Raw genomic sequence first — 113,391 nt, 5'->3', positions numbered from 1 at the left:
TGGGTCAGCCGCTCGACATGGGCGGACCCGCCCCACGGATCGATCAGGCCCGTCGTGCCGGTTTCATGGGCGAGGACAAGCTGGGTGTTGCGGGCTATGCGGGCGGAAAAGTCCGTCGGCAGCGCCAGCGCCTCGTCGAAGGCATTGGTGTGCAGCGACTGGGTATGGCCCTGCGTCGCCGCCATCGCCTCGACGCAGGTTCGCACGACGTTGTTCATCACGTCCTGCGCCGTCAGCGACCAGCCGGAGGTCTGGCAATGGGTGCGCAGCGAGAGCGAACGCGGATCCTGCGGCGCGAAGTTCTCCTTCATCAGCGCTGCCCAGATCAGCCGTGCGGCCCGCAGCTTGGCGATCTCCATGAAGGCGTTCATGCCGACAGCCCAGAAGAAGGACAGGCGCGGCGCAAAACGATCGATGTCGAGCCCGGCAGCGACACCGGCCCGGGCATATTCGATGCCGTCGGCGATGGTGTAGGCGAGCTCTAGGTCGGCCGTCGCCCCGGCTTCCTGCATGTGGTAGCCGGAAATCGAGATCGAGTTGTATTTCGGCATGTTCTTCGAGGTGAATTCGAAGATGTCCGAGATGATCCGCATCGAGGGCGCCGGCGGATAGATGTAGGTGTTGCGGACCATGAACTCCTTCAGAATGTCGTTCTGAATGGTCCCGGACAGATCGGCCTGCGCGACACCCTGTTCCTCGGCCGCGGCCACATAGAGGGCAAGGACCGGCAGGACGGCGCCGTTCATGGTCATCGAGACGCTCATCTCGCCGAGCGGGATGCCGTCGAAGAGTTGTCGCATGTCGATGATGGAATCGATGGCGACGCCCGCCATGCCGACGTCGCCCGACACGCGGGGGTGATCGGAATCATAGCCGCGATGGGTTGCGAGATCGAAGGCGACCGACAAGCCCTTCTGGCCCGCGGCGAGGTTGCGGCGGTAGAAGGCGTTCGACGCCGCGGCGGTAGAGAAGCCGGCATATTGCCGAATGGTCCAGGGCTTCTCGACATACATGGTCGGGTAGGGACCGCGCAGATAAGGCGCGATGCCCGGCTGGGTATCGAGGAACGGGTAGCCTTCCAGTGCATCGGAGCCGTAGGCGCCGCCGATCGTGATGCCTTCGGGCGTTTCGAACCCGTCCGTCGCCGGCGATTGCGGAGCGGCTGCGTTCGGGCGGCTCCAGCCGATCTGCCTGAAATCCGGGATCGCGCTCATCGGCTGGCCTCCGAAGTTTCGCTGAGACGGTGCGGACGCAGGGACTCGCAGCGCATCTCACCGCCGGACGCCGCGGGATCGCTTCGATCGGCGGCAAGGATCGTGTGATCGCGCTCGCTCTCGAGCGGGTAGAGGCTGGCCCCGATGACCACTGTCTTGCCGTCCTCCAGCCGCCGTTGGCGTTCCAGCCGGGCGTCCATGACCCGGCTCTGCAGAGCGCCGGTCTTCAGGCTGGCGACGATGCCGCCCTCGGCCTCGATCTCTCGGAATTCGTTCCAGGCGGCCTCGGCGGTCAGGTCGGTCAGCGCCTCGATGCTGCCCGAGCCGGCGGCGGGGTCCGCGACCAAGGCAAGGAAGCTCTCTTCCTGCAGGATGATCTGCAGATTGCGGGCAAGGCGGCGCGCCGCGCGATCGGGCAGGCCGAGCGGCGCGGTGTAGGGCAGGACGGCCAGACTGTCGGCTCCGCCGGTGCCCGCGGCGAAGGCGGCGATGGTGGCGCGCAGGATGTTGGTATGCGGGTCCATGGCAGCCATCATCCGCCACGACGTCTCGGCATGGATACGGGTCGCAGACGGCGCCTCCTCGCCGCAGGATTCCAGCAGCTTTGCCCAGAGCAGGCGCAGCGCCCGCAGCGTCGCCGTCTGCTCGAACTGGCGCTGGTCGACGGAGAGGGTGAAGCCGATCGCGGAGGCGGCGTCAGCGACGCTCAGGCCGGCGTCGGTCATCGCACGCAGGTAATACAGCGCGGTCGCCAGAACAGCGCCAAGTTCCTGCGCGGCGGTGGCGCCGGCGTCGTGATAGAGGCGGCCGTCGGCCTCGGCGACGCGGCCGGTGAAGCCGCTGGCGCGCAGCCCCTTGGTAGCGCGGCCAGCATGGGCCCGGAAGGCGCTCTCGGCACCGGGAAAGCTGCCGGTGAAGGCAAAGGGGCCGACCGCATCGAGGCAGAGATCGATCGCCAGCGTCTCGAATGTCTGGTTCCGCGTTTTCGCCAGCGAACGCAGGGCATCCACGGCAATCCGGGCGTCCATATGCGGTTCGATCCGCAGCGCGATCATGGAGAGATCGACGCCGTCGAGAGCGCGGGCGATCGCCTCTGCCTCCATTGGCAGACCGAAACCATGGGACGAGGCCGAGCCCGCAAAGACCAGCGAAAGACCGTTGGCGCCGCCTTCCAGATCGGCCAGCGCCTGCTGGTTGGCACGGGCCGGATCGGGGTCGTCGACCCGCTGGACGATCTGCCAGGGACCGGAGGTCGCGCGCCCGAGCGGCGCGGCGGTGCGGCGCCCGTAGAGGGGACCGTAGCCGAACCCGTCCTCGGCTGTCGTCACGAGGGATTCGAACGATCGCCCCATCAGGCCCTTTTCGACGCGCGCGCGCCAACCGGCTTCGTCGACTTCCGGAAACTCGATGGCTTCGATCGTCAGCGCCGTCATGGGCCCTCCTCGTGCTGCCTGGTCGCGGCCATCCCCGAAAGGCGGTCGCGAAGGTCAGGCGGCCTGGCTCCCCCGCCTGTCCTTCTCACTCGTCCGGCTGCTTCCATAGGCTGTCCGGCCGGGAAACGAAACTGGCGTTGCCCTCGCGTCTGGCCAGACCCGCGCTTGCCCGTGCGAGCTAATGCGGGATCACGGCGTCAGAGGGCGCTCGCAATTGCCACACCACGCCCGAGACCGCGTAGTCCATCTCGACCGAGCCGTTCAGGCCGCGCGAGGTCATCTTCTGGGTAACCAGCGTGCCGAATCCCGAATGCTTGGGCTCGATCACGGGCGGTCCGCCGCTCTCGCTCCAGGTGATGGTGAACTCGGCATCCATCGACCAGGAGATCACGACCTTGCCCTCCGACGTCGACAGAGCGCCGTATTTGACGGCGTTCGTGGCCAGTTCGTGCAAGGCGAGGCCGAGGGTCTGGGCAGCGGTCGGGTTCAGCCGGACGGACGGACCACGAACCTCGATCTGCTCCCCGCCGGCGCCGAAGGCTTGGAGCTGGGCATGCACGAGGTCCTTGACCATGGCGCTTTCCCAGGCGCGGCTCGACAGGAGATCGGCCGAGCGGGCCAGCGAACTCAGCGCCTCGGAGAGGGTCGCCAGGAATTGCGTGGTGTCGGCGCTTTCCTTGGCTGCGCGACGCGCGATGGCCGCGATCAGTGCGTACTGGTTCTTGGCGCGATGGGTCATCTCGCGCATCAGGAAGCGGTTCTGTTCCTCGGCGTCGCGGCGCGCGCGGGACGCCTGGGCGAGGACCTTCGACACCTCGGCAACCTCGGCGATGTCGGTGCCGATCGTCGCCGCTGGCTCGCCGGCGCCGATGGCGGCAGCCTGCTTGGACAATTGCAGGATCGGTGCGGCAATGCGGCGACCAAGCAGGATTCCCAGCACGATCGAGAACATCAGAAGCACCGTGCCGGCGCTGATCAGCAACAGCCAGGATCGCAGGACGGGCTGCACGATGACCGAGTTGGGCACGGCGAGCGTGGTCGTCCATCCGGTCAGGCTGGATACGGTGGAGGCTTCGATCAGGTCGCGGCTCATGCGGGCGCCGAGCGTCTCGATGATCGAGGGATTGTCGTAGGAAATTCCCTGCTGGGCCTCCATCCGGCCTTCGCTGGTGACCGCGGCGAAGACCCGCTTGCCGTTCGAATCCTTGATGATGGCGGACCATTCGCGCGGCAGGTTGCGGTCGGCGATCACCGCGCTGAGCGTATCCGCGGCCTTGCTGATGATCAGGACGTAGGAGACGTCGTTGCCGCGAAATACCGGCACCGCGACGTGGAACACGAAGCGTTCGGAGCGATCGCCGAAGAACACGCCGGACACGGTCGGCTGACGGGTCTTGCGCACCCGGTCGACGGTTTCGGTGTAGCTCATGGCGCGAACCGGAGCCGGGTAGGGATCCAGCGTCGAGGCGACGATCCGACCGTTCGGCTCCACGAGCGCGGCATCGGTGTTGGTGGTTTTCAGCGCCGCGACCGTGCGTGCGTGGAACCCGGCAAGTTCACCCTCTTCCAGGGACGGCGAGGAGGCCAGCACCCGGCCGGTGGTGATCATGCCGTAGATCTCACGATCGACCGCGTTGGAGATGATCTCGGCGGTGTCGTTGACCTGAGCGGCGGCGATCTCGCGCTGCTGGGCGGAGAATTGCAGGATCAGGAATGCGCTGAACAGCAAAGCCGGGATCAGGACGATGACCGCGAACAGCACCAGATGGGCGAGGAGCGGCGGTCGCCGGAACAGGCGGGAAAGGTTGGACGACCCGGCAGCCCACGAACGCGTCAGCGAAGAACGCAGCCGGGACACATGCTGAGGGGTGGCGCCCGGTTCGGCGCTGATCGGATCAGATGTCATTCAAGGACCTCGCTCCCCCGATGACGTCGTGTTCCTTCAACACGGCCACATTTCCGTTTTTCGCCAAGACCATAGGCGAAGGCAACGGCTTTATCCAGCGCGCGGCTGGCGGTCTGCGCGGAAAGGTGGCCGGCCCCGTAGCGAGGCCGGCGATGTCATGGCGTCCGGGGCGCTGCCGCTCAGATATACTGCGACAGGCCGGGCACGGAGGAGAGGGCCTTGTCGACGGTCTCCGGGTCGGTCTGGGTCTTGGCGAAAGCCACAAGCTCGCGCGCCACGGTCTGGATCTCGCCCATTCCCAGGCCGAGGCCCATGAGCTTGGAGCCGAGGCCCATGATGCCGCCGCCGAGCATGCCGCCCATCAGGCCGCCGCTGCCGCCTTCGCCGGCGGTCGCCATCGCGTCTTCGGCGCCGGGCGTCTCGGCGATCATCTTCGCGACGGCCGGATCGTCCCCTTCGGCCTTCACGAAGGCGAGGATGTGCCCGACAGCCTTCTTGGCGGCGGCCTCGTCGATACCCGTCTCGGCGGCAATCTTGGCGAACAACTCGTGCATGGATGGTCCTCTTGGATCGGAGGCTCTGCCCCGGACATGCCGCTAAAAACCGGCCCTTGCAGGGTCGGCGCGAATCAGCGGGACTTTGGCAAAGCCGGCGGGGGCGCGCAATTGCAATCGGCGACAGGGCCCTGATGTGCGCTTGTGTCGCCGGAAGACCGGCATGTAAGCTCCGGCCTCCGCAAGAGGGGGACGCCGCATGCTCGAAGACGGTCGGATATATCTGGGATCCAGCCGCGACCCGAAGGACGCGATCAAGAAGGGCGAGTATCTCGACCTGACACGCGCCAATCGCCACGGCCTGGTGACGGGGGCGACCGGTACCGGCAAGACGGTGACCCTGCAGATATTGGCGGAAGGCTTTTCGGAAGCCGGCGTGCCGGTGTTCTGCTCCGACATCAAGGGCGATCTGTCGGGCGTGTCGCAGCGCGGCGAGGGCAAGGATTTCCTCGTCGCCCGGGCCGAGGCCATCGGTCTCGATCCCTATTACCACGACCTCTATCCCGTCGTGTTCTGGGACGTGTTCGGCAAAAAGGGCCACCCGATCCGCGCCACCATCTCCGAGATGGGGCCGCTCCTGCTCTCGCGGCTGATGAACCTCTCCGACGCGCAGGAAGGCGTCCTCAACATCGTCTTCAAGATCGCCGACGAGGAGGGGATGCTGCTCCTCGATCTCAAGGATCTGCAGGCGATGCTGGCCCATGTGGCCGAGAATGCCGACGATGTCTCGAAGCTCTACGGCAATGTCGCCAAGGCTTCGGTCGGCGCGATCCAGCGGTCGCTGCTGGTTCTGGAACAGCAGGGGGCGGAGAATTTCTTCGGCGAGCCGGCGCTGGCGATCGCCGACCTGATGCGCACGGACCGGGACGGGCGCGGCATCGTCAACATGCTGGCCGCCGACCAGCTGATGATGAATCCGCGGCTCTACGCGACCTTCCTGCTCTGGCTGCTGTCGGAGCTGTTCGAGGAACTGCCGGAGGTCGGCGACCCGGACAAGCCGAAGCTCGTCTTCTTCTTCGACGAGGCGCATCTGCTGTTTGACGACGCGCCGAAGATCCTCGTCGACCGGGTCGAGCAGGTGGTGAAGCTGATCCGCTCCAAGGGCGTCGGCGTGTATTTCGTGACGCAGAACCCGCTCGACATGCCCGAGGGCGTGCTGGCCCAGCTCGGCAACCGGGTTCAGCACGCGTTGCGGGCCTATACGCCGCGCGAGCAAAAGGCCGTGCGCACGGCGGCCGAGACCTTCCGTCCGAACCCGGAATTCGACTGTTTCGAGGCCATCACCCAGCTCGGCGTCGGCGAGGCCCTGGTCTCGACCCTCGACAAGAAGGGCGTGCCCTCGATGGTCGAGCGTACGCTGATCCGCCCGCCGGCCGGCCGGCTCGGTCCGGTAACCGAGGCGGAGCGGGCGCAAACGATGGCGAAGAGCCCGGTCGCGGGCCAGTACGACCATGCCGTCGATCGGGAATCTGCCTATGAGATGCTCATCGGCCGGGCCGAGGATCAGCTCGCGCAGGAAGAAGAGCAGCGCCGACTGGAAGCCGAGCGGAAGGAAGAAGCGGCACGCCGCGCCGACGCTGCGCGCCGCCGTGAAGAGGAGGAGCGGGACGCGCCGCCGCCTCGCCGGACGCGGACCGGTTTCCAGCTTCCCGATTTCGGCCTTGGCGGCGATGGCCGCGACGATACCCAGGAGGTGGAGGAGGCAGAGCCCGCACCGCGCCGCCGCTCGGCACCCCGTCGGCGTTCGTCGGGCTATCAGCGTCAGACCGTGACCGAGACCATCATGAAGCAGGTCGGCCGCACGGTCGCCTCGACGGTGACCCGGGCGATCCTGCGCGGCGTTCTCGGCAGCCTGAAACGCGGGAAGTGACGCGAACCGAGTAGATGCGCCTCGTTCGCGGCGGCGCCGGGACCAGGGCGGCGGCTTTCAAACCGGCGCGCCCGTCCCCATCTGTTCGGTGACGCGGAATGGAAGGAATGGGCATGAACCGGAAGTCGACACTCGCATCCTACATCCTCTGGCTTCTCTGTTTTGCCGGGATCTGCGGGCTGCACCGGTTCTATCTCGGCCGGCCATGGACCGGGTTGCTGTGGCTCCTGACCCTCGGTCTGCTCGGCATCGGGCAGATCATCGACCTCTTCCTGATCCCGGGCATGGTCCGCGAGGAAAACCTCGAAAGCCGCATCGACATGATGGAGCGCGAGCGGGGCCGCCTCTCGTAAGACGCTGGGGGCGGCGCAGATGCGCCGCCGTCCTGTCTGGGGTCAGTGCAGCAGCCTTGCGGGTTGCCAGCCGGCCGCAGCGAGATCCGCAACGGCTGGCGTGCGGTCGCTCAGCATGACCGCGTGCAGATCGGCCGTCGTATCGGCCTTGCCCCGACCCAGTGCCGCCACAACGCGGCCGGCGACGATGTAGAAGGCGGTATAGCTGCCCGCGTCGAGATCGCCCTCGATGTGAACGTCGTCGTAGGTCCGAGCGTTTCCGACATAGTGGATCGGGCCGTACTGGGCTGACCAGAAGAACGGCACGCCATCGAAGGCACCGGCTTCCCCGAGCATCGCGGCGGCGGCATGGCGGCCATGCTGCTCGGCGACCCGCCAATGCTCGATGCGCGTGCTGTAGTCCCGCCCCGCCAGCGGAAAGTTTGCCACGTCGCCGCCAGCAAACAGGCCTGCATCCACCGACAGATCGGCGGCGACATCGAGCCCGCCTGCAACGTCGTCGCCGAAGATCTCCAGGCGGGGCCTGGCGCCGACGGCGATGAGGACGATGTCGGCCGGAACTCGGGTGCCGTCGGCCAGATGAACCGTCTCGACCTTGCCGTGCTTCGCCTCCAGTTCGGAGACGACCGAATTGGCGCGCAGATCGACGCCTTTGGCCCGGTGCTGGGCTGCGATCTGGCCGGCCACCGCGTCCCCGAATTTCGAGGCGAAGGGCAGGGTCTCGCGGGAGATCACGGTGACGGTCTTGCCGTTCTGGACAAGCCCCGCGGCGATCTCCATGCCAATGAAGCCGGAGCCGATGATGACGACCCGGTTGGCGGCATCGACAGCGCCCTTGATCGCCCCGGCGTCGTCATGGCTGCGCAAAGTGAAGACGTTCGGCAGGCCGGCATTGTCGAGCGGGAGTGTGCCGGCACGGCTGCCCGGTGCGGCGAAGCATTTGTCGTAGACGAGACCCGAATTGACGCCGTCCTTGCCGCAGAACTGGATGGTGCGCGTGGCACGGTCGATCCGTTCGACGGGCTCGGTCATCCGTTCGACCCCGATCGCGTCGAGACCGTCGTCGCCAAGGAGCGGCAGGTCCGCGTCGGATTTCTTGCCCTGCATGTAGACCTTGGACAGATCGGTGCGGTCGTAGGGCGGTTCGCCTTCGTCGCCGAACAAGACGATACGGCCGTCGAAACCGCGGCGCACCAGTTCCTGGGCGCAGGCAACGCCGGCAGCCCCGGCACCCACGATGGCGAAGAGACGGTCACCGCCTGCCTTGCGCGCCGCGGGATCCACCTCGGGCCGATGGACGCCGGCGCCGTCGGGAATGTCGACATGGACCCGGCCTGAGGCGATCTCGGTGGTGAAATGGTTGAGGCAGCCCTGTCCCGGCGGCTCGATGTGGTCGCCGCTGGTCAGGTCGAAGATGGCGTGATGCCACGGGCAGATGACCCGGTTGCCAATGCGGGTCCCGTTCTTCAGCGGCGCGCCCTTGTGCGTGCAGATCGCGCCCGTGGCGTGAACCGTGTCGCCGTCGCGGATGAGCAGCACCTTCAGGCCGTCAATCTCGACTTCGGTCATGCCGGTTTCCGGCAGGTCGGCGAGTGCGCAGACGTCATGTTTCATGGAAATGCGGTCCCTTGGCCGGATCTGGAAGTCTTCCAGCCAACGGGGCGCAAGTGCGGACGTTCCGTCCGCGACCTCGGGCCGCGGCAGTGATCCGGCAAGCAAAAGGGGCGAGCGGTTCGGCCGCTCGCCCCTTTTGTCTGAAGAAAATTAGTTCTGCGATCAGGCGACGAGACCGCCCTGGCGGACCAGAACAGGCGAACCCGACGGAACGCGATCATACAGGTCGATGATGTCCTGGTTCATGAAGCGGATGCAGCCCGAAGAACCCGACGTGCCGATGGTCCAGTATTCCGGCGACCCGTGCAGGCGATACAGCGTGTCCTTGCCGTTCTGGAACAGATACAGCGCACGCGCCCCCAGAGGGTTGTCGATGCCCGGCTCCATGCCGTCGGCATATTGAGCCAGTTCCGGCTTGCGGGCGATCATCTCCTTCGGCGGCGTCCAGGTCGGCCACTTCTTCTTCCACTGGATCTTCGCCCGGCCCGACCAGCCAAAGCCTTCGCGACCAACGCCGACGCCATAACGCATGGCGCGGCCGCCGGGCTCGACGACATAGGCGAACTTGTTGGCGGTATCGACAACGACCGTGCCGGGCTTCTCGCCGGTGGGATCGGCGACTTCCTGCCGGTAGTAGATCGGATCGACGCGGCTCAGATCGATGGCCGGGATCCGGTAGCCTTCATCCACCACGGCGTCGTACATGGCGCGATACCGTGCGGGAGCGCCGCCCTGCGGGGCCGGGTAGGGGGCGACGGAGGCGATGCGCGCGCGCGAGCCGCTGGTGCAGCCAGCAGCAAGTGCAGTCGCGCCGATGCCGAAGCCCAGGAGCAGCCTGCGCCGCGAGAAATGTGCGGAATTTTCCATTGTGGTCCAGCCTTCGATTGTTCTTGGCGGGATCGGTAGACGCGCCCCGCTTTTTTGCATTTGCAGGCTAAACCTGCGGACTTCGGAGAGGTTCCGCAGCCATCACAGGTGTTTGACCAGGAAGGAAAACGCCGCTCAAACGAGTTTCGGCAAATCCCGCAGATCGGGCAGGACCCCGCTCGGCTGCAGGTCCAGATACTCGTCCGGTTCGCCGCCGCGGTTGATCCAGACCGTGTGGAAGCCGAAGGCGGTCGCGCCGGCGATGTCCCAACGGTTGGAGGACTGGAAGGAGACCGCATCCGGATAGAGCCGGAAGTGCGTCGTCACCAGATCGTACATGGCGGGCGCCGCCTTGTAGGTCCCGCAATCCTCGGCGGAAAAGACGATGTCGAAGACGTCATCGAGACCGGCGGAGCGAACGGCGCGCGCCAGCATGTCGCGGGAGCCATTGGACAGGATCGCCAGACGCGCGCCGCGGTCGCGCAGGGCACGCAACGTCGAGGGCACTTCCTCGAAGGTATCAAGGTCCCGGTAGGCTTCCAGGAGACGACCGCGCAGGGACGGATCGGCTGTCGGAACCTTCTGGAATGCGTAGTCGAGCGCGTCTTCCGTCAGATCCCAGAAATTGCGATGGGCGCCGCCCATCAGGCTGCGCACCCAGGAATATTCCAGCTGCTTGCGGCGCCAGATGTCCGCCAGCAGACGTCCGTCCTCGCCAATCTCGCCCGCCAGGCGAGCGACGGCGGCGCCGGTGTCGAACAGCGTGCCATAGGCGTCGAACACATAGACTGAATGCAAGGACGTCTCCCTCGGGTTGCCGGGCCCCGTTGGGTCATATGGGCAGGGTCTCGCGATTGAAAGGCCGAGAAGGCATCGCGATCGCATTCGCGGCTGCCTCGGCCCGGCGCGTGACGAGACGTTGCTGCTGCGCTATGGACGGGCAGGGGCCGCGCCGTGCCCCACGCTTCATGCAGAGCCAATCCGGAGCCGGCCATGCCGCAGGAATTTTCCCGTACCCGCACCTTCGTCGATGGCCAGTGGCACGACGGCAACCCCGGCCTGATCGGTCCGCGCAGCCACGCCATGTGGCTCGGGAGTTCGGTGTTCGACGGGGCGCGCTGGTTCGAAGGCGTCGCGCCGGATCTCGACCTTCATTGCGAGCGCGTCAACCGGTCGGCCGAGGCGCTTGGCCTGAAGGCGACGATGGCGGCCGACGAGATCGTCCGCCTCACCCACGAGGGCCTGCAGGATTTCGACGGCAAGACGGCGGTCTATATCCGGCCGATGTACTGGGCCGAGGACGGCGGCTACATGGGCGTTCCTGCCGATGCCGCGACCACGCGCTTCTGCCTGTGCCTCTACGAATCGCCGATGATCGCGTCCTCCGGTTTCACCCTCGGCGTGTCGCCGTTCCGCCGCCCGACACCGGAGACCATGCCGACGCTGGCGAAGGCCGGCTGCCTCTATCCGAACAACGGCCGGGCGATCATGGAGGCCAAGTCGCGCGGCTTCGACAATGCGCTGGTCCTCGACATGCTCGGCAATGTCGCCGAAACCGGCACGTCCAACCTCTTCATGGTCAAGGACGGCGTCGTCTTCACTCCGGTCCCGAATGGCTGCTTCCTGAACGGGATCACGCGCCAGCGCATCATTGCGCTGCTGCGCGAGGCCGGCCGCGAGGTGGTCGAAACGACCCTGACGGTCGCCCAGTTTCGCGACGCGGACGAGATATTCTCGACGGGCAATCATTCCAAGGTCGTGCCGGTCGTCGGCATCGAGGACCGGCCGATGCAGGCAGGCGCCGTCTATGCCGAGGCGCGCGAACTGTACTGGTCATTCGCCCGCAGGGCAGCGTAGGAAGGACTGGCCGAAAAACGGTGGCAAATGCGACCGTTGGCACTAGCTTCGTTCTCGCCGATTTTTGCGCGTGGCGGAAACACTCCCTGTGTTGAGCCGTTGCGCCCCTAACGACACCAACAGAAGGAGACGGACCATGGCTTTCACGCTTCCGGAGCTTCCCTACGCCTATGACGCGCTGGGACCCTACATGTCTGCCGAAACGCTCGAGTTTCATCACGACAAGCATCATCAGGCCTATGTGACCAAGGGCAACGAGCTGGCCGAGAAGGCCGGCATGGCCGATCTGTCGCTGGAGGAGGTCGTCAAGAAGTCCTACGGCACCGATCAGGCGCTCTTCAACAATGCCGGCCAGCACTACAACCACATCCATTTCTGGCAGTGGATGACGCCGAATGGTGGCGGCAAGAGCCTGCCGGGCAAGCTGCAGACCGCGTTCGACAGCGATCTCGGCGGCTACGACAAGTTCAAGGCCGATTTCGAGGCCGCCGGTGCCGGCCAGTTCGGTTCGGGCTGGGCCTGGGTTGCCGTCAAGAACGGCAAGCTCGAGATCATGAAGACGCCGAACGGCGAGAACCCGCTGGTTCACGGCGCCGTGCCGATCCTCGGCGTCGATGTGTGGGAGCATTCCTATTACATCGACTACCGCAACGCGCGCCCGAAGTACCTGTCGGCCTTCGTCGACAATCTGATCAACTGGGATCACGTGCTCGAATGCTACGAGAAGGCGACCGCCTGATCGCGGCCATCCTTACCGGTCGACCCTGACCGGTTTGCCCATGAAGGCCCTGCGGCATCCGTCGCGGGGCCTTTTTCATGTTGGCACCCCACGTGATCGTGAGCGCGACGACGAGTTTTCAAGATTGCACGGTTGCTGGATCTGGTTTCAACTTTCACCGCACCGGCTGTTCTGGCCGGAATACCGGGAGAGTTTACATGCTGCAGAGCAAACTCATCGTCGTCACTGCGGGTGTCGTCCTGTCCGCCGCAACCATGGTCCCCGCCTTCGCGCAGAATGTCGAACCTATCGAGGCCCGTCAGGCGCTGATGGAAGACAATGGCGACTCCGCCAAGGCCGGCGGCGCAATGCTCAAGGGTGAGGCTCCCTTCGATGCCGCGAAGGTCGCGGCGATCTTCACCGAGATGCACGACGTGGCGATGAAGTTCGGCGACTACTTTCCCGAGGACAGCAAGACCGGCAACGACACCGAAGCGGCGCCGGCGATCTGGGAAAAGCCGGATGAGTTCGAGGCAGCACTCGTCAAGTTCCAGGAGGACACCCAGGCTGCCATCGATGCCGCGCCGCAGGACATGGAGTCCTTCAAGCAGGCATTCGGCATGGTCACCCAGAACTGCAAGGGCTGCCACGAGGAATTCCGCATCGACAAGGACAAATAGGCGGATCGCGGCATGACGCCGACGCAGTCGCAATCGGGCGAGGCTGGCCGTTTGTGCGGCCGGCGGGATGATCCGGGATCGGTGCGATGCTCGACCGGATCCTGACGGGCCTCTTTCTCCTCGTCGTCCTGGGGGCGGGCGGTTTCTATCTCCTGACCATGCCGCAGCGCCTCAATGCCGCGACCTTGACGGGGGTCCCGGCCGGCGACGCCACGAAGGGCGAACGGCTCTTCTGGGCGGGTGGCTGCGCGTCGTGTCACGCGCCGGCCAAGGCGAAGGACGACGATCTTCTGAAACTCGGCGGCGGGGCACCGCTCGAGACCGATTTCGGCACGTTCTACGCACCGAACATCTCTCCCCATCCGGTCGACGGAATCGGGAGCTGGAGCTTTGCGGATTTCGCCAATGCGATGCAGCGGGGCGTCGATCCCGCCGGCCGGCATTTCTATCCAGCCTTCCCCTATACGTCCTACGTCAACATGCAGTTGGCCGATGTGGCCGATCTCTGGGCCTTCCTGCAAGGTCTGCCGGAGGTCGAGGGCAAGGCCCCGTCGAACGCGCTGACCTTCCCGTTCAATCTGCGCCGCGGGGTCGGGCTGTGGAAACTCGCCTTCCTCGGCAATGGCGAACCCGCAGTAAACCTGCCGGCGGATGCCCCGGCGCTGGCGCATGATGGGCAGTATCTCGTCGAGGGGCCGGGCCATTGCGGCCAGTGCCATACGCCGCGCAGTTTTGGCGGAGCCGGCGGGCTGGAACTGAAACAATGGCTGGCCGGCGCGCCCAGCCCGGAAGGCGAGGGGCGCGTGCCCAACATCACGCCGTCGCCGTCAGGGATCGGCGGCTGGTCGGCCAGCGACATCTCCTATTACCTGGAAAGCGGCTTCACCCCCGACTTCGATTCCGTCGGCGGCGCGATGGTTGACGTACAGGAGAACATGGCCCGACTGCCAGCCGAAGACCGCGAGGCGATTGCGGCCTATCTGAAGGCGATCCCCGCAGTACACAGGGATGCGGGGGCCGCCGAGGCATCGCCCTCGGATTAGGCCCAGTCTGCTGCCGTGCTGTCGGTGCCGGCCGCATTCGCTGATACCCAGGCATGGCGGGCGGCGCTGTCCCGCCCGCCATGCGCTCGTTCGGATCAGCCGGTGGTCAGCGTATCCTTGCCCATCAGCCGCAGCGCGAAGGCATCGACGAAGGCGACTTCCTCCAGCTTGGAGAAGCGGCCGGAAGCGCCGCCATGGCCGGAATCCATGTTGGTCCGCAAGATGACCGGGTTGTCGTCGGTCTTCATGTCGCGCAGGCGCGCGACCCATTTCGCCGGCTCCCAGTAGGTCACGCGCGGGTCGGTGAGCCCGGCAAGGACCAGCATCGGCGGATAGGCCTGCTTCTTCACATTGTCGTATGGGCTGTAGGACGCGATCACCTCGTAGTCCTCGCCGGACAGGATGGGGTTGCCCCATTCGGGCCATTCCGGCGGGGTCAGGGGCAGGGTGTCGTCGAGCATGGTGTTGAGCACGTCGACGAAGGGCACGACGGCGATGATGCCGCCGAACTTTTCCGGTGCCATGTTGGCGACGGCGCCCATGAGCATGCCGCCGGCCGAACCGCCATGGGCAACGATGCATTCGTAGCGCGTGTAGTTCTGCGCCACGAGATGGTCGGCACAGGCGATGAAGTCGGTGAAGGTGTTGGCCTTGTTGCGCCGACGGCCGGCATCGTACCAGGCAAAGCCCTTGTCCTTGCCGCCGCGGATATGGGCGATGGCATAGACGAAACCGCGATCGACCAGCGACAGCGCGTTGGCGTTGAACGAGGCGGGGATCGCGATGCCGTAGGAGCCGTACCCGTAGAGAAGGCACGGCGCCGAGCCGTCGAGCGGCGTATCCTTGCGGTAGAGCAGCGAGATCGGCACCAGTTCGCCGTCCTTCGCCGGCGCCATGATGCGCCGGGTCACGTAGTCCGCCGGCTCATGGCCGGAGGGGACTTCCTGCGTCTTCAAGAGCGTGCGCTCGCGTGTGGCGAGATCGTAATCGAAGGTCTGGCTCGGCGTCGTCGGCGAGGAATAGCTGAAGCGGATCGTGTCCGTGTCGAATTCGTAGGAGCCGGCAAGGCCCAGCGAATAGGCTTCCTCCTCGAACGCGATGGCGTGCTCCTCGCCATCCGAGAGGCGCTTGACGACGATCCGGGGCAGACCGTCCCTGCGCTCCAGCCAGACGAGGTGGCGCTTCAGGATCATGTGGTTGAGGATCAGCCGGCCGCTCTCATGCGGGACATAGTCCGTCCAGTCGGAGCGTTTGGCCGCGTCGGTCGGCGCGGTGACGATCTTGAAGTCCGGCGCGCCGTCGGCATTGGTGCGGATGTAGAGGCAGCCGCCACCCTCGTCGACGTCGTATTCGACGCCGGTCTCGCGTTCGGCCACGAGCCGCGGCTCGGCTGCGGGGTTGTTTGCCGGCAGCAGCCAGCATTCGGACGTCTCGTGGTCATGAATGTCGATGAGCATGAAATCGCCGGACTGGGTCTTGTCGACATCCATGAAGAAGCCGGTGTCGGTCTCCTCGTAGATCAGGCGGTCATCGTGCGGATTGCTGCCGAGGCGATGGTAGAAGACCCGGCTCGGGCGGTGATTGCTGTCGAGACGCGTGTAGAAGAAGCCGTCGGAACGCGCCGACCAGGCGGCGCCGCCGCTGGTGTCCTCGATCGTGTAGTCGAGATCCTTTCCGTTCTCGAGGTCGCGGATCGAAAGGGTGTAGAACTCCGAGCCCTTGTCGTCATGCGTCCAGGCGAGCCAGCGATGGTCGGTGGAATGGGCAATGCCGCCGAGCGAGAAATAGGCGCGATCGGCGGCCTCCACCTGTCCGTCCAGAAGCACGGCCTCCTCGTCGTCACCGCCGTCCCGCGGGCGGCGAACGAAGCGGGGATATTCCGCACCGGTCACATAGGAGATGCCGTAGGCCCAAGGTCCGTCAGGTGCCGGAACGGAGGAATCATCCTCCTTGATCCGGCCGCGCATCTCCTTGACCAGCGCCTCGCGCAGTTCCGTGGTGCCGGCCATGACGGCTTCCTGGTAGGCGTTCTCCGCAACCAGATGATCGCGAATCTGCGGGTCGAGCACCGCCGTGTCCTTGAACACGTCCTGCCAGTTTGGCGCGCGCAGCCATGCGTATTCGTCCGAACGTTCACGCCCGTGGCGGATGTCGGTCACCGGACGGCGTTCGGCCTGGGGCGGTGCGGGGATGTGCGGCGGTGTCTTGGTGTCGGTCATCGAGCCTGTCTTGCTGACGTCTCTGGGAAGGGCGGACAATATCGCGGATGCTGCACCGATAGGGGTGCGGAACGTCGTGGGGAGGACAATTGGGAAAGAGCCCCATTCACTGGCAGGTACACCTCGTCCTGCGCCGGGCTATCCCCAGCATTTCGTCCGCGTTCGCGGCGCCTCATGCCGAAGGCCGCGGTTACGCATCCAACTATGCACCGGGGTGGGATGCCGCAACCCGCCGCCCGCAATCATCGATGAACGCTCGTCCCATCAAAACTTGGTCAGACACGTTGCCTTGCCGCAGCGAACTTGGCTTCGTATGAGGGGGCAATGATGCGACGCGTGTGCTTCGCTATCGATGGAAACGGGGAGCGAAGCAGCGCATGACGGGGATCGAGGCCAACAGCGGATTTCTCGCGCTCGCTCTGCCATTTCTCGCTGCGGCCCTGGCACCCATCCTCACCCGCTTCCTGAAGCAGCATTCGTGCTGGGTGCTGGCATTGGCACCGGCCTTTGCGTTCCTCATCTTCCTCGGCGCGCTGCCGGAAGTGGCGGGCGGGAACGTGTTTCTCTTCGGCCTCGACTGGATCCCGTCCTTCGACGTCCGGTTCTCGTTCCGGCTGGATGGCCTGTCCTCGACCTTCGCTCTGCTGATCACCGGCATCGGCACGCTGATCATCCTGTATTCCGGCGGCTACCTTGCCGGGCATCGGGATCAGGGACGCTTCCTGTCCTTCATGCTGATGTTCATGGGCGCCATGCTCGGGCTCGTCATGTCCGACGACCTGATGACGCTGATCGTCTATTGGGAACTTACCTCGATCACCTCCTTCCTGCTCATCGGCTTCGACCATGAGCGGGGCGCTGCGCGGCGCGGCGCGATCCAGGCACTGGTGATCACCGGTGGCGGCGGTCTGGCGCTGATGGCGGGGCTGATCGCGATCCGGGAGCTGACGGGGCTGACCTCGCTCAGCGACGTTCTCGCGGCCGGTGACGCGCTGCGCCAAAGCAGATTCTACGTTCCGATCCTGATTCTCGTTCTGGCGGGCGCCTTCACCAAATCTGCTCAGATGCCGTTCCATGTCTGGTTGCCGAACGCGATGGAAGCGCCGACGCCGGTCTCGGCCTATCTGCATTCGGCCACGATGGTGAAGGCCGGCGTCTATCTCCTGCTGCGCCTGCATCCGGCGCTCGGCGACACCGCGCTCTGGACGACGATCCTGCCGCTGTTCGGCGCGGTGACGCTGGTGGTGGGCGCGCTTCTCGCCGTGCGGGCGACGGACATCAAGATCACCCTGGCCTATACGACGGTCGCATCGCTCGGCCTTCTGGTGATGCTGATTGGTGTGGGAACCGAAACGGCGATCATCGGCGCGGTGCTCTATCTGATCGCTCATTCGCTGTTCAAGGGCGGCCTGTTCATGGTCGCCGGATCGGTGGACCACGGCGCTCACACCCGCGAGATCGATCATTTGGGCGGCCTCGGCAGGGCGATGCCGATCACCTTTGCGGCCGCGCTGCTCTGCGCGCTGTCCATGGGCGGCATCACGCCCTTCGTCGGTTTCCTCGCCAAGGAGGAAATCTATCATGCGCTGGAGTATGGCGATCCGTATCATATCGCCCTGATCTGCGCGGCGATCGCCGGCAATGCGCTGATGTTCGCGGCGGCCTTCATTGTGGCTCTGAAGCCCTTTATCGGCCGCATGCCGGAGACCATCCATCATCCGCATGAGGGTGCGCCGACCATCTGGCTCGGGCCTCTCGTCCTCGGTGTGTGCGGCCTCGTCGGCGGGCTGTTCTACGGCGCCTATCACGCGTTCTTCTCGTCGCCGATGGCGTCGGCGGCCGTCGGTGAGCCGGTGGCGATCGAGATCGGCTGGATGCCGCATCTGAACCTCGCCTTCGCCCTGTCGATGGCGACCATCGCGCTGGGCGTGGTGATCTATCTCCTGTCGGAACGGCTGCGCGCCGGGCTGACCGCATTGCTCGCTGCGATCGGTTGGGGTCCCGATCACGGCTTTGATCAGGCGATGCGCGGGCTGATCCGCGGTGCCTTTGCGATCACGAACCTCCTGCAGTCCGGCCGGCTCGACTATTACATGACCGCGACCGTCGCGGTGATGACCGCAGCGCTGTTCGGAGCGATGGCCTATACGGGCGGTTGGCCGGCGATGCCTGAATTCCCGCAGGTCACCTATTACGAGTGGATCGTCCTGGCGCTGCTCCTGTGCGGTCTCTTCGCCGTGGTCGTCGCCAAGAACCGGCTGACGGCGATCGTCTCGCTGGGTATCCAGGGCTTTGCCGTCGCCCTCATCTTCATGCTGATGGGCGCGCCGGACCTGTCCTTCACCCAGTTCATGGTCGAAACCTTGTCGGTGGTGATCCTCGCCCTCGCGATCACCCGGTTGAAGCTGTCGCCGACCGATCATCGCCCGACCCGCGAGAAGCTGCCGGATGCGGCGTTGGCGGCGGCGGCCGGCGCGGGCTTCGGCCTGTTCCTGCTGGCAGTCGTTCAACGGCCGTTCGATTCCGTCCTCTCGGACTTCTTCGAACGCTACAGCTACGCCATCGCCCATGGCCGCAACATCGTGAACGTCATCCTCGTCGACTTCCGCGGCATCGATACGATGGGTGAGATTGCCGTGGTGATGACCACCGGTCTGGGCGTTCTCGCGCTGATCCGTGTCCGGGTGAAGCGCCGTAATCCGCGACCCGCCGATCCGATGGAGGTGACGCCATGAGAACGGTCATCTTCCGTTTCACCGCGCCGTATCTGACCAGCCTGATGGTCCTTTTCTCGATCTTCGTGCTGTTGCGCGGCCATAACGAGCCCGGCGGCGGCTTCATCGGCGGCCTGATCGCCGCATCGGCCTTTGCGATCTACGGCATCGCCTGTGGCGTCGCGCCGGTGCGGCGAGCTGTCTATTTCCATCCCATGGCGATCGCCGGCAGCGGGCTGATGCTCGCTGTCCTGTCCGGTGTCGTGTCCATGGTCGTGAGCGTCGAGTTCCTCACCGGCGTCTGGAGTTTTCCGGCATTCCTCGGCGGTGACGTCGGAATCTCGACGCCGCTGTTCTTCGACATCGGCGTCTATCTCGTCGTCGTCGGTGCGATCAGTACGATCGGGCTCGCCCTCGAGGAAAGGGAGACGGACTGATGGAGACTGCACTCGCCGTCGTCGTCGGCTGTATCTTTGCCGTCGCCTTCTACCTGCTCCTGTCCAAGCACATCATCCGCATGCTGCTGGGCGTCGTACTGCTCGGCAATGCGGTCAATCTCCTGATCTTCACAGCCGGTCGTCTCGGGCCGATCGCGCCGCCGATCATCCCCACCGATCTGGTTACGCCGGACGGGCCGATCGCCAATCCCTTGCCGCAAGCACTGATTCTGACCGCGATCGTGATCTCGTTTTCCTTCTTCGCTTTCCTGCTGGTGCTGACCTATCGCGCCTATCAGGACCTTGGCACCGACGACACCGACCAGATGCGCATCGCAGAACCCGAGGACCAGGGGCTTCCGCCCCTGGGATACTGACATGGCGACGACAGGCACCGCGGATACGGGCGGATATAGCGAACTGGCGGCACTGAAGGCCGAGGCGATGACGACCGGCCCCGTTGCCGCGTCGGACTATCTCATCGTGCTGCCGGTGGTGATCTGCTTCATTTTCGGGGCAGGGCTCCTGATGATGCGCAAGCGCACGGGGCGCCAGCCCTGGGTTGCTATCCCCGGCCTCGCATTGCTGTTCGCCGTGGATCTCGCGCTTCTCGCCAAGGTCGCGACCGAGGGAACGCAGACCATGATGATGGGCGGCTGGAAGCCGCCCTTCGGCATCGCCTTCACGGTCGATCTGATGGGGGCGTTGTTTGTTGCCGTAACCGGTTTCGTGGCGCTGGCCTGCGGCATTTATGCCGTCGCCTCCATCTCCCCGACCGAGCGGCGCTATGGTTTTTACCCGTTCTTGTTCCTGATGATCGGCGGTGTCTCCGGTGCCTTCCTGACCGGCGACATCTTCAACCTCTATGTTTGGCTCGAGGTGCTGCTGATCGGGTCGTTCGGGCTCCTGATCCTGGGCTCAGAGCACGAGCAGCTCGACGGCGCGACCAAGTACTGCTTCCTGAACCTCGTCGGCACGACGCTGTTCCTGATCACCACCGCTTATCTCTACGGTGTGTTCGGCACGCTCAACATGGCCGACATCGCGGCGAAGGCCGCGACAATGGAGGGTGACAGCGCCGTCACCATCATCGCCGTCATGTATCTTGTCGCCTTCGCGCTGAAGGCGGCGGCCTTCCCGCTGAACGCCTGGCTGCCGGCCTCCTATCATACGCCGCGCTTCGTCGTGTCGGCGCTGTTCGCGGGCCTGCTGACCAAGGTCGGCGTCTACGGCATCATGCGCGTCCTGATGATGCTGTTTCCGCCCGAGCATCAGGTGCTGGTGCCGCTGATCGCCTGGATCGCCGGTCTGACGATGCTTCTGGGTGCGCTCGGCGCGCTGGCACAGACCGATCTCCGCCGGCTTCTGAACTACATGGTGATCGCGGGTATCGGCACGATTCTTGCCGGTCTCGCCGTGCCGCAGGTCGCGTCCGTGATGGTCGCGCAAGCCGACGCTGGCGCTGCCATGGCCGCAACCGCCGCCGTAGCGCCCGCGGCCCAGACGGGTCTTGCCGGAGCGATCTACTACGCGCTGCATTCCATCGTCGTGATGACGGCGCTGTATCTGGCGGCGGGCGTCGCGGCGCGTCTGAACGGCTCCTCGTCACTGGCCGAGATGGGCGGACTATGGCGCCGCTATCCGTTGCTGGCCGCTCTCATGCTGGTGTTCCTGTTCGGCGTCTCGGGCCTGCCGCCCTTCTCGGGGTTCTGGCCCAAGGTTGCGCTGGTTCGCGCGACGATCCTCGCCGATCTGCCTTGGCTTGCGGCGACCATTCTGGTGTCGGGCTTCCTGCTGACCATCGCCAGTGCCCGGGTCTTCGCCCTGGCTTTCTGGCGGCCGCTGCCGGCAATGAGCGCAGCAGGTAGCGATGCCGAAGCCGGTCAGATCGAGAGGGAGCAATTCCAGGCGCCGGGACCGGACAAGCCGTTGTCGCTCATTCCGCTGCTGGCGCTGGCCGCGTTCGTGGTTGCCGCCGGTGTATGGCCCGAATGGCTGGCGAACCTGACCAGTGCGGCGGCGGCAGGCGTCCTTGATCCGGCAGCGTATCTGCAATCGGTGTTCGGAGGCGCGTCGTGAGGCTTTCGCTCTTCAACCTTGTTCTGGCGCTGATCTGGGTCATCGTCTCCGGGTCATTCACGCTGATCAATCTTCTGTTCGGCTTCGCGCTCGGTGCGGCCGCGCTCTACCTCATCCGCGAACAGGTCGGCACGGTCGGTTATATTGGCCGCGCGCGGCGGATCTTCGCGTTGTTCCTGCTGTTCCTCGTCGAGCTCATCAAGTCGGCCTGGCGTGTGGCGGTCCTGGTGCTGAAGCCGCACATGGATCTGAAACCCGGGATCTTCGCCTATCCGCTGAAGGTGGAGAGCGATTTCGAGATCACCCTGCTGGCCAACCTCATCACCCTGACGCCGGGCACGCTGTCGGTCGACGTGTCCGAGGATCGTTCGACCCTGTATGTCCACGCCATCGACTGTTCTGATCCCGAAGCTGCCCGCGCGGATATCGCCACCGGGTTCGAGGCCAAGATCCTGGAGGCGTTCCGATGAGCCTTCATGATTTCGCTGTGGGCCTCTTCGCGATCTCCGTGGATGTCGCGCTGGTGCTCTTGGGCCTCGCTTTCCTCTTCACCGTCATCCGCATCATGGTCGGGCCGACGCTGCCGGACCGGGTGCTCGGCCTCGACATGCTGACCAGTGTCGCCATCGGCTTCATCGCCGTCATCGGCATCGACACGGGCTTCACGCTCTATGTCGATATCGCGATCGCGCTCGGCCTCGTCGGCTTCCTGGCAACGGTAGCCTTCGCCCGGTTCATCCAGGCACGCGGAAAGACCGAGGAAGAACGCTTCGAGGCATTGCCGCTCCGCGATCCGCAATCGCGTCACGTCGAGCCGCTCGAGGAAGGGAAGACGAAATGATCGCCGACCTCGTCCTCATCGTCTCCGCGCTCCTGATGCTGGCGGGAGCCGCCTTTGCCGCCATTGCGGCGCTGGGCATCCTGCGGCTGCCGGACCTCTACACCCGCATGCATTCGGCCTCGAAGGCCGGATCGGTCGGATCGGGCATGCTGCTGATCGCACTCGCCCTGACGGCGGATTCGACGCCGGTGGCGCTTCGGGCGCTCGCTGCGGTCGCGTTCTTCCTGCTCACAGCACCGCTGTCCGCCCACCTTCTCGCCAAGGCGTCCTATGCGGTCGGTTATCAGCTCTGGCCGCAGTCGGTGCTCGACGAAATGCCGCCGGTTCAACCGACGACGAAAGCGTCCCAGACGCCTCATCCGACCGTTCCTGCCGACCGGAACGGCGGGCCGGCCTGATAGGTCGGTTCCAAGGGAGTCCCCATGATCGCACTCTTCGTCGGCTTCGCCGGCCTCTTCGGAGCAGCAGGCGTCGCAGGGGCTGCCGTGGCAGCGCATGGCGGTGGCAACGCACAGCTGGCTGCAACTGCCGCGGCGATTGCCCTGGTTCACGCGCCATCGCTTCTCGGCCTCGCCGCGTTCGTTTCCAGAATGCCGCGGCTCGCTCCCTTGGCCGGCCTCTTGATCATTGCCGGAACGCTTCTGTTTTCGGGTGATCTGGCGGCGCGGATCGCCTGGGGCGGGCGACTGTTCGCCAACGCCGCGCCCATCGGCGGGACGTTGCTGATCGCCGGTTGGCTCCTGGTCGGCGCCGCCGGGATCGGGCTCGCCATACGCCGCCCCAAATCGTAGCCGGCGAACCGGGCGCGGGTCGCAGCGCCGTTCACCTGCCGCAGTTCACATCATGGAGAGGTTCATGACAAACGGGTTCGACCAAGCGCTCTTCGCCGGCCAGACGGTCGTCGTCACGGGGGCAGGGCGGGGGATCGGCGCGGCAGTCGCCCGGGCGTTTCTTGCGACGGGTGCGGCAGTTGTCGCCCATGTCGGCCGCACCGTGGAGCATGCGGAGAATGACCTTCTCGCGGACCTGCCCGACGCGCATCGCGCGCGGCTGACGGTGCTCACGGGGGACTTGGCGCAGCCGGACGGTGGCGAGACGCTCGCGCGTGCCATCCTCGCGGAGACCGGTGAACGCATCGATGTTCTCGTCAACAATGCGGGCACTATGGGCGGCCGGGTTGCTGCCGGCGAGGTCACGCAGGCCCAGTACGATCAGGTCGTCGATCTGAACGTCCGCTCGGTCGTCACCCTCACGACCGCGCTGCTGCCCGCGCTGAAGGCGGCCAAAGGGGCGTCCATCGTCAACACGTCATCGATCTCAGCGACGATCGGTGGAAGTGCCGGTTCCTCGCTCTATTCGGCGTCGAAGGCGTTCATCTCGACCTGGACGCGTGCGCTCGCCCGCGAACTCGCGCCTGACCACATTCGCGTCAACGCGGTGTCGCCTGGCACCATCATGACCGACTTCCACCGTCGCTACTCGACCCAGGAAAAGCTCGATCCGACGGCCGCCTCGATCCCGCTGAAGCGGCTCGGCACTGCCGAGGACTGCGCGCCGGCCTATCTGTTTCTCGCCAGTCCCATCCTGTCCGGATATGTGACCGGACAGGTGATCGAGGTGAATGGCGGCCAGTTCATGGGCTGAGGCCTGCAGAGGCGGGCACCTCTCGCGACAGGGGCGAGCCTTTGCTGACTATTGTCCGACGATCTCGCGGGTGGAATCGAAGACGATGTCCTTGTTGCGGTCCTGGATGTAGCGCAGGTCCCATTCGTCGCGGCACAGATAGACCGGCCGCTCGTCGCGATCGCGCGCGACATGGGTGACGTTGTCCTTGACGAAGGCCTGCAGCGTCGCCTCGTTCTCGCAGCGGATCCAGCGCGCCACGTTGAACGGCACCGGCTCGAAGCTGACATCCGCCTTGTATTCCCCGGCGATGCGGGAGGCGAGCACGTCCAGCTGCAGGGGGCCGACGACGCCGACGATCCAGTCGGAGCCGATCGACGAGCGGAAGACCTGCACGAGACCTTCTTCGGCCAGGTCCTCAAGGCCCCGGCGAAGCTGCTTCAGCTTCATCGAATCTTCCAGCCGGACGCGGCGGAGCACTTCCGGTGCGAAGGCGGGAAGCCCCGTGAACCGGAAGTTCTCGCCTTCGGTCAGCGTGTCGCCCACCCGCAGCGTTCCGTGGTTGGGAATGCCGATGACGTCGCCGGCGAAAGCTTCTTCCGTCAGCGCGCGTTCCTGGGCGAAGAAGTAGATCGGGTTGGACACGGCCAGCTGCTTGGCCGAGCGGACATGGTCCAGCTTCATGCCGCGCTTGAAGTGGCCCGAACAGAACCGCACGAAGGCGACGCGGTCGCGGTGCTTGGGGTCCATGTTCGCCTGCACCTTGAAGACGAAGCCGGAGACCTTGTCGCCCTCCGGGGCAATGGGCCCCTTGTCGGAAGGCTGCGGCCGCGGTGCCGGAGCATGCGCGGCGATCAGGTCCATCAGGCGGTCGACGGCAAAGTTCTGCAGCGCGCTGCCGAAGACCACCGGGGTCAGATGCCCCTGGCGATAGGCGACGGGGTCGAAATCGGCATAGCCCTCGGCCGCGAGCTCCGCCGCATCGCGGAAGCCGGCATAGGTGTCGGGGTGCATCACCATGGCGAGACCGGGATCGTCCAGGCCGCCCTCGAAATGCACCGTCTTGTCGCTGCCGGCGACGAGAAAGTCATTGGCGGCGAGATCGTAGCAGCCCTTGAACAAGCCGCCCTGGCCGACCGGCCAGACCACCGGCGCGACGGTGAGGGCGAGCTGCTCCTCGATCTCGTCGAGCAGTTCGAAGGGGTCGAGGCCTTCGCGGTCGATCTTGTTGATGAAGGTGACGATCGGAATGTCGCGCAGGCGGCAGATCTCGAACAGCTTGCGCGTCTGCGCCTCGATGCCCTTGGCCGCGTCGATCACCATGATCGCGCTGTCGACGGCGGTCAGCGTCCGGTAGGTATCCTCGGAAAAGTCGCTGTGGCCGGGGGTGTCGAGCAGGTTGAAGGTGATGCCATGCTTCTCGAAGGTCATGACCGACGAGGTGACCGAGATGCCGCGGTTCTTCTCGATGTCCATCCAGTCGGACTTGGCGCGCCGGCCGTTGCCCTTCGAGCGGACGGCACCGGCCATCTCGATGGCGCCGCCGGCCAGAAGCAGCTTCTCGGTCAGCGTCGTCTTGCCGGCGTCCGGATGCGAGATGATGGCGAAGGTGCGCCGGGTCGTATGATCGGATCGCGTGGCCGAAGCATTGGCACGGGTCGGTAGGGTATCGGCGGTCGCGCTCACGAGAAACTTCTCCAGATCGAAATGGTGTTGCCGCGCCATGCGGCGGCGGGGCCGAACGCCGGTTGGCGGTCAGTCGCGTCGGGACGCCGGATCGCCGTTCGGTTCTGCCCGCGGAACGTCGCCGGTGGCGCGCTCCTGCAACTGCATGCCGCCAGATAGTCGCTTTCGGTGCAAATTGCACGCCCCACTACCATATAGGACGCAGGCGTATCCCAGCTCCGCTGTCGCTCGTTCTGAGGTCTGCCGGCTAGGTGGTGTAAGTGGTGCGTTCGGGGGCGGCCAGTCGCTCCGCACAAACACGACGGAATGATCGGGCTTGTTGCTACCCGGGACTGAGAACGACCCGGTACCCGTGTCGCGTTGTGCTGTTGCCGCAACGGGAGTTGTGCTGATTGCCCCAGATGTCTTGAAACGGACACGGATGGCTGCCTACATGAGACCTGATCAGGGCCAATCGGGACTCTGGTCCGCGCCCGTGGAAAGGGAAATTGACACTGAGACCTGCGGCTGAAACGAAGGACGTCTTCGAGACCTCTCCTTCTGACGCGCCCGCCACCGATGCTACGGTTGGCCGGTCCGCAATCGAACTCGTCACCTCGAGTCTGGAAGATTCGAAGGGCGAAGACATCGTCTCCATCGACATGCAGGGCAAGTCCGCACTGGCCGATCACATGGTGATCGTCTCCGGCCGGTCGAACCGTCATGTCAGCGCCGTCGCCGGCAACCTCCTTCGCGACCTCAAGCAGCAAGGCTTCGGGTCTGAAATGAAGGTGGAAGGCCTGCAGAACGGCGACTGGGTACTGATCGATACGGGCGACATCATCGTCCATATCTTCCGTCCCGAAGTCCGCAGCTTCTACAATATCGAGAAGATGTGGACGGTCGGCGACGCCGGAGATTCGACGGTACACTAGAGCCCTGCGCGTCCCCCGAAGGGGACGCCGCAGTTTCTGGACCGCGGCGGCGAGGCTGCCCGAGGCCAGAACATAACGATGAGCAGGCTTCGGCCGAGAAGGAGCTCGGGCGATGCGGCTGTCCATTGCGGCCATCGGGCGGATGAAAGCCGGTCCCGAGCGTGAGCTTGCGGATCGCTATCTCGATCGGCTCAAGAAAACGGGCGGCGCGCTGGGGCTGGATTATGCCGGCCTTTCCGAATTTCCCGAATCGCGTCTGTCCACAACATCCGAGCGCAAGCGCGACGAGGCGGCGCGGCTGACCGCGCCCCTGGCGGAGACGAGTGTGCGGATCGTCCTCGACGAAAGGGGGCGAACGCTCTCGTCGGAAGAGTTCGCAGCAGCATTGGCCGATTTTCGCGATGCCGGACGGCGCGATGCTGCGGTCCTCATCGGCGGTCCCGACGGCCATGACGAAACACTCCGATCATCGGCCGATCTGACGCTGTCGCTCGGCCGCCTGACCTATCCCCATCAGATCGCGCGGATTCTCATCGCCGAGCAGCTTTACCGCGCGGCGACCATCCTGGCGGGCCATCCCTACCACCGGAGCTGATCTTCGGGGCAGGAGGGGCACGAGAGATGCGGTCCGGGGGGCTTCAACCGGAGCTGCCGGGAGGTGCGAGCCAAGGTTGTAGATATGCCCGCACGGTGGCGTTCGCAGCCTGCTCGTCCGACGATGGTTGATTGCTTGTTAACGGCCTGATTCTATCCTCCAAATCAGCTATGACATCCCTGCGATTTGCACGGGAAAGGGCGGTCTTGATCAACGGGCGGACAGGCGGCGGCGGACGCAGATACCGGCGGTGGCGCATCACCGCTGCCCTGCTGTGCGCCATGACTGCGCTGCATCCGCTGCCATCCTTGGCTCTGTCGGAAGATGGCGCAGCCTCGCCGGATCGTTCGGACCTCGATCCAATGGCGGTCGGCTCGGTCGAACCGGCGAGTTCCGACGTCCTGGAACGTCAGCGACGCCAGACTGCCGCCGACCTCGTCGCCCTGTCGCAAAGCATCGAACTGTCGGAAGAGACCATCAGGTCGCTGGATGCGGAGATCGCCGCGCTGTCCGAGGATCAGGGTCGTGTTCGCGCCGCCATGATTTCGGCCGCCGAGGCCCAGAAGGGTATCAGCCGGGAGATTGCGGCGACGGAAGAGCGCGTTGACAGGCTGGCAACCGAGGAGGGGACGATCAAGGCGTCGCTGCGCGAGCGCCGCGGTCTTCTGGCACAGGTTCTGGCGGCGCTCGAAAGAATGGGACGCAAGCCGCCCCCCGCGCTGCTGGTGAAACCGAACGACGCGCTCGGCTCTGTCCGCAGCGCCATTCTGCTGGGTGCGGTCGTCCCGGCCATCCACGAGCAGACCACCGCCCTGGTCGCTGATCTGGAGCGGCTGGCATCCGTCCGGGCCGAGATCTCCGCGGAGAAGCAGCGCTTCGCCGAACAGCTCACGCGCTATCGGAAGGAAGAGCAGCGGCTGGAACGGCTGATCGCCGAAAAGCAGCGGCTGGAAGCGGCCAATCGCGACCGTCGCGCAGCCGAAGCAGCGCGTGCCGCCGATCTCGCGGCGAAGGCAACCGATCTCAAGGACCTGATCGCCTCGTTGCAGGCCGATGTCGAACAGGCGAGGGCGAGCGAAGCGGCGGAAGCGGAACGTCGCGCTGCGGAGGTAAAAGCGCGCGAACTGGCACGTGTCGCAGCCGAGGCCGAGGCCCGCAGCCAGGCGAACCGGCTAGAGGCCGAACGGCTGGAACGCGAGCAGGACGTCATCGAAACGCGGCGAACGGCGCGCATCGGCGCGGATGGCGATCCTGAGGCATTAGTGACTGCACAGGCGGATGTGCCGCTTCCTGGCGACGACGCGCCGCAGGACGGTCCTGCACTCGCATCTGCCGAGACGTCGTCCGATCCTGCCGCAGAGACAGACGCCGAAGAGGCGGTCGAGGTCGCCGCGCTTGATACGTCTGCGGACAAGGTCGCCCGGCCGTCGTCCGCGGGACGCTACGATATTGCGTCACTTCGCCGTCAGGCGCCGCGACTTGCGCCATCCGCCGCATTTTCGACAATGAAAAAACGATTGTCGAGGCCGGTAGCTGGCAAGCAGCTCATCGGATTCGGGGAGAAGGACGACATCGGCCGCGAAACCACCGGAGCATCATTCGCTGCCCGCGCGCAGGACGTCGTCACCGCCCCCGCAGACGCGAATGTGCTCTACGCCGGACCCTTCCGTTCCTACGGGCAACTATTGATCCTTGATGCGGGCGACGGCTATCATGTGGTCTTGGCCGGAATGGCCCGGATCGATGTGGAACCGGGCTCGTTCGTGTCGGCCGGGGAACCTGTCGCGACGATGGGGGCCAAGCGCCTGGCGAGTATTGCAGTTGCCGAATTCGGCGTCTCGGAGCCCGCGCTCTACGTCGAGTTCCGAAAGGACGGAAAGCCGGTGGATCCGTCACCTTGGTGGATCGACCAACCCTCTGGAAGGACGAGGAATGATTCGTAAGCTCTCGATACTCTTTGCCGGGGCGCTGATGGGGGCAACGGCAATGACCGTGGTCGGTCAGAACGCCGGTGCCGCGAATGCTGCAGGTTCCGACACCTATCGGCAGCTCGCGATCTTCGGCGACGTGTTCGAACGGGTTCGCGCCCAGTATGTCGATGAACCGGACGACCAGAAGCTGGTCGAGACGGCGATCAATGGCATGCTGACGTCGCTCGATCCGCATTCGAGCTACATGAACGCCGAGCAGGCCGCCGACATGCGGACCGAGACCCGTGGCCAGTTCGGTGGCCTGGGTATCGAAGTCACCATGGAAGACGAACTGGTCAAGGTCGTTTCTCCCTTCGACGGTACGCCTGCCGACAAGGCCGGCATCCTGGCCGGCGACCTCATCGCCGAGATCGACGGCGAGCAGGTTCGCGGACTGACGCTCGGCGAAGCGGTCGACCGGATGAAGGGCGACATCGGCACCAGCGTCGATCTGGTCATCATCCGGGAAGGCGCGAACAAGCCGGTACGCCTGACCGTGACGCGCGACGAGATCAAGGTGCCGTCGGTGCGCCACTCGGTGAAGGGCGACATCGGCTACATCAAGCTGATGAAGTTCAACGAGCAGACGACGGTCGGCCTGGAAGAGTCCATTGCCGACATCGAGGAGAAGATCGGCGCCGACAAGGTGAAGGGCTACATCCTCGACATGCGTCGTAATCCGGGTGGCCTTCTGGACGAAGCCGTCTCGGTGTCCGACGCGTTCCTCGGCAAGGGCGAGATCGTGTCGACCCGCGGTCGCAACGCTGATGAGACCCGGCGCTACAACGCGCGCTCGGGCGACGAGATCGACGGCAAGCCGCTCGTCGTCCTGGTCAATGGCGGTTCGGCGTCGGCCTCGGAGATCGTCGCGGGTGCCCTGCAGGACCAGCGCCGTGCAACGATCGTCGGCTCGCGTTCCTTCGGCAAGGGCTCCGTGCAGACGATCATCCCGCTTGGCGCCAATGGTGCGCTGCGGCTGACGACGGCGCTCTACTACACGCCGTCCGGCCGCTCGATCCAGGGGCGCGGCATCGATCCGGACATCACCGTCGAGCAGCCGCTGCCGCCGGAAATCCGTGAGCAGATGGGTCTCGATGCCGAGGACGACCTGACGCGGGGCGAATCTTCCCTGCGCGGTCACATCACCGGCAACGAGGAGACCGACGAGGGCTCCGGTTCGCTCGACTACGTGCCGCCGGAGGAAGAGGACGATCTGCAGCTGCAGTATGCCCTCGATCTTCTCAACGGTGTGAAATCGAACGCGATGTTCCCGCCCAAGCAGGAAGCCAACGCGGCCAACTGATCCGGTCGCTGCTCCAGCGATCCGACGAAATGCAGGCCCGGTCGTCCCTGGACGGCCGGGCTTTCTGCTATCTATCGCCTGATGGTGTGCAGTCCCTGCTACGTCCCGCGAGCCCCGTTCCAGCTTGGCTCGCTAAACGAGATCCATGCGCGGTCCCCTCTATCAGCCTCTCGGTCTCGACCTCGACGACGGCGTGATCCGGCGGCGCCGGCTGTCGGCCGCGACCATCGGGTTCGCCTGCGCGGCAACGACGATCATTGCCGGCTCCACCGCCATCGCCCTGTTCGGCCAACCCCAACCGCGGATGGTGGACCGGTTTGACGTCGCTGCGTCCTCTGAACCTCCCCCGACCGTTGTTGCTGCGAGCCCGGCGCCTGTCGTGCGCGAACAGCTCCCTGTGGTGATTTCCGGGTCGGATACCGCACCGCCGCCGCGTGGCGGTGTCGGCTTTCGCGTCGAGGATCCGCAGTCGCTACGTCAGAACCCCAGTACCGCCCACATGCCCGATGATGCGCTCATCGAAGACAGCGCCTACGGGCCGCTGCCCGCGCGCGCGCCGGACGGGCGGCGCCCCTACGATGTCTACGCCGGCGCTTGGAGCGGGAAGCCTGGAACGCGCATTGCCATCGTCGTGGGTGGGCTAGGCATAAGCCAGACCGGCACAATGAACGCCATCGGGTCGCTGCCGCCCGGAGTGACATTCGGCTTTTCGCCATCCGGCAACAGTCTCGATCGCTGGATGCAGGAGGCGCGTCGCAGCGGCCATGAGCTGGTTCTGCAGGTGCCAATGGAGCCTGTCGGCTATCCGCAGGTCGATCCGGGCGAGGACACGCTCACCGTCGGCGATGCCGCTGCCGGCGATCTGAGCGCGCTTCACGCCTCTCTCGCGACCATCACCAACTATGTCGGCATCATGAACTACATGGGTGGGCGCTTCGTCGCCGAGCCCGCCGCCATGGAGCCGTTGATCGCCGAACTCGGCCGTCGCGGCCTGATGTTCTTCGACGACGCGTCGTCCCTGCGTTCGGTGGCCGCCGACACCGCGCAACTGCAGAGCGTGCCCGCGGCGGTGTCGGACCTGTCGATCGACCGATCACAGGATCCGGCGGATATCCGCAGTCAGCTCGACACGCTGGAGCGGATCGCACGCGCCGAAGGGACCGCGATCGGGGTCGCGTCGGCCTTCGATGTCAGTGTCGCCACCATTGCGAAGTGGATCGGGGAGGCGCGCGGACGCGGCATCGAGATCGTGCCCCTGTCGGCCCTTGCCAACGATCCCGAGCGTCGCTGACACGCCAATCGACGGCGTGCGGTAAGCGGCACTCACGGGGTCGTCGCGCGGATCGGCGGCACTCCCCTTGTTCGCATGGCACCCTGCCCGATAATCGCAGGGGAGGGGAGCGATGGCTCCCGCCAAACGAACACTGGTGAACGATGAAGCCTATCGAATTCGAGAACCTGCCCTACCGACCCTGCGTCGGGATCATGGTGCTGAACAAGGAAGGGCTCGTCTGGGTTGGCCGGCGGTTGATCGAGGACCAGGGCGAGATGTCCGGCGCGTCGCAACTGTGGCAGATGCCCCAGGGGGGCATCGACAAGGACGAGGAGCCCCTGCCAGCGGCGAAACGCGAACTCTTCGAGGAAACCGGCATGCGATCGGTTTCACTGCTCCATGAGGCTCCGGACTGGATCGACTACGATCTGCCGCCCCAGCTCGTGGGCGTCGCGTTCAAGGGGCGCTATCGCGGCCAGACCCAGCGCTGGTTCGCATTCCGCTTCGAAGGCGACGAGAGCGAGATCTCCATCAATCCGCCGCCTGATGGGCATGCCGCCGAGTTCGACGACTGGGCCTGGAAGCCGGCGAGCGAGGTCTTCGACCTCATCGTTCCCTTCAAGCGCGAGGTTTACGGCCGCGTCTTCGAGGCGTTCCGCGATTTCACCGCCTGAACCGCAGGTGTGACTGGCGCCGGTGGAAAGCGCGGGGCCGACACGCCATAAAAAAGGCCGGCTGAGAGCCGGCCTTTTTCGATCTATCGGTCGGCGCTGTCAGACGCCGGCGGCTGTCCGGGCTTCGCGAAGCTGGGCGAGGGAATGCTGTGCCTTGGCCTTCGCCTCCGGGGTCGCGGCGTCGGCGACATCCTCTTCCGCGTCGCGGATCTGGCCGTCGAGCTCGGCACTGTCGAGCTGATCGACCGGGGTCGCACGCTCGGCCAGCAGGGTGAAGCCATTCTCGTTGACGTCGGCAAAGCCGCCGAGAACGAAGATCCGCTGTTCCGCGCCGCCTTCGAGGGTCGCAACGACGACACCCGGCTTCAACGTCGTCATGACCGGCGCATGATGCGCCATGACCGTGAAATAGCCTTCGGCGCCGGGCACGTTGACCGCCGTCACTGCTTCCGACAGGAGCAGCTGCTCGGGAGAGACGAGTTCGAACTGGAAGCTGTCAGCCATCTGTCGCTTGCCTGTCTGGCTCCGCACCGACAATGGCCACAGAGCACTTCATGGAATGGGGAAAGCGGACGCTGCCCGCTTTCCTTCAGGTCGATCGTTCAGACTTACGCGGCTTCCGCAGCCAGGCGCTGAGCCTTCTCGACGGCCATCTCGATGGAGCCGACCATGTAGAAGGCGGCCTCCGGCAGATGATCGTATTCGCCGGCCACGAGGCCCTTGAACGACTTGATCGTGTCTTCCAGCGGAACCAGCTGGCCCGGCGCGCCGGTGAAGACTTCCGCGACGAAGAAAGGCTGCGACAGGAAACGCTCGATCTTGCGGGCGCGGGCCACCGTCAGCTTGTCCTCTTCGGACAGCTCGTCCATGCCGAGAATGGCGATGATGTCCTGCAGCGACTTGTACTTCTGCAGGATTTCCTGGACGCGGCGGGCCACATCGTAATGCTCCTCACCGATGATCATCGGCGACAGCATGCGCGAGTTGGAGTCCAACGGATCCACGGCCGGGTAGATGCCCTTTTCGGAGATGGCGCGGTTGAGAACCGTCGTCGCATCCAGATGGGCGAAGGACGTTGCCGGAGCCGGATCGGTCAGATCGTCGGCCGGCACGTAAATGGCCTGCACCGAAGTGATCGAACCCTTGTTGGTGGTCGTGATGCGCTCCTGCATCTGGCCCATGTCGGTCGCCAGCGTCGGCTGATAGCCCACGGCCGACGGAATACGACCGAGCAGCGCCGAAACCTCGGAACCCGCCTGGGTGAAGCGGAAGATGTTGTCGACGAAGAACAGAACGTCCTGACCCTGGTCGCGGAAATGCTCGGCGATGGTCAGACCGGTCAGTGCGACGCGGGCGCGGGCACCGGGAGGCTCGTTCATCTGACCGTAGACCAGCGCAGCCTTCGAACCTTCGGCCGAACCGTTGTTCTCGTGCGGGTCCTTGTTCACGCCGGATTCGATCATCTCGTGGTAGAGATCGTTACCTTCGCGGGTGCGCTCGCCGACGCCGGCGAAGACGGAATAACCACCGTGCGCCTTGGCGACGTTGTTGATCAGTTCCTGGATCAGAACGGTCTTGCCAACGCCGGCGCCGCCGAACAGGCCGATCTTGCCGCCGCGAGCATAGGGAGCCAGAAGGTCGATGACCTTGATGCCGGTGACCAGGATCTGGCTCTCCGGCGACTGTTCGATATAGGCCGGGGCTTCCTGGTGGATGCCGCGCTTGGATTCGTACTTGATCGGGCCGACTTCGTCGATCGGCTCGCCGATGACGTTCATGATGCGGCCGAGCGTACCGTCACCGACAGGCACCTCGATCGGGCCACCGGTATCGGTGACCGGCTGGCCGCGAACCAGACCCTCGGTCAGATCCATGGCGATCGTGCGAACGGTGTTCTCGCCGAGATGCTGGGCGACCTCGAGCACCAGGCGGTTGCCATGATTGTCGCACTCGAGAGCGTTCAAAATCGCCGGCAGGCCTTCGTCGAACTCCACGTCGACGACGGCGCCGATGACCTGGGCGACGCGGCCCGTCGAGCCGGTTGTGTTTGTGTTGTCAGCCATCGGTGGCCTCCTCTCAGATACCTAGAGCGCCTCGGCGCCCGAAATGATTTCGACCAGTTCCGTCGTGATCTGCGCCTGACGCTGCCGGTTGTAGGAGACCGACAGACGGTCGATCATGTCCCCGGCGTTGCGCGTGGCGTTGTCCATCGCCGACATCCGCGCACCCTGTTCGGATGCGGCGTTCTCCAGCAATGCATGCAGGACCTGAATCTTGATGTTGCGCGGGATAAGGTCCTCGAGGATCTCGCCCGGCTCAGGCTCGTACTCGTAGATCGTGGAGACGTTCTCTTCGGCGCCGGTATCGACCGATGCGGGAATCAGGCGCTGACGCGTCGGGATCTGCGTCACGACGTTCTGGAACGCGGAGTAGAAGACCGAGCAGACGTCGAACTCGCCCTTCTCGTAAAGGTCGATGATCGTCTGGCCGATCTCCTCGGCGTGCTCGAAGCCGACACGCTTGGCTTCGCGAAGGTCGGTGCGCTCGATGACCTTGGAGGCCAGATCGCGGCGCATCTGGTCCCAGCCCTTCTTGCCGACGACCATGAACTTCACGGTCTTGCCGGCCGCCTCCAGCTCGCGCTGATGCGAGCGGGCCAGCTTGACGATGGACGAGTTGAAACCGCCGCACAGGCCGCGGTCGGCCGTGCAGACGACGAGCAGATGGACATCGTCCTTGCCGTTACCGACCATCAACGGAGGACCATCGCCCTCCATGGCGCCGGAAATGTTGGCGAGGACCGCTGCCATGCGGTCGGCATAGGGCCGCGCGGCCTGCGCTGCCTCTTCCGCCCGGCGCAGCTTGGCCGCCGCGACCATCTGCATGGCCTTGGTGATCTTCTGCGTGGACTTCACCGACGCGATGCGGTTCCGCAGATCCTTCAGGGATGCCATGGCTTGGCGCTATCTCCCGCTGGCTTGGCTTCGCCCCAATGGGCGAAGCTCAGGCAGGTTTTCTGGCTCAGGCGAAGTTCTTGGCGAAGCTGTCGATCGCCGACTTCAGCTTGGCGCGGAGGTCGTCCGAGAGCGCCTTTTCGGTGGCGATCTGGTCGAGAACGGCCTTGTGCTCGCTGCGCAGCGAATTGAGCAGACCCTCTTCGAACTCGCCGACCTGGTCGACCCGGAGCTTGTCGAGGTAGCCTTGGGTGCCGGCGAAGATCACCGCGACCTGCTCTTCGGTCTTCAGCGGCGAGAACTGCGGCTGCTTGAGCAGTTCCGTCAGTCGCGCACCACGGTTGAGGAGACGCTGGGTTGCGGCATCGAGATCGGAGCCGAACTGCGCAAAGGCCGCCATCTCGCGGTACTGTGCGAGCTCGCCCTTGATCGAACCGGCAACCTGCTTCATCGCCTTGATCTGCGCCGACGAACCAACGCGCGACACCGAAAGGCCGACGTTCACCGCCGGGCGAACGCCCTGGAAGAACAGCGTGGTCTCGAGGAAGATCTGGCCGTCCGTGATCGAGATCACGTTGGTCGGAATGTAGGCCGACACGTCGCCAGCCTGGGTCTCGATGACCGGCAGTGCGGTGAGGGAACCGGCGCCCAGCTCGTCGTTGAGCTTGGCGGCACGCTCCAGCAGGCGCGAATGCAGGTAGAAGACGTCGCCCGGATAGGCTTCGCGGCCCGGCGGGCGGCGAAGCAGCAGCGACATCTGGCGATAGGAGACGGCCTGCTTGGACAGATCGTCATAGGCGATCACGGCGTGCATCGCGTTGTCGCGGAAGAACTCGCCGATGGCACAGCCGGTGAACGGCGCGATGTACTGCATCGGTGCCGGGTCGGATGCGGTGGCGGCGATGACCACCGAATACTCCATCGCACCGCGCTCTTCGAGCGTGCGGACGAACTGCGCGACGGTCGAGCGCTTCTGGCCGACGGCGACGTAGATGCAGTAGAGCTTGTCGGCTTCGCGGTCTTCGTCGTGCGCCGGCTTCTGGTTCAGGAAGGTGTCCAGAATGATGGCGGTCTTGCCGGTCTGACGGTCACCGATGACGAGTTCGCGCTGGCCGCGACCGATCGGGATCAGAGCGTCGATGGACTTGAGGCCCGTCGACATCGGCTCGTGCACGGATTTGCGCGGGATGATGCCCGGCGCCTTGACGTCGACGCGGCGGCGCTCGGTGGACTCGATCGGGCCCTTGCCGTCGATCGGGTTGCCGAGACCATCGACCACGCGGCCCAGAAGGCCCTTGCCGACCGGCACTTCCACGATGTTGCCGGTGCGCTTGACGGTGTCGCCTTCCTTGATGGCCCGGTCCGAGCCGAAGATGACAACGCCGACATTGTCGGCTTCAAGGTTCAGGGCCATGCCCTGAATGCCACCCGGGAACTCGACCATCTCGCCAGCCTGGCAGTTGTCGAGCCCGTAGACGCGGGCGATACCATCACCGACCGACAGAACCTGTCCGACTTCCGAGACTTCCGCCTCGGAACCGAAGTTCTTGATCTGGTCCTTGAGGATTGCGGAAATTTCCGCGGCGCGGATGTCCATCAGCCGACCTCTTTCAGTGCAAGCTTAAGCGAATTGAGTTTGGTGCGAAGCGAGGTGTCGACCTGACGCGACCCGATCCGGACGATGAGTCCGCCGAGGATTGCCGGGTCGACGCTTTCGCGCATGGTCACGGTCTTGCCGGCGTAGGAGCCGACAGCCTCGGCGAGCTGACTGCGCTGCTCGTCGGTAAGGGGATGGGCACTGGTCACCTCCGCGGCGATCTCGCCGCGGTGCTCGGCCGCCATCTTGCGGAATCCGCGGACCATGCCCGGAAAAGCGAACAGGCGACGGTTGGCCGCCACGACGCGCAGGAAATTGCCGGTGAGCTCGCTCGGCTGGACCGACGCCATGACGGCATCGATCGCCCTGAGCTGCTCGCCCGACGTGAAGGCCGGGCTCTCAACCAGCCGCCGGAAGTCGGCGCTTTCGTCGATCAGTCCCTGAAAAGCGACGAGCTCGGACTCGACGGTTTCGACCGCGCCGTTGTCACGTGCGAGTTCGAAGAGGGACTGGGCGTAGCGGTCTGCGACCCCCGAAACGGGAGAGGATGATTGTGCCACGGACGACCGTTTCTCTTTCGCGTTCCGTTCAAGCTGTTCGTTGCGCCCCGAAGCGAGATCGCCCCAAAATCTTGAAACCGTTAATTGAATACCGGAAGGCGCGCGAGCAAGTCACGCCGTCCTTCCGAAGACAGGGGACCCTCTAGCATAGGGTTTTCCCGGCGACAACTTGGCTTCGGTGCGGTTTGCGCCGCAAATTCGCGCATTCCGGCGTCAGTTGGGAATGAAGCCGAAAACCGGCGCCAGCGCTGCCCCGGCCAGTGCCAGCGCGACGAGCAGGAACACCCAGTTGAACAGGGTGGCGCCACGGTCGGACAGGATCGATACAAAGCGGCCGAAGCCGGTGAACAGCCAGCCGGCGCCCAGCGCCATCTGAACGAAGGGCTGATTGTAGAAGGCCACCGTGACGATCCCCACGCCCAGCCAGAAGCCGGCGATCGTCGCACGTGATTCTGCCAGCGCTTCCGGATGTGTCTGACGGGTCTCCAGCCGCAGAAGTCGCAGCGTGATTCGTGGCGCAAAGAGTGCGACCAGGCCCATGAGGATGGTGATGCAGGCGGCCCCGAACGGCAGCATGTCGGCGTTGGTCTGTGGCAGGGCGAAGTCCATCGGGGCTCCATTGGCGGGATCGGCTGGCCCGCGGGCTTATAGAGACGCGCCCGCCAAGGTGAAAGGGCAGCCGGGAGCCGGTGTCGAGACCCCCGGATGAGGCCCGTCGCGAACTCAGGCGAAGAGGCCGTTCAGCCGTTTCCACGTTGGTGCGACGACGTAGCCGATCACGGGAATCAATGCCCCGCCAGTCACCAGGCCGACGATGCCGGCGCCGGTGGCGGAGACGATCCAGTGGACGGCACCGGTAAGGACAGGAACCGCGTGGGCAGCGACTTCCGCCAGATGTTCGATCGTGTGGCCGATCCACGGCGCGCCATAGCCTTCGAGCCCATGCACGATGATGCCACCGCCAACCCAGATCATTGCGGCGGTTCCGACGACCGTCAGGGCCTTGAGGAAGAACGGCATGCCGACCACGAGGCCACGACCGATGCCGCGCAGCAGGCTGCCGAAGATCGATTCCGACTGGTTGCCTGCCAGCGCGACGCCGACGTCGTCCGCCTTCACGATTATCGCGACGCTGCCATAGACGACGGCGGTGATTCCGATGCCGACGAGTGCCAGAACGGCAACCTGTGTCCAGAAGCCGCCGACTTCGAGGCCGGAGAGGGTGATCGCCATGATTTCGGCGGAGAGAATGAAGTCGGTCTTGATGGCACTGGCGACCTTGCGGTCCTCCAGCGTCTTCGCGCTCACGGCCTTGCCGATTTCTTCCTCGTGAGCGTGGGCCTTGTGCGGGAACAGGGCCTCATAGACCTTCTCTGCCCCCTCATAGGACAGATAGAGGCCGCCAAGCATGAGCAGCGGGGTGATCGCCCAGGGGGCGAAGTAGCTGAGTGCCAGGGCGATCGGCAGCAGGAAGATCAGCTTGTTCTTCAGCGAACCGACGGCGATCTTGCCGACGATCGGCAGTTCGCGCTCCGCGGCGAAACCGGTGACGTAGCGCGGCGTAACCGCCGCGTCGTCGATGACGACGCCGGCGGCCTTGGTGCCGGCCTTGGCCGCCTGACCCGCCACGTCATCCAGCGAGGCTGCAGCCACCTTGGCCAGACCCGCAAGGTCATCGAGCAGCGCAATCAGTCCAATACTCACGTCATCCGCCTCATAGCCGAATCAATATCCAAGCGCGTGAAGCCGATCGGCCGTGGCGCGAAGCCGCAAAGCTGGCGCGCTCCATGGAAAGTTCCAGTGGTGGCGTTCAGGTCGGCGGCGCCCGTTAGCTCCGGCACTCGCCGACGATCTCGACCTGTTCCTTCTTGTCACCCCAGTACACGGTCATGCTCCCCTCGAATTCGGGGGTCTCGTTGGCCCGGTCGCGGACGACGCTGATGACGAGATTGACGTTGATCCGCGGTTCGCCGGCCGATCGCCAGACGGTGACCACGGCTCCATCCTTGGTCGCGGCGGTCCGACCTTTCTCGAGTTCACGCACGAGACCGTTGGCCATGACATAGCCGCGTTCGAGACCGGCCTGGCTGCCATCCACCATGGTGAGGAACACGAAAGGCGCCGGCGCACCCTCGAGCGTGTCTTCCCCATGGCGGTTCGGGTCGGTGAAGGTGCAGCGGCTGGTGAGCGGAAACCAGTGCATCAGGCCGAGGGCCAGAACGCGTGGCGTCTCGGTGGCATTCAGCGACGGCGTCTGTCCGGGCTTCGGCGGAGCAAAGGGCGATGTCTCGAGGCGAACGGCGTTTTCGGAAGATGCGTCCTGCGCCAGTGCGGGCACGCAAGCCGACAGACCGATCGCGCATGCCATCGCTGCCGCCATGATCCTCTTCGTGCCACCATCCCGCATGCGCATCGCTCTCTCCCTCATGCCCGCTCGTGTCTCCACTTGTCCTATAGAAAGCTTTGCGGGTCCACGTCGACCTGCATCTGTACCGATCCCCGGGGACGGGGAGCGGCAGCGATCAGGGCCCGAAGGAACCCCTGGATATGCGCCTTGCGCGGCGCGTGGACGAGGAGCCGGAAGCGGTGACGGCCGCGCAGCACGGCCAGGGGCGCTTCCGCCGGTCCCAGAACCTCGATCGCGGAATCCTGAGGCGCGGCGCGGCGCAACTCCCGGCCGTATTCTTCCGCTTCCCTGCGGCTGTTCGCCGATACGATGATGCTGGCGAGCCGTCCGAAGGGCGGGAGGCTCGTGCGTTCACGCTCGTTGACCTCGCGCTCGTAGAATCGCTTCGCGTCGCCCGAAGCGATCGCCTGCATCACCGGATGTTCGGGCTGCCAGGTCTGGATCATCCCGCGGCTGGCGCGTCCGCCGCTGCGTCCGGCTCGGCCCGTTACCTGATGGAGGAGCTGGAAGGTACGCTCGGCGGCGCGCGGGTCGCCATTGGCGAGGCCCAAATCGGCGTCGATCGCGCCCACGAGCGTCATCATCGGGAAATGGTGACCCTTGGCGACGAGCTGGGTGCCGATGACGATGTCGGCTTCTCCATCGGCGATGGCATCGAGTTCGCGGCGAAGGCGCCGGGCACCGCCGGGCAGGTCCGAGGACAGGAGGATCGTCCGGGCGTCCGGGAAATCGGTGAGCATCTCCTCGGCGATGCGCTCCACCCCCGGTCCGCAGGCAACCAGATGGTCGAGCGTGCCGCATTCCGGACAGGCCTCGGGTCGGGGCACCGCGAAGCCGCAATGGTGACACTGCAGCTGGCCGCGCAGGCGATGGTCGACGAGCCAGGTCGAGCAGTCGGGACACTGGAACCGATGGCCGCAGATCCGGCATAGCGTCAGCGGCGCATAACCGCGTCGATTGAGGAACAGCAGCGCCTGCTCGCCCTTGGCGACGGTTTCCGCGATCGCGGTGGCGAGCACCGGGGAGACGAAGCGGCCCCTGGCCGGTGGTGCGCTGCGCATGTCGATCAGCGACAGGTCCGGCATCGCGGCCTCGGCGAAGCGGCCGGTGAGGCGAACATGACCGTAGCGGCCGGACGCCGCGTTGACGCGTGTCTCCACCGACGGTGTCGCGGAGGCGAGAATAATCGGAAATGCGCCGATCGAGGCGCGAACCACCGCCATGTCGCGGGCGTGATAGAAAGTTCGATCTTCCTGCTTGTAGGCCGGGTCATGCTCCTCATCGACGATGATGAGGCCGAGATCGTTGAACGGCAGGAAGAGCGCCGAGCGTGCGCCGGCGACGATGCGGACCCGGCCCTCGGCGATCTGGCGCCAGACCTTCTCACGCTGGCGCGGCGGGACGTCGGAATGCCACTCCGCCGGCGGAGCCCCGAAGCGGGCATGGAACCGGTCGATGAAGCTCTGGGTCAGGGCGATCTCCGGAAGCAGGATCAGCACCTGGCGGCCCTTTTCCAACGCCGCGGCAACGGCCTCGAAATAGACTTCGGTCTTGCCCGAACCGGTGACGCCCTCCAGCAGCGTCGCGGTGAAGCCATCGACGGCGACCTTTGCCGCCAGCGCATCGGCGGCCGCTCTCTGGTTCTCGTTCAGGTTCGCACGGCCATAGGTCGTGTCGGGTTCTGCGACGGCGGGCGGCGGCGGCAGGCGGACGCATTCGAACACGCCCTGCTTGATCAGTCCATCGACGACCGACGTGGTGACCCCCGCGGCATGAGCCAGGCCGAGCCGTGCCCAGGTCGGGGCTTCGGCGGCCGTCGCCAGAACCCGCTCGCGCGCCTCGGTCAGGCGGCTCGGCGGTGTGTCTGTTAGGGCAATCCCGTCGATCCATGGCTCGGGATCGAACGCGGCAGGTGCGCGCAGGGCCATGCGGGCCACGAGGCCGGGCGGCGACAGCGTATAATCCGCGACCCAGTCGATGAACCGGCGCATCGTGTGGTCGAGGGGCGGGCAGTCGAACACCTTGGTGATCGACCGCAGCTTGCGCGGATCGACATCGTCGGTCTCCCCGTCCCAGACGACGCCTGCGACCTGCCTCGGCCCGAGAGGCACCTGGACGATCGACCCGGGCTGGACGGACATGCCGTCCGGCACCGCATAGGAGTACGGACGATTGCCGGGCAGCGGAACAAGAACCGGCACGGTGGTCGTCGCAAAGAGCTGGCCGGTCTGATTCAAATGACTGCGTCCGGTCGTAGGAACTTGGGTCGGCGGGGCTGCGAGATTTCGAATCGCTGCGGCCGCGGGCCAGTCTATGCAGGCGACCGGCCCCTCGAAAGGAAAGCCGCGCTCGCAGGACGAGCGCCACGTCTCAACTGGCGGCGGATACGGTGATCCGCAAGTCCGCCCGGCATGTTCTCGGCCGACCGCCGCCCCCTATATGAAGAGAAGAAGCCGGTCGCATGTAGCGCGAACCGGGGCCGGGCTGTTATGCATCCCGCGAATGATCACCGAGCCGAATGAGGGCGCCATGAAATTCTTTGTCGATACTGCCGATCTTTCCGAGATCAAGGACCTGTCCGAGACAGGTCTGATCGACGGAGTGACCACCAATCCGTCGCTGATCATGAAGGCCGACCGGCCGATGAAGGATATCATCGCCGAGATCTGCGAGATCGTCGACGGTCCGGTATCCGCCGAGGTCACCGCGGTCGAGACCGACGAAATGATCCGCGAGGGCAAGCTCCTTGCCGGCATCGCGGAGAATGTCTGCATCAAGCTGCCGCTGACGCTTGCCGGCCTCAAGGCGTGCAAGGAGCTGACGGACGAGGGTTTCCAGACCAATGTCACGCTGTGCTTCTCGGCGGTGCAGGCGCTGCTCGCCGCCAAGGCCGGTGCCACCTACATCTCGCCGTTCATCGGCCGGCTCGACGACATCAATATCGACGGCATGGGGCTGATCGCCGACATCCGGCGGATCTACGACAATTACGGTTTCGAGACCGAGATCCTCGCAGCCTCGATCCGGACATCGAACCATGTTCGTGAAGCCGCACTGCTGGGCGCCGACGTGGCGACCGTCCCGCCGGCGACCCTGAAGGGCCTCGTGAAGCATCCGCTGACCGATAAGGGTCTCGACGCCTTCCTGGCCGACTGGAAGAAGACCGGCCAGACGATCGCCTGATCCGAACACACAGACCTTCGATATGAGAAAGGGGCGGTGTCGCAAGACACCGCCCCTTCTTGTTTCACGCTCACTTCCAACGGCGCTTACGCCTGGAAATGGCTCTCCATGAAGTAGATGCCCTTGTCGAGGCCGCGGCCGATCGCCGTGAGCAGGTCCTCGGTCAGCGGATCGCCGGCTTCCGAGGCTTCCTCGATGCCCTCCGCGACGGCCGCGCTCCACTTGGAGTAGCTCTCGGTCAGCCGCTTGAGGTGATCCTCGGACTTCACGAGATCGAGCGGATAGGGGTCGAGAAGCGAGTTCTCGGAGGCCGCCTGCACGGTGCCGTGGGCCTGGCCGCCGATCGCGGTCAGTCGCTCGGCGATGGTGTCGACATATTCCTCGGTCTCTTCGTGCAGATCGTCGAACAGCTCGTGGACGGCGATGAAGTTCATGCCCTTCACGTTCCAGTGGGCCTGCTTGGTCTGGTAGGTGATGTCGACGGCGGTCGCGAGGTGCGTCTGCAGGAGTTCGACCATCGATCCGCGGATGTTCTCCGAGATCGGGTTCATGGTCTTGTGCATCTTCGTCTTGGTGGTCTTGGCCATGGTGGCTCCTTGCGCTCAGGTCCCGCTGCCGCTCGCTGCGATGGGGGACGAAATGTGTTGTTCGCTTCGATAATCGCTCCTGCCGATAACGGTTCCATCTGCGACCAACCGCCAGGGCGATTTCGTCCGTTCATCCAAGCGTTCGGCGGGCGCTCGCCCTTCCCAAAATCCGTTCGATGCCCAACTGCCGCGACGATGCGGGGCTTGCCCTGACGGCAACGACCCGAACGGATTCAACGGAGTATCGAAATGAAGACCATGCTCATCACTGGCGCCTCGACCGGGATCGGTGCCGCGACGGCGCGACGTGCTGTCGCGGCCGGCTATCGGGTCGCCCTTGCGGCCCGCTCCAAGGACAAGCTCGACGGTCTCGTCACCGAACTCGGCGAGAACAAGGCGATGGCGGTTGCCTGCGACGTCAGCGACTACGCTGCGCAGCAGGCGATGACTGCGGCCGTGCTCGAGCGCTTCGGCAGCATCGACGTGGTGTTCGCGAATGCCGGGGTCGGTTCGAATTCGTCCGGTACGGCCAAGGGCGATGTCGAGGACTGGCACCGGATGGTGACCACCAATGTGCTCGGCGTCATGTACACGGTGAAGGCGACCCATGATGCCGTCGTCGCGGACAAGGGGCATTACGTCCTCACCGGGTCGATCGCCGGCCGCAAGGTGCTCGCCGGCTCGATCTACGGCGCGACCAAATGGGCGATTACCGGCTACGGCCAGAACCTGCGCGAGGAACTGCGCGACGACGGTGTGAAGGTGACGCTGATCGAGCCGGGCATGGTCGACACGCCCTTCTTCGACCAGCGCAAACCCGACGCGATGCAGGCCGACGACGTCGCCGGTGCCGTCCTCTACGCGATCTCGCAGCCGGAAAACGTGCTGACGGCCGAGATCTGGATCGAGCCGATGAAGCGCTGAGCAGTGCCGGCGCGGCGGACCGCTACTGGTCCGCCGATGCCGCGGTCGTCAGCTTGTCCAGCGCGCCCTGCATCGCCTTGATCGACGGATGGTCGGGTGCGAAGCCGTAGCGTTCGGCAAGCTCGGCCGGATCGACATAGCCGAGCATGGTGACGCCGTCCTCGTCCCAGACCAGCACCTTCTGGGGCAGGTCGATGGCGACGCGGCGGTTCTCGGCGATCAGCGGCGTGCCGAGCTTCGGATTGCCGAAGATGACCAGTGTCGTTGCCGGGATCGCGGTGTCTATGGTCGCGGCGTTGGCCTGGTGATCGACGGTCGCCATCACCTTTGCACCGGCCTTGTCCACCGCCGCGGTCAGGGCGGACACCGTGTCCGCCACAGACCTGGCACTCTGCTTCGTCACCCAGTCATCCGCTGCTTTGACCGGCAGGCTCATGACGAGCAGCGCAGCGGTGACGGTGGCGATTGCGCCAATGGGAGATCGCATGGGGCTTGTCCTTCCGACGGGTGACAGGGGCTTGGCGCAGGTGGGCGATCAGCCCATGGCGTCCTTGATGCCCTGATAGGCCTTGTCGCCCCAGACGTCGCGGACCCGGGCGTTGCGACCGCAGCTGAAGCGGTAGTACTTATATTTCAGCGCATTCTTCTTGTAGTAATCCTGGTGGTACCCCTCGGCCGGCCAGAAGGTCGGGGCCGAGTTGATGGGGGTCACCACTTTCGGCAGATCCTTGGCGATGGCGGCCTTGGAGGCCTTGGCCTTCTGCACCTGGCTCTGATCCGTCGCGAAGATCGCCGTCGTATAGGCGTGGCCGCGGTCGCAGAACTGGCCGCCGGCGTCGGTCGGATCGACCGAATGCCAGAACACGTTGAGCAGCTGATCGTAGCTGACGCGCTTCGGATCGTAGGTGATCTTCACCGCTTCCACGTGGCCGGGGTGGTTCTGGTAGGTGGGGTTCTCGTTCTGCCCGCCGATATAGCCGGAGGTGGTGTCGAGGACGCCGGCGACGTGGTCGAAGTCGCTCTCGACACACCAGAAGCAGCCGCCGGCGAAGATCGCCGTCTCGGTGCTCTGGGCGGCTACGCCGCTCGGCATCAGGCTGGCGCCTGCCGCGAGGGCTGCGGCGGCGAGGCCCGCCAATGCGAATCCGGTTCGTCCTGCCATGGTCTCGTTCCCTTGCTGGTCTGGGGCCGCCGCCCGTGTCGGCACCATTGGTGCGCGATCGGAGGCTGCGGGCTCAACACAAGCTTCGGTGAGGCGGGGCGAATTGTTTCAGGCGGGACGACAAAAAGATCGGCGGGCGGCGTCGATGCGGCGAGATTTCCCCGCCGCATCGGGGTCGCTTGGCGAGAGGGTCAGCCGCCGTCGGCGGTGAAGCCGGCGGCCTCGATGCCGGCGGTGGCGGCGGCCTCGTCATTGTCGGAGGTGTCGCCGGTGATGCCGACGGCGCCGAGGATGACATTGCCTTCGCCGCGGATCAGGACGCCGCCCGGCACCGGCACCAGCACGCCCTTGGCCAGCGCGTTCATCGACTGGATGAAATAGGGCTGCTGCTCGGCCCGCTGCCAGATCGCCCGCGAGCCCATGCCCATGGCGATGGCGCCATTGGCCTTGCCGGTGGCGATGTCGGGGCGCATGCGGGCCGAGCCGTCGGCACGCTCCAGCGCGATCAGCGCGCCGCCGGCGTCGAGGACGGCGACGGTCAGCGGCTTGAAGCCCTTGGCGGCGCCCATCTTCATGGCCTCGGCGATGATAATGCGGGCCTTGTCGAGTGTCAGCATGGTGTTTCCCTCCAAATGGATTGCGCCCGGCAGATAGCACAGGCGGGGAGGGAGTCACTTATTGGCGGAGGACACGCCGCACGGGGCCGGGTGGTGGGTGAAGCGCACGCCGGCCTGGCCGGGGCGGCTCCAGATCAGCTCGACCTCGTGGGTGGTTCCCTCGGCGAGATCCTGCAGGAGGAAGATGCGCGGCAGATCGACATCGACGATGAATTGCAGCTTGGCGCCGCTGTCGGAGCGGTCGACCATGGCGCAATCGGCGATGATGGCGTTGCGCATGGAGAGGACGCGCTGGGGCCGCAGCCGCGTGCGCACCCGGCGGGCGCTGCGCTTGTCGCGACCCTGAAAGCCGGTCGCCTTGCCCCATCTGGCCAGCAAACTGCTCATAGCTCTCACCGCGTCTGTTCCTTGCAATCAGTATCGCCGGAATTCGTTAACCGGGCACAACCCGGCCGGTAGAATCCGGCGGAAAACCGCGTCCTGTGGTCGCAGCCGGCCGGCCGCTCTTCGGGCCCCGCCCCGGTTCAGGCGAAGCGGCGGGCGGCGTCGATGGCGAGGCCGAGGCCGACCGAGCCGAAGGCGTCGGACTGGGCGATGCGGGCAGCGGGAAAACGGGCTGTGGCGGCGGCACGGACGGCCGGCACCTGGGCACCGCCGCCGGTCAGGATCACCGTCTCGATCGCCTGCGGCCCGACACCGGCCGTCGTCAGCGCGTCGTCGATGGCGCCGCCGATCCGGCCGACCAGCTCGGCGGAGGCGGCCTCGAACTCGGCGCGGGTGGCGGGCGCCTCCAGAAGCAGGCCGAGCTCCTGCAGCCGGATCGTGGTCGCATCGGTCTCGCTGAGCGCGATCTTGGCGGTCTCGACGGCGCCGGCGAGGCGATGGCCCGAGCGGTGGACCAGCAGATGCTCGAAGCGGGCAAGCTTCTCCGGCTCGGCGGCCTCGCGGGCAAGACCGCGAATGTCGCGCAGGATCTTGGCCGTGTAGAGCGTGTTGACCCGGTGCCAGGTGGCCATGTCGTTGAAGTACCAGACCGGCATCCGCCGCTTGCCGTCGGCGGTGTGGCTGCCCATGCCGAGACCCGGCATGACCCGGGCGAGCGACAGCACCCGGTCGAAATCGGTGCCGCCGACATGAACGCCGGTCGAGGCGAGGATGTCGTCCAGCCGGTCGCCGGCGGCAGATTTCGCCCGCTCGGGCGACAGGCGCACCACGGAAAAGTCCGAGGTGCCGCCGCCGATATCGACCACTAGGGCGAGCTGCTCGGCTTCGATGCGGCTTTCGTAATAGAGCGCGGCGGCGACGGGCTCGAACTGGAACTCGATGTGACGGAACCCCTCGGCGCGGGCGGCGGCGGCGAGCTGGTCCTCGGCGGTCTGGTCGGCGACCGCATCGTCGTCGATGAAATGCACCGGCCGGCCGAGAACGACGCGGTCGGTGGCGACGGCATCCGGCCCGCCCTCGCTGCGGGCGGCCTCGGCCTCCAGCTTTCCGCGCAGATGTTTCAGAAAGCGGCCGATCAGCGCCTCGAAGCTCATGCGCTGGCGCCCGATCGGGGTGGTCTCGGCCATCAGCGAGGTGCCGAGGATCGACTTCAGCGCCCGCATGAAGCGGCCCTCGGCGCCGTCGACATATTCGAAGATGGCGGCGCGGCCAAAATATGTGCCGCCATCCTCGAGGCTGAAGAACAGCGCCGAGGGGATGGTCGGGCTGTCCGCCTCGACCGGCACCAGCGCCGGCGCGCCGCCGGGGGCCGCCAGGGCCAGGGTGGAATTGGTGGTGCCGAAATCGAGGCCGGGAAAGCGGGGCATTCGTGAAACTCGCGGAAGGAATCGGCCGCGCGCCCGGAACGGGACGGGGCGCGGCTAAGGCAGGTGGGCAGGCCGGGACGGCGAATCGGAAGCCGCGGTGTCTAGCCGATGCGAGGCCCAAGATGAAGGCGCGCGTGCGCATTTCCGCGCCCGATCCGGGCCGGAGCCTGACAGGCCCGTCTCCCTCCGAGGCGGCCGGTGGCCGTTTCGGCGGGATCGTCTGGCCGCCCGGGTCTCCGCCATGGGGCGGGACGGGCGACGGCGCGCCGGAGGCGAACCCTCCGATATTTGGTCTTACGGTCCGCCTCCGGCGTGCCGCGCGGTGGGTGCCGGAAACGCGGGCGGGGTCTCGTCACCCGTCCGCCGCCGAACCATTCCCCCGCCGCCGCCGGCTTATGCCGGGGCGAAGGGTTCCGGGAAGCTGCCGGCAGGAGCACGACCTCCCGCCCGGCAACGTGCCGCCTTCCCCGCAGAACGGAAGGCCGGCTCGGCCGTCACCGGCCCGGTTCCGCCGCTCCGGAGGCGACATGAACCGGCACCGCCCGCCAGGATTGCTCCCTTGGCCCCCGAACGATCCCGGTGATCATTCGCGCCCGTTTCGCGGGCCGGCGGTGAGAGGATGATGCGGGAGGTGGGGGAGGGCGGGGAAAAGTTTTCTGGGGGTCCCCTCGTGGTTCGACAGGCTCACCATGAGGGGGGCAGAGGAGGGCGCAGGGACGCAAGGTGCTTGGAGTATGGAGCAAAGCGTCAGGTTGGAACACAACCGCTTTGCGCCTTGCTCAGTGCATTGGCGATGACCGGAAATCCAAGGTTGAACGAAGATCGATGAAACAGAATTACCGATTCTGTTTCAACTTAGAGCGAGCCTGCGAGCGGCTGCTTGGCCATACCATTTGCCCGACACCGGCAATTCCGTTCTCCGACCTACCCGCCCTGTCCTTGCGCTGACGGCCCGGTTCACTCGGCGGCTCTGCTACCGGAACCCGCAAATCATCCCCCAACGAAGACGATCAGCACGACGAGTGCGGCGATCCAGACGAACAGTCCGAGCCAGCCTGCCATGTTTGACTCGACCAGTATGCTGCCATCGGTCTCGCGTCGGAAGCCGAACCAGTTGAAGCCGCCCTCGCTGCTGCGGAGCGTCTGAACCCTGAGCTTGCCGAAACTCAGGGCGGGCAGGAGGTATCGGGCGGTGGTGTAGCCGACGACGTCGCCGATCATGTCGAACACGGTTGGGTATCCTCATCGCTGGCCGGCAGGCTGGTGCGTTGTCGCCATGGTTCGACAAGCTCACCATGAGGAGGAGGAGGGCGCGAAGGGCGGCGGTGTCCGTTTAGTAAGAAGGGACATCAGAATGCAACTGATGCGGATTCCGGCTCACATCTCGTCTTTAATTCCTGAGCACGCTCAATGCCGTGGGAATCAATTGGTGAAATCCCAGTTGGATGCCGATTCTTGTTCTGCGGTATCTCCTCTTAGAAATATCGATCGGCTGCTCCATAGTATACCTTGCCAGGGGCGGCTCGTCAAAAGTGCTTTCATTGGCTGCGTATTGCATACATACTGCTGCAGTGACGAGCCAAGGGTGGGATCATTATGAAAGTAACGAGTTACGGGCTCTTCTGGAGAGCAGACGAGATCGAGTGGTTCCCAGGGCAAGGCAACCGTAACTTTCGACTTCTCGGTCGCATTGGAAAAAATCGTCCTGCTATAAGGGTTGCGGATTTTCGCCGCCAGCAAGGGATCTATATTCTCTTCGATGAGTACGGACCAGCCTACGTTGGGCTAGCCAAGGGCGACCGCCTTGGGGCGCGCCTTCGTGATCATCATACCGATCATCTCAACGGCAAATGGGACCGCTTTTCTTGGTTCGGGTTCAACGTCGTCGGCAAGACACCTGACAAGGAGGGAATTTTGTCGCTAAATCAACCGAGTGGGGCGGTGACGGACGATACATCAACGACCATTGGTGATCTGGAGGCGCTTCTGATAGCGGCGATGGGACCAAAGCTTAATCTGCAGAAGATGCGGTTTAAGGACGCCGAGAGGTGGGAACAGATCGGCTATTGGGAATGGGACGAGACCTACCGAGCGCGTATAGCACCTGAAGAGTGACCGTTAGCTCATCGTTCGACAGGCTCAGATTTGGCGGGGCGAGGCAATCGGGATTGGACGGTGGGGCGTCACCCTCGTGGTTCGACAGGCTCACCATGAGGGTGAAGGGGATGGCGTGCCAGCTCTGGCGGCCTGCGCGGTTCGCGTCTGGGCGATAGACGAGGAGCGGGGAAGCCGAAGGCGCTGCCAGCGTGCCAGCGAGCCAGAGTGCCAGAGTGCTTGGGAGCCTGGGAGCCTGGAAGCGGCAGCACTTGGCATCTAGACGCGGCGGTTCAGGAACCCCTCATGGTGAGCCTGTCGAACCACGAGGGGTGCCCGGCGCCTCAGCCATCCCCGCCAAATCGGCAGCGAAGGCTTCATTCGGCAGGGGGCAGCAGGACGGGCGGCGTTCGGGCGGCAAAACTACGCTTCCCCCTGCCAATCCTCGTGGGCGTGGCGGATGCGCAGGATGAGGATGTCGGCGTCTTCGACGAGGTAGACGACGAGATGCGCCTTGAAGGGATGGATGCGGACCGGCGGGGAGATTTCCTGACGCTCGCGGGCCATTCTCGGATTGGCAGCGAGCAGCGCGAAACGCGCGAACAGTTCGTCGTGATAGCGGCGGGCCTGCCGGTGGCCGAAGAGACGGATGCCGGCTTCGGCGATCGCGACGAGGTCGTCTTCCGCCGCCCGCGTCAGCCGAAAGCCCATGCTCAGTCGGGCCGGTCGGCGCGCGCCTCGGCTTCGGCGAACAGGGCATCGGTGGAGTGGTTGCCGATCCCGCTGGCGAGGGCCTCGTCGACCCTGCACTGCATCGCCGCGATCGCGTCCCGGCGCTGCTTTTCCCTGTCGATGAGATCGCGCACGAAGTCGCCGGCGTCGGCATAGTGGCCGGATTTGGCCTGGTCCTCCACCCATTGCTTCATGGGATCAGACAGGGACAGTTTCACCGACGCCATCGCATCTCTCCATGCCCTGACTGTGGAAGGGCCGGGCGCGATCTGTCAATCCGGTCGTCCCCGTCCACCCGGCCGCGACCGGTGCCCGGTGATCAGCCCCGTCAGCTGTCCATCTTGAGGGCGGCGATGAAGGCTTCCTGGGGGATGTCGACCTTGCCGAACTGGCGCATGCGCTTCTTGCCCTCTTTCTGCTTGTCGAGGAGCTTGCGCTTGCGGGAGGCGTCGCCGCCGTAGCATTTGGCGGTGACGTCCTTGCGCAGGGCCGAGATGGTCTCGCGGGCGATCACCTTGCCGCCGATCGCCGCCTGGATCGGGATCTTGAAGAGGTGGTTGGGGATCAGCTCCTTCAGCTTCTCGCACATGCCGCGGCCGCGGCGCTCGGCCTGGCTGCGGTGGACCAGCATGGAGAGCGCGTCGACCGGCTCGCCATTGACCATGATCGACATCTTGACGAGGTCGCCCTCGCGGTAGTCGGCCATGTGGTAGTCGAAGGAGGCGTAGCCCTTGGAGATGGATTTGAGGCGGTCGTAGAAGTCGAAGACCACCTCGTTGAGCGGCAGCTCGTAGGAGACCATGGCGCGCTTGCCGACATAGGAGAGGTCGGTCTGGTTGCCGCGCCGCTCCTGGCACAGCTGCAGGATGTTGCCGAGATAATCGTCGGGCGTGAGGATCGTGGCCTTGATCCAGGGCTCGTGGATCTCGGCGACCTTCATCACGTCCGGCATGTCGGCCGGATTGTGCAGCTGTATGGTCGAGCCGTCGGTGAGCTTGATGTCGTAGACGACCGAGGGCGCGGTGGCGATGAGATCGAGGTCGAACTCGCGGGACAGGCGCTCCTGGACGATCTCCAGATGGAGCAGGCCGAGGAAGCCGCAGCGGAAGCCGAAACCGAGCGCGGCCGAGGATTCCATCTCGTAGGAGAAGCTGGCGTCGTTGAGCCGCAGCTTGCCCATGGCGGCGCGCAGCTCGTCGAAATCGGAGGCGTCGACCGGGAACAGGCCGCAGAAGACGACGGGCTGAGCCGGCTTGAAGCCCGGCAGCATGGAGGTCGTCTGGCGCTTGTCGTCGGTGATGGTGTCGCCGACGCGGGTGTCGGCGACTTCCTTGATCGAGGCGGTGATGAAGCCGAGCTCACCGGGGCCGAGCGCCTCGACCTGGACCATGGCGGGGGTGAAGACGCCGACCCGGTCGACCGGGTAGCGGGCATCGGTGCCCATCATGCGGATGGTCTGGCCCTTCTTCAGCTCGCCGTCGATGATGCGCACGAGGACGATGACGCCGAGATAGGCGTCGTACCAGCTGTCGACCAGCATCGCCTTGAGCGGCGCCTTGCGGTCGCCCTCGGCGGGGGCAGGCAGGCGGTGGACGATGGCTTCCAGCACGTCCTCGATGCCGAGGCCGGATTTCGCCGAGATCATCACCGCGTCGGAGGCGTCGAGGCCGATGACCTCCTCGATCTGTTCCTTGACCTTGTCGGGCTCGGCGGCCGGCAGGTCGATCTTGTTGAGGACCGGGACGATCTCGAGATTGGCGTCGAGGGCGAGATAGACATTGGCCAGCGTCTGCGCCTCGACGCCCTGCGCCGCGTCGACCACCAGCAGCGCGCCCTCGCAGGCGGCCAGCGAGCGCGACACCTCGTAGGCGAAGTCGACATGGCCGGGCGTGTCGATGAGGTTGAGGACGTAGGTCTCGCCGTTCTTCGCCGTGTAGTGCAGGCGGACGGTCTGGGCCTTGATGGTGATGCCGCGCTCGCGCTCGATATCCATCGAGTCGAGGACCTGGGCCTTCATGTCACGCAGTTCCAGCCCGCCGGTGGACTGGATCAGCCGGTCGGCAAGGGTCGATTTCCCGTGGTCGATATGGGCGACGATCGAGAAATTGCGGATGTGGTCGAGGGGCGTATTCGCGGGCATGGTGCTCATGTCGCGCGATATAGAGATTTGTAACGGTTCTTGGAAGCGCCGTTTCGCATGGACGGCCAGCGCGCGGGGATATGTGGCCGCGAAGGCGCGGCGGCGGACACCGAAAGTGCCGCCGCCGCCAACCTCAGAATGGGGCGTTCAGCCTAGTCGCAGATGGTGACCGGGCCGACATCCACGCAGCCCCTGCGGCGATCCCGCCGCCGCCGCCGCCTGCGCCGCTCGCGCCGCCGCCGCCTGCGCAGGTCCCGCCGGCGTCCGCGCCGGTCCCGCCGCCGCCGACGCCGCCGCCGACGCCTGCGACGCCGATCGTCGCGGCGCTGCGCGACCTCGTAGCTGCCATCGTCCTCCCCGTCGGGCAGGTCCGAATCCGGATCGGGCTCCGCCGCATCGGCCGGGGCCGTCAGAATGACCGTCGGGGCGACGAGCGCCAGACCGCCGGCCACGCCGAGACCGATCAGGAACCGGCGGCGCGACGGCTCGACGGTGTCCTCATCGGGTGGCCCGGCATCACGCCGTCCGGCTCCGTATTTCCAAAACATCCATTGCATGCTGTCCTCCAAGTCGACGCCGCATGGCGCCGCGCTGCCGGCTTCGAGCATGACCGGTGCGGCAATCCGGTCGGCCAGGCAGCCCTGCCAGAAGGAAAACATAGATGTATGAGAGATATGGTCCAGTCAAAATTGTCATATTCTGACGGATATGCTCGCAGCGGTGGCATTTTATTCCGCAGAGGAATGTCGGTGATTGCTGCAATGTTGTGTGGCGGAGCGACGATTCTGAGCCGTCGGGCCGGCAATTGCGGCGTTCCGCGCCGTGCGGGCGGCGGCTGATGGGGCAGGAGATCGAGCGCAAGTTCCTGGTGGCGCATGGCGGCTGGCGGGCGCTCGCCACGGGGTCGGCGCGGCTCGAGCAGTTCTACCTGTTCAGCCGGGAGGGCGCGTCGGTGCGGGTGCGGATCAGCGACGGGGCGCGGGCCCGGCTGACGATCAAGACCGGGCGGGACGGGCTGTCGCGCGGCGAGTTCGAATACGACATTCCGCTGCAGGACGCGGTGGAGCTGCGCGAGAGCCGGGTCGGCAAGCTGGTGGCGAAGACCCGCCATATCGTGCCGCTGGCGGGCGGCTGGCAGGTGGAGGTGGACGTCTTCGCCGGTGCGCTGGACGGGCTGGTGATGGCCGAGATCGAGCTGAAGACGGCGGACGACGCGCCGCCGCTGCCGGATTTTCTCGGCCGCGAGGTGACGGGCGATGCGCGCTATTTCAACTCGCAGCTGGCGCTGGAGGGAATGCCGCAGGCGCCGGATTGACGCCGGGCCGGCTTGGCAGGCGGCGGCCCGGCGCCATCTTGGCGAAGGCGCGGCCGGCGTGGTCGGTGCGCCGCAGATCCCATTCGAAGGTGCAGATGCCATGGCCTACAAGCTCGACCCCGCCGCGCCGCTCGATGCCGAGTTCCGGCGCATCGCCGGCGAGCAGCTGCGCCGGGCGGAGCGGGTGCTGGTGGCGACCGACGGCGACCCGAATGCCGCCGTGCACGAGGCCCGCAAGCGGCTGAAGAAGCTGCGCGGGCTGACGCGGCTGGTCCGCGATGCGCGGCCGGCCTTCCATGCGAAGGAAAATGCCCGCTACCGCGACCTGGCGCGAAGCCTGTCTGGGGCACGCGACAGCGGCGCGCTGGTGGAGGCGCTCGACCGGCTCGCGGAGCATTGCGGGGCGGAGGTGGCGCCGGCGGTCTTCGATCATGTGCGCAGCGAGCTGATGGCGCGGCGCGAAGCGGCGACGACGCGCGATCTCGGCCCGGCGATCGAGGCGGCGGCGCGCAGCCTGGGGGCGGCCCGCCACAAGCTCGACGGCTTCGTCATCGCCCCCAAGGACAGAGCAGGCAACGCAGCGACGATCATCGCCGAGGGCTTTGCCCGCACCCATGACCGTGCGCGGTCGGCGCTGGCGACGGCGCGCAAGGAGGGTGACAACGAGGCTCTTCACGAGCTGCGCAAGCGGGTCAAATATCACTGGATGCATCTGCGGCTGATCGCACCGCTGTGGCCGGACGCGATCGCGCCGCTGGCCAAAGCCGCCAAGGCGGTCGCCGACGGGCTCGGCCTCGACCATGATTATTCCGTGATGCGCCAGGAGATCGCGGCGACGCCTGAGGCCTTCGGCACGCCGCGCGAACTGGCGGCGCTGATCGATCGCCGGCAGGCGGAATTGCGCGCTGCTGCGCTCGATACGGCGCGGCGGCTCCTCGCCGACGATCCGGATGGCGTAAGGAGGCGGGTGAAGCGGCTGTACCGGGCCGGGCCAGTTCGAGGGGCGAGCGAGCCCGGCGCGCCGGTCGCCTCGCCGCTGGAGGTCCTGCGTCAGGCGGAGTGATCGCAGCAGGGGGTGGAGGCCGACGGACGTCATTGCGCGGTAGCGTCTTGGCGTCAGGCGGCGCCCGGTTTCGCCGGTGTGGCGGCGCGGCTCGAAGGACTATGCCCGATCAGGCGATCCGTGCCCGACGCAAAAAGGGCCGCCGGATCAACCGGCGGCCCTTCGTTCATGCGGGAGCGTCGAGGCTTACTGCTGGCCGACGGTGATCCGCGTCTCGTCTTCGAGCTCGGGATACTGATCGTCGTCGAACTCGCTCAGCGCGTCGATCTGGCTCTCGGTGACGTTCGGCGCGATCATGCCGCGGTCGGTGGCCATCAGCGAGGACAGCGGGATCGCCACTTCCTTCTCGCCGAGACCGAGGAAGCCGCCCGAGCCGATGACGGCGAAGAGACGGTTGTCGACCTTCACGATCTCCTGGATGTCGCCGAGGACTTCGCCATTGGCGCCGATGATGTCGTAATCGGTGACTTCTTCGACGGTCATCTCACGCTCGCTCGAAGAGCCCGGATTGATCGCCATGGTCTCGTTGTCGGTCGCCGAGCGCTCGCCTGCCGTCTCCTCGGAGGTCACGCGCTCCTGACGGTCCTGGCTGGCGGCGTTGCTCTGCTGCTGACGATCCGCGGCGGTGTCTTCCGAACCGTCCATCGGCGAACCATCGGCGTTCTGATAGATGATCTTCGGCTCGCCCTTCTCCTGGTTGACGGAGACCTTGGCGTCCTCGCTCTGATAGCGGATCTGCGGGCGCTGGTCGGACTGGCGGACCTGAACATTGGCGTTGGCCTGGTCGACCGTGACATTGGCCTGCTCGTCGCCATCGTCCGGGGTCTCGACCGCGGCATTGCCGGAATCATCAACGGAGACCCGCGGCTCGCCCTGGCTGACCGAGACTTCCGGCTGCGCCATCTCGACGTCGACATTCGGGTCGGGCATGCGGACGGTGATGGTCGGCTGCGGAATGTCGACGCTGATCGTCGGCGCCGGCTGGTTCACCGTGATGGTCGGCTGCGGCTGCGAAACCGAGACGTTGGGATCGGCCTGGTTGACCTGGACGTCGGGCTCCGGAACGTCGACCTTCACCGCGGGGGCATCCGGCTGGACAACAACGTCAGCGGTGGAATTTGCGTTCTCGCTGTTGTTGTCCTGAGCGAAAGCGGTGCCGGTCAGTGCCGAGCCTGCAAGAAGAGTGACGACAAAAATATTACGCATGTAATATTACCTTTCTATTCGATTGGTAACATAACGAAATCTCCGATTGAGATCCCGCTTGCTGGATGATGGCAAAACGGGGGCAGGACCAGTCTGTTCCGTTATTCGTTTTTCGGTTTTTGTAGCCGCGACGTGAAAATGGCGTCGCTGACCCGTGGCGACCTGTCCGGGGAGGGGCGGCCGGAGCGGCCGTCCCGTGCTGCGGGCAGCGCCGCGACCGACCGTCCGACCGGGGCCACGAACCGGCGCCGGACAGGAGGCGGAGCGCGCCGGGCATGATTCCGAGGGGCAGGGTCGCCGATCCTCGGTCGTGTCCTAGCTGGAATGGCCGCGAAACCGAGGCGAAGGGAAAGGCGCGCCATGAGACAGACCGGTCTGACCATTGCCGTTGCCCTGACCTTGGCGCTCGGCGTGATGACCCTGCTGCCGCTTCTGGAAACCAATGCGTGGTGGGTGCGCTACCTCGATTTCGTTCGCCTGTATGTCGGGGGTGCGCTGCTCGTGCTGATCGCCCTTCTCGGCGCCACCAGGGCCTGGCGGTGGCGAACGGGGGCGGCGATCATGGCCATCTGCGGGGTGCTGGCGGCGCTGCATCTCGCCAAGCTGCAGGTCTATATGCCGGTCGTGGCACCCATGGCCGCCGCTTCCCCCACCTGTCCGTCGGGCTCGGGCCTTTCGGTGATGGTGGCGAACGTCAAGAAGGGCAATCGCGACTTCGCGGCCTTCCGCGAGGTGGTCACCGACGCCGACCCGGACATCCTGCTGGTCCTGGAAACGGACCAGTGGTGGGATACCCAGCTGGCCGCCCTGCAGGACCGCTACCAGACCAGTATCGAGAGCGTGCCGCAGGCCGTCGAATATTACGGCCTGCATCTGTTTTCCAAATATCCGCTGGTCGATCCGGCGGCGGAATTCTGGTTCGAGACCGGCACGCCGAGCGTGACCGCCGATGTCACGCTGCCGGCCGGCACGGTCCGCTTCATCGGCATTCATCCGCGGCCGCCGCAATCCTTCGAGCATTCCACCGCCCTGCGCGACGGCACGATGGCGCAGGCGGCCCTTGCGGCGGCCGACTCGACCATGCCGACGATCCTGGCCGGGGATTTCAATGCCGTGCCCTGGGAGCGCACCTTCCGCCGCATGCTGCGGGTGGGCGGGCTGCTCGATCCGCGGGTCGGACGCGGCTATTTCGCGACCTATGATGCGGAAAGCCCGATCCTCGCCTGGCCGCTCGACCATGTCCTGTTCCAGGACGCGATCGGCCTGCGCGGCTTCTCAACGCTGCCCAATGTCGATTCCGACCATTACCCGGTGATGGCCGAATTGTGCCTGGCGCCCGACATGGCGGCCCGGCAGGGCGCCCCCGCCGAAGAGGACGGCGATCGGGAGGAACTGCGCCGGACGATCGAGGCCGCGCACGACCGCGCGGCACAGATGTAGGTCGCCAGGCGGGACCGCCATCGCGGAGGGGCCCCGGCGCACGGGGCCCGCCCGGTGAGGCACGACGAAAGGAGGCCCCATGCTGGGCTTGCAGGATGCATCGATCTGGCTCGTGGGCGGCGCCTTTCTCGCGGCGGCCGTGGCCATCGGCTTTGCCGGGTTCCGGCTGTCCTATGTGGCCGACACGCTGGCCGACCGGACGGGGATGGGCGAGGTGGTGGCCGGCGCGCTTTTCGTCGGCGCGGCGACGTCCCTGCCGGGGGCGATCACCTCGATCTCCACCGCCATGCAGGACGCACCGGGGCTGGCCGTCGGCAACGCGCTGGGCGGGCTGACCGCCCAGACGGCCTTCATCGCCATCGCCGACCTGTTCTATCGCCGGGCCAATCTCGAACATGCCGCCGCCAGCGTGACCGGGCTGGCGCAGGGCGTCCTTCTGGTGGTGCTGCTGACCATTCCGCTGATCGCCTCGGCAGAGCCGCCGGTGACGATCTGGGGCGTGCATCCGGCCTCGGTGGTGATCCTGATCAGCTATGCCTTCGGCCTGAAGCTGCTCTCCGACATCAAGGACGACCCGATGTGGAAGCCGGTCCAGACATCGGAAACGCGGGAATCGCTGTCGGACCCGGAGGAGGGCGAGGATCGCCAATCCGGCCGCTCCCTGTGGGGCCGCTTCGCGCTCTATGCCGGGATCACCGCGGTGGCCGGCTACGTCATCGGCGAGGCGAGTCTCGCCCTCGTCGACATCACCGGGATGTCTCAATCGGCAGTCGGCACGATCTTTTCGGCGGTGGCCAATTCGCTGCCGGAACTGGTCACGGCGATCGCCGCGGTGCGGATCGGCGCGGTGAGCCTTGCGGTGGGCGACGTGATCGGCGGCAATGCCTTCGAGGTGATGTTCCTCAGCGCCGCCGACTTCTTCTATGACGGCTCGATCTATGCGGCGATGGAGCCGCAGGATCGGACCACGGCGATCATCGCCATGCTGATGACCGGCGTCCTGCTGCTCGGCATGCTGCGGCGCGAGCGCACCGGCCCGGCGGGGATCGGCTTCGAGAGCGTGCTGGTGCTGCTGCTCTATGCCGGCTCGGTGGTGCTGATCTTCCTGTGATCGGCGGCCTGCGCCGCGCGTTCGGACCGGCCGCCGGAGGGCGGCGTCCGGCGGGGGGCCGGAGAGGGCATTTCCTCGGCGGCGCTTAGCCGGCATAAAGCGGCCGAACGACACTGGGAGCCCATGACATGATCGACGCCTTCATCTGCGACTATATCCGTACCCCCTTCGGCCGCTTCGGCGGCGCCCTGTCGGGGGTTCGCGCCGACGATCTGGGGGCGGTGCCGATGGCGGCGCTGATGGAGCGCAATGGCGGCGTCGACTGGGAGGCGGTGGACGACGTGTTCTATGGCTGCGCCAACCAGGCCGGCGAGGACAACCGCAACGTGGCGCGCATGTCGCTGCTGCTGGCCGGGCTGCCGACCAGCCTGCCGGGCGTGACGCTGAACCGGCTCTGCGGCTCGGGCATGGACGCGGTGATCACCGCGGCGCGGGCGATCCGCTCCGGCGAGATGGAGATCGCCATCGCCGGCGGCGTCGAATCCATGTCGCGCGCGCCCTTCGTCATGCCCAAGGCCGAGACGGCCTTCTCGCGCAATGCGGCGATCTACGACACGACCATCGGCTGGCGCTTCGTCAATCCGCTGATGAAGGCGCAATACGGCGTCGATTCGATGCCGGAGACCGGCGAGAACGTCGCCGCCGATTACGGCGTCACCCGCGAAGCCCAGGACGCCTTCGCCGTGCGCTCGCAGCACAAGGCCGCGGCGGCGCAGGCCTCGGGGCGGCTGGCCCGCGAGATCACGCCGGTGACGATCCCGCAGCGCAAGGGCGATCCGGTGGTGGTCGACACCGACGAGCATCCGCGCGGCGACACCACGGTGGAGAAGCTGGCCAGGCTGCCGACGCCGTTCCGCAAGGAGGGCGGCACGGTGACGGCCGGCAACGCCTCGGGCGTCAATGACGGCGCGGCGGCGCTGATCATCGCCTCGGGCCCGGCGGCGCGCCGCTCCGGGCTGAAGCCCATCGCCCGCATTCTCGGCGGGGCGACGGCCGGCGTTTCGCCGCGGGTCATGGGCATGGGCCCGGCGCCGGCCTCGCAGAAGCTCTGCGCCCGGCTGGGGCTGAACCCGACCGATTTCGACGTGATCGAGCTGAACGAGGCCTTCGCCAGCCAGGGCATCGCGGTGCTGCGGGAACTGGGGATTTCCGAGGAGTCCGAGCATGTGAACCCGAATGGCGGCGCCATCGCCATCGGCCATCCGCTCGGCGCCTCGGGCGCGCGGATCACCGGCACGGCGGCGCTGGAGCTGTCGCTGACCGGCGCCCGCCGCGCGCTGGCGACCATGTGCATCGGCGTCGGCCAGGGCATCGCCATCGGCCTCGAGCGGGTCTGACCGTACGACAGCGACGACAGCGACGGCGGCGAACGCGCCGTCGCGCTTCCCCCGCGGTGGCAATGTCCGGAGCCCACGGGGCGGGTCGTCGCGGATGGTGACCGCCGGTGGCCGCATGTTGGCGGCCATTGCCGGGCTGTGCTCCCGGCGCAGCGTCATGGATCAAACCGGCCGGATCGACAAAGATTCGCCCGGTCCATGCGCAGGTTTTTTAACAGATTTCCGCGCAACTGGTCCTTGCGACGATGTTCTGGGCGCAATAATATCATAGTATTACTATGTCGTTGGTTGCAGATGCATGCAATTCTGCGTGGTGAGACTCCCCGATTACTCAGTCGTCCTTAGTATGGCCGCAGGGGAGCGCCCGATGCAGTATGTGACGAAAGCCGGAATCCGCAGCCTGTCGGTCGTGCTGGGCCTTGTGGCCTTCAGCCCCGCCGCCTCGGCGGACAGCTTGCGCATCGGCGGCACCGGCGTCGCGCTGGGCGGGATGAGCCTGCTGGCCGAGGCCTTCGAAGCGGCGCATCCCGACACCGAGATCGAGGTGTTGCCGAGCCTGGGCAGCAGCGGCGGCGTCAAGGCGCTCCTGGCCGGGGCCATCGACCTGTCGGTCAGTTCGCGGGCGCTCAAGGACGCCGAGACGGAAAAGGGCGCCATCGCGCGGCTCTATGCGACGACGCCGCTGGCGGTCGTCACCTCGACCGGAACCGACGCGGCGGCGGTGACGACCCCGGACCTCGCGAAGATCTATGCCGGCACGCTGCGCGAATGGCCGTCGGGCGAGGCGATCCGGGTGGTGCTGCGGCCGGAATCGGAATCCGACACGCAGATCCTGCGCGGCCTGTCCGACGACATGGCCGCGGCGGTCGACGATGCGCTGAAACGGCCGGGCCTCGTCAGCGCCACCAACGACCAGGAAAATGCCGAGACGCTGGAGCGCCTGCCCGGTTCGGTCGGCGTGATCGCGCTTGGCCAGATCGCCACCGAAGGCCGCAAGCTGAAGGTGCTGGAGCTCGACGGCATCCGGCCGACGCCGGGCGCCACCGACCCGCGCAGCCAGCGGCTGATCAAGAGCCTCTATCTCGTCAGCACCGCGCAGACCGCGCCGGCTGCCGAGGCGTTTGTCGACTTCGTCTTCTCGCCGGAGGGCCAGGCCATCCTGGCGGCGAACGACCACACGCCCGCCGAGTAGCCGCCGATGATGTCGCAGCCCACCGAACGGGACGTGATCGCGCCGTCGATGCTGCGCTTCACGACGATGCTCGCGCTGATCGTGTCGGTGCTCGTCGCCGTCGTGCCGCCGGCGCTGCATTTCTATTACGGCCTGCATTATGCCGAGGGGAGCCTGGCCGTCGAGGCGCGGCTGAATTCGCGGCTGGTGTCGCAGATCGTCGGGCGCAATCCGCAGATGTGGCAGTTCGAGACGCTGCGGATCGACGAGATCATCGCCTTTACCGACGCGACCATGAGCAAGACCCTCCTGAATGCCGAGGGCGGGGAGGTGACCCGCATGGGCGCCGCGGCGCTGCCATGGCCGACGGTCACGACCGCCCACCCGGTCTATGATTCGGGGGCGGTGGCCGGCCGGATCCTGATCACCCAGAGCCTTTTCGCGCTGGCCAGGACCTCGGTCCTGCTGTTCCTCGTCTGCGCAGCCGGTGCGCTGGGGGTGTTCTTCGCCCTGCGCACGCTGCCGTTGCGGCTCCTCAGGCGGGCGGCGGACCGCGCCTCGTTCCTGGCCAGCCACGATCCGCTGACCCAGCTGCCGAACCGCTCGCTGTTCAACGAATGGCTGGTGCGATCGGTGGCCGATGTCGACCGGCAGGACGGCAGCATGGCGGTGCTGTGCCTCGACCTCGACCATTTCAAGGAGGTCAACGATCTCCTCGGCCATGCGGCCGGCGACGAATTGCTGCGCCAGGTCACCGAACGGATGACCGCGACCCTGCGGCGCAACGACGTCCTGGCGCGGCTGGGCGGCGACGAATTCGCCATCATCCAGAAGCATTTCGCGCAGCCGGCCGGCTCGGCGCGCCTCGCCGAACGCCTGATCGAGGAGCTGTCGAAGCCCTTCGACCTGATGGGCAACGAGGTGCTGATCGGCGTCAGCGTCGGCGTGGCGCTGCGGCGCGACCCCGAAGACCGCGACGGGCAGGATCTGCTGCGCCGGGCGGACATGGCGATGTACCGCGCCAAGAACGACGGGCGCGGCACGTTCCGCTATTTCGAAGAGGCGATGAACGACAGGCTGGTGGCCCGCAAGACACTGGAGCTGGCGCTGCGCCACGCCATCGCCCGCAACGAATTGCAGCTGCACTACCAGCCGCAGATCGACATGAAGACCAACAGCGTGAAGGGCGTCGAGGCGCTGATCCGCTGGTATCGCGGCGAGGACGGGATCGTCCAGCCGAACGACTTCATCCAGCTCGCCGAGGAGACCGGCCTGATCATCCCGATCGGCGAATGGGTCATCCGCGAAGCCTGCCGGCAGGCCGGCGACTGGCCGGAACTGACCTTCGCGGTGAATGTCTCGCCGGTGCAGTTCCGCCACGGCAATCTCGTCGAGACCGTGCGCAGCGCGCTGGCGGAGGCGGGCGTCGAGCCGCATCGGCTGGAGATCGAGATCACCGAGAGCGTGCTCCTCACTCATACGGACGAGACCATCGAGACACTGCGGGCGCTGCAGGCGATGGGGGTGCGGATCGCCATGGACGATTTCGGCACCGGCTATTCCAGCCTCAGCTATCTGCGCCGGTTCCCCTTCGACAAGATCAAGATCGATCGCTCGTTCACCTCCGACCTCGGCACCTGTTTCGATGCCGACAGCATCGTGGCGGCGGTGATCAATCTGGGCGCGGCGATGGGCATGGTCTCGAATGCGGAGGGCGTCGAAACCCTCGAGCAGGCGGAATTGCTGCGCGCCCAGGGCTGCAACGAGGTGCAGGGCTTCCTCTACAGCCGACCTGTACCCTCGGCCTCGATCGCGCAATTGCTGGCGGACTGGAAAAACAAGGCGGCCGAACTGCAACAGGCCGCGCCGGAGACCGTGGCCCAGCCCTTCGCGCGGTTAGCGCCCGAGCTGACGCAGGCGAGCTGACGCCGAACCAGGCGGTGCGCCTGACGTCTCTGCCCAGGGCGGACGCGCGCTGCGCGCAACGCACGCGGACGCGAAGAGAACCGGCTGGCGGCGTTCAGATCATGGCCTTGGGAAAAGTGGTGCCCAGGGACGGAGTCGAACCGCCGACACTGCGATTTTCAGTCGCATGCTCTACCAACTGAGCTACCTGGGCGCCTGCCACCCGCGACGGCCTCGTGAGGCGTCCGGCGAAAGCTCGGGCCTTATAGAAAAGCTCCCGGCCCCTGTCCAGCGCTCTCGTCATCGCAAATGCGAAAAAGTCTGGCGGGGCGTCGCGAACCGGCGTCCGGCCCTTGAGCGACAGGGCGCGGAGAAGGCGTTCGGTCCGAGGAGAACAGGGTTTCGTGACAGCGGGACGACGGTCGCGCCGGTTTTGGCGCGCGGTGTCGATGGGAGCGGGAGACGCTGCAGTGCAAAATCCGTCGGGAAGAGCCGAAATGACGGTTGACGCGCGCGGCGAAATCAAGGAAACAGCGCCCATCGCTGCCGTAGCTCAGGGGTAGAGCACTCCCTTGGTAAGGGAGAGGCCCGGGGTTCAAATCCCCGCGGCAGCACCATTTCTTCAAAAATCACATCGTCTGGGCCAGGTCGCGGTAGAGCTTTGCCACGGCCTGTTCGACGTCGTTCGTCGTGTAGCCGCTGGCGACGCGGGCGCGGGCGGAGGCGCCCATGCGGGCAGCGAGCTCCGGCTCGCTTGCGAAGCGGGCGAGCGCGGCGGCAAAGCCCTGCGAATCGCCGGCCGGCAGGACGATGCCGTCCTTGCCGTCGCGCACGAAGTCGCCGCAGCCGGGCACATTCGTGGTCAGGAGCGGGCGGCCGCAGGCCGCGGCTTCGAGAAGCGTGCGCGGCAGACCCTCGCCGCCGCGCGACGGCAGGCAGGCGACGTGATGGGCGGCCCAGACCGCGGCGACATCCTCGGTGCGGCCATGCCAGTCGATGAAGGGCTCGGCCGACCATTGCGCGAGCGTCTCGGCGGAAAAGGCGCGCGGATTGGACGGGTCGGGCGTGCCATACAGCGACAGGGTGACGTCGACGCCGCGGCGTCTGGCGAGGCGCACCGCCTCGACGATGGTGTCGATGCCCTTGGACCAGAGCATGCGCGCGACGACAGCGACCTTCAGGGGCGGGGCCGGCGGCAGCGGTGCCTGCGGATAGGCGGCGGGGTCGATGCCGGCGCCGCCGACGACGAGGATGCGCGGCGAATCGGCGGGCAGGCGGAGGAAGCCGGCATCGCCGGTGTTCTCCAGCAGGAATCGCGTGCGCCTTCCGGTGAGGGCGGCGCGGATGGTGGCGGCAATGGCGGCGCGGATGGCGCGGCCGGTCGTATCGCTGCGGGCGCCGAGATAGCCGAGGCCGGTGACGGCGTAGATCCGGCGGGAGATGCCGGCGAGGCGGGCCGCGGCGCCGCCGACGAGAATCGAGCGCAGGGCGATGCAATGGACGATCGCCGGCTTCTCATGTTTCAGAATCCTGGTCATGCGCCAGAGCGCCGAGGCGACGGCCTTGATGCCGACCTCGCGGCGTTCGGCCTCGAGCGGCACGATGCGGGCGCCGACCGCTTCGATGGGGCCGGCATGGTTGCGGACCCGGGTGACGACCACCGTCTCGAAACCGGCATCGCGGGCGGCCCGCGCCATGGGCAGGAAATGCGAGACGAAGAACCAGTCCTCGGTGATGATGAACACCACCTTGGGGCGGGCCGGGGACCTTGTCGTGTCGGCGGGTCTTTCCACGAAACGGCCTTCTCGTGCTATCGCCGCTGGGCGGCAGGATGTGCGGGCCGGGGCCGCGGGTCTCGCCCTTAGATCAGAGCGGCGGTCCGGGCAAACACCGGCCGCAAGGGCACGGGCTGTGGGCGCGATCGCACGCCGTGGGGCCGGCGCCGGGACAGGCCGCTGCGCGACGACGGTGCTAGCGGGTCGTGCGGCTGGCGGCGCGGGACGGACAAGCGGGAGACGACGGATGGATTCGCTGAAATTCGGAACGAGTGGACTGCGCGGGCTGGTGAGCGACCTTACCGGCTGGCCGAGCTTCGGCTACACGCTGGCCTTTCTGCGCCACGTGCGGGCGGGCGATCCGGCGGGCGCCGAGCAGATGGTGTTCTTCGGCCGCGATCTGCGGGCGAGCAGTCCGGAAATCCTCGAGGCCTGCATCGCGGCGGCCCATGCCGCCGGCTTCCGGGCGGTGGATTGCGGCGCGGTGCCGACGCCGGCGCTGGCGCTGGCGGCGATGCACCAGGGCTGCCCGGCGGTGATGATCACCGGCAGCCATATTCCCGACGACCGCAACGGGCTGAAATTCTACGGCCGCGGCGGCGAGATCACCAAGGCCGACGAGACCAGCATCGCGGCCGAGTTCGCGACCATCGCCGGGACCGATCCGCGGCCCGGGCTGGAGGCCGACGGACAGGCGGCGGAACGCGACGCGCTGGCGGTCTTCGCCCGGCGCTATACCGACTTCTTCGCTCGCGATGCGCTGGTGGGGCTGACCATCGGCGTGTTCCAGCACAGCTCGGTGGCGCGGGACCTGCTGGCGGATCTCGTGGCGGCCCTCGGCGGCACGGCGGTGGCGCTCGGACGCTCAAACGCCTTCGTGCCGGTGGATACGGAAGCGCACCGGCCAGAAGACGTGAAGCAGATCCGCGACTGGGCGGCAAAGGGCCGCTTCGATGCGATCGTCTCCACCGACGGCGATGGCGACCGGCCGCTGGTGGCGGACGCCGAGGGCACGATCCTGCGCGGCGACGTGCTGGGGCTCCTGACCAGCCGGGCGCTGGGGCTGACGACGATCGTCACGCCGGTAACGTCGAGCTCGGCGGTGGAGACGTCCGGCATTGCGAACAAGGTGGTGCGCACGAAGGTCGGCTCGCCCTTCGTCATCGCCGGCATGGCCGAGGCGGCCCAGGCCGGCGCCGAAGGCATTGTCGGCTTCGAGGCGAATGGCGGCCTGCTGCTGGGCTCGGCGGTGACCCGCGACGGGCGCAGCCTGCCGGCACTGCCGACCCGCGACAGCGTGCTGCCGATCCTCGCCACGCTGGCCATGACCAGGCGGCGCGGCATGGACCTGGCGGCGCTGGTGGCGGAGCTCGATGCCGGCCATGCGGCGGCGCACCGGCTGCAGGATGTGCCGCAGGCGGCGAGCGGCGCATTCCTGGCGCGGCTGGCCGAGGATGCGGAGTTTCGCGCCGGCTTCTTCGCGCCGGCGGGCACGGTGGCGTCGGTCGATGCGCTGGACGGCGTGCGGGTGATCCTCGACGCCGGGCCGGTGGTGCATTTCCGCGCCTCGGGCAACGCGCCGGAGCTGCGCTGCTATGTGGAGGCGGGGTCGGAGGCGAAGGCGGCGGAGCTGCTGGCCTGGGGGCTGGCGGCGGCGGAGGCCGAGGTCCGGGGCTGACGGCGCCTGGCCGCATCGCGGCGCGACGGCCCGCGCCATCGGGACGTCGCTGAACCCATGTGGCTGACGAGCGCGCCGGACGGGGTGGCCGGAGCTGCCGGTGACCCGTTCAGGTGCGGAGGGGCCGGGAGGGTCCGCCCGTTGCTCAGCCGCGGGCGTAGATGTCCTCGATGCGCACGATGTCGTCCTCGCCGGTATAGCTGCCGACCTGCACCTCGATGAGCTTCAGGTCGATCTTGCCGGGATTGTGCAGGCGGTGGACGCAGCCGATCGGCAGATAGGCGGCCTCGTTCTCGTGATAGAGGCGGACCTCGTCGTCGATGGTCACCTCGGCGGTGCCGTGGACGACGACCCAGTGCTCGGCGCGGTGGTGATGGCGCTGCAGGCTGAGGCGGCCGCCCGGCTTGACGCAGATATGCTTCACCTGGAACCGGTCGCCGATGTCGATGCGCTGGTACCAGCCCCAGGGGCGATGGATGCGCAGATGCTCGCTTGCCTCGCTGCGACCGGCCTTGCGCAGCTTGGCGACCATGCGCTTGACGTCGGGCGCGGCATCCTTGGCGGCGACCAGCACGGCGTCGTCGGTGGTGACGACCACGACATTGTCGAGGCCGAGGACGGTGGTCAGCACGTCGTCGCTGCGCACGAAGCTGTTGGTCGTGTCGATGGCCGCGACATTGCCCTCGAAGACGTTGCCGTCGGCATCCTTGTCCTTGATCGCATGGAGCGAATCCCACGAGCCGATGTCGGACCAGCCGAAATCGGCCGCCAGCACGCCGCCGAGGCGGGTGGTTTCCATGACGGCGTAGTCGATGGACAGGGACGGCGAGCGGTTGAAGGCGTCGGCGTCGAGGCGGATGAAGTCGAGATCGGTGACCGCGGCATCGAGCGCGCCTTCGGCCGCGACCAGGACGTCGGGCGCATGGGCATGCAGCTCGTCGAGCATGACGTTGGAGCGGAAGGCGAAATTGCCGCTGTTCCAGACGAAGCCGTCGGCGAGATAGGTCTCGGCCGTGGCGCGGTCGGGCTTTTCGACGAATTTGTCGAGGACATGGGCGCCGTGGCCGAGGGTCTCGGTGCCCGGACGGATGTAGCCATAGGCGGTGGAGGGATGGTCCGGGGTGATGCCCAGGGTCATGATGCGCCCGCCGGCGGCGAGCTGCGCGGCGGTGGCGACGGCGGCGAGGAAGTCGGGCTCGTCGCGGATGACATGGTCGGAGGCCAGCACCAGGCAGGTGGCGCCGGGCGCGCGGCGCTCGGCCATCAGCGCGCCGATCGCCACGGCCGGGGCGCTGTCGCGGCGCTCGGGCTCCAGCACGATGTCGGCGGCGATGCCGACGGCGGCGAGCTGTTCGGCGCAGATGAAGCGGAAATCGTTGTTGGTGACGACGATCGGCCGGCCAAAACCGTTGCCGGCGACCCGGCGGACCGTCGCCTGGAAGGGCGAGACGCCATCCTCAAGAAGCGCGATGAACTGCTTGGGCATGGTGTCGCGGGAGATCGGCCAGAGCCGGGTTCCGGCGCCGCCGGCCATGATGATCGGCAGGACCTGATCGCGCTGTTCCATGGCTTTCCTCGTCGTATCTGAACGTCCGGCATCGCACGGATGCATGACGGCTGCATGTGCCGGTGATCTGCCGGAACACTGCCCTTAGCTACCATGGCAGAGCAAGCGAGGGGGCGAAAGCCGCGCGGGATGGTTGATGCCGTGCTTCGTACGCGGCGGAGAGCGCGGGCGGCGCGGCGTTTTGACAGGCGTACCTCAAGCGGCTTCTATGCGCCCCTGACGGGCTCCGGGGCGGGGCCGGCGGCGCGGGGAGGCGCCGGGAACGGGGAGGCTTTCGATGAAGACGATGCAGGGGCCGGGGATATTCCTGGCGCAGTTTCTCGGCGATTCGGCGCCGTTCGACGATCTGAAGTCCATCGCCGGCTGGGCGGCGGGGCACGGCTACAGGGGCGTGCAGCTGCCGACCTGGGACAAAAGGCTGATCGATCTGGAGAAGGCGGCGGGCTCGAAGGATTATTGCGACGAGATCACCGGCATCTGCCGCGAGGCCGGCGTCGAGATCACCGACCTTTCGACCCATCTGCAGGGCCAGCTCGTCGCCGTGCACCCGGCCTTCGACGAGGCCTTCGACGGCTTTGCCGTGCCGGAGGTTCGGGGCAATCCGAAGGCGCGGCAGGCCTGGGCGGTGGAGCAGATGAAGCTGGCGGCGAAGGCCTCGGCGCATTTCGGCTTCAAGAGCCACGTCACCTTTCCGGGCGCGCTCGCCTGGCCGTTCCTCTATCCCTGGCCGCAGCGGCCGGCGGGGCTGGTCGACACGGCCTTCGAGGAACTGGCGAAACGCTGGGTGCCGATCCTCGACGCCTTCGACGCGGCGGGCTGCGATGTCGGCTACGAGATCCATCCGGGCGAGGACGTCTTCGACGGCGCGACCTTCGAGATGTTCCTCGAGGCCTGCGGCGACCATCCGCGCTGCCAGATCAATTACGACCCGTCGCATTTCCTCTTGCAGCAGCTCGACTACCTGGAGTTCATCGACATCTATCACGAGCGGATCTGCGCCTTCCACGTGAAGGACGCCGAGTTCAACCCGACCGGCCGGCAGGGCGTCTATTCGGGCTACCAGCCCTGGACCAAGCGGGCCGGGCGGTTCCGCTCGCTGGGCGACGGGCAGGTGGATTTCGCCGGGATCTTCTCCAAGCTCGCCGAATACGACTATGATTCCTGGGCGGTGCTGGAATGGGAGTGCTGCCTGAAGAGCCCCGAGCAGGGGGCGGCCGAGGGCGCGCCGTTCATCGCCAGCCACATCATCGAGGTGACCGACAAGGCCTTCGACGATTTCGCGTCGGGCGGCACGGACGCGGCGGCGAACCGGCGCATGCTGGGCATCGAGGGCTGAGGGGGAGAACGCATCATGACGAGCGAGGAACAGGACACAGAGCGGCCACGCCGCATACGGCTGGGTATGGTCGGCGGCGGGCAGGGCGCCTTCATCGGCGGCGTCCACCGGATCGCGGCGCGCATCGACGACCGGTTCGAGCTGGTCGCCGGGGCGCTCTCCTCGACGCCGGAGAAGGCGCTGGCGTCGGCGGGCGAGATCGGCCTCGATCCCGAACGCAGCTACGGCTCCTATGTGGAGATGGCGGCGACCGAGGCGGAACGCGAGGACGGCATTGAGGCGGTGGCGATCGTCACGCCGAACCACATGCATTTTCCGGTCGCCAAGACGTTTCTGGAGGTCGGCATCCACGTCATCTGCGACAAGCCGATGACGACGACGCTCGCCGAGGCGCAGGAGCTGGCGGAGATCGCCGCGGCGTCGGGCAAGATCTTCGTCCTGACCCACAATTACACCGGCTATCCGATGATCCGGCAGGCGCGGGCGATGGTGGCGGCCGGCGATCTCGGCACGATCCGGATGGTGCATGCCGAATACATCCAGGACTGGCTGGCCGACCGGGCCGAGGATACCGGCTCGAAGCAGGCGGGCTGGCGCGTCGATCCGGCCAAGGCCGGGGCCGGCGGCTCGATCGGCGATATCGGCACCCATGCCCACAACCTTGCCTGCTTCGTCACCGGGCTGAAGGTGGAGCGTCTGTCGGCCGACCTGTCGTCCTTCGTGGAGGGCCGCGAACTCGACGACAATGCGAACATGCTCTTGCGTTTTGCCGGCGGGGCGAAGGGCATGTTGTGGGCGAGCCAGGTGGCGGTCGGCAACGAGAACGGGCTGTCGCTGCGGGTCTATGGCGACAAGGGCGGGCTGGAATGGCGACAGGAGGAGCCGAACCGGCTGTGGTTCACGCCGCTGGGCGAGCCGAAGCGGCTCCTGACCCGCGGCGGGGCCGGGGCGAACGCGGCGGCGGCGGCCGTCTCGCGCATCCCGGCCGGCCATCCGGAAGGCTATCTGGAAGGGTTTGCGACGATCTATGCCGAGGCGGCGGAGCTGATCCACGCATCGGACGCCGGCCAGGCGCCGCCGGACGGGCTGGCGCTGCCGACCCTGGCGGACGGGATCGACGGCCTCGCCTTCATCGAGGCCTGCGTGGCGTCGTCGCAGAATGACGGGGCGTGGACGGCGCTCTGACGCGCGGCTTGCCCTGCGTCCGCGGTATGTCCCCGTACGGGGCGACCGGCGGGCGGGACCCGATGGGAACTGACGACATGGACGAGGCGTGATGTCGCGACCGACGATCCGGGACGTCGCCCGTGCGGCGGGGGTGAGTCTGGCCACGGTGGACCGGGTTCTGAACCGGCGGGCCGGCGTGCGGGCGAAGACCGTCGCCAAGGTCGAGGAGGCGATGCAGCGCCTCGACTTTACCCGCGACATCACCGCGGCGAATCTGTCGAAGAAGCGCCGCTACCGGCTGAGCTTCCTTTTGCCGGACGGCGACAACAGCTTCATGCGCGGGCTGGCGGCGGCGGTGCAGGCGACCTCGCGGCACTCATCGCTGGAGCGCGCCGAGGTGACCGTCACCATGGTGCCGGCCTTCGACGGGCCGGCGCTGACACGGGCGCTCGATGCCCTTGACCGCACGGCGACGGACGGCGTGGCGGTGGTGGCGACGGACGCGGCGGAGGTGCGCGACGCGATCGGTCGTCTTGTCGTGGATGGCGTGCGGGTGGTGACGCTGGTCAGCGACCTGCCCGGTTCCAGCCGCGACCGCTTCGTGGGGATCGACAATGTCGTGGCGGGCCGCACGGCCGCCGGTTTGCTCGGCCGCTTCTGCGGCGGCGCGCCGGGGCGGATTGCCGTGGTCGCCGGGTCGATGCTGCTGCGCGACCATGTCGAGCGACGGCAGGGCTTCGAGACGGTGATGCGGGAACATTATCCGCATCTGACCGTGCTGCCATCGCTGGAAGGGCTGGACGATGCCGAGCGGGTGGCGTCGCTGCTGGGCGAGCTGCTGGCGCAAGACGGCGAGATCGCCGGGCTCTACAGCCTCGGCGCGGGCAATCGCGGGGTGGTGACGGCGCTGGAACGAGCGGGGCTTGCCGGCCGGGTGCGCGTGGTGGCGCACGAGGTCAGCCCGCATGCGCGCGCGGCGCTGCACGACGGGATCTTCGATGCGGTGATCAACCAGGATGCCGGGCACGAGGCGCGCAGCGCCGTGCGCATCCTGAAGGCGCTGATCGACGACCGGCCGGTGCTGGAAGCGCAGGAGCAGATCCGCATCGACATCTTCATGCGGGACAATCTGCCGTAGCGCAGCGAACCGGTGCAGCTCCGGTCATGGGACCAAGGGCGATCGGGTCGCGCCGATGCGTTCTGCACAATTTGCGGGCAGCGACGGATTGACGTATGGTAAGCTTAGGATAGCGTGTGTCGTCTTCCCCGGGGGTGGGCAATCTCGGAAGGGAAGATACGAGGCGGCTCGGTGCGCTCCCAACGTGCCGGGCCGCCGCTGCCGGTCAGGGACCGGTTGGGCAGTCGGACACCTGGCGGGCCGGCCGGATGGCGGGCCGGGGCCGACACGCGGTCGGCAACCGGCCTGATCGTCTCACAAGGGGCAGCTGCCCCCGGATGCCTGTTCAGCCTTCGAGCTTCGAACGGGCGCTGTCTTCCAGGTGATAGATGCGGACGCGGGCGATCTCGCGCTCGACGGAGCGGAAGCGGGCGTCGACGAAGGCGTTGTACATGCGGCGCATCGTGCTCGGGCGGGTGGTGGCCATGATCTCTCTCCAATGTTGTCCGGGGCGGCGCCAGCGTGTCCGGCGCGTCGTTCCGATGGGCGAGATATAGGCGGTCTTGCTGCGCTGCGGTATCGGGATGCTTGCAGGTGAGCCATGCGGTGAGCGCATGGGCTAGCGGCGCGGCGTTAAGCCTTCGTCAAGGAAGACCGGCGCGCTTGCGTGCCGCGGCTGGGAGCCCTGCACTTATGCACGCCCGGGTCGCAAAGGAGTTGTGTTAGGCGGGCAAATATCGTTCTGGTTGCTAAGTCAGCGCGCTGCATATAATCATTCCCGCTGTGGAGAGGTATATGCGTCAAGCGTTGTTGTATCGTCTAGGTTTTCTCGGTCCATGGCAAGCGTATCTCAGGATCATGCTTCGTCGCAGGCCCGGCGACGAGAACTGGCAGAAGCGATATCTCTACCCCTTCGACTATATCGAAGCGCGGTGGGCCGACAATCGCTGGGAAACGCGGCCCTATAACAAGACCGACCGCGAAATCGAAGACGAACTCGTCGATACGCAGACCTGGTAACTGTCGCCGGCTTCAGGCATCGGGCGTCCGAAACCGTGTCCGGATGCCCTTCGGCCATCCAGACGATCCCTCTCTCCGGCAGAAACGAAGCTGCGGTTCCCTGTCCTCTCCACGGGAGGGGAGGCGAGAGGTTGCACCGGCCGAGCGCGAGTCCGCACGGACATTCGAATCGGGCTCGGGCCATCGTAGCCGCTGACTTGCGCAGGGCGCTTGGCATGGCGGTGCGGTGAACGGCGTCAGGTGGAGAAACGGCCTGTGGGCGCAGAGACGCTGCGGCTGCGTTGCGCATCGAACATGACGTTCGATTCTAGCGAAGGGGCAGGCGTTTTTTCCGGGAAGGTTCGGATGGTGGGCGTGACAGGGATTGAACCTGTGACCCCTTCGATGTCAACGAAGTGCTCTCCCGCTGAGCTACACGCCCATCCGACGAGGCGGCTTTGACCACAGACCAAAGCGGTCGTCAATAGGGTCTTGCGGCCATTTTCGCGGAGAATTCGATGGCCGGTCCGACGGTCGCCGGAGCCGGTGCGCGGCCGGCGGATCGGCGCCGGGAATGCCGGCAGGCGGCTTGCGCCAGGCGCGCGAGCCGCGCCGGACCGAGGAGCCGCGGCGGGCGGTGATCCCGCGCGGTAGGGGATCGGCGCGCTGGCGCCCGGCCTGCCTCTGCGCAGGACCGGGGTTGACGAGCGACGCGATTGCGCGTCGCTCAGGCGCCCGTGAGGGTTCAGCCGGTCAGGCGGCGTCCTCGAGCATGCGGGCGACCTCGTCGACCAGCTCGCGCAGGTGGAAGGGCTTGGACAGGATCTTGGCGTCCTTGGGAGCCTTCGAATCGGGATTGAGCGCGACGGCGGCAAAGCCGGTGATGAACATTACCTTGAGGTCGGGATCGAGCTCGGTGGCGCGGCGCGCCAGCTCGATGCCGTCCATTTCCGGCATGACGATGTCGGTCAGCAGCAGCGAGAAGGGCTCCTCGCGCAGGCGCTCATAGGCGCTGCCGCCATTGTCGTAGCTGACCACTTCGTAGCCGGCCCGCTCCAGCGCCTTGGCGAGGAAACGGCGCATATCGTTGTCGTCTTCGGCGAGTAGAATCTTTGACATTCACGTTATCCGGATACGCCGGGCGCAACGATGCCGGCGGCTGTTCATTGAGGTCGCAATTCCATAGCAGAATGCCGGAACTTTTTCTAAAAGGAATCAGGATCCGGCGGTGGACGGCGGATTTTTCGGTGCGCCATCCAACCGGAAGGGGACAGTTTGGCGAACATACCCATGATCACGACGGCCGGCGGGGCGGTTCCCGCCTTCGAAGTCGTCGAACCGGCCGAGCCGACCATCCCCTTCGTCTTCTGCTCTCCCCACAGCGGTCGCGACTATCCCGCCGATTTCCTGGCGGCGACGCGGCTGCCGGGCGATTCGATCCGCCGGTCGGAGGATCTGTTCGTCGACCAGCTCTTCGAATGCGTGCCGACACTCGGCGCGCCGCTGATCCGGGCGCGGTTCCCGCGGGCGTTTCTCGACGTCAATCGCGAGCCCTACGAACTCGACCCGCAGATGTTTTCCGAGCCGCTGCCCGACTACGTCAATGTCGGCTCGGTGCGGGTGACGGGCGGGCTCGGCACGATCCCGCGGATCGTCGCTGAAAACGAGGAGATCTACCGCAAGCGGCTGTCGCTCGCCGAGGCGATCGGCCGGATCGAGACGATCTACAAGCCGTTCCACGCCGCTCTTGAGGAGCAGCTGCGGCGCACGAAGGCGCGATTCGGCATGGCGATCCTGGTGGATTGCCATTCGATGCCGTCGAGCGTGCGGGCGCTGCCGGGCGGGCGGCGGCCGGACATGGTGCTCGGCGACCGCTACGGCACCAGCGCCGGCGCCCGGCTCGTGGCCATCGCCACCGGCCGGCTGACGCGGCTCGGCTACGACGTGGCGCGCAACAAGCCCTATGCCGGCGGCTACATCACCGAGCGCTACGGCCGGCCGGCGATCGGCCAGCATGCAATCCAGATCGAGATCAATCGCGGGCTCTATGCCGACGAGCGGATCTATCGCCCGCATGCCGGCTTCGAGGTGCTGGCGGAGCGGCTGGCCGCCTTCGTCGCGGGCTTCGCGGAGGATGTGGACGCCGATTACGGGCTGCCGGCGGCGGCGGAATAGGCCTGCCGATCCTGCGGGGCGACGCGAAAAAAAACCGCACTGCGGGAGGGCAGCGCGGTCTGAGTCTAGGGAGGAAACGCCCGTAAGGGCCGCGGTACATCAGCACCGCAAGATCAAGATATGCTGCACTGCGACAGGACGCAAGCGGAATCTGCATGGAAATCGTGCAGAAAAGTTTGGCGCCACATATTGAGGCATGTATGTTGCGCGCCGACGGCTGGAGGCGCAGGGGAAACGCCGCGTGGCGCGCATTCACCGGTCGCCCGGCCCGTGGCGATCCGCTAGGATCGGAGTCCTCCTGAGCCAGTGGATTCTTCGCGCGCATGATTCTTCCCGACGTCTCCTTCCTGTTCGAACTCGCCGATGCGGCGGATGCCGAGACGCTGCCGCGGTTTCGCGCCGGCACGGCCGTGGACAACAAGCGCGCGGCGGATTTCGACCCGGTGACGGAAGCCGACCGGGCGGCCGAACGGGCGATCCTGTCGGCGATCGCGGCGCGCTATCCGGACCATGCGGTGCTCGGCGAGGAATTCGGCGCCAGCGGCACCAGCGACCGGCTGTGGGTGATCGATCCGATCGACGGCACCCGCGCCTTCATCTCCGGCGTGCCGGTGTGGGGCACGCTGATCGGCTATTGCGAATCGGGCCGGGCGCGGGTCGGCATCATGTCGCAGCCCTTCACCGGCGAGCGCTTCGTTGCCGACGGCGAGACTTCGTGGGGCCTGCATCGCGGGACGCGCACGCGGCTCGCCGTGCGCGACGTGCGCCGGCTGGAGGAGGCGACGCTGTTCACCACCTCGCCGCGGCTGTTCGAGCCGAAGGGCACGCCGCCCTTCGAGGCGCTGGAGGCCAAGGCGCGGCTGACGCGCTTCGGCACCGATTGCTACGCCTTCTGCATGCTGGCGGCAGGGCAGGTGGATCTGGTGGTGGAGACCGGGCTGAAGCCCTACGACATCGTCGCGCTGGTGCCGATCATCGAACAGGCCGGCGGCATCATCACGCGGCTCGACGGCGGGCGGCCGGAATCGGGCGGCGACATCGTCGCGGCGGGAACGCCGGACCTGCACGCCGCGGCACTGGCGATGCTCAACCGCTGACGGTCGCTGACAATCGTCAGTGTTCGCGCCCGCCGGGTCAGTCGAGGGGCAAGGCGCCGGCGGTGAAGGATTCGAACGCCTCCATGAAGGGGGCGCGGAAGCGGTCGGCCTCCTGCAGCAATTCGTGCCGGGCGAAGGGAATGGTCAGGCTGGAGCCCGAACGCATGCGCCAGGCCAGCCGCTCGGCGGCGCGGCTGTCGACCACGGCATCCTGGCCGGCGGTGACGATGAGGGTGGGCACGCCCAGCCGGGCGATATTGTCGGAATCCTCCAGCCGCCGCATGGCGCCGGTGACCGCCGCCAGCCACGACACGGTCGGCTTGCCGAGAAACAGCCACGGCGCCGCCTCGGCGAGTGCGGCGTTGCGGGCCAGGCGCCTGGGATCGCTGCTGAGGGCGGGGCTGGCGGCGCGGATGCGCCGGCCGGGCAGCAGCGACGGGGCGACCGGCAGCCGGCCAAGGCCGAGCCAGCGGCCGAGCCGGGCCAGACGATGCAGGCCGCGGGTGCCGATGGCGCGGTTCGCCGGGAAGGCGACCAGCGGCGCGCTGAGCACCATGCGCTCGATGCTGTTGACCAGGCGCGGCGCCGCGGTGAGCGCGACGAGGCCGCCCATGGAATGGGCGAGGATGACGAAGGGGCCGCGGCAATCGGGCAGGGCGACGTCCTGGATGAAGGCTTCCAGGTCGTTCACATAGGCGCCGAAGCGGCGGACATAGCCGCGGCGGCGATCGCGCAGCATGCGTTCCGAGCCGCCCTGCCCGCGCCAGTCGAAGGTGGCGACCATGTAGCCGCGGCGATTGAGCTCGCCGATGGTCTCGAAATATTTCTCGATATTCTCGTTGCGGCCCTGCAGCAGGATGACGGTGCCGCGGGTGCGCTCCAGCGCCGAGGGCGAGACCGCGTAGCGCAGGCGCTTGCCGTCGGGGGCGCGGAAAGTCGAGGCGGTGATGCCGGCGGGCGCCGGATTGGCCTCGGTAACGACGAGTTCGTCCGGATTGAAGGCTTCGTTCATGTCGTATCCGCTTCGCCCGGGACCGGCCGTTCTGCTGGGGAATTCGCGGCCATGGCCGTTGCGCGCTTTTAGTGGCCGGGACCGGGCGGGTCAAAGCCTTCCGCGCCGGTGGGCGGCCTGGGCGACGGCGGCGTCAGACGCGGCAAGCCCGGGCACGACGCTGGCGGCGTGTCGGCGGGGCAGGGGTGAGAAGGGGATCGACCGGAAGCCCTTTGACAGGCTTCCGGCCGGAGCGGCCACAGCGGAAGGGACGGGACGCTGTGACCGTTTGGCGGGCCGCCCGGTGTGTGGTGGGCGGCTGAAATCTGACGCCACATTGCACCAGGGCAGATGAACGGTCGCGGAAGGCGGCATTCATCTGCGGTTCAGGCGGGCCCGCCGGAAAACCATGCACGATCAGAGCGTTGAGGAGGCACGCCTGCGACGCGCGCGCGGGGAGGGCGGACCTGAGAAAAATCTGCACGGCCGGCTTGCGGGCGCTCTTGAACGGCAAAAATCGCGGCATTATTTTTGTCATGCGGTCGCCGAGACGGGGCCGCACGCCGGGCTGCATCGCCAATTCGGGATGCGTGCCGGGCGCCTTACGCAAACCTCGTTGCTTCTGAATGGAGAACATCATGCGTCATGTCGATTTTGCCCCCCTCTATCGTTCCACCGTCGGTTTCGACCGGCTGTTCTCGCTGCTCGACAGCCAGACGCTCGCCGACAACGGCCAGACCTATCCGCCCTACAACATCGAGCGCACCGGCGAGAACGCCTATCGCGTGACGCTCGCCGTCGCCGGCTTCGGCGACGAGGAACTGTCGATCGAGGCGCGCGAGAACGTGCTGACGGTCAAGGGCGAGAAGGCCGAGAGCCAGGAGAGCGACCAGTACGAGACGCTCTATCGCGGCATCGCCGGCCGCGCCTTCGAGCGCCGCTTCCAGCTGGCCGAATATGTCGAGGTGAAGGGCGCCGCCCTGAAGAACGGCCTCCTGCATATCGACCTCGTGCGAGTGATCCCGGAGGCGATGAAGCCGCGCCGGATCGCCATCACCACGGCCGACAATGTCAACGAGAAGCAGATCGAGGCGAACGCCGCCTGATCAACGTACACTCGGAACGGGAAGAGAGCGGCGCCGGAAACGGCGCCGTTTTTTGTTTGTGGGGGCTGGCGTGATTGTGCGGCCGCTATGGGTGAATTTCTGCCAGCCCGCTCTTCGGAACACGAGGCCACAAAGCGACGTACGCCATTCGGACAGCAGTTGGCTGGATCGGCAGGCGCCGCGGTGGGCTGAAAGGTTGAGGCGCCACTTGTCGAGACGGCGGGGGAATCACTGCCGGTGCGTGATGAGGTGGATGACGCGTCCGCGACCGGCTACGCCTTGGCATTCGAAATTCCTCTAGTTTAAGGTTACTGCGTACATCCAGTCGCCTATGCTTAGATCGTCAGGGGAGAGAATGGGAATTTTCGGCCAGAAGTTTGACAGCACCTCGAACGAAACTCTCGAGAGATACAAGGTCTCATCTCAAGAGTCGAGCCTGAGCAGACCTACCAATCATTCCTTGAGAGCAACAACGCCCTCGTTCCGAGGGAGTTCATCCTAAATCATGGACTGCACCTCGATCTGATCCTCAGGAAGGTGCCCTTCGGATCAGATTATTGTTGCGATTTTATGTATTTGACCAAGAGCACGGTGCGATGGCATTGTGTGCTAGTCGAAATTGAAAAACCTCATTCACGCTTTTTTAAAGACGCTTCAAGTGACTTTCATCGCGACTTCATGAGTGCGCTTGAGCAGATTAATAACTGGCGGGCATGGTTCTCATCGGTCGATAACAAGAAGAGCTTTCTAGGTAATAGTATTGGGTTCCTGCGCTCGCCGGCTATGAGTCCGACCGTCGACATAAAATACGTTCTCGTTCACGGCCGCAGGAAGGAGATCGAGAATAATAGCATCCGACTTGGAAAGGTGATGGCGCAGGAGCGCGATGACTTTCGCATCATGAGCTACGATGGTCTGGCTGAAAATCTCTCATCCCGATGGGAAGCCTACATTGCTGCCAAGAAAAATGATCATGTCCAGATCCTGAGCAGTAAGTTTGTCGGAGAAGGAATCTTTTCGTGGTTGGAGCCTGAAACAATCAGGATTAACGAGGAACTTCGCGCCGATACGGAGACCTATCGCAGGAAGATCAATTCGATGAAGTTCGTGGATAATCAACCAATTCGGTGCATTGATCACTACCTCGACGTGACAAGCTGATTCCGCTTGGCATTTGCCACCCACATCTGCGCGCAGACAATCCTTCGCGACCCTGTCAGCGACTGCTTAAGTGGCTTTGACTTTCAGCAATCCGCAGCGGACCGGAGATGGCGACATGATGGCGATGGCGAGCTACGTGGATGAGATCAGGCACGCGACCGAGAACCTGATCCCGCTCGTTTGGAATGAGCAAAATCGTCTCCTGGGCTTGGAGGCGGAAGTTGCGGCTTTGACCCGGATAGTAGAGGATAACTACCGTCGCGCCGAATTCATCGCGATGAATGCCGAGGATCCGGATGATGTCGCAATGGCGTCTGGAATGCGCTGGGGCACATACTTCGAAGAAGACAAGGACCGACACGATAAAGACCACGAGCGCCAGGAACTAGGTCAGAAAATTACCACCCATCGGTTCTCGGTGGGCTCGCTTTGCGGCTCCATCTTGCAGTTCGCCAAGCAGGGCATCTCGCTCTGCCACGGCAGCCTCGCCGCTTGCCCAGACGGGCGCGCTATTGGAAGCCAATTCCTGAAGGACCTGATCTGGCAAGGACGAAATCAGTCCATTCATTGGGAAGAAGTTGCGCCGAGGCCTCCAGTGGTAGCCTGCTTCGACAAACTCACTCATGAGTGCGGCCAGTCTTTCGGTGATTTTCGCAACCGGAACATGGCCATCGACGTTGTGACGTTGCTTGGCTGGAGAACCGTCGCCGAATTTGAGGCGGACATGCTGTTGCTTAGTTAGAAACCGGAGCCTCAAGTGCAGCGACGCGGAGGACGGACGCTAGCGAAATAGGCGCAACGTCGTCGCGCCGAATGTCTATTCCTGGGACGGCGTAGTGTATCCTCCGAGGGCTGACATGGGTCGAAAGCCGTTGCACATTTGCGTTTCTCCCACCCACATAAAAACGCGACGGCCTAAGGCCATCGCGCGCTCGCTCGTTTCTGCCCGGCCGCGTCAGGATTCGTGGGGGGCGTCGTGGCGGCCGAGATTGGTGGCGGTGCGGGCGTCCTTCATCATGCCGGCATGCTGGCCGGTGCCCGTCGGCGCCGCGTTGCGGGCCGTGGTCCAGCCCTCCATCCACGCGGCGCGCAGGGAGGAGCCGGCCGGATATTCGCAGGACGACATCGGGAAATTGTTGCGGAAAGCGAGTTCGCCCTGATGAAACGCGTCTGTGGACATGACGTTCTCCTCTGGCTGTGAACCTACGCTACGGAAATCCCGTGCGCGGTCAACCGTTCCGAAGAAAGATGTCCATCGGCCCGATCGGTCCGGGGCGGGCGTGCCCCGGCCGGTCGGAGGGCCGGCGAAGGCCGGTTGAGAGCCAGTCAGGGACCCGTCGAGGGGCTGGTCGAGGGCCAGTTCCGAGCGACCGTTGCAGGCCGGTCAGGGGCTCTGTCGAAGGCTGGTCAGGGGCCAGTCAGGGGGCGTCGAAGGCAAGTCGGTTCCCTGTCTGTCGAAGGGCCGATTTGCGGCTGACGGGAGCCAGTTGGGACTTCATCGGGGTCCGATCGGCCGCATCGGGCGACCGATCGGGGCCGGATCAGGCCAGGAGTTCGCAGAAGCGGTCGACTTCGTCCGGGGTCGTCGACCAGCTGGTGACGAGGCGCACCAGATGCTCGTCGTCGCCGACGATGTCGTGGAAGCCGTGCGGCGGGTTCCAGTCGTAGAAGACCGCGCCGCGGGCCCTGAGCGCCTCGGCCCGGTCGGCCTTGAGGATCGCGAAGCTCTCATTGGTGTGGGTCGGCCAGGCCTGGCGGGCCTGGTTGCTGGCGTCGAGGCCGGCGCGCAGGCGGTCGGCCATGCGGTTGGCGTGGCTGCCGAGCTCGAGCCAGAGATCGTTCTCCAGATAGGCCATGAACTGGGCCGCCACGAAGCGGGTCTTGGAGAAGAGCTGGGCGCCGCGCTTGCGGATATAGGGGAACTGGCTGGCCTTGGCGGGGTCGAAGAAGACCACGGCCTCGGCGCACCAGCAGCCGTTCTTGGTGGCGCCGAAGGACAGGATGTCGACGCCGCGCTTCCAGGTCATCTCGGCCGGGGTCATGCCGGTGGCGGCCAGACCATTGGCAAAGCGCGCGCCGTCCATGTGGAGGGCAAGATTGCGGTCATGGGCGATCTTCGCGATCGTCTCGATCTCGTCGCCGCTGTAGAGCGTGCCGGCCTCGCCGGGCTGGCTGATGGTCACGGCCATGGGCTGGCCGGCATGGACGAAGTCCGGCTTGAAGCGGGAAATCTCGCGCTTGAGATTGTCCGGGTCGATCTTGCCGTCGGGGCCGTCGATCGGCGCCATGCGGGCGCCATGGGTGAAGAATTCCGGCGCGCCGCACTCGTCCTCGATGACGTGGGCCTCGCGGTGGCACAGGACGACGCCGCCCGGCCGGTTGACCGCGGCGAAGGCGAGGGAGTTGGCGGCGGTGCCGGTGCCCACGAAGAACACCGCGACCTCGCGCTCGAACAATTCGTCGAAGCGGCGCTCGACGCGCTTGTCGAGATCGCTCGCGCCATAAGCGGCGGCCATGCCGGCGCCGTGGGCGGTGAGGGCTGCATTGATCGCCGGATGGGCGCCGGACCAGTTATCGGAAGCAAAGATCATGGCGGGCAGTTATAATGCGCCGCGGCCAAGGGCAAGCGGGACGCGGCGCGGATCTCCCATGCGCTGCGGGCATGCGGGGCGGCTGCCGGGCGCGATTTTTGCGGGCGAGGCGGGGCGTCGGAGGACCGGCGCGCGGTCCGGCGGATGGCGAATCCGTGTGGGCCGGCGAGGGGGCGCTGCCGGGGGTGGCCTTGTGGCGTGGCACCGCTTCTGTCATATTACGGCCGATAGGACAGTGATGCTGCCATAAATCGGCTGGTGAAAAAGCGCGATCTGGCACGATGGCGCGCGGAAAAGACGCGCCCGGGTTCTATCCTGACGCCAGCGGTCATGCGAAAAGCCGGCGGAAACGAGGCATTGTCGCTCGGGTTCGGCCCGGACGCCTGAGGGAGCTTCTCCCGCAACAGGCGGACGGCGCGGGACCGGAGCCAAGGTTGCGCCTGAAACGGCGCGACAAGATGCGCGGCCGGAAACGGCGGCGCGACGACGGGAGACGACGCGATGACGAAGCTGACGCCATCCAACGCCGGGACCTTCGGGACCACGATCTCGAACGACACCGCCGCCGCGACCATCGGTGCCGCGATCAAGCCGCGCACCATGCCGGAGAAGATCGGCCTCTACGATCCGCGCAACGAGCACGATGCCTGCGGCGTCGGCTTCATCGCGCATATGAAGAACCAGAAGTCCCACTCGATCGTCGAGAAGGGCCTGCAGATCCTGGAGAACCTGACCCATCGCGGCGCCGTGGGCGCCGATCCGCTGATGGGCGACGGCGCCGGCATGCTGGTGCAGATCCCGGACCGGCTGTACCGCGAGGAGATGGCCGGCCAGGGCATCGAGCTGCCGGCCGCCGGCCAGTACGGCGTCGGCCATGTCTTCATGCCGCAGGACGCCGAGAAGCGCCGCCATATCGAGGCGGTGTTCGAGGAGGTGGTGCGCGAGGAAGGCCAGACGATCCTCGGCTGGCGCGACGTGCCGGTGGACAATTCCCAGCTGTCGAAGGCGCCGGAGATCCTGGCGACCGAGCCGGTGCACCGGCAGGTCTTCATCGGCCGTGCGCCGACGCTGACCAGCGACGACGAGTTTGAGCGGCGGCTGTTCATCCTGCGCAAGGTCGTGTCGAACCGCGTCCATGTGGAGACGGAAGGCCGCGACATCGGCTTCTATGTCGTGTCGCTGTCGGCCCGCACCATCGTCTACAAGGGCATGTTCCTAGCCTACCAGCTGGGCGCCTATTACGCCGATCTGACCGATCCGCGCTTCGAGAGCGCGCTGGCGCTGGTGCATCAGCGCTTCTCGACCAACACCTTCCCGTCTTGGAAGCTCGCGCATCCGTACCGGATGGTCGCCCATAACGGCGAGATCAACACGCTGCGCGGCAACGTCAACTGGATGGCGGCGCGGCAGGCCTCGGTCGATTCGGAGCTGTTCGGCAACGACATCTCCAAGCTGTGGCCGATCTCCTACGAGGGCCAGTCCGACACCGCCTGCTTCGACAACGCGCTCGAATTCCTGACCGAGGGCGGCTATCCGCTGTCCCACGCCATGATGATGCTGATCCCGGAAGCCTGGGCCGGCAACAAGCAGATGCCGAAGGACACCCAGGCGTTCTACGAGTATCACGCCGCGCTGATGGAGCCGTGGGACGGCCCGGCCGCCGTCGCCTTCACCGACGGCCGCCAGATCGGCGCGACGCTGGACCGCAACGGCCTGCGCCCGGCCCGCTACATCGTCACCGACGACGACCTGGTGATCCTGGCGTCGGAAGCCGGCACGCTGCCGGTGGACGAGGCACGCATCGTCAAGAAGTGGCGGCTGCAGCCCGGCCGCATGCTGCTGATCGACCTGGAGAAGGGCGGCATCGTCTCCGACGAGGACATCAAGCGCGAGACGGCGTCGGCCAACCCCTATGGCGAGTGGCTGAAGAACACCCAGATCATCCTGGAGAACCTGAAGCCGGTGGCGCCGCGCGCCTCGCGCTCGGATGTCTCGCTGCTCGATCGCGAGCAGGCCTTCGGCTACACGCTGGAGGACACCCGCACGCTGATGGCGCCGATGGCCACCACCGGCCAGGAAGCGATCGGCTCGATGGGTACCGACACGCCGATCTCGGCGATGTCGTCGTCGTCCAAGCTGCTCTACACCTATTTCAAGCAGAACTTCGCCCAGGTCACCAACCCGCCGATCGACCCGATCCGCGAGGAACTGGTGATGAGCCTCGTCTCCTTCATCGGGCCGCGGCCGAACATCTTCGACCTGGAAGGCTCCTCGCGCCGCAAGCGGCTCGAGGTGCGCCAGCCGATCCTGACCAATGGCGACCTGGAGAAGATCCGCAATATCGGCCACACCGAGGACCGGTTCGACACCAAGACCATCGACATGACCTATGCGGCGGAAGCCGGCGCGGCGGGCATGGCGGGTGCGGTGGAGCGCCTGTGCGAGCGCGCCGAGGCGGCGGTCGCGGGCGGCTACAACATCATCATCCTGTCGGACCGGCAGGTCGGCCCGGATCGCATCCCGATCCCGGCGCTGCTGGCCTGCGCGGCGGTGCATCATCACCTGATCCGCAAGGGCCTGCGCACCGCCGCCGGCCTGGTGGTGGAATCGGGCGAGCCGCGCGAGGTGCATCACTTCGCGTGCCTCGCGGGCTACGGCGCCGAGGCGATCAACCCGTATCTGGCCTTCGACACGCTGCTCGACATGCACCGGCGCAAGGAATTCCCGCCGGAGGTCGACGCCAACGAGGTGGTGACCCGCTACATCAAGTCGGTGGGCAAGGGCCTTTTGAAGGTCATGTCCAAGATGGGCATCTCGACCTACCAGTCCTATTGCGGCGCGCAGATCTTCGACGCGGTCGGCCTGCAGTCGGAATTCGTCGAGCGCTACTTCACCGGTACGGCGACGACCATCGAGGGCGTCGGCCTGGAAGAGGTCGCCCGCGAGACGGCCGAGCGCCATGCCCGCGCCTTCTCCGACGATCCGATCCTGCAGCGCTCGCTGGATATCGGCGGTGAGTATGTCTACCGCATGCGCGGCGAGACCCACATGTGGTCGCCGGATGCGGTGGCGACGCTGCAGCACGCCGTGCGCACCGATTCCTGGGAGAAGTACCAGGACTACGCCAAGATGGTGAACGAGGCGGCGGTCGAGAGCTCGACCATTCGCGGCCTGTTCCACATCAAGATGGCCGAGGAAGCCGGCCGCACGCCGGTGCCGCTGGACGAGGTCGAGTCGGCCAAGGACATCGTCAAGCGCTTCTGCACCGGCGCCATGTCCTTCGGTTCGATCTCCCGCGAGGCGCATACGACGCTGGCGCGGGCGATGAACCAGATCGGCGGCAAGTCGAACACCGGCGAGGGCGGCGAGGAATCGGACCGCTTCCTGCCGCTGAGCGACGGCACGCCCAACCCCGAGCGTTCGGCGATCAAGCAGATCGCGTCGGGCCGCTTCGGCGTGACGACGGAATATCTCGTCAATGCCGACATGCTGCAGATCAAGGTCGCGCAGGGCGCCAAGCCCGGCGAGGGCGGCCAGCTGCCCGGCCACAAGGTCGACGCGACCATCGCCAAGACCCGGCATTCGACGCCGGGCGTCGGCCTGATCTCGCCGCCGCCGCACCACGACATCTATTCGATCGAGGATCTGGCGCAGCTCATCTACGATCTGAAGAACGTCAATCCGGCGGCCGACATCTCGGTCAAGCTGGTGTCGGAAGTCGGCGTCGGCACGGTCGCGGCGGGTGTCGCCAAGGCGCGCGCCGACCACATCATCGTGTCGGGCTATGACGGCGGCACCGGCGCTTCGCCGATGACCTCGATCAAGCATGCCGGCAGCCCGTGGGAGATGGGCCTCGCCGAGACCCAGCAGACGCTGGTGATGAACGGCCTGCGCGACCGCGTCTGCCTGCAGGTGGACGGCGGCCTGCGGACCGGTCGCGACGTCATCGTCGGAGCGCTGCTGGGCGCCGACGAGTTCGGCTTCTCGACGGCGCCGCTGATCGCCGCCGGCTGCATCATGATGCGCAAGTGCCATCTGAACACCTGCCCGGTCGGCGTCGCCACCCAGGACCCGGTGCTGCGCAAGCGCTTCAAGGGCGCCCCGGAGCACGTCATCAACTACTTCTTCTATGTCGCGGAAGAGGTGCGGATGATCATGGCCGAGATGGGCGTGCGGACCATGGCCGAGCTGGTCGGCCAGTCGCAGCTGCTCGAGAAGAAGCCGATGATCGAGCACTGGAAGGCGCGCGGTCTCGACTTCTCCAAGGTGTTCTACAAGCCCGATGCGGCGCCCGAGGCGGTGCGCTGGACGAAGCTGCAGGAGCACCCGATCGTCGACATTCTCGACCGCAGGCTGATCGAGCAGGCCGAGCCGGCCCTGACGGCCCGCCAGCCGGTGACCATCGAGACGCCGATCTCCAACGTCGACCGTTCGACCGGCGCGATGCTGTCGGGCGAGGTGGCCAAGCGCTACGGGCTGAAGGGCCTGCGCGACGACACCATCACGGTGAAGCTGACCGGCACCGCCGGCCAGAGCTTCGGCGCGTTCCTCGCCCGCGGCATCACCTTCGAGCTGACCGGCGACGGCAACGACTATGTCGGCAAGGGCCTGTCGGGCGGCCGAATCGTGGTGCGCCCGCGCGCGGACACACGCATCGTGCCGGAGGAGTCGATCATCATCGGCAACACGGTGCTCTACGGGGCGATCTCGGGCGAGTGCTATTTCCGCGGCGTCGCCGGCGAGCGTTTCGCCGTGCGCAATTCGGGCGCCGTGGCGGTGGTCGAGGGCGTCGGCGACCATGGCTGCGAGTACATGACCGGCGGTGTCGTCGTCATTCTCGGCGAGACCGGCCGCAACTTCGCCGCCGGCATGTCGGGCGGCGTCGCCTATGTCTATGACGCGGTCGGCGACTTCGCCGAGCGCTGCAACATGGCCATGGTCGATCTGGAGCCGGTTCCCGAAGAGGACGACATCATGGAGAAGCTGCACCACCATGGCGGCGACCTCCAGTACAAGGGCCGGGTCGACCTGTCCTCGGACATGACCAGCCACGACGGCGAGCGGCTGTTCCAGCTGATCTCCAACCATCACCACTATACCGGCTCGCGCCGGGCGGCGGAGATGCTGGAGAACTGGGAGGAGCACCGGCCGAAATTCGTCAAGGTCATGCCGGTCGAATACCGCCGTGCGCTGCAGGAGATGGAGCGCATGCGGCTCGGCGTTGCCGCCGAGTGATCCACCGCGATGCGCCGCGTGGCTGATCTGCCGCGCGGCGCCGGGTGGGCCCTTTGGGCTGGACGTCGAGCATTGGGTGCGGCACTGAAGCCCGCACAAGAGACTGTTGGAGTGGGTATGGGTAAGGTCACCGGATTTCTCGAGATCGATCGGCAGACGCAGAAGTATCAGCCGGCATCCGATCGAATCCGCCATTTTCGCGAGTTCACCCTGCCGATGTCCGACGCGGAAGTCGGCAAGCAGGCGGCGCGCTGCATGGATTGCGGCATCCCCTATTGCCACGGGCCGACGGGCTGCCCGGTGCACAACCAGATCCCGGACTGGAACGACCTGGTCTATTCCGGCGACTGGGAGACGGCCGCCCGCAACCTGCATTCGACCAACAACTTCCCGGAGTTCACCGGCCGCATCTGCCCGGCGCCCTGCGAGGAAGCCTGTACGCTGAACCTGGAAGACACGCCGGTCGCCATCAAGACCGTCGAGCAGGCGATCGCCGACAAGGCCTACGCGCTGGGCCTGATCCGGCCGCAGCCGGCCAAGCAGCAGACCGGCAAGACGGTGGCGGTGATCGGTTCGGGCCCGGCGGGCCTCGCCGCAGCCCAGCAGCTCGGCCGCGCCGGCCATGCGGTGCATGTCTTTGAGCGCGAGACCCGCCCCGGCGGCCTGCTGCGCTACGGCATTCCCGACTTCAAGATGGAAAAGCACTGGATCGACCGGCGCGTCGAGCAGATGGAAGGCGAGGGCGTCACCTTCTTCTGCGGCGTCAATGTCGGCGTCGACAAGACCGTCGAGGAGCTGCGCGCGACCTACGACGCGGTCCTGTTCTGCGGTGGCTCCGAGCGGCCGCGCGACAGCGGCATCCCGCATGACGGCCTGTCCGGCGTCTACGACGCCATGCCCTATCTGGTGCAGCAGAACCGCCGGGTCGGCAGCGAGCCGGTCGAGAGCGTCGGCTGGCCGTGCGAGGAGATCTGGGCGGGCGGCAAGCATGTCGTCGTGGTCGGCGGCGGCGACACCGCCTCGGACTGCGTCGGCACGGCGTTCCGTCAGGGCGCCGTCAAGGTGACCCAGCTCGACATCCGGCCGCAACCGCCCAAGACCGAGAACAAGCTGGAAGTCTGGCCCTACTGGGCGACCAAGATGCGCACCTCCTCGAGCCAGGCCGAGGGCGCGATCCGCGAGTTCCAGATCGCGACGCTGGAATTCGTCGGCGAGGACGGCGTCCTGACCGGCGTGAAATGCGCCCAGGTGGACGAGGCCCGCAAGCCGATCGCCGGCACGGAATTCGTCATCAAGGCGGATCTCGCCTTCATCGCCATCGGCTTTGCCGGTCCGTCCGAGACCGGCTTCATGAGCGATGTCGGCGAGGCGCTGCGCACCAACACCGACCGCCGCGGCAATGTCTCCATCGCCGCCGACGATCTCGGCTATCTGACCTCGGTCGACAAGCTCTACGCCGCCGGCGACAGCCGCCGCGGCCAGTCGCTGGTGGTCTGGGCGATCCGCGAGGGCCGCCAGGCGGCCCGCGCCATCGATCTCGACCTGATGGGCGCCACGACCCTGCCACGGTAGGGGCGGCTGCGGGCGGCGATGCATCGTCGCCCGGCGATTGGCGCCTGAGGGAGCGGACGATGCCGAGGGCGAGGCATGGGTCCTCGGGTCAGAGCCCGAGGATGGCGACCTTGTTGGGCGGGGGAGGCGGCTTGTCGCCGGCGCGGTGCTGCGCGATCGCTGCATACACACGCGCCAACATTACGCTGCCTCTCTGCCTCTCTGCCTCCCTGCCGGTGTGACGCCGCAAGTTGGCGCGCTGCCCCCTCCGCGCGTCATTCTCGGGCTTGACCCGAGAACCCATGCCAAACCGTTGGGGAGACCTAGGCGGTGGCGGTTGGCTGCGCGGGTGTTGTGGTTTGCCGGTGGCGGAGTGGGCGGAGCGGGCGGCGAGGCATGGGTCCTCGGGTCGGAGCCCGAGGATGAAGACCTTGATGAAAGGTGTCGCTTATCGCCGGCCGTCGTGCTGCTGCGGATGCTGCAGGCGAAAAGAGCGGAGCGGCTAAGACCTGCTATCCGCGCGACGCGTTCGCTGCAGGAAAGTCACCCCTCTGCGCGCGTCCACAGGCCCTATCCGCGCGTCAACATTACGCTGCCTCCCTGCCGATGCAACGCTGCAAGTTGGCGCGCTGCCTCCTCCGCGCGTCATCCTCGGGCTTGACCCGAGGACCCATGCCAAATCGTTGGGGTGACCGCAGCGGTGGCGGTTGGCTGCGGCGGGGCGTCGGTTGGTTTGTCGTTGGCGGAGTGGACGGCGCTGATGGCGAGGCATGGATCCTCGGGTCGGAGCCCGAGGATGACGACCTTGTTTGACAGGAGGCGGCTTGTCGTCGGGCGTGGCTCTGTCGGCGGGCGCATGCCCGCGCTTCGGCTGGCCGGCGGTGACGGTTGCCGCGATCGCTTATCCCTGCGGGGTGGTGCCGCTGGCGGCGTCGTTGGCGCGGGACCAATCCTCGATGATGGCGTCGAGGATGGAGGGCATTTCCTCCGGCGGCTCGATGCCCTCGTTTTCGCGCAGCTTGTTGAGATCGAGGGAGCCGCGATAGGCGATGGGCGGGCCGCCCGGCGAGACGGCGGCGCGTTTCTCGTTCCAGGCGAAGTCGTCGGCGCGGCCGGCGATGTTGCCGGTGCTGTTGCCGTTGAGGACGAGGCGGTCGCGCGGCGAGGGCTCGAGCGAGAAGCCCTGGACGGCGCCCGCACCCAGCAGCCGGTCGGCGCCGTCGAGGGAGGGATCGTCGAGGGCGACCGGCGCGGCGTTGACGGCATTGGCGGCATTGCTGATCGGCGGCAGCTGCATGTTGGGCAGCTGTTCCTCGCTGAGCGAGAAGGCGGTGCCGGGCGCCGCCGGGTTGCGCAGGCGCTTGGTGATGGCGCGCTCGGCGAAGAAGGCCAGCTTGTCGGCGCCGTCGCCGGTCATGGTGATGCCGTCGGAGCCGCGCAGCTGCACCTTCTGGCCGCTGACGCCGGGGCCGGAATAGACGAAGCCGCCATTGGCGTCGACGAAGCCGTCCCAGACATCGACGAACTCGCCGGAGACGCTGGCGACGCCCTTGCTGTAGAGATCGTTGAGGAAGATCATGTCCTCGCTCATGCGATCGAACTTGAAGGACGGAACGCCCACCCAGACGAGGGGGACGCCCTTCTCCTTGACCGTGCCGGCGATGGCGGCGATCCGCTTCTGGTACTCGGCGACCCAGGCGTCGGAACGCAGCGACGCGCTGCCGCTGCCGGTGTCGATCTGCTGGCGGTCGTTGGAGCCGATCATCACGACGACGACGGCCGGCTTCTCCTCCTCCATGATCGGACCGAGACTGGTCCGCCAATTGTAGTAATCCTCGCGCACCAGGCCGGAGGAGCCGTTGGCGCGGGCCTTGACCTTGACGTCGGCATTGTCGGCATAGACGTCGGACAGGCCCTTGGCGAGGCTGTCGGCCATGAAGTCGCCGACGACGAGGACGGTCTGGGCGGTGTCGTTCTTGTCCGGCGCGGCGGCAGCTGCTGCGGCGGGCGCACGCGACGGGCTCGTGCGCTTGGAGGACGAGGAGGAGCGCGAGCGGCGGGTGCGCTGCTTGCGCGGGGCGGCGCGCTTGCGAATGACCCGGCGCGGCGGCGCGGCCTCCCGGGTCTGGTTGCCGAACAGCATTTCCAGGACGGTGCGCGGACGCTGCTGGGCGTAGGCCGCAGACTGCGGCACGACCGCCGTGACGAAAACGGCAATGGCCGCCAAAGCGGCGACCATCATCCTGGCGAGCCAGCTCCGGGCGGGGCTGCTGCCGTGTCGAGCTCCCGTCATCGGGGTCTCCGTTCTCTCGTTTGCGCCGCGGCCCGTCAGTTGCGCCGCAGGAAGTCGAGCAGCGCCTTGGAGGCGTTGCCATCCTGGGCGAGACCGGCCCGACCCTGCAACGCCATGATCGCCGATTTCGATCCGTCGCCGATCTTACCATCGATCTTGCCGTCATACAGCCCGCGCGAGGCGAGGTGCTTCTGCAGCTCGTAACGCTCGTTGGTGGAGAGCGGCTTGTAGCCGCGCGGCCAGTCGCGATAGAGGCCGTGATAGCCGGCGATCTGGTCGGCCAGAAGCCCGACGGCGAGGGCGTATTTGTCGGAATTGTTGTAGTTCTTGAGGACGAAGAAGTTCTTGGCCATCAGGAAGGCCGGGCCGCTGTCGCCGGCCAGCCGGACCAGATTGGCGCGGTCGGACGGATAGGCGAAGCCGCTGCCGTTGGGCCGCGAGAAGCCGAGGCCCTGCCACTGCGACAGGCTGCGATTGTCGCGCTCCAGCTTGCCGCGATACTGGCTCGGCACCTCGACCTCGTAGCCCCAGGTCTTGCCGGTCTGCCAGCCATTCTTGCGCAGCAGGTTGGCGGCGGTGGCCAGCGCGTCGGGGATCGAGCCCCAGATGTTGGGATGGCCGTCGCCGTCGATGTCCGCCGCATAGGCGAGGTAGCTGGTCGGGATGAACTGGGTGTGGCCCATGGCGCCGGCCCATGAGCTGGTGAGGTCGCCCGGCGCGATGTGGCCGGCCTGGACGATCTTCAGCGCCGCGATGAGCTGCTGGCGGGCGAACTTGGCCCGGCGCTTGTCGAGATAGGCGAGGGTGGCCAGCGAGCGCGGCAGGTTCTTCATGACGTCGTCGCGGGCGAGGATGGCGCCGTAATTGGTCTCCATCGACCAGATCGCCAGAAGAATGTTGCGATCGACGCCGAAGCGCTTCTCGATCCGGTCGAGCCAGTCCTTGTATTTGGCCGCCATCTGGCGCCCCTTGGCGACCTGCTCGTCATTGACGCGGTTGTCGAGATAGTCCCAGACGGTGGAGCGGAATTCGGGCTGGTAGCGGGCCTTCTCGATGACGTCGGGATCGGGGGAGGTGACACCCTTGAAGGCGGCCCGGTAGACATTGCGGCTGACGCCGTTGGAGGCGGCGACGGACTCGAAATCGGCGATCCAGCGCTGGAAACCGGCATCGGCCGAGGCCGGAGATGCCGCGGCAAACGCCAGCACAAGCGCCAGAAGGATCGAGCCCAGCCATGTCTGCCGGATTGCGGAGGCTCGTTGCATATGTCTTCTCCTCGGATGGGGTCGCTGCGCGAAGCGCAAGCCTAGAAGCATCTCGTTAAGCGATCGTTCACCACGCCGGCGCTCGGGCCGCCATTCGAGACAAGCCGGCGAACATGGTCTGGCAGGACCGGAATAAACCGCTATTTCACGGCAAAATGGCGGCGGGCACCGCGGCACGGCAGCGTGCCGGGCGGCCCGCGGCCTTCAATTCGGCATCAACGAACAGTGACATCAGCGAACGATGGGGACGGTTGGAGAATGAAGAAAGTCAGAAAAGCGGTGTTTCCGGTGGCCGGTCTGGGCACGCGGTTCCTGCCGGCGACGAAGGCGATCCCCAAGGAGATGCTGACGGTCGTCGACCGGCCGGTGATCCAGTATGTGGTCGACGAGGCGCGCGAGGCGGGGATCGAGCATCTGATCTTTGTCACGGGACGCAACAAGGGCGTCATCGAGGATTATTTCGACATCCAGGTGGAGCTGTCGAACACCCTGGCGGAGCGCGGCAAGACGGCCGAGCTCGACCTCCTCGACCGGCTGCAGCCCACCCCCGGCACGGCTAGCTTCACCCGCCAGCAGGCGCCGCTCGGTCTCGGCCACGCGGTGTGGTGCGCGCGCGATCTCGTGGGAGACGAGCCCTTTGCGCTGCTCCTGCCGGACATGATCATGCAGGCTGAGAAGGGCTGCCTTGCCGAAATGGTGCGGCTTTACGAGGAGACCGGCGGCAACATCGTGTCCGTCGAGCAGTGCGACCCGCAGGAGACGGACAAATACGGTATCGTCGGGCGCGGCGTGGAGGTGGGCTCGGGCTTCCGCCTCGACGGCATGGTCGAGAAGCCGAAGCCGGCCGAGGCGCCGTCGAACTACTACATCTCCGGCCGCTACATCCTGCAGCCGCAGATCTTCGACATTCTGGAGACCCAGGAGAAGGGCGCCGGCAACGAGATCCAGCTGACCGACGGCATGCTGAAGCTGGCCGACCAGCAGGATTTCTACGCCTATCCGTTCCACGGCCGCACCTTCGACTGCGGCTCGAAGGAAGGCTTCATCGAGGCGAATGTCGCCTTCGCCCTGTGGCGCCCGGACATCCGCGACAAGGTGATCGGCAACATGGAGCGGCTGATGGACACGGTGAAGCCGAAGGACGCGGCGAAGGCCGCCGAATAGCGGCGCTGCAAAGACGGTAGAACGCGCCGGCGGTGTTGCCCTGAGGGGCGGCCGCCGGCGTTTTTGTGTGGGGCTGCTGGGGCGCCCAAGGGGCGACGTTCAGTGTCTGGCGAAAACGATAGCGCCGTCATGGGTGGTAAGCGGAACGGCAGGTGTCAGCCAAGCGGGGACGTAGTCGGACATTCATGATCAGGGAAAGTTCGAACTAGAATTGGCAATTCGGTTCGGAAAAAAGCGACAGTTTAGATTCGAGTTCGGGCAAGGAGTAGTGCGTAAGCTGCGGTCTTTCGCGATCGAGAAGAACCGTCTTGTCCGTTCAATCACCCTGGCGTCGAGCCAGCCCCTACGATCCAGACGAACGTGCCCGCCGTCTACGACAGAGGTTCGGGAAGGTGTCGCGGCACCTGAACCGGCCTGTGCGGCAGCGGTTTCCGATGAAGATCATCAGCTACGGAATTGTTGGCCTCATTATCGTGACGGTCAGTGTGCTGGCGTTTCGAGCTAGTCCTTGGCCAGTCGGGACGACCCTCCGCCATGTCGCCGCTGCGCCGAATTGCACCGCAGCCCGATCAGTAGGGCTTGCGCCAGCACATCGAGGAGAACCCGGCTATTGGGCAAAACACGATCGAGATCGAGACGGCATCGCCTGCGAACCGTGGCCACGCCAGACTCGGCAGTTGAGATGACGCGCGAACAGTCGGAAGAAGCCTCTTCCCCTTTCTCGGAGATGGAGCGCCGCGCCTGGTTCGAAGATAAGCGCGCCCGAGAACGTCAAGATCGGCCGATCTACCGCTCGGCTTCCGTTGCCGTCTGTATTCATTGCCAAATCCCCTTCGGTATCAATGAAGGATTGGTCACAGGTGAGGTGGCTCTCTGTTCCGCCTGCTTGGGTGATTGAGATAGGCCGAACCGAAACAGAACTGGTAAATCTGTTTCAGTTCGCTGTGCGCCAGCGTTACACGCGCCGGGCAGCCTTCCATAGAATGTCTATGGCGGTCCATACGATCATCACGCCCCATGCTGCAATGAGCAGGCGCCAATCCATTTCTCGCCAATAACGCAAGCCTACCATCATGATAGGAAAGACAACGAAGGCGCCGATGACGCCCCAGAGATCTTCCCTTGCAAATTTCAGTCGCATCACTCTACCGGTTTCGCCCTATAGTGAGCGGTATTCTTTCACGCTTTCACGTGCTGTCAGAATGGATTCCTGAGAGAGAACCACAGTGTTCTGTTTCAACCCATCGCCGTCTGCTTTGCAATTCGCTCCAAGCCTTCCTTCGAAGTCTTGGATGGGTCGACATCGGCCTCCCGCTGCCTTACCCAGGCTCCTTACCCCCTAGCGCTGCAGTTTCATGCCGATGCGGAGGGTGTCGGAGCCGTAGTCGCCGGTGCCGTCGTCGGTGTAGAGCTGGCGGTGGGTATAGAGGCCGGTGACGGCGAAGCCGCGGTGCAGCCAGTAGGTGAAGCCGGCCTCGCCGGTCAGCAGCGTCTCGTCATCGCCGGGGATGGTGGAATTGCTGAATTCCGCCAGCGCCGTCGCGGTCAGTTCGGTGCGCGTGTCGAGGGCGTGGCGCAGGCCCAGCGAGCCCTCATAGGCGACGATGGTGGAGCGGCCGGAGCTCTCGGGCTCGAAGCGGGTCCGCAGGGCGGTGGTCACCTCGGTGCCGCGCTGCGGCGACCAGACGAGGCTGGCGTCCAGCGTGGGGGCGCTGGTCACCTCGCCGCGATCGTCGTCGGGGCGGTTCCAGGCATAGCCGAGGGCAACCTCGCCGCGCAGCTTCTCGGTGAAGTCGAGGGCGACGCCGCCGCGCAGCGCCGGCAGGAGGGCGTCGCGGTCGAAGGCGCCATCGGCTTCCTCGCCCGGCGCATCGAAGAGCCGGCGGCCGAGGCTTGCCTCGACGAAGGGCGTGACTGCGGGCGAGATCTCGTAGCCGGTGCGCAAGGTCGCGGTGAGGGTGGTGTAGTCCTGGTCGATGGCGCCGGCCGGCAGGTCGGCATAGGCGGTGCGCGCGAGCGTGCCCGTGCCGCTGACGACGAGGCGGCCGAAGCGGCGTTCGAGCTGGCCGGAGAGCGAGCCCTGCAGGCGGTCGGCCTGGTCGGTGCCGACGAAGTTGTCGGAAATGTCGACCGTATCCTCGCGGGCATAGTCGATGGCGCCGCGCAGGGTGGCGGTGGTCATGCGGTCGAGATCGAGGCGCAGGCGCCCGTCGAGGGCGGCGCGGGGATCTTCCGGCGTGTCGCCGGCGAAGTTGCGGCGATAGGTGAGGCTGCCGTTGATCTCGGCTTCGTGGCGGGACCAGTCGGACAGGAGCCGGGCCGAGATCGTCGTTTCCGAGAAGATGCCGCTCTCGCCATCGACCGCGTCGTCGATATTGGTCGAGGCGCCGAGGGTCTGGATCAGCTCGGGATAGAGCATGAAGCGGCCGGCGCGCACGCCGAGCGGGGCGAAGGGGTCGGCGTCGCTGGCGGCGACCGGCGCGCGCTCGGGGGTGATGACGGTCCGGCTGGAGCGCAGCGGGCTGTCGACGGCGGGCGCCTCGTCGGCGATGCCGGCGGCCAGCGGCGGGTTGCGGGGCGCAACGGCGCGGACCGCACCCGCCGGTCCGCTGGCGCGGGGCCGGGCCGAGAAGGCCGGTGCATCGCGCGGATCTTCGGCGAGGGTCTCATCCGCGACATCGGCTGCCTCGGGGTCGGGATCGAAACTCCGGACGGGCGCTGCCGGGCGGCTGGTGGCGGCGCGGCCTTGCGGCGCGGCGGCGGGGCCGCTGAAGAGATCGAACTCCTGCGACGACGCGCCGTCGGTGTCAGTGGCGTCGCGCGGATCGGGCGGCAGGGTGCCGGCATCGGTCCCGGCCGGATCGCGGCGATCGTCGCCCGGCGTGCCGCCGGATTGCTCCAGCCGATCGATGAGGGCCGGGTCGATGCGGGTGCCGCGGGTCAGCGGCGCGGCCCTCAGATCATAGGGGTCGAAGGCTTGCGGAGCGGCCGGGCGGGCGTCGTCGGTGCGCAGTTCCGGGAACAGCGGTTGCTGGGATGACTGGGCGAGGGCAGGGCGGGCGATCGGCAGACCCGGCAGGCCGACGCCGATGCCGGCCGCGCCCAGAAGGGCGGTGGCGGCGATCATGCGGGCGGATCGACGGGGGATGGACGGCATCGCGGTTTGCCTGCGCTCTCATTGCCCGCGCCTTCTCCGCGCCGGTTGCGAAAGCGTAAATTTTCATGGTTAAGGATTCGTTGATATTTTCCGCGGGCCCCCGCAACACCGGGGTTTGCGCGTCACATGCCTTGTTTTGGCCGGACCGAACTGGTCATTGGTCGCCACATCTTGCAACAAAACAGTGATTCCCCGCGTCGTGATCGCCCAATCCATGCCCCAGCCCACCGCCCCGAAGCCCGGTTCGCAGTCGGCGGTTCGCACCGTCACCACCGAGGCGGACGGCCTGCGCGCGCTGGCGGCGCTGCTCGAGGCCGAGATGGCCGAGCCGTTCGAGCGGGTGCTGGACCTGATCGCGGGCATCACCGGCCGGCTGATCATCACCGGCGTCGGCAAGAGCGGCCATATCGGCGCGAAGATCGCGGCGACCTTCGCCTCTACCGGCACGCCGGCCTTCTTCGTGCATCCGTCCGAAGCCAATCACGGCGATCTCGGCATGATCGGCCGCGACGACGCGGTGCTGGCCATGTCGTGGTCCGGCGAGACGACGGAGCTGAAGGGCATCGTCGCCTATACGCGGCGCTTCAAGCTGCCGCTGATCGCCATGACCTCGCGGCCGAACTCGACGCTGGCGCGCGAGGCGGATGTGGCGCTGCTCCTGCCGCGGGTGGCCGAGGCCTGTCCGCACGGCCTGGCGCCGACCTCCTCGACGACGCTGCAGGCGGCACTGGGCGATGCGCTGGCCGTGGCGCTTCTGGAGCGGCGCGGCTTCACGCCCGGCGACTTCCACGTCTTCCATCCCGGCGGGCAGCTGGGCGCGAGCCTCGTCCATGTCGGCGACCTGATGCATGTCGGCGAGGCGCTGCCGCTGGTGGCGTCCGGCACGACCATGGCCGAGGCGATCATCGTGATGTCGCGCAAGAGCTTCGGCTGCGCGGCGGTGGTCGACGCGGGCGGCTGCCTGATCGGCATCGTCACCGACGGCGATCTGCGCCGCCATCTCGGACCGGACCTCCTGGCCGAGACGGTGGATACGGTGATGACGGCGAACCCCAAGACGATCACGCCGGAGACCCTGGCCGCCAAGGCGCTGGAAATCGTCAATTCGTCCAACATCACCGCGCTGATGGTGGTGCGCGACCGGCGTCCGGTCGGCATCGTCCACATGCACGACCTGTTGCGGATCGGCGTCGCCTGACGATCCTGCCCGTCCTCAGAACGCGGGTTCGACCACCAGCACCGAGCCGTCCGCGCCGGTGATCCGGACATGGGCGCCGGCCGGCATGTCGGGCCCGGTGACGCTCCACCAGCTGTCCTCGATCGCAATCCGGCCACGGCCGTCGACGATCGGCTCGGTCAGAACGGCCTGACGGCCGACCAGCCGGGCCGTGCGTTTGTTCAGCCGTTCGCCATCGCCGGCGACGCTCTTGTTGCCGTACCAGCGGCGGCCGAGCAGCGCCGCGGCGACAGACAGGATGACGAAGGCGATGATCTGCTGCTCCCAGCCGAACCAGCCGGTGCCGAGGAAGAAGACGTTCATCCCGACGATCAGCGCGGCGATGCCGAAGAACAGCAGGTAGACGCCGGGCGCGGCGACCTCGAGGGCGAGCAGCACGAGGCCGAGGATCCACCAGCCGTAATCGATCAGAACCTCAGGCATGGCGGTCAGCCCTCACTGCCGCCATAGGGGGCGGTGGGAACCCGCGTGCGCGACTTGCCGGCGGTGGGGCCGGCCTGGGGCCGTGCCCCGGCGGTGGCATCGTCGCCGAAGGTCGCCCGGGCGAGTTCGCCGATGCCGGCGATGGAGCCGATCAGCGACGAGGCCTCCAGCGGCATCAGCACGACGCGCTGGTTGGGCGCGGAGGCGAGCTTCCCCAGCGCCTCGGTGTATTTCTGGGCGACGAAGTAGTTGATCGCCTGGACGTCGCCGGCGGCGATGGCGTCGGAGACCAGGCGGGTCGCGGTGGCCTCGGCCTCGGCCAGGCGCTCGCGGCCCTCGGCCTCGCGATAGGCGGCGTCGCGGCGGCCCTCGGCCTGCAGGATCTGCGACTGTTTCTCGCCCTCGGCGCGCAGGATCGCGGCGTTGCGCGAACCTTCGGCCTCGAGGATCTCGGCCCGCTTCTCGCGCTCGGCCATCATCTGCCGGGCCATGGAATCGACGAGGTTCTTGGGCGGGTTGATGTCCTTGATCTCGATGCGGGTGATCTTGATGCCCCAGCTGTTGGCGGCCTGGTCGACGACCCGCAGGATCTTCTCGGAGATCGCGTCGCGGTTGGACAGGAGATCGTCGAGATCCATCGAGCCCATCACCGAACGCAGATTGGTCATCACCAGGTTGAGGATGGCGTTCTCCAGCCCGGACACCTCGTAGGCGGCCGCGGCGGCGTCCAGCACCTGGTAGAAGGCGACGCCGTCGGCGGCGACCGAGGCGTTGTCGCGGGTGATCACCTCCTGGGTCGGCACGTCCAGCACCTGCTCCATCATGTTGAGCTTGCGCCCGACGCGCTCGATGAAGGGCACGATGATGTTGAGGCCGGGGGTGAGCGTGCGGGTGTAGCGGCCGAAATTCTCGACCGTGTAATTGTAGCCCTGCGGGACGATCTTGATCGTCGACAGGAGGACGAGCACCGCGACGAACAGCACGACGAGGACAAGGATGCCCGTTCCCGACAGGAAATCGCCTGCGAACATGAAAAACCTCCGCTGCCGTGACCGTCCCGCATCCTGCTGGGTCGCATCCGGCGATGGCCGCATATCAGGGGAGACGGAAGCGGAACGCAAGGCGCATCTGGGATATCAGTTTTGCTTAGTATAAACGGCCGCGACCGACACGTCATACGTGTCACCTGATGGTTTTCGCGTGGCGGCTTTGCCGAAATCTGTGCAAAGCCTGCCGACGTTCGCCAAGTGTTCCATAAAAATACACATATTGCCGGAACGGGAGGGAACCGATCCGGGGATCTGCGCTTCCTTTCCCGGTTGACGAAAGGGAATGGCATGGCGCGACTGGCACGACCCCGGGTTCTCATCGTCGAAGACGAGCTTCTGATCGCCATCGATCTGAGGATCATGCTCGAGGACAATGGCTACGAGGTCGTCGGCATCGCCAAGGACTTCTTCCAGGTCATGGACGAGATCGCGGCCGGCACGGTGGATGTCGCCGTGGTGGACGTCCGGCTGCGACGCGGACCGAACGGCGTGGCGGTGGCGAAATGGCTGCGCGAGGAGCACGACATTCCCTCGCTCTTCGTCAGCGCCGGCATCGGCGACGCGATGGTGACCGAGGCGCTGGCGGCAAGGCCGATCGGCTTCGTCGACAAGCCCTATGCCGAGACATGGTTGATCGGGCCGCTGAACGCGGCGACCCAGATGCAGAGCGAAGGCCTCAACATCTAGCCCGGTCGCGGCACCCGAGAGGGGCCGCATTCCTCTTCAATAACATTGCTGGAGCCCGCGCCCGATGCGCGACCCCGCTCGCTCGCCGAACGGGGCCGTTTGCGCGTCGGTGGCTAGTCGATCCAGCCGCGCAGTTCGCGGCGGACCATCGCCTCGATGACGTCCATGCCCGGCTCGCTGTCGTTGAGGCAGGGGATATGGGCGAAGTTCCGGCCGCCGGCCTCGTGGAAGATCTCGCCCGCCTCGCCGGCGATCTCTTCCAGCGTCTCCAGGCAATCCGACACGAAGCCGGGGTTGAGGACGGCGATGTCCTTGATGCCTTCCTGCGCCAGCTTCTCGACGGTCTTGTCGGTATAGGGCTGCAGCCATTCCTCCGGGCCGAAGCGCGACTGGAAGGTGGTCATCAGCCGGCCCTTGGGCCAGCCGAGCCGCTCTTCCAGAAGCCGCGAGGTCTTCTGGCAATGGCAGTGATAGGGGTCGCCCTTGCGGAAATAGCTCTGCGGAATGCCGTGATAGGAGCAGATCACCCGCTCCGGCTCGAAATCGAGCGTCGCCAGATGCGTCTCGATCGAACGGGCGAGGGCGTCGATATAGACCGGCTCGTCGTGATAGGCGGGCACGGTGCGCACGGCCGGCATCCAGCGCTTGCCCATCATGTGCTCGAAGAACTTGTCGTTGACCGTGGCGGTCGTCGAGGCGGCGTATTGCGGATAGAGCGGGTAGACGAGGATGCGCTCGCAGCCCTGTTCCATCAGCGCGTCGGTGCGCTCGGCGATGGAGGGCTTGCCGTAGCGCATGGCCCAGTCGACGACGACGCCGGCATCGCCGGCCATGCGGGCGGCGAGCTTTTCGCCCTGGGCCCGGGTGAAGGTGCGCAAGGGGGACTCGTTGCGCTCCTTGTTCCAGATCTCGGCATAGGCCGCGCCGGACTTCTTGGGCCGGGTGTTGAGGACGATGCCGTAGAGGATCGGATACCAGGCGGCGCGCGGCCATTCGATGACGCGCTTGTCGGAGAGGAACTCCTTCAGATAGCGGCGCATCGGCTTGAAGTCGGTGCCGTCGGGCGTGCCGAGATTGACCAGGAGAACGCCGACCTTGGGCTGCTTCACCGGCGGATGACCCTCGGGGAGGGGGCCGATCGAGCGTTCGGCGATGGTCTTGGTCAGGGCATTCATCGGCAGGTCCTTGCGTCGTGTGGCGGGCGGTCGCTCGTGTCCACGGCAGAACACGCCGGGCGGCGCTAGGCGCCCGGACCGACCTCGTGCAAGGCCATATAGGGAGGATTGCCGGCGGCTGGAACCGCCGGCGATGCGATCAGGGTGCGACCGATTTTCAGGCGCGGGCGAGACGGAAGGTCGAACCGTCCGAGGAGGTGCAGACCATCGTGCCGCCGCCATGGTTGCAGTTGGCCGCGATCTGGACGCCGCGGGCGACCGAGGTGAAGTTGAGCTGGATGCGCGAGGCGCCGCTCGAGGTGTAGTTGCCCTCGGCCAGGAGGCCGTTGGTATCGCGCTCGGCGGAGGTGAAGCGGCCGTTCTGGAACACGGCGGTGTAGGCGATCGGGCCACCGGTCGAGGCCCAGCGGCCCTCGACGCCCTGGTAGGCGGCGGCCTGCGGCAGCGGCCGCGACATCTGGGCCCGCTCGCTCTGGCAGGCGCCAAGGGCAAACGCGGCGAGGCTGAGGGTGACGGCGATACGGCGCATGATACGACCTCGATACTGATGCGGCACTCCGGCGACCGCCGATCCGCTAAGGCAACAATGTTCGCGTGGAGACGGCACCGCGCCGCCGCAACGCTTTGAGACGCGTGCCACGCTATCCCAATTTGAAACGGCTGTCATGACGGCAAGCACCGGCATGGGGGCGGTTCAGTCGACCTTCTCGGCCTTGCGCAGGGGAATGACCGAATGGATCGAGCCGATGGTCTCGATGGAGCGGATCCGCGCGTCGGAGGTGAAGGCGAACCAGTACATTGTGGTGCCGGTGATCAGCGTGCCGGTCTTCTCGTCGCGGCGCGTCCAGTCGCAGCGGCTGGCGGCGTTGTCGTCCTCGCAGACGATGCCGCGCAATTCGTAGGAGATGTAGGTGGTGCGCTTCAGCATCTCGTCGAAGAAGGCGCGCGCCTCCTCCTCGCCCTGCAGCCGGAACTCGCCCTCCATGCGGCCGAACCACGGCGCGTCCGACATGGCGGCATTGCTGCGCTGGGACACCATGGCGCCGGGTACGAAGTGACGGGCGATGGAGCCCGCGGCTCCCGCCATCACCGCTTCCATCACTTCCTCGACGATCTTACGCGTGACTGCCGTGTCGACCATGAACTGCTCCGAGCGGAGAACGGCCCGGGCCGCTCTTCCGATTTTCGTCGGGTGACGCAACAAACTCCCACCCGGACGGTCAAACCTTGGATATTCAAGCGGAAAAGCAAGTACCGGGCGTCTCGTTCTGCGGCATCCGCGTGGTGACGTTTGCTCAAGCGACACGATCGCAGCGCCAATTTTGCGGCGAGGCTGCGAAAAAGCGGTGGAAATCGCCGGTTTCCCGACATTTTGCCCATGGCATCGGAGAAGTTTCCCTATGGGAAAATAATTGGGGATAAGGCAGGCGAAAGAACGGCTTGCCGGCGGCTGACGCGTTGTTTCGGCCATTCATGGCTTGAAACGCGCCGCCGGGGCGGGCGATTCGCCTGTCACTGCGCGCTGCGACAGTCGGCGCGCGCAAAGAAAAACCGCCGGCAGATGGCTGCCGGCGGCTGGAGATGGTCAGGCGTGGTGGCTGAGGTCAGCGCACCAGGATGTTGCGGAACTGCCAGGGATCCTTCTCGTCGAGATCCTCGGGGAAGAGGCCCGGACGATCGGTCAGCGGGGTCCAGTCGGTGTAGTAGCCCTTGACCGGGCCGAGATAGGGCGACTGCACTTCCAGGCAGCGCTTGTAGTCCATCTCGTCGGACTCCACGATGCCGGCTTCCGGGTTCTCCAGCGCCCAGACCATGCCGGCCATGACCGCCGAGGTCACCTGCAGGCCGGTGGCGTTCTGGTAGGGCGCCAGCTTGCGGGTCTCCTCCAGCGAGAGCTGCGAGCCGTACCAGTAGGCATTGGCGTCGTGGCCGTAGAGCAGCACGCCGAGCTCGTCGACACCGTCGACCAGCTCGTTCTCGTCGAGGACGTGGTGGACCGGCTGGAACTTGCCGGCGGCGCCGAACACCTCGTGCAGCGACAGGACCGCATCGTTGCAGGGATGGTAGGCGTAGTGACAGGTCGGCCGGTAGGTGACCTCGTCATCCTTGTTGCGGTGGGTGAAGAAGTCGGCGATCGAGATCGACTCGTTGTGGGTGACGAGGAAGCCGTACTGGGCGCCCGGCGTCGGGCACCAGGTGCGCACCCGGGTGTTGCCGCCCGGCTGCTCGAGATAGATCGCCGCCTGGTTGCCCTTCTTGTGGGTGCGGGCGTTCTTCGGCATCCACTTCTCGTGGGTGCCCCAGCCCAGTTCCGACGGCTGCACGCCTTCCGACAGGAAGCCTTCCACCGACCAGGTGTTCCAGAAGACGTTCATCGGCTTCGGGTTCTTGGTGCGCTGGGTGTCGCGCTCGGCAATGTGGATGCCCTTGACGCCGGCCTTCTTCATCAGCTTGGCCCAGCCCTCGCGATCGTCGAAGGTGGGTTCGGTGAATTCCAGGCCGACCTTGGTGGCCACATCCACGAGGGCCTGCTTGACGAACCAGGAGACCATGCCCGGATTGGCGCCGCAGCAGGAGACGGCGGTGGTGCCGCCGGGGTTCTTGCGCTTCTCCTTGCGGACGGTCTCGCGCAGCGCGTAATTGGTTCGGTCGGCGTTCGACAGGCTCTCGTCGAAATAGAAGCCGAGCCACGGCTCAACGACGGTGTCGATGTAGAGGACGCCGAGCTTGCGGCACAGCTTGATGAGATCGAGCGAACCGGTGTCGACCGACAGGTTGACGCAGAAGCCCTGGCCTTCACCCTCGGTGAGCAGCGGCGTCAGCAGTTCCTCGTAGTTCTTGCGGGTCACCGCCTCGTTGACGAAGCGGATGCCGCGCTCGTCGAGCATCTGCTTGTCGGCATCGTTGGGGTCGATGACCGTGAAGCGGCTCTTGTCGTAGTCGAAATGGCGTTCGATCAGCGGCAGGGTGCCCTTGCCGATCGAGCCGAAACCGATCATCACCACCGGACCGGTGATCTTGGCGTGGATCGGATGGTTCTCTTTGGCCATTTGCGAAATTCCTTCGGTTCAACTCGGAGCCGGTCATCGTCACGGAGTGTTCGGGCAAGCCGCTAGAACGTTTCCGTGACAATTGAAAGTGCGCAGCACCGCGGAAGCGGGCGCCGGCGGGCAAGCCGGACCTATCGGGGATGGGCTTGTCGGTTTCATGGCGCAGCCGATACGACATTCTTGCGGAGGCAGGACAGCCCCATGCAGCTTCCCCCGACCCTGCGCGCGGCGCTGGCGGACCGCCTGGACGCGGAATCCTTCGACGATCTGCGCCTCGCCGGTTCGCGGCTGAGCCAGCGCTACCGGGCCGAGACCCGCGACGGGCGCCAGCATCTGGACGGCGAGGCGGCGGTGCTGGCCTATCTGGCGGCGCGCATGCCGGCGACCTTCGCGGCGATCCGGGCGAGCCTCGACGCGGTGGCCGGGCGGCGGCCGGATTTTGCGCCGGTGTCGCTGCTCGACGTGGGGGCGGGGCCCGGCACGGCGCTGTTTGCCGCCCGCGACGCCTATCCCGGCCTGACCCGGGCAACGCTGGTGGAGGCGAGCGCGCCGGCCATGGCGGTTGGCGAGGCGCTGACGCGGGACGGTTTCGCCGACACGGCGGACGCGGGCGATGCCCTGCATGTCGACTGGGTGCGCGGCGACCTCGCCACGGCGCTGGGCGCGCGTGCGCCGGCCGATCTGGTGACGCTCGGCTATGTGCTGGACGAACTGGCGCCGGCGCAACTGGCGCCGCTGATGGCCGCGCTCTGGCGGCTGACGGCGGGGGTGCTGCTCATCGTCGAACCGGGCACGCCGGCGGGCTGGCAGCGCATCCTCTTGGCACGCGATGCGCTTCTTGGCGCCGGCGCGCATCTGGTGGCGCCGTGCCCGCATGCGAAGGCCTGTCCGGTGACGGCGCCGGACTGGTGCCATTTCGCCGAGCGGGTGGAGCGCACGCGCACCCACCGGCTGGCCAAGAGCGCCACGGTGCCCTTCGAGGACGAGAAATACGCCTATCTGGCGGTGGCCCGCACGCCGGCCGCGCCGCCGGCGGCCCGGGTGCTGGCGCCGGCCCGCAAGGGCAGCGGCAAGGTGACCCTCAAGCTCTGCAACGCCGACGGCTCGCTGCGCGACCGGTTGATCACCAAGCGTGAGGGCGACCTGTTCCGCACCGCCCGCCGCCTCGACTGGGGCGACGCGCTGGAGTGAGGGGGCCGACCAATGGGCCGCTTCACTCCACTGGCAGATTGTCCGCGAACAGCGTATAGTTGGCGGGCGTGGTGGAGCCTTTCGACCCCGACAAGGATGCGCGGAACCGTTCAGAACGCGGCTTGTCGCTATCTGTGGGGTTCGAGGTGATCGACGGCGCTCTGATCCAGTTCGAGGACACACGCTTCGACTATGGGGAGCGCCGGATCGTTTGCTTCGGCGAGGTGGCCGGGCGCCTCCATGTCTGCGTCTATACCGTCCGGGAGAGCGGCCCGAGGATCATCTCGGTGCGGAAGGCGAATGCGAGGGAGCAGACACGATTTGGCCGACGATCCAATGACCCGTGACGACAATCCCGACTGGAGCGAGGCCGTCGTGGCGCCGCTGGACAGTGCGCTGAAGCTGCAGGCGATCCGGGCCCGGCTGCGGCTCAGCCAGTCGGCCTTTGCCGCCCTGTTGCGGATCCCGCGCTCGACGCTGCAGAACTGGGAGCAGGGGCGGACCGCGCCGGACAGCTTCGTGCGGCACGTCATCGACGTGATCTACGACGATCCCGAAGGCATGCGGCAGCGTCTGGAACGCGACAGCGCCGCCTGAGCTTATGGCCGGCGGCGCTGGTTTTCCGGTGGTCGTCCGGTGGCTCAGTCCATGGCTTCCAGTTCGTCGATGAAGCCGGAGATCATGGCGAGGCCGCGGGACCAGAAGGCCGGGTCGGAGGCGTCGAGGCCGAAGGGCTGCAGGAGCTCCGAATGGTGCTTGGTGCCGCCGGCCTTGAGCATTTCGAAATACTTCTCCTGGAAGCCGGCCTCGGAGTTCTCGTAGACCGCATAGAGCGAGTTCACCAGGCAGTCGCCGAAGGCATAGGCGTAGACGTAGAACGGCGAGTGGATGAAGTGCGGGACGTAGGTCCAGTAGGTCTCGTAGCCGTCGCCGAGGCGCAATGCGGGTCCGAGACTGCGCTTCTGGATGTCCATCCAGATCTCGCCGATCCGCTCGGTGGTCAGCTCGCCGCCGCGGCGCTCCTCGTGCAGGGCGCGCTCGAACTGGTAGAAGGCGATCTGCCGGACCACCGTGTTGATCATGTCCTCGACCTTGGAGGCGAGCAGCGTCTTGCGCTCGGCCTTGGTCGTCGCCTGGTCGAGCAGCGAGCGGAAGGTCAGCATCTCGCCGAAGACCGAGGCGGTTTCGGCGAGCGTCAGCGGGGTCGCTGCCATCAGCGCGCCCTGGCGGCCGGCGAGCACCTGGTGGACGCCGTGGCCGAGCTCGTGGGCGAGCGTCATCACGTCGCGCGGCTTGCCCATGTAGTTGAGCAGCACATAGGGGTGGACGCTCGGCACGGTGGGGTGGGCGAAGGCGCCCGGCGACTTGCCCGGCCGGATCGCCGCGTCGATCCAGTCATTGGTGAAGAAGCGCTCGGCGATCGAGGCCATTTCCGGCGCAAAGCCCGAATAGGCCGACAGCACCGTGTGGCGGGCTTCGTCCCAGGAGATGTCGCGGCGGGTGGAATCGGGCAGCGGCGCGTTGCGGTCCCAGTAGTCGAGAACGTCCTGGCCGAGCCATTTCGCCTTCATGGCGTAATAGCGGTGGGAGATCGACGGATAGGCGTCGGTGACAGCCTGTGACAGGGCGTCGACGACATTGCGCTCGACCCGGTTGGCCAGATGGCGGGAATCGGCGACGTCCTCAAAGCCGCGCCAGCGGTCGGAGATCTCCTTGTCCTTGGCCAGGGTGTTGGTGATCAGCGTGAAGGTGCGCAAATTCTCGCTGAACACGTTGGTCAGCGCGCTTGCCGCCTTGCGGCGCTTCTCGCGGTCCGGGTCCTGCAGGATGTTGAGGGTCGCCTCCAGCGCCAGATCGTCGCCGTCGACGGTGAAGCGCAGCGAGGTCAGCGTCTCGTCGAACAGCCGGTTGAAGGCGCCGCGGCCGGTGATCGCCTTTTCGTGGAACAGCTCCTCGACGCGGTCTTCCAGCTGGTAGGGCTTGTCGAGGCGCAGATCGACGAGCCACGGGCGGTAATGGGCCAGCGCTGGGTCGCGGTCCATCGCCGCGTCCATGTCGGCATCCTCGATGCGGTTCAGCTCCAGCGGGAAGAACAGGAGCCGCGACGAGATGTCGGTGACCACCGACTGGATGTCGCCGTAGAACTTGGCCCGCGCCGGGTCGGAGGTGTCGCCCGAATAGACCAGCCCGGCATAGGAGATGATCCGCCCGAGAAGCTCCTCCAGCGCCTCGAAGCTGGCGACGGCGGCGGCGAGATCGCCGTCCTCGGCCCTGGCGGCTTCCTCGAGCCGGCCGCGCCAGCGCTCCTGGAACGCCTCGGCATCGGCGCGGGCGCGCTCGACGTCGCGTGTCAGTTCGGGACTGTCCATGGCCGGGTAGAGATCCGACAGATTCCATTCCGGCAGGGCGCCGGTGGCGTCGACCGCCGTCTCGGCGGCGGAAAAGGTCGGTCGGACAGAATGCGTCATCGGGACAATCTCATGGCTTGGCGGGAATACCGGCCGGCGCGGGTCGCCGGACGGTCGTCGGAAAGGATCAAATTCGACTGAAATTGCTGGGACTTTTTTGCCCATTCTCGTTCAGTCGCTTTTTAGCGGTGCGTGTCAATTTGGGTCGTTCTCGCGTCAAGACGAGACTGGAGGCTGACATGAACCGCGTAGTACTTATCGTTGACGACGACCCCATTCAACGGCGTCTGGTGGAAGCCCAGATCGGCCGGATGGGCCTGCGTCCGCTGACCTGCGACGGCGGCCTTGCGGCGCTGCGGGCGCTCGACGCGCACCAGCCCGGCGAAATCTCCGCCGTCATCCTCGACCTGATGATGCCCGACAAGGGCGGCAGCGAGGTGATGGCCGAGATGCGGCGCCGCAATCTCGACATTCCGGTGATCGTGCAGACCGGCAAGGGCTCGATCGACACCGTCGTCGAGGCGATGCGGGCCGGCGCCTTCGACTTCATCGTCAAGCCGGTGTCGCCGGACAAGCTGAAATCGGTGATCGACAGCGCGCTGAAGATGCGCGGCGCGGCGACGCGGCGGACCACGTCGAAGGCGCGCCAAGTGCGGCTCGACCAGGGCGACGCCTCGCCGGCGCTGCGGCCGGTGCTGGCCGCGGCGGCCAAGGCGGCGCGCTCGGGCATTCCGGTGCTGATCTCGGGCGAGACCGGGGTCGGCAAGGAATGGCTGGCCAGCGCCATCCAGGCCGGCGGCGACCGCGCCAAGGCGCCCTTCGTCAAGGTCAATTGCGGGGCGCTGCCCGGTGATCTGGTGGAGAGCATCCTGTTCGGACACGCCAAGGGCGCCTTCACCGACGCCGGCCAGCCGCATGAGGGCAAGTTCGCGGAGGCCAATGGCGGCACGCTGCTGCTCGACGAGGTCGGCGAATTGTCGGCCTCGGCGCAGGTGAAGCTGCTGCGGGTCCTGCAGGACGGCGTCATCGACCCGGTGGGCGGGCGCCAGGCGGTGAAGACCGATGTGCGGATCATCTCGGCGACCAACCGGGACCTGGCGGCCGGGGTGACGGCGGGGCGGTTCCGCGAAGACCTCTATTACCGGCTGAACGCCTTCGAGCTGACCGTGCCGCCGCTGCGCGAGCGGCGCAGCGAGATCGCCAAGCTGGCCCGCCGCTTCGTCGACCGCTACGTGGCGATGGAGCCGCAATCGCCGGTCCGGCACCTGGCGGCCGACGCCATCGCGCTCCTGCAGCGCTATGACTGGCCGGGCAATATCCGGCAGCTGGAGAACGCCATCCACCGGGCGGTGGTGCTGGGCGAGAGCGAAAGCCTGACGGCGGCGGACTTCCCGCAGATCGCGGCGCTGATCGCGGCCGGGCCCGCAGAGACTGAGGCGGCGGCGGACGCCCATGCGGCGGCTCATTCCGGCCACGGCACCGGAGCACCGGGCGACCCGGCGCCGATATCCAACGGCCACGGTCGCACCGAGCCCGCCGATTTCGCGGTGCGCGACCAGAATGGCGAAGTGCGGCGGGTCGAGGAGGTGGAGGCCGACCTGATCCGGCTGGCCCATGCCCAGTATCATGGCCGCATGAGCGAAATCGCCCGGCGGCTGGGAATCGGGCGGTCGACGCTGTACCGCAAGATGCGGGAATACAAGATCGACGCCGATTGATCAGCTTGCGCCGGTCAAGATCTTCCCATCCGGCAAGGCGTTGATTTCACGCCGAAACACCACTATCCCGGCGAGTAAGCTTAATCGGGCCTTAACGCTTTTCTTGCAGAATCGGGAGAAAGTTCGCTGACTGTCATCTTCATGCCGCAGTTTCGGAAAAATTGGACAGGCGACGAGAACGGTCATCGGGGTTGCCCATACCGGCGGATGCGTCCGACGGGCAGGCAAGTGTTTTGAGGGGAAGAGACCGCATGTTCGGACATACCGCTCGCGCCGGCCGCTCGGCCTGGCGCCTCGCGACGTTCGCTGCCCTGGCTCTGCTGATCGGCGGCACGGTCACCGCGGCGAAGGCCGAGACCCGCGTCCTGAAGTTCTACAATCTGCATACCAAGGAGAAGGGCAGCTTCTCCTACAAGAGCAACGGCCGCTACAACAGCGGCGAGCTCAAGAAGATCAACTGGTTCCTGCGCGACTGGCGCAAGGGCGAGCAGACCCAGATCGACCCGCGGCTCCTGGACCTGATCTGGGAGGCGTATCGCCAGAGCGGCTCCAACGCCCTCATCAATGTCGTCTCCAGCTATCGCTCGCCGGCGACCAATTCGATGCTGCGCTCGCGCAGCTCGGGCGTCGCCAAGAAGAGCCAGCACACGCTCGGCAAGGCGCTCGACTTCTACATTCCGGACGTGCCGCTGGCCAAGCTGCGCGAGATCGGCCTGAAGATGCAGGTCGGCGGCGTCGGCTATTATCCCAAGTCCGGCTCGCCCTTCGTGCATTTCGACGTCGGCAACGCCCGTCACTGGCCGCGCATGAACCGCAAGCAGCTGATGGCGGTCTTCCCGAACGGGAACACGGTGCATGTGCCCTCCGACGGCAAGCCGCTGCCGGGCTACCAGCAGGCGCTGGCCTCCTACAAGCAGCGCCGCGGCGGCTCGTCGATCCAGGTCGCCAATGCCGGCTCGGGTTCTTCGGGCGGCGGCAAGACGCTGCTGGCCATGCTGTTCGGCGATGGCGACGAGGGCGAGGACGAGGTCCAGAGCGCCCCGACGCCGCGGGCTCCGGTGAAGGCCGCGGCCGCGCCGAAGGTCGAGGTGGCCTCGGTCGTACCGCAGGCGCGCCCAAGCCGGGATCTGCCGGGCGGTGTCGCCGTGCCGGTCGGCGACCGCTTCGATACGGGTGCGCCGGCCTCGGCTGCCGCCCCCGCCGAGACCGAGGTCGCGGCCCTGATCAATGCTCAGATCCCGGTGCCGACCTGGGCGCCGAGCCGCGCGGTGCCGGCCGACGCCTCCGACGCCCCGGCGGCCCGCGAGGATGCGGTGTCGACCCTCGTTGCCGCGCTCGAGGAGCAGGCCAGCGAGACCGTGGCGAGCGGCCAGATGGCCTATGCGGTTCCGACGCCGGGCGACCGCCCGCAATTCGAAAGCGTGCTCAAGGACAAGCCGGCAACCGCTGCGACGGCGATCGCCAAGGCGGCGCCTGCCAAAGAGACGATGAAGGCCGTGGAGATGGCCGCCAGGGCGCCGAGCCCGCGTCCGCAGATCGACCCGCAGGCCACCAAGCCGGTGCCGGCGCTGATGACCGCAGCGGCATCCAGCGCGCCGAAGCCCCGTCCGCAGCCGGCCGATGCAGCGGTTGCCGCAGCGGCGATTTCGGGCAAGGGCGGCCGCGTTCTCAACGCGGTGGTGCAGGACACGCCGAAGCCGAAGGTGCTCGATCCGCAGGAGGCGATCGCCTCGCGCTTCAAGATCGCGGCGCTCGTCTCCGACACCGACAGCCGGGCCGCGCGCCTAGCGACGGCCAAGCCGGATGCCGGGCGGCTGGTCGGCAATTTGCCGAGCACGCTGTTCGCCTCGGGTTTCGCTCCGGCGGCCAATGCCGGCAAGAGCGACCGCTTCTCGGGCTCGGCCGTCAACTTCCTGCCGATGGTGAAGGTCGGCCAGTAAGGCCGCCGCTCCACCATCCGCGAACGATCAAGATCGTCGACGGCCGTCCGGTGTTGCCACCGGGCGGCCGTTTTCGTTCGGGCATGGCGTGGCGGGACCGGCAACGCGCCGCGGCCGGTGGGCGCGGCCGGACGCGCGGTGGCATGGCGTAGAAGACCGGGGCGCGGCGCCAGTTGACCGACACGTAAAAGTCCGTCGAAGCCTTGTATGGGACGACGAATGCACGTCGTGCGAGCGCTCTCGACTTCGCTGCAGTGCCGAAGCATTGCGATATCCGCGTATCTTCGCAACGGCTTGGCGGCGTTTTCTCAGCTCATCCACCGGTCGAAACTTCAGCGATATGACGCTCGCTGGTCTTACCACCGAAGCAGTGCGATGAGACGCAAAGCAATTCCGGTTTTTGCGGCTCATTGAACAATGCCGGACAGTTTCGCCGCATGGTTGTGCCGGTTGCGGCCTCTTGATGTACGCGCATCATTTAGAGTTGTTCTATAATAAGGCAGACATTCGATATTTCGCGGCTGCTTATTCGCCCCGGCAAGTGTGGACAAAATTGTCGGGACTTAGGGGTTGCGAATAATCCACTTGACATTAAGTAACGCCACATAAATACCAAACATGGATGGTGGATTGCCCACAGGCGAGGCCACCGTTTCGCAATAAACAAACTGCACGAGGCGCGCAGAGGCGCCTGATTCAACAGGCGCAATCGCCACAACTTCGCGCAGCACGGGGTAAAAATGGACCAGATCGAAAACGTCGAAAACAACGAAATGCTGATGGAGCTCACCGCGGAAGTGGTGGCGGCTTATGTCAGCAACAACTCGCTGCCGGTTTCCGAACTGCCTGCACTCATCTCGGACATCTACGGCGCCCTCGGTCGCACGAACAGTGCGCCGCAGGCGGTGCAGGCCGAGAAGCCGAAGCCGGCGGTGCCGGTGAAGAAGTCGGTGACCGACGACTACATCATCTGTCTCGAGGACGGAAAGAAGTTCAAGTCGCTGAAGCGCCACCTGATGACCCACTACAATCTCTCGCCGGAAGAGTACCGCGAGAAGTGGGACCTGGCGCCCGACTATCCGATGGTCGCGCCGAACTACGCCGCGGCGCGTTCGCGCCTCGCCAAGCAGATGGGCCTCGGCCACAAGCGTCGCCGCGCCGCGGCACGCTGAGCCGGCCGCCGCATCGCTGCGGCAGCAACAGAAAAAGCCCGCCGGAGCGATCCGGCGGGCTTTTTCGTGTTCGGGTGAGAGCCTCGGGTGAGGGGGCGCCGGCGTGGATGCGAGCCGGGCCGGATCTCTGGACCGGCGGCCGGCGGCGCGTGGTCGCCGGCGC

The 113,391-nt window shown here is 66.4% G+C and carries 100 protein-coding genes, 3 tRNA genes and 1 pseudogene (1 of these 104 only partly in view); 54 read left to right on the top strand and 50 right to left on the bottom strand.

Annotated features, from left to right (window positions below):
• The 4 genes from scpA to H9Q09_RS06050 form a co-directional block, all read right to left on the bottom strand.
• Positions 1–1,214, bottom strand: partial view of a methylmalonyl-CoA mutase gene (gene scpA / locus H9Q09_RS06065; protein ID WP_187390308.1) — the 5' portion only. The gene continues 949 nt to the left of window position 1, outside the view; the window shows 1,214 of its 2,163 coding nt (coding positions 1–1,214); the start codon lies at positions 1,212–1,214; the stop codon falls past the left edge of the window.
• Positions 1,211–2,647, bottom strand: coding sequence for a methylmalonyl-CoA mutase subunit beta (locus tag H9Q09_RS06060; RefSeq protein WP_187390307.1), 1,437 nt, complete (start codon positions 2,645–2,647; stop codon positions 1,211–1,213). Before H9Q09_RS06060 ends, scpA begins: the two co-directional genes overlap by 4 nt.
• Positions 2,648–2,825: 178 nt before the next feature.
• Complete coding sequence (locus H9Q09_RS06055; RefSeq protein WP_187390306.1) at positions 2,826–4,553, bottom strand: HWE histidine kinase domain-containing protein; 1,728 nt, start codon at positions 4,551–4,553, stop codon at positions 2,826–2,828.
• 179 nt (positions 4,554–4,732) lie between these two features.
• Positions 4,733–5,107 carry a DUF2267 domain-containing protein gene (locus tag H9Q09_RS06050; RefSeq protein ID WP_187390305.1) on the bottom strand — a complete coding sequence of 125 codons (375 nt, stop codon included), beginning with the start codon at positions 5,105–5,107 and terminating at the stop codon, positions 4,733–4,735.
• 199 nt (positions 5,108–5,306) lie between these two features.
• On the opposite strand from H9Q09_RS06050, the gene H9Q09_RS06045 reads away from it, so the two are divergent.
• Positions 5,307–6,977 (top strand): helicase HerA-like C-terminal domain-containing protein, encoded by a 1,671-nt coding sequence (locus tag H9Q09_RS06045; RefSeq protein ID WP_187390304.1) that lies wholly within the window; start codon positions 5,307–5,309, stop codon positions 6,975–6,977.
• A 113-nt stretch (positions 6,978–7,090) separates the two neighbouring features.
• On the top strand, positions 7,091–7,330 hold the full coding sequence (locus H9Q09_RS06040) for a TM2 domain-containing protein (protein WP_155898361.1): 240 nt from the start codon (positions 7,091–7,093) through the stop codon (positions 7,328–7,330).
• Between the two features lie 42 nt (positions 7,331–7,372).
• Here H9Q09_RS06040 and H9Q09_RS06035 read toward each other — a convergent pair whose 3' ends face one another.
• The 3 genes from H9Q09_RS06035 to H9Q09_RS06025 all read right to left on the bottom strand — a co-directional run bounded on the left by H9Q09_RS06035 (position 7,373) and on the right by H9Q09_RS06025 (position 10,609).
• Positions 7,373–8,944 (bottom strand): FAD-dependent oxidoreductase, encoded by a 1,572-nt coding sequence (locus H9Q09_RS06035; RefSeq protein ID WP_246716026.1) that lies wholly within the window; start codon positions 8,942–8,944, stop codon positions 7,373–7,375.
• 162 nt (positions 8,945–9,106) lie between these two features.
• A complete protein-coding gene (locus H9Q09_RS06030) occupies positions 9,107–9,811 on the bottom strand; it encodes a L,D-transpeptidase (RefSeq protein WP_024348994.1) in 705 nt (234 codons plus the stop codon).
• Between the two features lie 135 nt (positions 9,812–9,946).
• Positions 9,947–10,609: a haloacid dehalogenase type II gene (locus H9Q09_RS06025; protein WP_187390302.1), complete on the bottom strand. Its 663-nt coding sequence runs from the start codon at positions 10,607–10,609 to the stop codon at positions 9,947–9,949.
• A 195-nt stretch (positions 10,610–10,804) separates the two neighbouring features.
• Between H9Q09_RS06025 and H9Q09_RS06020 the strand changes: the two genes are divergently transcribed.
• The 4 genes from H9Q09_RS06020 (at position 10,805) to H9Q09_RS06005 (ending at position 14,109) form a co-directional block, all read left to right on the top strand.
• Complete coding sequence (locus H9Q09_RS06020) at positions 10,805–11,668, top strand: branched-chain amino acid aminotransferase (RefSeq protein ID WP_187390301.1); 864 nt, start codon at positions 10,805–10,807, stop codon at positions 11,666–11,668.
• A gap of 136 nt (positions 11,669–11,804) precedes the next feature.
• Positions 11,805–12,407 (top strand): superoxide dismutase, encoded by a 603-nt coding sequence (locus tag H9Q09_RS06015; protein WP_024348991.1) that lies wholly within the window; start codon positions 11,805–11,807, stop codon positions 12,405–12,407.
• A 77-nt stretch (positions 12,408–12,484) separates the two neighbouring features.
• Positions 12,485–13,066 (top strand): cytochrome c, encoded by a 582-nt coding sequence (locus tag H9Q09_RS06010; RefSeq protein ID WP_210315235.1) that lies wholly within the window; start codon positions 12,485–12,487, stop codon positions 13,064–13,066.
• Between the two features lie 86 nt (positions 13,067–13,152).
• Positions 13,153–14,109, top strand: coding sequence for a cytochrome c (locus H9Q09_RS06005; RefSeq protein ID WP_187390300.1), 957 nt, complete (start codon positions 13,153–13,155; stop codon positions 14,107–14,109).
• A gap of 95 nt (positions 14,110–14,204) precedes the next feature.
• On the opposite strand, the gene H9Q09_RS06000 is transcribed toward H9Q09_RS06005, so the two are convergent.
• Complete coding sequence (locus tag H9Q09_RS06000) at positions 14,205–16,328, bottom strand: S9 family peptidase (RefSeq protein ID WP_187390299.1); 2,124 nt, start codon at positions 16,326–16,328, stop codon at positions 14,205–14,207.
• Between the two features lie 377 nt (positions 16,329–16,705).
• On the opposite strand from H9Q09_RS06000, the gene H9Q09_RS05995 reads away from it, so the two are divergent.
• From H9Q09_RS05995 to H9Q09_RS05955, 9 genes are all read left to right on the top strand, one after another.
• Positions 16,706–19,063: a putative monovalent cation/H+ antiporter subunit A gene (locus tag H9Q09_RS05995; protein WP_187390298.1), complete on the top strand. Its 2,358-nt coding sequence runs from the start codon at positions 16,706–16,708 to the stop codon at positions 19,061–19,063.
• Positions 19,060–19,479 carry a Na(+)/H(+) antiporter subunit B gene (locus H9Q09_RS05990; protein WP_187390297.1) on the top strand — a complete coding sequence of 140 codons (420 nt, stop codon included), beginning with the start codon at positions 19,060–19,062 and terminating at the stop codon, positions 19,477–19,479. The genes H9Q09_RS05995 and H9Q09_RS05990 overlap by 4 nt, the downstream gene beginning before the upstream one ends.
• Positions 19,479–19,856 (top strand): Na+/H+ antiporter subunit C, encoded by a 378-nt coding sequence (locus H9Q09_RS05985; RefSeq protein WP_187390296.1) that lies wholly within the window; start codon positions 19,479–19,481, stop codon positions 19,854–19,856. Before H9Q09_RS05990 ends, H9Q09_RS05985 begins: the two co-directional genes overlap by 1 nt.
• A gap of 1 nt (position 19,857) precedes the next feature.
• Positions 19,858–21,558: a proton-conducting transporter membrane subunit gene (locus tag H9Q09_RS05980; RefSeq protein ID WP_187390295.1), complete on the top strand. Its 1,701-nt coding sequence runs from the start codon at positions 19,858–19,860 to the stop codon at positions 21,556–21,558.
• Entirely contained in the window at positions 21,555–22,028 is a 474-nt protein-coding gene (locus H9Q09_RS05975) for a Na+/H+ antiporter subunit E (RefSeq protein WP_187390294.1), read from the top strand. Before H9Q09_RS05980 ends, H9Q09_RS05975 begins: the two co-directional genes overlap by 4 nt.
• Entirely contained in the window at positions 22,025–22,399 is a 375-nt protein-coding gene (locus H9Q09_RS05970; RefSeq protein WP_187390293.1) for a cation:proton antiporter, read from the top strand. The genes H9Q09_RS05975 and H9Q09_RS05970 overlap by 4 nt, the downstream gene beginning before the upstream one ends.
• A complete protein-coding gene (gene mnhG, locus H9Q09_RS05965; protein WP_187390292.1) occupies positions 22,396–22,797 on the top strand; it encodes a monovalent cation/H(+) antiporter subunit G in 402 nt (133 codons plus the stop codon). Before H9Q09_RS05970 ends, mnhG begins: the two co-directional genes overlap by 4 nt.
• 24 nt (positions 22,798–22,821) lie before the next feature.
• Entirely contained in the window at positions 22,822–23,190 is a 369-nt protein-coding gene (locus tag H9Q09_RS05960) for a DUF423 domain-containing protein (protein WP_187390291.1), read from the top strand.
• Positions 23,191–23,254: 64 nt separating this feature from the next.
• Positions 23,255–24,043 (top strand): SDR family oxidoreductase, encoded by a 789-nt coding sequence (locus tag H9Q09_RS05955; RefSeq protein ID WP_187390467.1) that lies wholly within the window; start codon positions 23,255–23,257, stop codon positions 24,041–24,043.
• A gap of 48 nt (positions 24,044–24,091) precedes the next feature.
• Here H9Q09_RS05955 and H9Q09_RS05950 read toward each other — a convergent pair whose 3' ends face one another.
• Positions 24,092–25,747: a peptide chain release factor 3 gene (locus H9Q09_RS05950; RefSeq protein ID WP_210315234.1), complete on the bottom strand. Its 1,656-nt coding sequence runs from the start codon at positions 25,745–25,747 to the stop codon at positions 24,092–24,094.
• A gap of 449 nt (positions 25,748–26,196) precedes the next feature.
• On the opposite strand from H9Q09_RS05950, the gene rsfS reads away from it, so the two are divergent.
• From rsfS to H9Q09_RS05920, 6 genes are all read left to right on the top strand, one after another.
• Entirely contained in the window at positions 26,197–26,622 is a 426-nt protein-coding gene (rsfS, locus tag H9Q09_RS05945; RefSeq protein WP_009208606.1) for a ribosome silencing factor, read from the top strand.
• A 112-nt stretch (positions 26,623–26,734) separates the two neighbouring features.
• Positions 26,735–27,217: a 23S rRNA (pseudouridine(1915)-N(3))-methyltransferase RlmH gene (gene rlmH, locus H9Q09_RS05940; RefSeq protein WP_187390289.1), complete on the top strand. Its 483-nt coding sequence runs from the start codon at positions 26,735–26,737 to the stop codon at positions 27,215–27,217.
• A gap of 206 nt (positions 27,218–27,423) precedes the next feature.
• The gene (locus H9Q09_RS05935) at positions 27,424–29,160 is read left to right on the top strand and encodes a peptidoglycan DD-metalloendopeptidase family protein (RefSeq protein WP_187390288.1); all 1,737 of its coding nucleotides are present in this window, start codon (positions 27,424–27,426) and stop codon (positions 29,158–29,160) included.
• Positions 29,150–30,490, top strand: coding sequence for a S41 family peptidase (locus H9Q09_RS05930; protein WP_024348976.1), 1,341 nt, complete (start codon positions 29,150–29,152; stop codon positions 30,488–30,490). Before H9Q09_RS05935 ends, H9Q09_RS05930 begins: the two co-directional genes overlap by 11 nt.
• 193 nt (positions 30,491–30,683) lie before the next feature.
• Positions 30,684–31,781, top strand: a complete 1,098-nt coding sequence (locus H9Q09_RS05925) for a divergent polysaccharide deacetylase family protein (RefSeq protein WP_348646277.1) — start codon at positions 30,684–30,686, stop codon at positions 31,779–31,781.
• A gap of 143 nt (positions 31,782–31,924) precedes the next feature.
• Positions 31,925–32,437, top strand: a complete 513-nt coding sequence (locus H9Q09_RS05920; RefSeq protein WP_187390286.1) for an RNA pyrophosphohydrolase — start codon at positions 31,925–31,927, stop codon at positions 32,435–32,437.
• 99 nt (positions 32,438–32,536) lie between these two features.
• Here H9Q09_RS05920 and H9Q09_RS05915 read toward each other — a convergent pair whose 3' ends face one another.
• The 9 genes from H9Q09_RS05915 to H9Q09_RS05875 all read right to left on the bottom strand — a co-directional run bounded on the left by H9Q09_RS05915 (position 32,537) and on the right by H9Q09_RS05875 (position 42,192).
• On the bottom strand, positions 32,537–32,941 hold the full coding sequence (locus H9Q09_RS05915; protein WP_187390285.1) for a F0F1 ATP synthase subunit epsilon: 405 nt from the start codon (positions 32,939–32,941) through the stop codon (positions 32,537–32,539).
• 104 nt (positions 32,942–33,045) lie between these two features.
• Positions 33,046–34,500 (bottom strand): F0F1 ATP synthase subunit beta, encoded by a 1,455-nt coding sequence (atpD, locus tag H9Q09_RS05910; RefSeq protein ID WP_024348972.1) that lies wholly within the window; start codon positions 34,498–34,500, stop codon positions 33,046–33,048.
• 21 nt (positions 34,501–34,521) lie between these two features.
• On the bottom strand, positions 34,522–35,391 hold the full coding sequence (locus tag H9Q09_RS05905; protein WP_024348971.1) for a F0F1 ATP synthase subunit gamma: 870 nt from the start codon (positions 35,389–35,391) through the stop codon (positions 34,522–34,524).
• 67 nt (positions 35,392–35,458) lie between these two features.
• Positions 35,459–36,988 (bottom strand): F0F1 ATP synthase subunit alpha, encoded by a 1,530-nt coding sequence (gene atpA / locus H9Q09_RS05900; RefSeq protein ID WP_024348970.1) that lies wholly within the window; start codon positions 36,986–36,988, stop codon positions 35,459–35,461.
• Positions 36,988–37,548, bottom strand: coding sequence for a F0F1 ATP synthase subunit delta (locus tag H9Q09_RS05895; RefSeq protein ID WP_187390284.1), 561 nt, complete (start codon positions 37,546–37,548; stop codon positions 36,988–36,990). Before H9Q09_RS05895 ends, atpA begins: the two co-directional genes overlap by 1 nt.
• Before the next feature lie 213 nt (positions 37,549–37,761).
• Complete coding sequence (locus tag H9Q09_RS05890) at positions 37,762–38,157, bottom strand: DUF4345 family protein (RefSeq protein WP_187390283.1); 396 nt, start codon at positions 38,155–38,157, stop codon at positions 37,762–37,764.
• 114 nt (positions 38,158–38,271) lie between these two features.
• Positions 38,272–39,252 (bottom strand): DUF808 domain-containing protein, encoded by a 981-nt coding sequence (locus H9Q09_RS05885; protein ID WP_187390282.1) that lies wholly within the window; start codon positions 39,250–39,252, stop codon positions 38,272–38,274.
• A gap of 124 nt (positions 39,253–39,376) precedes the next feature.
• Complete coding sequence (locus H9Q09_RS05880; RefSeq protein ID WP_210315233.1) at positions 39,377–39,916, bottom strand: hypothetical protein; 540 nt, start codon at positions 39,914–39,916, stop codon at positions 39,377–39,379.
• 83 nt (positions 39,917–39,999) lie between these two features.
• The gene (locus tag H9Q09_RS05875) at positions 40,000–42,192 is read right to left on the bottom strand and encodes a primosomal protein N' (protein ID WP_187390280.1); all 2,193 of its coding nucleotides are present in this window, start codon (positions 42,190–42,192) and stop codon (positions 40,000–40,002) included.
• 292 nt (positions 42,193–42,484) lie between these two features.
• Here H9Q09_RS05875 and fsa point away from each other — a divergent pair, with 292 nt between their 5' ends.
• On the top strand, positions 42,485–43,138 hold the full coding sequence (fsa, locus tag H9Q09_RS05870; protein WP_024348965.1) for a fructose-6-phosphate aldolase: 654 nt from the start codon (positions 42,485–42,487) through the stop codon (positions 43,136–43,138).
• Between the two features lie 86 nt (positions 43,139–43,224).
• On the opposite strand, the gene dps is transcribed toward fsa, so the two are convergent.
• On the bottom strand, positions 43,225–43,725 hold the full coding sequence (gene dps / locus H9Q09_RS05865) for a DNA starvation/stationary phase protection protein Dps (protein ID WP_187390279.1): 501 nt from the start codon (positions 43,723–43,725) through the stop codon (positions 43,225–43,227).
• A 249-nt stretch (positions 43,726–43,974) separates the two neighbouring features.
• Here dps and H9Q09_RS05860 point away from each other — a divergent pair, with 249 nt between their 5' ends.
• A complete protein-coding gene (locus H9Q09_RS05860) occupies positions 43,975–44,649 on the top strand; it encodes an SDR family oxidoreductase (protein WP_187390278.1) in 675 nt (224 codons plus the stop codon).
• A 22-nt stretch (positions 44,650–44,671) separates the two neighbouring features.
• On the opposite strand, the gene H9Q09_RS05855 is transcribed toward H9Q09_RS05860, so the two are convergent.
• From H9Q09_RS05855 to H9Q09_RS05830, 6 genes are all read right to left on the bottom strand, one after another.
• Positions 44,672–45,136: a DUF302 domain-containing protein gene (locus H9Q09_RS05855; RefSeq protein ID WP_246716025.1), complete on the bottom strand. Its 465-nt coding sequence runs from the start codon at positions 45,134–45,136 to the stop codon at positions 44,672–44,674.
• Between the two features lie 48 nt (positions 45,137–45,184).
• A complete protein-coding gene (gene msrA / locus H9Q09_RS05850) occupies positions 45,185–45,811 on the bottom strand; it encodes a peptide-methionine (S)-S-oxide reductase MsrA (RefSeq protein ID WP_228237948.1) in 627 nt (208 codons plus the stop codon).
• A 191-nt stretch (positions 45,812–46,002) separates the two neighbouring features.
• Entirely contained in the window at positions 46,003–46,428 is a 426-nt protein-coding gene (locus H9Q09_RS05845) for a heme-binding protein (RefSeq protein WP_024348960.1), read from the bottom strand.
• Between the two features lie 54 nt (positions 46,429–46,482).
• Complete coding sequence (locus tag H9Q09_RS05840; protein WP_187390276.1) at positions 46,483–46,815, bottom strand: hypothetical protein; 333 nt, start codon at positions 46,813–46,815, stop codon at positions 46,483–46,485.
• Positions 46,816–46,952: 137 nt separating this feature from the next.
• Positions 46,953–48,239 carry an Hsp70 family protein gene (locus tag H9Q09_RS05835; protein ID WP_187390275.1) on the bottom strand — a complete coding sequence of 429 codons (1,287 nt, stop codon included), beginning with the start codon at positions 48,237–48,239 and terminating at the stop codon, positions 46,953–46,955.
• A 990-nt stretch (positions 48,240–49,229) separates the two neighbouring features.
• Entirely contained in the window at positions 49,230–49,460 is a 231-nt protein-coding gene (locus tag H9Q09_RS05830) for a hypothetical protein (protein ID WP_187390465.1), read from the bottom strand.
• A 375-nt stretch (positions 49,461–49,835) separates the two neighbouring features.
• On the opposite strand from H9Q09_RS05830, the gene H9Q09_RS05825 reads away from it, so the two are divergent.
• Positions 49,836–50,354 (top strand): GIY-YIG nuclease family protein, encoded by a 519-nt coding sequence (locus H9Q09_RS05825; RefSeq protein ID WP_187390274.1) that lies wholly within the window; start codon positions 49,836–49,838, stop codon positions 50,352–50,354.
• A 402-nt stretch (positions 50,355–50,756) separates the two neighbouring features.
• On the opposite strand, the gene H9Q09_RS05820 is transcribed toward H9Q09_RS05825, so the two are convergent.
• From H9Q09_RS05820 to H9Q09_RS05805, 4 genes are all read right to left on the bottom strand, one after another.
• Positions 50,757–51,044 (bottom strand): type II toxin-antitoxin system RelE/ParE family toxin, encoded by a 288-nt coding sequence (locus H9Q09_RS05820; RefSeq protein WP_187390273.1) that lies wholly within the window; start codon positions 51,042–51,044, stop codon positions 50,757–50,759.
• 2 nt (positions 51,045–51,046) lie between these two features.
• The gene (locus H9Q09_RS05815) at positions 51,047–51,292 is read right to left on the bottom strand and encodes a type II toxin-antitoxin system ParD family antitoxin (RefSeq protein ID WP_187390272.1); all 246 of its coding nucleotides are present in this window, start codon (positions 51,290–51,292) and stop codon (positions 51,047–51,049) included.
• 101 nt (positions 51,293–51,393) lie between these two features.
• On the bottom strand, positions 51,394–53,205 hold the full coding sequence (gene lepA / locus H9Q09_RS05810) for a translation elongation factor 4 (protein WP_187390271.1): 1,812 nt from the start codon (positions 53,203–53,205) through the stop codon (positions 51,394–51,396).
• A gap of 152 nt (positions 53,206–53,357) precedes the next feature.
• Positions 53,358–53,864, bottom strand: a complete 507-nt coding sequence (locus H9Q09_RS05805; RefSeq protein ID WP_187390270.1) for a hypothetical protein — start codon at positions 53,862–53,864, stop codon at positions 53,358–53,360.
• Positions 53,865–54,043: 179 nt separating this feature from the next.
• On the opposite strand from H9Q09_RS05805, the gene H9Q09_RS05800 reads away from it, so the two are divergent.
• Positions 54,044–54,520 carry a CYTH domain-containing protein gene (locus H9Q09_RS05800; protein WP_187390269.1) on the top strand — a complete coding sequence of 159 codons (477 nt, stop codon included), beginning with the start codon at positions 54,044–54,046 and terminating at the stop codon, positions 54,518–54,520.
• 100 nt (positions 54,521–54,620) lie between these two features.
• Entirely contained in the window at positions 54,621–55,583 is a 963-nt protein-coding gene (locus H9Q09_RS05795; protein ID WP_187390268.1) for a CHAD domain-containing protein, read from the top strand.
• A gap of 186 nt (positions 55,584–55,769) precedes the next feature.
• On the opposite strand, the gene H9Q09_RS05790 is transcribed toward H9Q09_RS05795, so the two are convergent.
• Entirely contained in the window at positions 55,770–56,789 is a 1,020-nt protein-coding gene (locus tag H9Q09_RS05790) for a PRC-barrel domain-containing protein (protein ID WP_187390267.1), read from the bottom strand.
• Between the two features lie 360 nt (positions 56,790–57,149).
• On the opposite strand from H9Q09_RS05790, the gene H9Q09_RS05785 reads away from it, so the two are divergent.
• The 5 genes from H9Q09_RS05785 (at position 57,150) to H9Q09_RS05765 (ending at position 63,774) form a co-directional block, all read left to right on the top strand.
• Positions 57,150–58,229, top strand: coding sequence for an endonuclease/exonuclease/phosphatase family protein (locus H9Q09_RS05785; protein ID WP_187390266.1), 1,080 nt, complete (start codon positions 57,150–57,152; stop codon positions 58,227–58,229).
• 79 nt (positions 58,230–58,308) lie between these two features.
• Complete coding sequence (locus tag H9Q09_RS05780; RefSeq protein WP_187390265.1) at positions 58,309–59,340, top strand: sodium:calcium antiporter; 1,032 nt, start codon at positions 58,309–58,311, stop codon at positions 59,338–59,340.
• A 128-nt stretch (positions 59,341–59,468) separates the two neighbouring features.
• Positions 59,469–60,677, top strand: a complete 1,209-nt coding sequence (gene pcaF / locus H9Q09_RS05775) for a 3-oxoadipyl-CoA thiolase (protein WP_187390264.1) — start codon at positions 59,469–59,471, stop codon at positions 60,675–60,677.
• A 367-nt stretch (positions 60,678–61,044) separates the two neighbouring features.
• Positions 61,045–61,869, top strand: a complete 825-nt coding sequence (locus H9Q09_RS05770) for a substrate-binding domain-containing protein (RefSeq protein WP_187390263.1) — start codon at positions 61,045–61,047, stop codon at positions 61,867–61,869.
• Between the two features lie 6 nt (positions 61,870–61,875).
• Positions 61,876–63,774 (top strand): EAL domain-containing protein, encoded by a 1,899-nt coding sequence (locus H9Q09_RS05765; protein WP_187390262.1) that lies wholly within the window; start codon positions 61,876–61,878, stop codon positions 63,772–63,774.
• A 117-nt stretch (positions 63,775–63,891) separates the two neighbouring features.
• Here the strand turns inward: H9Q09_RS05765 and H9Q09_RS05760 are convergent.
• Positions 63,892–63,967, bottom strand: a tRNA-Phe gene (locus tag H9Q09_RS05760).
• A gap of 328 nt (positions 63,968–64,295) precedes the next feature.
• On the opposite strand from H9Q09_RS05760, the gene H9Q09_RS05755 reads away from it, so the two are divergent.
• Positions 64,296–64,370, top strand: a tRNA-Thr gene (locus H9Q09_RS05755).
• Positions 64,371–64,382: 12 nt separating this feature from the next.
• Here the strand turns inward: H9Q09_RS05755 and H9Q09_RS05750 are convergent.
• Complete coding sequence (locus H9Q09_RS05750; RefSeq protein WP_187390261.1) at positions 64,383–65,546, bottom strand: glycosyltransferase; 1,164 nt, start codon at positions 65,544–65,546, stop codon at positions 64,383–64,385.
• Between the two features lie 229 nt (positions 65,547–65,775).
• On the opposite strand from H9Q09_RS05750, the gene H9Q09_RS05745 reads away from it, so the two are divergent.
• Entirely contained in the window at positions 65,776–67,206 is a 1,431-nt protein-coding gene (locus tag H9Q09_RS05745; RefSeq protein ID WP_187390260.1) for a phosphomannomutase, read from the top strand.
• Positions 67,207–67,351: 145 nt separating this feature from the next.
• Here H9Q09_RS05745 and H9Q09_RS05740 read toward each other — a convergent pair whose 3' ends face one another.
• On the bottom strand, positions 67,352–68,773 hold the full coding sequence (locus H9Q09_RS05740) for a mannose-1-phosphate guanylyltransferase/mannose-6-phosphate isomerase (RefSeq protein WP_187390259.1): 1,422 nt from the start codon (positions 68,771–68,773) through the stop codon (positions 67,352–67,354).
• 277 nt (positions 68,774–69,050) lie between these two features.
• Between H9Q09_RS05740 and H9Q09_RS05735 the strand changes: the two genes are divergently transcribed.
• The 3 genes from H9Q09_RS05735 (at position 69,051) to H9Q09_RS05725 (ending at position 72,414) form a co-directional block, all read left to right on the top strand.
• The gene (locus H9Q09_RS05735) at positions 69,051–70,109 is read left to right on the top strand and encodes a sugar phosphate isomerase/epimerase (RefSeq protein ID WP_187390258.1); all 1,059 of its coding nucleotides are present in this window, start codon (positions 69,051–69,053) and stop codon (positions 70,107–70,109) included.
• Between the two features lie 15 nt (positions 70,110–70,124).
• Positions 70,125–71,294, top strand: coding sequence for a Gfo/Idh/MocA family oxidoreductase (locus H9Q09_RS05730; protein WP_187390257.1), 1,170 nt, complete (start codon positions 70,125–70,127; stop codon positions 71,292–71,294).
• Between the two features lie 91 nt (positions 71,295–71,385).
• Entirely contained in the window at positions 71,386–72,414 is a 1,029-nt protein-coding gene (locus H9Q09_RS05725) for a LacI family DNA-binding transcriptional regulator (RefSeq protein ID WP_187390256.1), read from the top strand.
• Positions 72,415–72,739: 325 nt separating this feature from the next.
• Here the strand turns inward: H9Q09_RS05725 and H9Q09_RS05720 are convergent, their stop codons facing one another.
• Entirely contained in the window at positions 72,740–72,880 is a 141-nt protein-coding gene (locus H9Q09_RS05720; RefSeq protein ID WP_154653357.1) for a hypothetical protein, read from the bottom strand.
• A gap of 371 nt (positions 72,881–73,251) precedes the next feature.
• Between H9Q09_RS05720 and H9Q09_RS05715 the strand changes: the two genes are divergently transcribed.
• Positions 73,252–73,413 carry a hypothetical protein gene (locus H9Q09_RS05715; protein ID WP_155898358.1) on the top strand — a complete coding sequence of 54 codons (162 nt, stop codon included), beginning with the start codon at positions 73,252–73,254 and terminating at the stop codon, positions 73,411–73,413.
• Positions 73,414–73,759: 346 nt separating this feature from the next.
• Here H9Q09_RS05715 and H9Q09_RS05710 read toward each other — a convergent pair.
• Both H9Q09_RS05710 and H9Q09_RS05705 read right to left on the bottom strand, forming a co-directional pair.
• Positions 73,760–73,834, bottom strand: a tRNA-Val gene (locus H9Q09_RS05710).
• Positions 73,835–74,145: 311 nt separating this feature from the next.
• Entirely contained in the window at positions 74,146–74,511 is a 366-nt protein-coding gene (locus H9Q09_RS05705) for a response regulator (RefSeq protein WP_009208652.1), read from the bottom strand.
• A 171-nt stretch (positions 74,512–74,682) separates the two neighbouring features.
• On the opposite strand from H9Q09_RS05705, the gene H9Q09_RS05700 reads away from it, so the two are divergent.
• Both H9Q09_RS05700 and hisN read left to right on the top strand, forming a co-directional pair.
• The gene (locus H9Q09_RS05700; protein ID WP_187390255.1) at positions 74,683–75,567 is read left to right on the top strand and encodes an N-formylglutamate amidohydrolase; all 885 of its coding nucleotides are present in this window, start codon (positions 74,683–74,685) and stop codon (positions 75,565–75,567) included.
• A gap of 326 nt (positions 75,568–75,893) precedes the next feature.
• A complete protein-coding gene (gene hisN, locus H9Q09_RS05695; protein ID WP_187390464.1) occupies positions 75,894–76,664 on the top strand; it encodes a histidinol-phosphatase in 771 nt (256 codons plus the stop codon).
• Between the two features lie 37 nt (positions 76,665–76,701).
• Here hisN and H9Q09_RS05690 read toward each other — a convergent pair whose 3' ends face one another.
• Together H9Q09_RS05690 and H9Q09_RS05685 are read right to left on the bottom strand one after the other, a co-directional pair.
• A complete protein-coding gene (locus H9Q09_RS05690) occupies positions 76,702–77,676 on the bottom strand; it encodes an alpha/beta hydrolase (RefSeq protein ID WP_187390254.1) in 975 nt (324 codons plus the stop codon).
• A 133-nt stretch (positions 77,677–77,809) separates the two neighbouring features.
• Entirely contained in the window at positions 77,810–78,295 is a 486-nt protein-coding gene (locus H9Q09_RS05685; protein WP_187390253.1) for a hypothetical protein, read from the bottom strand.
• On the opposite strand from H9Q09_RS05685, the gene H9Q09_RS05680 reads away from it, so the two are divergent.
• The 3 genes from H9Q09_RS05680 to H9Q09_RS05670 all read left to right on the top strand — a co-directional run bounded on the left by H9Q09_RS05680 (position 78,294) and on the right by H9Q09_RS05670 (position 80,664).
• A complete protein-coding gene (locus H9Q09_RS05680; RefSeq protein WP_187390252.1) occupies positions 78,294–78,761 on the top strand; it encodes an Hsp20 family protein in 468 nt (155 codons plus the stop codon). The two genes, H9Q09_RS05685 and H9Q09_RS05680, sit on opposite strands and share 2 nt — an antisense overlap.
• A 408-nt stretch (positions 78,762–79,169) precedes the next feature.
• The gene (locus tag H9Q09_RS05675) at positions 79,170–79,922 is read left to right on the top strand and encodes a Shedu anti-phage system protein SduA domain-containing protein (RefSeq protein ID WP_187390463.1); all 753 of its coding nucleotides are present in this window, start codon (positions 79,170–79,172) and stop codon (positions 79,920–79,922) included.
• Positions 79,923–79,992: 70 nt separating this feature from the next.
• Positions 79,993–80,664, top strand: coding sequence for a hypothetical protein (locus tag H9Q09_RS05670; RefSeq protein WP_187390251.1), 672 nt, complete (start codon positions 79,993–79,995; stop codon positions 80,662–80,664).
• Between the two features lie 213 nt (positions 80,665–80,877).
• Here the strand turns inward: H9Q09_RS05670 and H9Q09_RS05665 are convergent, their stop codons facing one another.
• On the bottom strand, positions 80,878–81,102 hold the full coding sequence (locus H9Q09_RS05665) for an Rmf/CrpP family protein (RefSeq protein ID WP_024348933.1): 225 nt from the start codon (positions 81,100–81,102) through the stop codon (positions 80,878–80,880).
• A gap of 361 nt (positions 81,103–81,463) precedes the next feature.
• The gene (locus H9Q09_RS05660) at positions 81,464–82,513 is read right to left on the bottom strand and encodes a low specificity L-threonine aldolase (RefSeq protein ID WP_187390250.1); all 1,050 of its coding nucleotides are present in this window, start codon (positions 82,511–82,513) and stop codon (positions 81,464–81,466) included.
• Between the two features lie 615 nt (positions 82,514–83,128).
• Between H9Q09_RS05660 and gltB the strand changes: the two are divergent.
• A pseudogene (gene gltB / locus H9Q09_RS05655) lies at positions 83,129–87,748 on the top strand (glutamate synthase large subunit); the annotation flags it as partial.
• Between the two features lie 117 nt (positions 87,749–87,865).
• A complete protein-coding gene (locus H9Q09_RS05650) occupies positions 87,866–89,320 on the top strand; it encodes a glutamate synthase subunit beta (protein ID WP_187390462.1) in 1,455 nt (484 codons plus the stop codon).
• 880 nt (positions 89,321–90,200) lie between these two features.
• On the opposite strand, the gene H9Q09_RS05645 is transcribed toward H9Q09_RS05650, so the two are convergent.
• The gene (locus tag H9Q09_RS05645; protein WP_187390248.1) at positions 90,201–91,592 is read right to left on the bottom strand and encodes an SGNH family hydrolase; all 1,392 of its coding nucleotides are present in this window, start codon (positions 91,590–91,592) and stop codon (positions 90,201–90,203) included.
• Between the two features lie 35 nt (positions 91,593–91,627).
• Complete coding sequence (locus H9Q09_RS05640; RefSeq protein WP_246716024.1) at positions 91,628–92,857, bottom strand: lytic murein transglycosylase; 1,230 nt, start codon at positions 92,855–92,857, stop codon at positions 91,628–91,630.
• A 258-nt stretch (positions 92,858–93,115) separates the two neighbouring features.
• On the opposite strand from H9Q09_RS05640, the gene galU reads away from it, so the two are divergent.
• A complete protein-coding gene (gene galU / locus H9Q09_RS05635) occupies positions 93,116–94,021 on the top strand; it encodes a UTP--glucose-1-phosphate uridylyltransferase GalU (RefSeq protein WP_187390246.1) in 906 nt (301 codons plus the stop codon).
• Positions 94,022–94,455: 434 nt separating this feature from the next.
• Complete coding sequence (locus H9Q09_RS05630) at positions 94,456–94,707, top strand: excalibur calcium-binding domain-containing protein (RefSeq protein ID WP_187390245.1); 252 nt, start codon at positions 94,456–94,458, stop codon at positions 94,705–94,707.
• A 653-nt stretch (positions 94,708–95,360) separates the two neighbouring features.
• On the opposite strand, the gene H9Q09_RS05625 is transcribed toward H9Q09_RS05630, so the two are convergent.
• Positions 95,361–97,178 carry an outer membrane beta-barrel protein gene (locus H9Q09_RS05625; protein WP_187390244.1) on the bottom strand — a complete coding sequence of 606 codons (1,818 nt, stop codon included), beginning with the start codon at positions 97,176–97,178 and terminating at the stop codon, positions 95,361–95,363.
• 214 nt (positions 97,179–97,392) lie between these two features.
• Here H9Q09_RS05625 and H9Q09_RS05620 point away from each other — a divergent pair, with 214 nt between their 5' ends.
• A complete protein-coding gene (locus H9Q09_RS05620; protein ID WP_187390243.1) occupies positions 97,393–98,376 on the top strand; it encodes a KpsF/GutQ family sugar-phosphate isomerase in 984 nt (327 codons plus the stop codon).
• Between the two features lie 15 nt (positions 98,377–98,391).
• Here H9Q09_RS05620 and H9Q09_RS05615 read toward each other — a convergent pair whose 3' ends face one another.
• Together H9Q09_RS05615 and H9Q09_RS05610 are read right to left on the bottom strand one after the other, a co-directional pair.
• The gene (locus tag H9Q09_RS05615) at positions 98,392–98,838 is read right to left on the bottom strand and encodes an NfeD family protein (RefSeq protein ID WP_187390242.1); all 447 of its coding nucleotides are present in this window, start codon (positions 98,836–98,838) and stop codon (positions 98,392–98,394) included.
• A gap of 5 nt (positions 98,839–98,843) precedes the next feature.
• A complete protein-coding gene (locus H9Q09_RS05610) occupies positions 98,844–99,851 on the bottom strand; it encodes an SPFH domain-containing protein (protein ID WP_024348922.1) in 1,008 nt (335 codons plus the stop codon).
• A 324-nt stretch (positions 99,852–100,175) separates the two neighbouring features.
• On the opposite strand from H9Q09_RS05610, the gene H9Q09_RS05605 reads away from it, so the two are divergent.
• The gene (locus H9Q09_RS05605; protein ID WP_187390240.1) at positions 100,176–100,574 is read left to right on the top strand and encodes a response regulator; all 399 of its coding nucleotides are present in this window, start codon (positions 100,176–100,178) and stop codon (positions 100,572–100,574) included.
• Positions 100,575–100,687: 113 nt separating this feature from the next.
• Here H9Q09_RS05605 and hemH read toward each other — a convergent pair whose 3' ends face one another.
• From hemH to H9Q09_RS05585, 4 genes are all read right to left on the bottom strand, one after another.
• Positions 100,688–101,749 carry a ferrochelatase gene (hemH, locus tag H9Q09_RS05600; protein WP_024348920.1) on the bottom strand — a complete coding sequence of 354 codons (1,062 nt, stop codon included), beginning with the start codon at positions 101,747–101,749 and terminating at the stop codon, positions 100,688–100,690.
• Positions 101,750–101,906: 157 nt separating this feature from the next.
• Complete coding sequence (locus H9Q09_RS05595) at positions 101,907–102,278, bottom strand: hypothetical protein (RefSeq protein WP_024348919.1); 372 nt, start codon at positions 102,276–102,278, stop codon at positions 101,907–101,909.
• A gap of 165 nt (positions 102,279–102,443) precedes the next feature.
• Positions 102,444–102,890 (bottom strand): nuclear transport factor 2 family protein, encoded by a 447-nt coding sequence (locus H9Q09_RS05590; RefSeq protein WP_210310346.1) that lies wholly within the window; start codon positions 102,888–102,890, stop codon positions 102,444–102,446.
• Positions 102,891–103,353: 463 nt separating this feature from the next.
• Positions 103,354–104,799, bottom strand: coding sequence for a homospermidine synthase (locus H9Q09_RS05585; RefSeq protein ID WP_187390239.1), 1,446 nt, complete (start codon positions 104,797–104,799; stop codon positions 103,354–103,356).
• Between the two features lie 201 nt (positions 104,800–105,000).
• Here H9Q09_RS05585 and H9Q09_RS05580 point away from each other — a divergent pair, with 201 nt between their 5' ends.
• The 3 genes from H9Q09_RS05580 to H9Q09_RS05570 all read left to right on the top strand — a co-directional run bounded on the left by H9Q09_RS05580 (position 105,001) and on the right by H9Q09_RS05570 (position 106,587).
• Positions 105,001–105,990: a small ribosomal subunit Rsm22 family protein gene (locus H9Q09_RS05580; RefSeq protein ID WP_187390238.1), complete on the top strand. Its 990-nt coding sequence runs from the start codon at positions 105,001–105,003 to the stop codon at positions 105,988–105,990.
• A 68-nt stretch (positions 105,991–106,058) separates the two neighbouring features.
• Positions 106,059–106,337 (top strand): BrnT family toxin, encoded by a 279-nt coding sequence (locus H9Q09_RS05575; RefSeq protein ID WP_230785623.1) that lies wholly within the window; start codon positions 106,059–106,061, stop codon positions 106,335–106,337.
• Positions 106,327–106,587 (top strand): helix-turn-helix domain-containing protein, encoded by a 261-nt coding sequence (locus H9Q09_RS05570; protein WP_187390237.1) that lies wholly within the window; start codon positions 106,327–106,329, stop codon positions 106,585–106,587. The genes H9Q09_RS05575 and H9Q09_RS05570 overlap by 11 nt, the downstream gene beginning before the upstream one ends.
• A gap of 44 nt (positions 106,588–106,631) precedes the next feature.
• On the opposite strand, the gene H9Q09_RS05565 is transcribed toward H9Q09_RS05570, so the two are convergent.
• Positions 106,632–108,458 carry a M3 family oligoendopeptidase gene (locus tag H9Q09_RS05565; RefSeq protein ID WP_187390236.1) on the bottom strand — a complete coding sequence of 609 codons (1,827 nt, stop codon included), beginning with the start codon at positions 108,456–108,458 and terminating at the stop codon, positions 106,632–106,634.
• Between the two features lie 179 nt (positions 108,459–108,637).
• Between H9Q09_RS05565 and H9Q09_RS05560 the strand changes: the two genes are divergently transcribed.
• From H9Q09_RS05560 to H9Q09_RS05550, 3 genes are all read left to right on the top strand, one after another.
• A complete protein-coding gene (locus tag H9Q09_RS05560; RefSeq protein WP_187390235.1) occupies positions 108,638–110,116 on the top strand; it encodes a sigma-54 dependent transcriptional regulator in 1,479 nt (492 codons plus the stop codon).
• A gap of 251 nt (positions 110,117–110,367) precedes the next feature.
• Complete coding sequence (locus H9Q09_RS05555) at positions 110,368–112,056, top strand: DUF882 domain-containing protein (protein WP_187390234.1); 1,689 nt, start codon at positions 110,368–110,370, stop codon at positions 112,054–112,056.
• Between the two features lie 740 nt (positions 112,057–112,796).
• Entirely contained in the window at positions 112,797–113,228 is a 432-nt protein-coding gene (locus tag H9Q09_RS05550; protein ID WP_024348910.1) for a MucR family transcriptional regulator, read from the top strand.
• The last annotated feature ends 163 nt before the right edge of the window (positions 113,229–113,391 follow it).

It is taken from the genome of Aurantimonas sp. DM33-3 (genome assembly GCF_014334315.1).
Classification (GTDB): Bacteria; Pseudomonadota; Alphaproteobacteria; order Rhizobiales; family Rhizobiaceae; genus Aurantimonas; species Aurantimonas coralicida.
Note: the sequence above shows the minus strand (reverse complement) of the source record. Positions and strands in the feature narration are given on the sequence as shown.

Excerpts from the sequence above, each read along its gene's own strand:
- H9Q09_RS06060 (WP_187390307.1), bottom strand. The coding sequence starts at position 2,647 with ATGACGGCGCTGACGATCGAAGCCATCGAGTTTCCGGAAGTCGACGAA.
- H9Q09_RS06055 (WP_187390306.1), bottom strand. The coding sequence starts at position 4,553 with ATGACATCTGATCCGATCAGCGCCGAACCGGGCGCCACCCCTCAGCAT.
- H9Q09_RS06050 (WP_187390305.1), bottom strand. The coding sequence starts at position 5,107 with ATGCACGAGTTGTTCGCCAAGATTGCCGCCGAGACGGGTATCGACGAG.
- H9Q09_RS06045 (WP_187390304.1), top strand. The coding sequence starts at position 5,307 with ATGCTCGAAGACGGTCGGATATATCTGGGATCCAGCCGCGACCCGAAG.
- H9Q09_RS06040 (WP_155898361.1), top strand. The coding sequence starts at position 7,091 with ATGAACCGGAAGTCGACACTCGCATCCTACATCCTCTGGCTTCTCTGT.
- H9Q09_RS06035 (WP_246716026.1), bottom strand. The coding sequence starts at position 8,944 with ATGAAACATGACGTCTGCGCACTCGCCGACCTGCCGGAAACCGGCATG.
- H9Q09_RS06030 (WP_024348994.1), bottom strand. The coding sequence starts at position 9,811 with ATGGAAAATTCCGCACATTTCTCGCGGCGCAGGCTGCTCCTGGGCTTC.
- H9Q09_RS06020 (WP_187390301.1), top strand. The coding sequence starts at position 10,805 with ATGCCGCAGGAATTTTCCCGTACCCGCACCTTCGTCGATGGCCAGTGG.
- H9Q09_RS06015 (WP_024348991.1), top strand. The coding sequence starts at position 11,805 with ATGGCTTTCACGCTTCCGGAGCTTCCCTACGCCTATGACGCGCTGGGA.
- H9Q09_RS06010 (WP_210315235.1), top strand. The coding sequence starts at position 12,485 with ATGTTGGCACCCCACGTGATCGTGAGCGCGACGACGAGTTTTCAAGAT.
- H9Q09_RS06005 (WP_187390300.1), top strand. The coding sequence starts at position 13,153 with ATGCTCGACCGGATCCTGACGGGCCTCTTTCTCCTCGTCGTCCTGGGG.
- H9Q09_RS06000 (WP_187390299.1), bottom strand. The coding sequence starts at position 16,328 with ATGACCGACACCAAGACACCGCCGCACATCCCCGCACCGCCCCAGGCC.
- H9Q09_RS05995 (WP_187390298.1), top strand. The coding sequence starts at position 16,706 with ATGACGGGGATCGAGGCCAACAGCGGATTTCTCGCGCTCGCTCTGCCA.
- H9Q09_RS05990 (WP_187390297.1), top strand. The coding sequence starts at position 19,060 with ATGAGAACGGTCATCTTCCGTTTCACCGCGCCGTATCTGACCAGCCTG.
- H9Q09_RS05985 (WP_187390296.1), top strand. The coding sequence starts at position 19,479 with ATGGAGACTGCACTCGCCGTCGTCGTCGGCTGTATCTTTGCCGTCGCC.
- H9Q09_RS05980 (WP_187390295.1), top strand. The coding sequence starts at position 19,858 with ATGGCGACGACAGGCACCGCGGATACGGGCGGATATAGCGAACTGGCG.
- H9Q09_RS05970 (WP_187390293.1), top strand. The coding sequence starts at position 22,025 with ATGAGCCTTCATGATTTCGCTGTGGGCCTCTTCGCGATCTCCGTGGAT.
- mnhG (WP_187390292.1), top strand. The coding sequence starts at position 22,396 with ATGATCGCCGACCTCGTCCTCATCGTCTCCGCGCTCCTGATGCTGGCG.
- H9Q09_RS05960 (WP_187390291.1), top strand. The coding sequence starts at position 22,822 with ATGATCGCACTCTTCGTCGGCTTCGCCGGCCTCTTCGGAGCAGCAGGC.
- H9Q09_RS05955 (WP_187390467.1), top strand. The coding sequence starts at position 23,255 with ATGACAAACGGGTTCGACCAAGCGCTCTTCGCCGGCCAGACGGTCGTC.
- H9Q09_RS05950 (WP_210315234.1), bottom strand. The coding sequence starts at position 25,747 with ATGGCGCGGCAACACCATTTCGATCTGGAGAAGTTTCTCGTGAGCGCG.
- rlmH (WP_187390289.1), top strand. The coding sequence starts at position 26,735 with ATGCGGCTGTCCATTGCGGCCATCGGGCGGATGAAAGCCGGTCCCGAG.
- H9Q09_RS05930 (WP_024348976.1), top strand. The coding sequence starts at position 29,150 with ATGATTCGTAAGCTCTCGATACTCTTTGCCGGGGCGCTGATGGGGGCA.
- H9Q09_RS05920 (WP_187390286.1), top strand. The coding sequence starts at position 31,925 with ATGAAGCCTATCGAATTCGAGAACCTGCCCTACCGACCCTGCGTCGGG.
- H9Q09_RS05915 (WP_187390285.1), bottom strand. The coding sequence starts at position 32,941 with ATGGCTGACAGCTTCCAGTTCGAACTCGTCTCTCCCGAGCAGCTGCTC.
- atpD (WP_024348972.1), bottom strand. The coding sequence starts at position 34,500 with ATGGCTGACAACACAAACACAACCGGCTCGACGGGCCGCGTCGCCCAG.
- H9Q09_RS05905 (WP_024348971.1), bottom strand. The coding sequence starts at position 35,391 with ATGGCATCCCTGAAGGATCTGCGGAACCGCATCGCGTCGGTGAAGTCC.
- atpA (WP_024348970.1), bottom strand. The coding sequence starts at position 36,988 with ATGGACATCCGCGCCGCGGAAATTTCCGCAATCCTCAAGGACCAGATC.
- H9Q09_RS05890 (WP_187390283.1), bottom strand. The coding sequence starts at position 38,157 with ATGGACTTCGCCCTGCCACAGACCAACGCCGACATGCTGCCGTTCGGG.
- H9Q09_RS05880 (WP_210315233.1), bottom strand. The coding sequence starts at position 39,916 with ATGGCATGCGCGATCGGTCTGTCGGCTTGCGTGCCCGCACTGGCGCAG.
- fsa (WP_024348965.1), top strand. The coding sequence starts at position 42,485 with ATGAAATTCTTTGTCGATACTGCCGATCTTTCCGAGATCAAGGACCTG.
- dps (WP_187390279.1), bottom strand. The coding sequence starts at position 43,725 with ATGGCCAAGACCACCAAGACGAAGATGCACAAGACCATGAACCCGATC.
- H9Q09_RS05860 (WP_187390278.1), top strand. The coding sequence starts at position 43,975 with ATGAAGACCATGCTCATCACTGGCGCCTCGACCGGGATCGGTGCCGCG.
- H9Q09_RS05855 (WP_246716025.1), bottom strand. The coding sequence starts at position 45,136 with ATGCGATCTCCCATTGGCGCAATCGCCACCGTCACCGCTGCGCTGCTC.
- msrA (WP_228237948.1), bottom strand. The coding sequence starts at position 45,811 with ATGGCAGGACGAACCGGATTCGCATTGGCGGGCCTCGCCGCCGCAGCC.
- H9Q09_RS05845 (WP_024348960.1), bottom strand. The coding sequence starts at position 46,428 with ATGCTGACACTCGACAAGGCCCGCATTATCATCGCCGAGGCCATGAAG.
- H9Q09_RS05840 (WP_187390276.1), bottom strand. The coding sequence starts at position 46,815 with ATGAGCAGTTTGCTGGCCAGATGGGGCAAGGCGACCGGCTTTCAGGGT.
- H9Q09_RS05835 (WP_187390275.1), bottom strand. The coding sequence starts at position 48,239 with ATGCCCCGCTTTCCCGGCCTCGATTTCGGCACCACCAATTCCACCCTG.
- H9Q09_RS05830 (WP_187390465.1), bottom strand. The coding sequence starts at position 49,460 with ATGATCGGCGACGTCGTCGGCTACACCACCGCCCGATACCTCCTGCCC.
- H9Q09_RS05825 (WP_187390274.1), top strand. The coding sequence starts at position 49,836 with ATGAAAGTAACGAGTTACGGGCTCTTCTGGAGAGCAGACGAGATCGAG.
- H9Q09_RS05820 (WP_187390273.1), bottom strand. The coding sequence starts at position 51,044 with ATGGGCTTTCGGCTGACGCGGGCGGCGGAAGACGACCTCGTCGCGATC.
- H9Q09_RS05815 (WP_187390272.1), bottom strand. The coding sequence starts at position 51,292 with ATGGCGTCGGTGAAACTGTCCCTGTCTGATCCCATGAAGCAATGGGTG.
- lepA (WP_187390271.1), bottom strand. The coding sequence starts at position 53,205 with ATGCCCGCGAATACGCCCCTCGACCACATCCGCAATTTCTCGATCGTC.
- H9Q09_RS05805 (WP_187390270.1), bottom strand. The coding sequence starts at position 53,864 with ATGTTTTCCTTCTGGCAGGGCTGCCTGGCCGACCGGATTGCCGCACCG.
- H9Q09_RS05800 (WP_187390269.1), top strand. The coding sequence starts at position 54,044 with ATGGGGCAGGAGATCGAGCGCAAGTTCCTGGTGGCGCATGGCGGCTGG.
- H9Q09_RS05795 (WP_187390268.1), top strand. The coding sequence starts at position 54,621 with ATGGCCTACAAGCTCGACCCCGCCGCGCCGCTCGATGCCGAGTTCCGG.
- H9Q09_RS05790 (WP_187390267.1), bottom strand. The coding sequence starts at position 56,789 with ATGCGTAATATTTTTGTCGTCACTCTTCTTGCAGGCTCGGCACTGACC.
- H9Q09_RS05785 (WP_187390266.1), top strand. The coding sequence starts at position 57,150 with ATGAGACAGACCGGTCTGACCATTGCCGTTGCCCTGACCTTGGCGCTC.
- H9Q09_RS05780 (WP_187390265.1), top strand. The coding sequence starts at position 58,309 with ATGCTGGGCTTGCAGGATGCATCGATCTGGCTCGTGGGCGGCGCCTTT.
- pcaF (WP_187390264.1), top strand. The coding sequence starts at position 59,469 with ATGATCGACGCCTTCATCTGCGACTATATCCGTACCCCCTTCGGCCGC.
- H9Q09_RS05770 (WP_187390263.1), top strand. The coding sequence starts at position 61,045 with ATGCAGTATGTGACGAAAGCCGGAATCCGCAGCCTGTCGGTCGTGCTG.
- H9Q09_RS05765 (WP_187390262.1), top strand. The coding sequence starts at position 61,876 with ATGATGTCGCAGCCCACCGAACGGGACGTGATCGCGCCGTCGATGCTG.
- H9Q09_RS05745 (WP_187390260.1), top strand. The coding sequence starts at position 65,776 with ATGGATTCGCTGAAATTCGGAACGAGTGGACTGCGCGGGCTGGTGAGC.
- H9Q09_RS05740 (WP_187390259.1), bottom strand. The coding sequence starts at position 68,773 with ATGGAACAGCGCGATCAGGTCCTGCCGATCATCATGGCCGGCGGCGCC.
- H9Q09_RS05735 (WP_187390258.1), top strand. The coding sequence starts at position 69,051 with ATGAAGACGATGCAGGGGCCGGGGATATTCCTGGCGCAGTTTCTCGGC.
- H9Q09_RS05730 (WP_187390257.1), top strand. The coding sequence starts at position 70,125 with ATGACGAGCGAGGAACAGGACACAGAGCGGCCACGCCGCATACGGCTG.
- H9Q09_RS05725 (WP_187390256.1), top strand. The coding sequence starts at position 71,386 with ATGTCGCGACCGACGATCCGGGACGTCGCCCGTGCGGCGGGGGTGAGT.
- H9Q09_RS05720 (WP_154653357.1), bottom strand. The coding sequence starts at position 72,880 with ATGGCCACCACCCGCCCGAGCACGATGCGCCGCATGTACAACGCCTTC.
- H9Q09_RS05715 (WP_155898358.1), top strand. The coding sequence starts at position 73,252 with ATGCTTCGTCGCAGGCCCGGCGACGAGAACTGGCAGAAGCGATATCTC.
- H9Q09_RS05705 (WP_009208652.1), bottom strand. The coding sequence starts at position 74,511 with ATGTCAAAGATTCTACTCGCCGAAGACGACAACGATATGCGCCGTTTC.
- H9Q09_RS05700 (WP_187390255.1), top strand. The coding sequence starts at position 74,683 with ATGATCACGACGGCCGGCGGGGCGGTTCCCGCCTTCGAAGTCGTCGAA.
- H9Q09_RS05690 (WP_187390254.1), bottom strand. The coding sequence starts at position 77,676 with ATGAACGAAGCCTTCAATCCGGACGAACTCGTCGTTACCGAGGCCAAT.
- H9Q09_RS05680 (WP_187390252.1), top strand. The coding sequence starts at position 78,294 with ATGCGTCATGTCGATTTTGCCCCCCTCTATCGTTCCACCGTCGGTTTC.
- H9Q09_RS05685 (WP_187390253.1), bottom strand. The coding sequence starts at position 78,295 with ATGATGTTCTCCATTCAGAAGCAACGAGGTTTGCGTAAGGCGCCCGGC.
- H9Q09_RS05665 (WP_024348933.1), bottom strand. The coding sequence starts at position 81,102 with ATGTCCACAGACGCGTTTCATCAGGGCGAACTCGCTTTCCGCAACAAT.
- H9Q09_RS05660 (WP_187390250.1), bottom strand. The coding sequence starts at position 82,513 with ATGATCTTTGCTTCCGATAACTGGTCCGGCGCCCATCCGGCGATCAAT.
- H9Q09_RS05650 (WP_187390462.1), top strand. The coding sequence starts at position 87,866 with ATGGGTAAGGTCACCGGATTTCTCGAGATCGATCGGCAGACGCAGAAG.
- H9Q09_RS05645 (WP_187390248.1), bottom strand. The coding sequence starts at position 91,592 with ATGACGGGAGCTCGACACGGCAGCAGCCCCGCCCGGAGCTGGCTCGCC.
- H9Q09_RS05640 (WP_246716024.1), bottom strand. The coding sequence starts at position 92,857 with ATGCAACGAGCCTCCGCAATCCGGCAGACATGGCTGGGCTCGATCCTT.
- galU (WP_187390246.1), top strand. The coding sequence starts at position 93,116 with ATGAAGAAAGTCAGAAAAGCGGTGTTTCCGGTGGCCGGTCTGGGCACG.
- H9Q09_RS05630 (WP_187390245.1), top strand. The coding sequence starts at position 94,456 with ATGAAGATCATCAGCTACGGAATTGTTGGCCTCATTATCGTGACGGTC.
- H9Q09_RS05625 (WP_187390244.1), bottom strand. The coding sequence starts at position 97,178 with ATGCCGTCCATCCCCCGTCGATCCGCCCGCATGATCGCCGCCACCGCC.
- H9Q09_RS05620 (WP_187390243.1), top strand. The coding sequence starts at position 97,393 with ATGCCCCAGCCCACCGCCCCGAAGCCCGGTTCGCAGTCGGCGGTTCGC.
- H9Q09_RS05615 (WP_187390242.1), bottom strand. The coding sequence starts at position 98,838 with ATGCCTGAGGTTCTGATCGATTACGGCTGGTGGATCCTCGGCCTCGTG.
- H9Q09_RS05605 (WP_187390240.1), top strand. The coding sequence starts at position 100,176 with ATGGCGCGACTGGCACGACCCCGGGTTCTCATCGTCGAAGACGAGCTT.
- hemH (WP_024348920.1), bottom strand. The coding sequence starts at position 101,749 with ATGAATGCCCTGACCAAGACCATCGCCGAACGCTCGATCGGCCCCCTC.
- H9Q09_RS05595 (WP_024348919.1), bottom strand. The coding sequence starts at position 102,278 with ATGCGCCGTATCGCCGTCACCCTCAGCCTCGCCGCGTTTGCCCTTGGC.
- H9Q09_RS05590 (WP_210310346.1), bottom strand. The coding sequence starts at position 102,890 with ATGGTCGACACGGCAGTCACGCGTAAGATCGTCGAGGAAGTGATGGAA.
- H9Q09_RS05585 (WP_187390239.1), bottom strand. The coding sequence starts at position 104,799 with ATGGCCAAAGAGAACCATCCGATCCACGCCAAGATCACCGGTCCGGTG.
- H9Q09_RS05580 (WP_187390238.1), top strand. The coding sequence starts at position 105,001 with ATGCAGCTTCCCCCGACCCTGCGCGCGGCGCTGGCGGACCGCCTGGAC.
- H9Q09_RS05570 (WP_187390237.1), top strand. The coding sequence starts at position 106,327 with ATGACCCGTGACGACAATCCCGACTGGAGCGAGGCCGTCGTGGCGCCG.
- H9Q09_RS05565 (WP_187390236.1), bottom strand. The coding sequence starts at position 108,458 with ATGACGCATTCTGTCCGACCGACCTTTTCCGCCGCCGAGACGGCGGTC.
- H9Q09_RS05560 (WP_187390235.1), top strand. The coding sequence starts at position 108,638 with ATGAACCGCGTAGTACTTATCGTTGACGACGACCCCATTCAACGGCGT.
- H9Q09_RS05555 (WP_187390234.1), top strand. The coding sequence starts at position 110,368 with ATGTTCGGACATACCGCTCGCGCCGGCCGCTCGGCCTGGCGCCTCGCG.
- H9Q09_RS05550 (WP_024348910.1), top strand. The coding sequence starts at position 112,797 with ATGGACCAGATCGAAAACGTCGAAAACAACGAAATGCTGATGGAGCTC.